104 protein-coding genes, 1 tRNA gene, 6 rRNA genes and 3 riboswitches are annotated in these 115343 nt (G+C 49.1%); of the genes, 94 read left to right on the forward strand and 17 right to left on the reverse strand.

Translation table 11 applies throughout. The features are described 5' to 3' along the window. From dnaA to gyrB, 6 genes are all read left to right on the forward strand, one after another. A complete protein-coding gene (gene dnaA / locus PaeBR_RS00005; RefSeq protein ID WP_410512926.1) occupies positions 1–1347 on the forward strand; it encodes a chromosomal replication initiator protein DnaA in 1347 nt (448 codons plus the stop codon). Positions 1348–1544: 197 nt separating this feature from the next. Next, positions 1545–2687: a DNA polymerase III subunit beta gene (dnaN, locus tag PaeBR_RS00010; RefSeq protein ID WP_410512927.1), complete on the forward strand. Its 1143-nt coding sequence runs from the start codon at positions 1545–1547 to the stop codon at positions 2685–2687. Between the two features lie 48 nt (positions 2688–2735). Beyond that, positions 2736–2963, forward strand: a complete 228-nt coding sequence (gene yaaA, locus PaeBR_RS00015; RefSeq protein WP_410512928.1) for a S4 domain-containing protein YaaA — start codon at positions 2736–2738, stop codon at positions 2961–2963. A 36-nt stretch (positions 2964–2999) separates the two neighbouring features. After that, the gene (gene recF / locus PaeBR_RS00020; RefSeq protein WP_410512929.1) at positions 3000–4118 is read left to right on the forward strand and encodes a DNA replication/repair protein RecF; all 1119 of its coding nucleotides are present in this window, start codon (positions 3000–3002) and stop codon (positions 4116–4118) included. Positions 4119–4135: 17 nt separating this feature from the next. Further along, positions 4136–4384 carry an extracellular matrix regulator RemB gene (remB, locus tag PaeBR_RS00025; protein ID WP_410512930.1) on the forward strand — a complete coding sequence of 83 codons (249 nt, stop codon included), beginning with the start codon at positions 4136–4138 and terminating at the stop codon, positions 4382–4384. 46 nt (positions 4385–4430) lie between these two features. Then, positions 4431–6341 carry a DNA topoisomerase (ATP-hydrolyzing) subunit B gene (gene gyrB, locus PaeBR_RS00030; RefSeq protein ID WP_410512931.1) on the forward strand — a complete coding sequence of 637 codons (1911 nt, stop codon included), beginning with the start codon at positions 4431–4433 and terminating at the stop codon, positions 6339–6341. 81 nt (positions 6342–6422) lie between these two features. Here gyrB and PaeBR_RS00035 read toward each other — a convergent pair whose 3' ends face one another. Then, the gene (locus PaeBR_RS00035) at positions 6423–7289 is read right to left on the reverse strand and encodes a YheC/YheD family protein (RefSeq protein ID WP_410512932.1); all 867 of its coding nucleotides are present in this window, start codon (positions 7287–7289) and stop codon (positions 6423–6425) included. A 317-nt stretch (positions 7290–7606) separates the two neighbouring features. On the opposite strand from PaeBR_RS00035, the gene gyrA reads away from it, so the two are divergent. From gyrA to PaeBR_RS00065, 6 genes are all read left to right on the forward strand, one after another. Beyond that, the gene (gene gyrA, locus PaeBR_RS00040) at positions 7607–10141 is read left to right on the forward strand and encodes a DNA gyrase subunit A (RefSeq protein WP_410512933.1); all 2535 of its coding nucleotides are present in this window, start codon (positions 7607–7609) and stop codon (positions 10139–10141) included. A 184-nt stretch (positions 10142–10325) separates the two neighbouring features. After that, the gene (locus tag PaeBR_RS00045) at positions 10326–11423 is read left to right on the forward strand and encodes an HD-GYP domain-containing protein (RefSeq protein WP_410512934.1); all 1098 of its coding nucleotides are present in this window, start codon (positions 10326–10328) and stop codon (positions 11421–11423) included. A gap of 380 nt (positions 11424–11803) precedes the next feature. Beyond that, positions 11804–13361 (forward strand): 16S ribosomal RNA (locus PaeBR_RS00050). 358 nt (positions 13362–13719) lie between these two features. Next, positions 13720–16764: ribosomal RNA gene (locus PaeBR_RS00055) — 23S ribosomal RNA — on the forward strand. Positions 16765–16898: 134 nt separating this feature from the next. Continuing rightward, positions 16899–17015 (forward strand): 5S ribosomal RNA (rrf, locus tag PaeBR_RS00060). Together the 16S, 23S and 5S rRNA genes form the textbook arrangement of a ribosomal RNA operon. Before the next feature lie 214 nt (positions 17016–17229). Continuing rightward, positions 17230–17643: a hypothetical protein gene (locus PaeBR_RS00065; protein WP_410512935.1), complete on the forward strand. Its 414-nt coding sequence runs from the start codon at positions 17230–17232 to the stop codon at positions 17641–17643. 66 nt (positions 17644–17709) lie between these two features. On the opposite strand, the gene PaeBR_RS00070 is transcribed toward PaeBR_RS00065, so the two are convergent. Beyond that, complete coding sequence (locus PaeBR_RS00070) at positions 17710–17907, reverse strand: hypothetical protein (RefSeq protein ID WP_410512936.1); 198 nt, start codon at positions 17905–17907, stop codon at positions 17710–17712. A gap of 534 nt (positions 17908–18441) precedes the next feature. On the opposite strand from PaeBR_RS00070, the gene PaeBR_RS00075 reads away from it, so the two are divergent. The 10 genes from PaeBR_RS00075 (at position 18442) to rsmI (ending at position 26168) form a co-directional block, all read left to right on the forward strand. Next, positions 18442–18627, forward strand: coding sequence for a sigma factor G inhibitor Gin (locus PaeBR_RS00075; RefSeq protein WP_410512937.1), 186 nt, complete (start codon positions 18442–18444; stop codon positions 18625–18627). Between the two features lie 203 nt (positions 18628–18830). Continuing rightward, entirely contained in the window at positions 18831–20414 is a 1584-nt protein-coding gene (locus tag PaeBR_RS00080) for an aminotransferase class I/II-fold pyridoxal phosphate-dependent enzyme (protein ID WP_410512938.1), read from the forward strand. Further along, the gene (tmk, locus tag PaeBR_RS00085; protein ID WP_410512939.1) at positions 20415–21044 is read left to right on the forward strand and encodes a dTMP kinase; all 630 of its coding nucleotides are present in this window, start codon (positions 20415–20417) and stop codon (positions 21042–21044) included. It begins immediately after the preceding gene. Positions 21045–21157: 113 nt separating this feature from the next. Next, positions 21158–21487, forward strand: a complete 330-nt coding sequence (locus PaeBR_RS00090; RefSeq protein ID WP_410512940.1) for a cyclic-di-AMP receptor — start codon at positions 21158–21160, stop codon at positions 21485–21487. A gap of 114 nt (positions 21488–21601) precedes the next feature. Beyond that, on the forward strand, positions 21602–22045 hold the full coding sequence (locus PaeBR_RS00095; RefSeq protein WP_410512941.1) for a YaaR family protein: 444 nt from the start codon (positions 21602–21604) through the stop codon (positions 22043–22045). 18 nt (positions 22046–22063) lie between these two features. Beyond that, positions 22064–23038 (forward strand): DNA polymerase III subunit delta', encoded by a 975-nt coding sequence (holB, locus tag PaeBR_RS00100; protein ID WP_410512942.1) that lies wholly within the window; start codon positions 22064–22066, stop codon positions 23036–23038. Positions 23039–23190: 152 nt separating this feature from the next. After that, positions 23191–23991: a stage 0 sporulation family protein gene (locus PaeBR_RS00105; protein WP_410512943.1), complete on the forward strand. Its 801-nt coding sequence runs from the start codon at positions 23191–23193 to the stop codon at positions 23989–23991. A gap of 29 nt (positions 23992–24020) precedes the next feature. Next, positions 24021–24395: a DNA replication initiation control protein YabA gene (gene yabA, locus PaeBR_RS00110; RefSeq protein ID WP_410512944.1), complete on the forward strand. Its 375-nt coding sequence runs from the start codon at positions 24021–24023 to the stop codon at positions 24393–24395. A gap of 100 nt (positions 24396–24495) precedes the next feature. Beyond that, on the forward strand, positions 24496–25266 hold the full coding sequence (locus PaeBR_RS00115) for a tRNA1(Val) (adenine(37)-N6)-methyltransferase (RefSeq protein WP_410512945.1): 771 nt from the start codon (positions 24496–24498) through the stop codon (positions 25264–25266). Beyond that, positions 25263–26168, forward strand: coding sequence for a 16S rRNA (cytidine(1402)-2'-O)-methyltransferase (gene rsmI, locus PaeBR_RS00120; RefSeq protein WP_410512946.1), 906 nt, complete (start codon positions 25263–25265; stop codon positions 26166–26168). The genes PaeBR_RS00115 and rsmI overlap by 4 nt, the downstream gene beginning before the upstream one ends. Positions 26169–26591: 423 nt before the next feature. On the opposite strand, the gene PaeBR_RS00125 is transcribed toward rsmI, so the two are convergent. Then, complete coding sequence (locus PaeBR_RS00125) at positions 26592–26846, reverse strand: AbrB/MazE/SpoVT family DNA-binding domain-containing protein (protein WP_036651645.1); 255 nt, start codon at positions 26844–26846, stop codon at positions 26592–26594. 311 nt (positions 26847–27157) lie between these two features. Between PaeBR_RS00125 and PaeBR_RS00130 the strand changes: the two genes are divergently transcribed. The 13 genes from PaeBR_RS00130 (at position 27158) to PaeBR_RS00190 (ending at position 39678) form a co-directional block, all read left to right on the forward strand. Then, a complete protein-coding gene (locus PaeBR_RS00130) occupies positions 27158–28441 on the forward strand; it encodes an HD domain-containing protein (protein ID WP_410512947.1) in 1284 nt (427 codons plus the stop codon). 55 nt (positions 28442–28496) lie between these two features. Continuing rightward, positions 28497–29267, forward strand: a complete 771-nt coding sequence (locus PaeBR_RS00135) for a TatD family hydrolase (protein ID WP_410512948.1) — start codon at positions 28497–28499, stop codon at positions 29265–29267. A gap of 200 nt (positions 29268–29467) precedes the next feature. Continuing rightward, a riboswitch (cyclic di-AMP (ydaO/yuaA leader) is annotated at positions 29468–29701 on the forward strand. Positions 29702–29990: 289 nt separating this feature from the next. Continuing rightward, positions 29991–31142 carry a ubiquitin-like domain-containing protein gene (locus PaeBR_RS00140; RefSeq protein WP_410512949.1) on the forward strand — a complete coding sequence of 384 codons (1152 nt, stop codon included), beginning with the start codon at positions 29991–29993 and terminating at the stop codon, positions 31140–31142. A 174-nt stretch (positions 31143–31316) separates the two neighbouring features. Further along, entirely contained in the window at positions 31317–31868 is a 552-nt protein-coding gene (gene rnmV / locus PaeBR_RS00145) for a ribonuclease M5 (protein ID WP_410512950.1), read from the forward strand. Continuing rightward, the gene (gene rsmA, locus PaeBR_RS00150; protein ID WP_410512951.1) at positions 31865–32749 is read left to right on the forward strand and encodes a 16S rRNA (adenine(1518)-N(6)/adenine(1519)-N(6))-dimethyltransferase RsmA; all 885 of its coding nucleotides are present in this window, start codon (positions 31865–31867) and stop codon (positions 32747–32749) included. The genes rnmV and rsmA overlap by 4 nt, the downstream gene beginning before the upstream one ends. A gap of 70 nt (positions 32750–32819) precedes the next feature. Then, entirely contained in the window at positions 32820–33719 is a 900-nt protein-coding gene (gene yabG, locus PaeBR_RS00155) for a sporulation peptidase YabG (RefSeq protein ID WP_410512952.1), read from the forward strand. 238 nt (positions 33720–33957) lie between these two features. Then, positions 33958–34233: a biofilm formation stimulator Veg gene (veg, locus tag PaeBR_RS00160; RefSeq protein WP_410515020.1), complete on the forward strand. Its 276-nt coding sequence runs from the start codon at positions 33958–33960 to the stop codon at positions 34231–34233. Between the two features lie 148 nt (positions 34234–34381). Further along, positions 34382–34558: a small, acid-soluble spore protein, alpha/beta type gene (locus tag PaeBR_RS00165; protein ID WP_410512953.1), complete on the forward strand. Its 177-nt coding sequence runs from the start codon at positions 34382–34384 to the stop codon at positions 34556–34558. 150 nt (positions 34559–34708) lie between these two features. Then, positions 34709–35563 carry a 4-(cytidine 5'-diphospho)-2-C-methyl-D-erythritol kinase gene (gene ispE, locus PaeBR_RS00170; RefSeq protein WP_410512954.1) on the forward strand — a complete coding sequence of 285 codons (855 nt, stop codon included), beginning with the start codon at positions 34709–34711 and terminating at the stop codon, positions 35561–35563. Positions 35564–35669: 106 nt separating this feature from the next. Next, positions 35670–36497: a pur operon repressor gene (purR, locus tag PaeBR_RS00175; RefSeq protein WP_410512955.1), complete on the forward strand. Its 828-nt coding sequence runs from the start codon at positions 35670–35672 to the stop codon at positions 36495–36497. A gap of 190 nt (positions 36498–36687) precedes the next feature. Further along, positions 36688–36975: a septation regulator SpoVG gene (spoVG, locus tag PaeBR_RS00180; RefSeq protein WP_020425826.1), complete on the forward strand. Its 288-nt coding sequence runs from the start codon at positions 36688–36690 to the stop codon at positions 36973–36975. 236 nt (positions 36976–37211) lie between these two features. Beyond that, the gene (gene glmU / locus PaeBR_RS00185) at positions 37212–38612 is read left to right on the forward strand and encodes a bifunctional UDP-N-acetylglucosamine diphosphorylase/glucosamine-1-phosphate N-acetyltransferase GlmU (RefSeq protein ID WP_410512956.1); all 1401 of its coding nucleotides are present in this window, start codon (positions 37212–37214) and stop codon (positions 38610–38612) included. A 112-nt stretch (positions 38613–38724) separates the two neighbouring features. Then, positions 38725–39678 (forward strand): ribose-phosphate diphosphokinase, encoded by a 954-nt coding sequence (locus tag PaeBR_RS00190; RefSeq protein WP_410512957.1) that lies wholly within the window; start codon positions 38725–38727, stop codon positions 39676–39678. Between the two features lie 81 nt (positions 39679–39759). Here the strand turns inward: PaeBR_RS00190 and PaeBR_RS00195 are convergent, their stop codons facing one another. Next, positions 39760–39960, reverse strand: coding sequence for a hypothetical protein (locus PaeBR_RS00195; RefSeq protein WP_410512958.1), 201 nt, complete (start codon positions 39958–39960; stop codon positions 39760–39762). Positions 39961–40074: 114 nt separating this feature from the next. Between PaeBR_RS00195 and pth the strand changes: the two genes are divergently transcribed. From pth to PaeBR_RS00435, 48 genes are all read left to right on the forward strand, one after another. Then, positions 40075–40635 (forward strand): aminoacyl-tRNA hydrolase, encoded by a 561-nt coding sequence (pth, locus tag PaeBR_RS00200; RefSeq protein WP_410512959.1) that lies wholly within the window; start codon positions 40075–40077, stop codon positions 40633–40635. An 83-nt stretch (positions 40636–40718) separates the two neighbouring features. Beyond that, positions 40719–40949 carry an anti-sigma-F factor Fin gene (locus tag PaeBR_RS00205; RefSeq protein WP_410512960.1) on the forward strand — a complete coding sequence of 77 codons (231 nt, stop codon included), beginning with the start codon at positions 40719–40721 and terminating at the stop codon, positions 40947–40949. A gap of 134 nt (positions 40950–41083) precedes the next feature. Beyond that, entirely contained in the window at positions 41084–44608 is a 3525-nt protein-coding gene (gene mfd, locus PaeBR_RS00210) for a transcription-repair coupling factor (protein WP_410512961.1), read from the forward strand. Next, positions 44595–45653 carry a peptidylprolyl isomerase gene (locus PaeBR_RS00215; RefSeq protein ID WP_410512962.1) on the forward strand — a complete coding sequence of 353 codons (1059 nt, stop codon included), beginning with the start codon at positions 44595–44597 and terminating at the stop codon, positions 45651–45653. The genes mfd and PaeBR_RS00215 overlap by 14 nt, the downstream gene beginning before the upstream one ends. Before the next feature lie 297 nt (positions 45654–45950). Then, positions 45951–46493 carry a stage V sporulation protein T gene (spoVT, locus tag PaeBR_RS00220; protein ID WP_410512963.1) on the forward strand — a complete coding sequence of 181 codons (543 nt, stop codon included), beginning with the start codon at positions 45951–45953 and terminating at the stop codon, positions 46491–46493. Between the two features lie 133 nt (positions 46494–46626). Then, positions 46627–48255: an oligosaccharide flippase family protein gene (locus PaeBR_RS00225; protein ID WP_410512964.1), complete on the forward strand. Its 1629-nt coding sequence runs from the start codon at positions 46627–46629 to the stop codon at positions 48253–48255. 154 nt (positions 48256–48409) lie between these two features. After that, positions 48410–49906: a nucleoside triphosphate pyrophosphohydrolase gene (mazG, locus tag PaeBR_RS00230; protein ID WP_410512965.1), complete on the forward strand. Its 1497-nt coding sequence runs from the start codon at positions 48410–48412 to the stop codon at positions 49904–49906. A gap of 274 nt (positions 49907–50180) precedes the next feature. Further along, the gene (locus PaeBR_RS00235; RefSeq protein WP_410512966.1) at positions 50181–50453 is read left to right on the forward strand and encodes an HU family DNA-binding protein; all 273 of its coding nucleotides are present in this window, start codon (positions 50181–50183) and stop codon (positions 50451–50453) included. Further along, positions 50453–50731, forward strand: a complete 279-nt coding sequence (locus PaeBR_RS00240) for an RNA-binding S4 domain-containing protein (protein ID WP_410512967.1) — start codon at positions 50453–50455, stop codon at positions 50729–50731. Before PaeBR_RS00235 ends, PaeBR_RS00240 begins: the two co-directional genes overlap by 1 nt. Before the next feature lie 154 nt (positions 50732–50885). After that, positions 50886–51170: a sporulation protein YabP gene (gene yabP / locus PaeBR_RS00245; protein WP_410512968.1), complete on the forward strand. Its 285-nt coding sequence runs from the start codon at positions 50886–50888 to the stop codon at positions 51168–51170. Then, positions 51167–51730 carry a spore cortex biosynthesis protein YabQ gene (gene yabQ, locus PaeBR_RS00250; protein ID WP_410512969.1) on the forward strand — a complete coding sequence of 188 codons (564 nt, stop codon included), beginning with the start codon at positions 51167–51169 and terminating at the stop codon, positions 51728–51730. Before yabP ends, yabQ begins: the two co-directional genes overlap by 4 nt. A 21-nt stretch (positions 51731–51751) precedes the next feature. Then, complete coding sequence (locus PaeBR_RS00255; RefSeq protein WP_410512970.1) at positions 51752–52087, forward strand: FtsB family cell division protein; 336 nt, start codon at positions 51752–51754, stop codon at positions 52085–52087. A gap of 123 nt (positions 52088–52210) precedes the next feature. Continuing rightward, entirely contained in the window at positions 52211–52720 is a 510-nt protein-coding gene (locus PaeBR_RS00260) for a S1 domain-containing RNA-binding protein (protein ID WP_410512971.1), read from the forward strand. A 347-nt stretch (positions 52721–53067) separates the two neighbouring features. Beyond that, complete coding sequence (gene spoIIE / locus PaeBR_RS00265; protein ID WP_410512972.1) at positions 53068–55575, forward strand: stage II sporulation protein E; 2508 nt, start codon at positions 53068–53070, stop codon at positions 55573–55575. Positions 55576–55707: 132 nt separating this feature from the next. Next, a complete protein-coding gene (locus tag PaeBR_RS00270; RefSeq protein WP_410512973.1) occupies positions 55708–56454 on the forward strand; it encodes a hypothetical protein in 747 nt (248 codons plus the stop codon). Then, positions 56444–57382, forward strand: coding sequence for a serine/threonine protein kinase (locus PaeBR_RS00275; protein ID WP_410512974.1), 939 nt, complete (start codon positions 56444–56446; stop codon positions 57380–57382). The genes PaeBR_RS00270 and PaeBR_RS00275 overlap by 11 nt, the downstream gene beginning before the upstream one ends. A 21-nt stretch (positions 57383–57403) precedes the next feature. Beyond that, on the forward strand, positions 57404–58843 hold the full coding sequence (gene tilS, locus PaeBR_RS00280; protein WP_410512975.1) for a tRNA lysidine(34) synthetase TilS: 1440 nt from the start codon (positions 57404–57406) through the stop codon (positions 58841–58843). A gap of 45 nt (positions 58844–58888) precedes the next feature. Then, positions 58889–59428 (forward strand): hypoxanthine phosphoribosyltransferase, encoded by a 540-nt coding sequence (gene hpt, locus PaeBR_RS00285; RefSeq protein ID WP_410512976.1) that lies wholly within the window; start codon positions 58889–58891, stop codon positions 59426–59428. Between the two features lie 107 nt (positions 59429–59535). Then, the gene (gene ftsH / locus PaeBR_RS00290) at positions 59536–61587 is read left to right on the forward strand and encodes an ATP-dependent zinc metalloprotease FtsH (RefSeq protein WP_410512977.1); all 2052 of its coding nucleotides are present in this window, start codon (positions 59536–59538) and stop codon (positions 61585–61587) included. Positions 61588–61804: 217 nt separating this feature from the next. After that, the gene (gene nadA / locus PaeBR_RS00295) at positions 61805–62743 is read left to right on the forward strand and encodes a quinolinate synthase NadA (RefSeq protein ID WP_410512978.1); all 939 of its coding nucleotides are present in this window, start codon (positions 61805–61807) and stop codon (positions 62741–62743) included. Positions 62744–62782: 39 nt separating this feature from the next. Continuing rightward, complete coding sequence (gene nadB, locus PaeBR_RS00300; RefSeq protein WP_410512979.1) at positions 62783–64399, forward strand: L-aspartate oxidase; 1617 nt, start codon at positions 62783–62785, stop codon at positions 64397–64399. Further along, complete coding sequence (gene nadC, locus PaeBR_RS00305) at positions 64389–65264, forward strand: carboxylating nicotinate-nucleotide diphosphorylase (protein ID WP_410512980.1); 876 nt, start codon at positions 64389–64391, stop codon at positions 65262–65264. The genes nadB and nadC overlap by 11 nt, the downstream gene beginning before the upstream one ends. After that, the gene (locus PaeBR_RS00310) at positions 65261–66028 is read left to right on the forward strand and encodes a type III pantothenate kinase (RefSeq protein WP_410512981.1); all 768 of its coding nucleotides are present in this window, start codon (positions 65261–65263) and stop codon (positions 66026–66028) included. The genes nadC and PaeBR_RS00310 overlap by 4 nt, the downstream gene beginning before the upstream one ends. A 44-nt stretch (positions 66029–66072) precedes the next feature. Then, positions 66073–66957 (forward strand): Hsp33 family molecular chaperone HslO, encoded by an 885-nt coding sequence (gene hslO / locus PaeBR_RS00315; protein WP_410512982.1) that lies wholly within the window; start codon positions 66073–66075, stop codon positions 66955–66957. A 9-nt stretch (positions 66958–66966) separates the two neighbouring features. Further along, complete coding sequence (locus PaeBR_RS00320; protein WP_410512983.1) at positions 66967–67911, forward strand: peptidylprolyl isomerase; 945 nt, start codon at positions 66967–66969, stop codon at positions 67909–67911. A 225-nt stretch (positions 67912–68136) separates the two neighbouring features. Then, entirely contained in the window at positions 68137–69075 is a 939-nt protein-coding gene (cysK, locus tag PaeBR_RS00325; protein ID WP_410512984.1) for a cysteine synthase A, read from the forward strand. A 124-nt stretch (positions 69076–69199) separates the two neighbouring features. After that, positions 69200–70798 carry an anthranilate synthase component I family protein gene (locus tag PaeBR_RS00330; protein WP_410512985.1) on the forward strand — a complete coding sequence of 533 codons (1599 nt, stop codon included), beginning with the start codon at positions 69200–69202 and terminating at the stop codon, positions 70796–70798. Next, a complete protein-coding gene (gene pabA / locus PaeBR_RS00335; RefSeq protein ID WP_410512986.1) occupies positions 70795–71376 on the forward strand; it encodes an aminodeoxychorismate/anthranilate synthase component II in 582 nt (193 codons plus the stop codon). Before PaeBR_RS00330 ends, pabA begins: the two co-directional genes overlap by 4 nt. Then, a complete protein-coding gene (locus PaeBR_RS00340) occupies positions 71373–72254 on the forward strand; it encodes an aminotransferase class IV (protein WP_410512987.1) in 882 nt (293 codons plus the stop codon). The genes pabA and PaeBR_RS00340 overlap by 4 nt, the downstream gene beginning before the upstream one ends. Further along, positions 72251–73105, forward strand: a complete 855-nt coding sequence (gene folP / locus PaeBR_RS00345; protein WP_410512988.1) for a dihydropteroate synthase — start codon at positions 72251–72253, stop codon at positions 73103–73105. The genes PaeBR_RS00340 and folP overlap by 4 nt, the downstream gene beginning before the upstream one ends. Positions 73106–73122: 17 nt before the next feature. Beyond that, the gene (gene folB / locus PaeBR_RS00350; protein WP_410512989.1) at positions 73123–73485 is read left to right on the forward strand and encodes a dihydroneopterin aldolase; all 363 of its coding nucleotides are present in this window, start codon (positions 73123–73125) and stop codon (positions 73483–73485) included. 10 nt (positions 73486–73495) lie between these two features. Next, on the forward strand, positions 73496–74044 hold the full coding sequence (gene folK / locus PaeBR_RS00355; RefSeq protein WP_410512990.1) for a 2-amino-4-hydroxy-6-hydroxymethyldihydropteridine diphosphokinase: 549 nt from the start codon (positions 73496–73498) through the stop codon (positions 74042–74044). Beyond that, positions 73996–74205, forward strand: a complete 210-nt coding sequence (locus PaeBR_RS00360; protein WP_410512991.1) for a helix-turn-helix domain-containing protein — start codon at positions 73996–73998, stop codon at positions 74203–74205. The genes folK and PaeBR_RS00360 overlap by 49 nt, the downstream gene beginning before the upstream one ends. Positions 74206–74231: 26 nt before the next feature. Continuing rightward, on the forward strand, positions 74232–75254 hold the full coding sequence (gene dusB, locus PaeBR_RS00365) for a tRNA dihydrouridine synthase DusB (RefSeq protein WP_410512992.1): 1023 nt from the start codon (positions 74232–74234) through the stop codon (positions 75252–75254). 203 nt (positions 75255–75457) lie between these two features. Then, positions 75458–75937 (forward strand): transcription elongation factor GreA, encoded by a 480-nt coding sequence (gene greA / locus PaeBR_RS00370; RefSeq protein ID WP_410512993.1) that lies wholly within the window; start codon positions 75458–75460, stop codon positions 75935–75937. A 232-nt stretch (positions 75938–76169) separates the two neighbouring features. Further along, entirely contained in the window at positions 76170–77687 is a 1518-nt protein-coding gene (gene lysS / locus PaeBR_RS00375) for a lysine--tRNA ligase (RefSeq protein WP_410512994.1), read from the forward strand. Between the two features lie 448 nt (positions 77688–78135). Next, a 16S ribosomal RNA gene (locus tag PaeBR_RS00380) occupies positions 78136–79693 on the forward strand. 397 nt (positions 79694–80090) lie between these two features. Further along, positions 80091–83134 (forward strand): 23S ribosomal RNA (locus tag PaeBR_RS00385). Positions 83135–83271: 137 nt separating this feature from the next. Beyond that, a 5S ribosomal RNA gene (rrf, locus tag PaeBR_RS00390) occupies positions 83272–83388 on the forward strand. 375 nt (positions 83389–83763) lie between these two features. Then, a complete protein-coding gene (gene guaB / locus PaeBR_RS00395) occupies positions 83764–85221 on the forward strand; it encodes an IMP dehydrogenase (protein ID WP_410515021.1) in 1458 nt (485 codons plus the stop codon). Positions 85222–85350: 129 nt separating this feature from the next. Next, positions 85351–86742 (forward strand): D-alanyl-D-alanine carboxypeptidase family protein, encoded by a 1392-nt coding sequence (locus PaeBR_RS00400; protein WP_410512995.1) that lies wholly within the window; start codon positions 85351–85353, stop codon positions 86740–86742. A gap of 111 nt (positions 86743–86853) precedes the next feature. Continuing rightward, entirely contained in the window at positions 86854–87735 is an 882-nt protein-coding gene (gene pdxS / locus PaeBR_RS00405; RefSeq protein WP_410512996.1) for a pyridoxal 5'-phosphate synthase lyase subunit PdxS, read from the forward strand. Between the two features lie 18 nt (positions 87736–87753). Then, on the forward strand, positions 87754–88338 hold the full coding sequence (gene pdxT, locus PaeBR_RS00410) for a pyridoxal 5'-phosphate synthase glutaminase subunit PdxT (protein WP_410512997.1): 585 nt from the start codon (positions 87754–87756) through the stop codon (positions 88336–88338). Between the two features lie 88 nt (positions 88339–88426). Beyond that, entirely contained in the window at positions 88427–89716 is a 1290-nt protein-coding gene (gene serS / locus PaeBR_RS00415) for a serine--tRNA ligase (protein WP_410512998.1), read from the forward strand. A 62-nt stretch (positions 89717–89778) separates the two neighbouring features. Further along, positions 89779–89867: transfer RNA gene (locus PaeBR_RS00420), tRNA-Ser, on the forward strand. A gap of 174 nt (positions 89868–90041) precedes the next feature. Further along, a complete protein-coding gene (locus tag PaeBR_RS00425; protein WP_410512999.1) occupies positions 90042–90383 on the forward strand; it encodes a hypothetical protein in 342 nt (113 codons plus the stop codon). A gap of 13 nt (positions 90384–90396) precedes the next feature. After that, positions 90397–90549 carry a small acid-soluble spore protein P gene (locus tag PaeBR_RS00430; protein WP_410513000.1) on the forward strand — a complete coding sequence of 51 codons (153 nt, stop codon included), beginning with the start codon at positions 90397–90399 and terminating at the stop codon, positions 90547–90549. 104 nt (positions 90550–90653) lie between these two features. Beyond that, entirely contained in the window at positions 90654–91745 is a 1092-nt protein-coding gene (locus PaeBR_RS00435) for a hypothetical protein (protein ID WP_410513001.1), read from the forward strand. Between the two features lie 309 nt (positions 91746–92054). Here the strand turns inward: PaeBR_RS00435 and tadA are convergent, their stop codons facing one another. Next, positions 92055–92558, reverse strand: coding sequence for a tRNA adenosine(34) deaminase TadA (tadA, locus tag PaeBR_RS00440; RefSeq protein ID WP_410515022.1), 504 nt, complete (start codon positions 92556–92558; stop codon positions 92055–92057). A gap of 348 nt (positions 92559–92906) precedes the next feature. On the opposite strand from tadA, the gene PaeBR_RS00445 reads away from it, so the two are divergent. Both PaeBR_RS00445 and rluF read left to right on the forward strand, forming a co-directional pair. After that, on the forward strand, positions 92907–95201 hold the full coding sequence (locus tag PaeBR_RS00445; RefSeq protein ID WP_410513002.1) for an ATP-binding protein: 2295 nt from the start codon (positions 92907–92909) through the stop codon (positions 95199–95201). Positions 95202–95224: 23 nt separating this feature from the next. Then, positions 95225–95926 carry a 23S rRNA pseudouridine(2604) synthase RluF gene (gene rluF, locus PaeBR_RS00450; protein WP_410515023.1) on the forward strand — a complete coding sequence of 234 codons (702 nt, stop codon included), beginning with the start codon at positions 95225–95227 and terminating at the stop codon, positions 95924–95926. A gap of 93 nt (positions 95927–96019) precedes the next feature. Here the strand turns inward: rluF and PaeBR_RS00455 are convergent, their stop codons facing one another. Beyond that, entirely contained in the window at positions 96020–96826 is an 807-nt protein-coding gene (locus PaeBR_RS00455; protein WP_410513003.1) for a flagellar motor protein MotB, read from the reverse strand. Continuing rightward, on the reverse strand, positions 96810–97610 hold the full coding sequence (gene motA, locus PaeBR_RS00460; RefSeq protein ID WP_410513004.1) for a flagellar motor stator protein MotA: 801 nt from the start codon (positions 97608–97610) through the stop codon (positions 96810–96812). Before motA ends, PaeBR_RS00455 begins: the two co-directional genes overlap by 17 nt. Positions 97611–97814: 204 nt before the next feature. On the opposite strand from motA, the gene PaeBR_RS00465 reads away from it, so the two are divergent. Both PaeBR_RS00465 and PaeBR_RS00470 read left to right on the forward strand, forming a co-directional pair. Then, complete coding sequence (locus PaeBR_RS00465; protein ID WP_410515024.1) at positions 97815–98108, forward strand: hypothetical protein; 294 nt, start codon at positions 97815–97817, stop codon at positions 98106–98108. A 219-nt stretch (positions 98109–98327) separates the two neighbouring features. Then, on the forward strand, positions 98328–98615 hold the full coding sequence (locus tag PaeBR_RS00470) for a 4a-hydroxytetrahydrobiopterin dehydratase (RefSeq protein WP_410513005.1): 288 nt from the start codon (positions 98328–98330) through the stop codon (positions 98613–98615). An 89-nt stretch (positions 98616–98704) separates the two neighbouring features. Here the strand turns inward: PaeBR_RS00470 and PaeBR_RS00475 are convergent, their stop codons facing one another. The 6 genes from PaeBR_RS00475 to PaeBR_RS00500 form a co-directional block, all read right to left on the reverse strand. Continuing rightward, positions 98705–99061 (reverse strand): c-type cytochrome, encoded by a 357-nt coding sequence (locus PaeBR_RS00475; RefSeq protein ID WP_410513006.1) that lies wholly within the window; start codon positions 99059–99061, stop codon positions 98705–98707. 127 nt (positions 99062–99188) lie between these two features. Next, on the reverse strand, positions 99189–99674 hold the full coding sequence (locus PaeBR_RS00480) for a GNAT family N-acetyltransferase (RefSeq protein WP_410513007.1): 486 nt from the start codon (positions 99672–99674) through the stop codon (positions 99189–99191). A gap of 191 nt (positions 99675–99865) precedes the next feature. Continuing rightward, entirely contained in the window at positions 99866–100360 is a 495-nt protein-coding gene (locus PaeBR_RS00485) for a C40 family peptidase (RefSeq protein ID WP_410513008.1), read from the reverse strand. Positions 100361–100365: 5 nt separating this feature from the next. Beyond that, positions 100366–100510, reverse strand: a riboswitch (cyclic di-AMP (ydaO/yuaA leader). Positions 100511–100879: 369 nt separating this feature from the next. Continuing rightward, positions 100880–101308 (reverse strand): C40 family peptidase, encoded by a 429-nt coding sequence (locus PaeBR_RS00490; RefSeq protein WP_410515025.1) that lies wholly within the window; start codon positions 101306–101308, stop codon positions 100880–100882. Positions 101309–101366: 58 nt separating this feature from the next. Next, positions 101367–101504: riboswitch (cyclic di-AMP (ydaO/yuaA leader) on the reverse strand. Between the two features lie 216 nt (positions 101505–101720). Further along, positions 101721–102551: a hypothetical protein gene (locus tag PaeBR_RS00495; protein ID WP_410513009.1), complete on the reverse strand. Its 831-nt coding sequence runs from the start codon at positions 102549–102551 to the stop codon at positions 101721–101723. A gap of 11 nt (positions 102552–102562) precedes the next feature. Next, positions 102563–104575: a M1 family metallopeptidase gene (locus tag PaeBR_RS00500; protein WP_410513010.1), complete on the reverse strand. Its 2013-nt coding sequence runs from the start codon at positions 104573–104575 to the stop codon at positions 102563–102565. Between the two features lie 103 nt (positions 104576–104678). On the opposite strand from PaeBR_RS00500, the gene PaeBR_RS00505 reads away from it, so the two are divergent. Further along, the gene (locus PaeBR_RS00505) at positions 104679–105185 is read left to right on the forward strand and encodes a YwhD family protein (RefSeq protein WP_410513011.1); all 507 of its coding nucleotides are present in this window, start codon (positions 104679–104681) and stop codon (positions 105183–105185) included. A 66-nt stretch (positions 105186–105251) separates the two neighbouring features. On the opposite strand, the gene PaeBR_RS00510 is transcribed toward PaeBR_RS00505, so the two are convergent. The 3 genes from PaeBR_RS00510 to PaeBR_RS00520 form a co-directional block, all read right to left on the reverse strand. Continuing rightward, on the reverse strand, positions 105252–105716 hold the full coding sequence (locus PaeBR_RS00510) for an AbrB/MazE/SpoVT family DNA-binding domain-containing protein (RefSeq protein WP_410513012.1): 465 nt from the start codon (positions 105714–105716) through the stop codon (positions 105252–105254). Positions 105717–105811: 95 nt separating this feature from the next. After that, positions 105812–106249: a DNA-3-methyladenine glycosylase gene (locus tag PaeBR_RS00515; protein WP_410513013.1), complete on the reverse strand. Its 438-nt coding sequence runs from the start codon at positions 106247–106249 to the stop codon at positions 105812–105814. Positions 106250–106273: 24 nt separating this feature from the next. Then, positions 106274–108343: a transglycosylase domain-containing protein gene (locus PaeBR_RS00520; RefSeq protein WP_410513014.1), complete on the reverse strand. Its 2070-nt coding sequence runs from the start codon at positions 108341–108343 to the stop codon at positions 106274–106276. Between the two features lie 192 nt (positions 108344–108535). On the opposite strand from PaeBR_RS00520, the gene PaeBR_RS00525 reads away from it, so the two are divergent. From PaeBR_RS00525 to argS, 5 genes are all read left to right on the forward strand, one after another. Continuing rightward, positions 108536–109393, forward strand: coding sequence for a carbon-nitrogen hydrolase family protein (locus tag PaeBR_RS00525; RefSeq protein ID WP_410513015.1), 858 nt, complete (start codon positions 108536–108538; stop codon positions 109391–109393). A 72-nt stretch (positions 109394–109465) separates the two neighbouring features. Further along, positions 109466–110128 carry a GNAT family N-acetyltransferase gene (locus PaeBR_RS00530; RefSeq protein ID WP_410515026.1) on the forward strand — a complete coding sequence of 221 codons (663 nt, stop codon included), beginning with the start codon at positions 109466–109468 and terminating at the stop codon, positions 110126–110128. A 44-nt stretch (positions 110129–110172) separates the two neighbouring features. Next, the gene (locus tag PaeBR_RS00535) at positions 110173–110844 is read left to right on the forward strand and encodes a GNAT family N-acetyltransferase (protein WP_410513016.1); all 672 of its coding nucleotides are present in this window, start codon (positions 110173–110175) and stop codon (positions 110842–110844) included. A gap of 121 nt (positions 110845–110965) precedes the next feature. Further along, a complete protein-coding gene (locus tag PaeBR_RS00540; RefSeq protein WP_410513017.1) occupies positions 110966–111409 on the forward strand; it encodes a DUF1934 domain-containing protein in 444 nt (147 codons plus the stop codon). Beyond that, positions 111406–113091, forward strand: a complete 1686-nt coding sequence (argS, locus tag PaeBR_RS00545) for an arginine--tRNA ligase (RefSeq protein ID WP_410513018.1) — start codon at positions 111406–111408, stop codon at positions 113089–113091. Before PaeBR_RS00540 ends, argS begins: the two co-directional genes overlap by 4 nt. Before the next feature lie 75 nt (positions 113092–113166). Here argS and PaeBR_RS00550 read toward each other — a convergent pair whose 3' ends face one another. Continuing rightward, complete coding sequence (locus PaeBR_RS00550) at positions 113167–114351, reverse strand: S8 family peptidase (protein ID WP_410513019.1); 1185 nt, start codon at positions 114349–114351, stop codon at positions 113167–113169. A gap of 359 nt (positions 114352–114710) precedes the next feature. Here PaeBR_RS00550 and rpoE point away from each other — a divergent pair, with 359 nt between their 5' ends. Beyond that, positions 114711–115271 (forward strand): DNA-directed RNA polymerase subunit delta, encoded by a 561-nt coding sequence (gene rpoE / locus PaeBR_RS00555; RefSeq protein WP_410513020.1) that lies wholly within the window; start codon positions 114711–114713, stop codon positions 115269–115271. Positions 115272–115343: the final 72 nt, after the last annotated feature.

The raw sequence follows: 115343 nt of genomic DNA on the forward strand, positions 1-115343 counted from the left end.
GTGGACAGCCATACTTCCGAATTATGGCAGCAAATTTTATCGATCATTCAAACCAAATTAAGCAAACCGAGCTTTGACACCTGGTTTAAAGCTACGAAGGCATTAACTTTCGGCCCACAGGTTCTCATAATATCGGCCCCTACAACCTTTGCAGTGGAATGGCTGGAAAGCCGTTACACCAAGCTGGTAGGCGCTACGGTTTTCGAAGTCACCGGCAAACAGGTTGACGTCAAATTTGTTATTGAAGATAGCAAGCCCCCCGAGCCTGTAGTGCAGCCATCTGCCCCTCTGCCCGCGGTATCGCGTGAAGAAGCACAGACGCATTTGCTCAATCCAAAATATACGTTCGATACGTTCGTGATCGGTTCCGGCAACCGTTTTGCGCATGCGGCATCCCTTGCCGTGGCCGAAGCGCCCGCCAAAGCCTATAATCCCCTTTTTTTGTACGGGGGCGTTGGTTTGGGCAAGACCCACTTAATGCATGCCATCGGCCATTACGTTTTGGAGCATAACCCCAGCAACAAGGTTATTTATATTTCTTCCGAGAAATTCACCAACGAATTCATTAATTCGATCCGTGATAACCGCGGGGAAAGCTTTCGCAACAAGTACCGGAATGTTGATATTTTGCTTATTGATGATATTCAGTTTCTGGCCGGCAAAGAATCGACGCAGGAGGAGTTTTTCCATACGTTCAATGCCCTGCATGAAGAACGCAAGCAAATTATCATCTCCAGCGACCGTCCTCCTAAGGAAATACCTACTTTGGAAGAACGGCTGCGTTCCCGGTTTGAATGGGGACTTATAACAGATATTCAACCGCCGGACCTGGAGACGCGTATCGCCATCCTGCGTAAGAAGGCCAAAGCGGAGAATCTTGATATTCCCAACGAGGCGATGATGTACATTGCCAATCAAATTGATACCAACATCCGTGAGCTGGAGGGTGCGCTGATCCGTGTTGTAGCCTACTCGTCACTGACCAATCAGGATGTAACAACCCACCTGGCTGCTGAAGCACTGAAGGATATCATCCCATCCAGTCGTCCTAAGATGATTACGATCGGGGATATTCAAGCCAGAGTAGGCGAATATTATAATTTGAGGCTAGAGGATTTCAAAGCACGCAAACGTACCAAAGCTGTTGCTTTTCCGCGCCAGATCGCAATGTATCTTTCCCGGGAATTAACAGACTATTCCTTGCCCAAGATTGGAGAGGCCTTCGGTGGACGCGACCATACAACAGTCATACACGCCCATGAGAAGATAACCCAGTCATTAAAGATCGATCAGGAGCTGTATAAAGTGGTCAATAATCTTGCAGAAAAAATTAAAAATCCTTCTTAAAGGAATCAAAGAGCCTATACACAATCTATGCACATGTGAATAGGCTTAATTTTATGCGTTTTAAAAGGGTTATCCACATATTCAGTGCCCCTACTACTAATACTAATAAAGAACTATAATAATTCATCATCTATTAACAGGTTCTAAAGCTAACCTTACAGGCATAGAACCCCAATTTTTGAGCTAGGAGTGAAGTTATGAAAATCAGCATTCTTAAAAATGAACTTAACGAATCCATCCAACACGTATCCAAGGCCATATCCAGCAGAACAACGATTCCCATTCTTACCGGTATTAAGCTTGAAGTCAGTCATCAGGGAGTTACGCTGACCGCAAGCGATACTGATATTTCCATTCAATCGTTTATTCCTGCAGAGAATGATAGCCATACTATTGTGAAGGTAGAGCAACCGGGAAGCGTTGTCCTGCCGGCCAAATTTTTCGTTGAAATCATCAAGAAGCTGCCCTCCAAAGAGATCCACATGGAAGTAAAAGAAGGCTTCCAGACTTATATTTCTTCCGGAGCCACTGAAATTCAAATCGTGGGTCTTGATCCCGAAGAATTCCCGGTTTTGCCGAATATTGAAGAGAACGAAACAATCTCTCTACCAGGAGATTTGCTCAAAAATATGATTAAGCAAACAGCCTTCTCCATTTCCACCCAGGAGACAACACCGATTCTGACGGGTATTTTGTGGAATCTGGCCGATGGTGAATTTAAATTTACGGCTACCGACCGCCACCGTCTGGCTACAAGAGCTGCAAGATTGGATGGAACTGAGAATGTTCGTTTTGGAAACGTCGTTATTGCCGGTAAAACACTTAATGAGCTTAGTAAGATTATTCCTGATCAGAATATGCTCGTAGATATTGTTGTTGCCGACAATCAAGTGCTGTTCAAAATCGATAAGGTTCTTTTTTATTCGCGTATACTGGACGGAATATATCCGGATACTTCTAGAATTATTCCAACAGCCTATAAAACAGAACTAACCTTGGACACAAAAAAATTAAGTGAATCCATAGATCGGGCTTATTTGCTGTCCCGGGAGGAAAAAACGAATATTGTACGTCTGCAGACGCTCGAGCATGGCGGCATTGAAATCTCCTCCAGTTCCTCCGAGCTGGGTAAAGTGCGTGAAGAACTCGAAGTTATCGATTTTCAAGGCGAACCGCTGAAAATTTCATTCAACTCCAAATATATGCTAGATGTGTTAAAAGTCGTGGAAAGCGAGCAGCTTGTGATCGCATTTACCGGCATGATGAGTCCGATTATTCTTAAGCCTCTGGACGACAGCCGCAGTATGTATGTAATCTTGCCTTACCGTACAACAAATTAAAGCCACCATTCACGACCTGTGGATAAGTGGAAGAAAGGATAAAAAAGCATGAATCAAATTGTTATCCACAGTGGATATATCAAGCTCGACCAATTTTTGAAGCTGTCTGACTGTGTATCCACAGGCGGAATGGCAAAGGCGCTGCTGCAGGAGGGACATGTGCTGGTCAACGGTGAGAAGGAGGAACGACGCGGAAGAAAGCTGTACCCGGGTGATAAGGTTGAGGTACAGGATGCCGGTTCCTTTGAGGTTGTCGGCGGTGGAGTAAAAGAATAGGTTTGCGGTTTTAATAGCGTCAGGAGGAACCATTACGTGTTTGTTAAAAATATCGGTCTGCAGCATTATCGCAATTACGGGCTGCTGCGTCTGGAGAGCCTGGGTGACGTCAATCTAATTCTCGGTCAGAACGCCCAAGGCAAAACAAACCTCATGGAGGCGTTGTTCGTCCTGGCGATGACCAAGAGCCACCGTACCTCCAAAGACCGGGAGCTGATCTCATTCGAGGCTCCGGGGGGTACAGCTCAAATTGTTGCCGAGGTGCAGCGGAAATACGGGGATCTGAAGCTGGAGCTTACGCTGTCTGCTCAGGGCAAAAAAGCAAAAATAAACGGCTTGGAGCAGCGACGGTTAAGCGAATTTGTCGGATCATTGAATGTCGTAATGTTTGCACCGGAGGATTTGGAGATTGTCAAAGGAACCCCCGGGATCAGACGGCGGTTTCTTGATATGGAAATTGGCCAGGTACAGCCCAGTTATTTATTTCACCTGCAGCAATACCAGAAGATACTGCTCCAACGAGGCAATCTGCTGAAGCAGTTGTGGGGAAAAGATACGGCAGGAAGAGAGCTGCTCGAGGTCTGGGATGCTCAACTTGTAGAGCACGGTGTTAAAATCGTCAAAAAAAGGAAACAATTCATAAAGAAGCTCCAGATATGGGCAGAAAGCATCCATCGGGGAATTACAAACGGCGGAGAAGAGCTTAAATTGCTCTATGTCCCCTCTTTTGGAGAGAGGGATGAGGAAGATGAAGCTGTCTTATTAAACAATTTTATGTTAAAGTTATCACAAACCAGAGATCAGGAAATACGGCGCGGCATGACGCTGACGGGCCCCCATCGGGATGACCTGTCCTTTTTTATCAACGGAAGAGAGGCGCAGGTCTATGGCTCCCAAGGTCAGCAGCGTACGACGGCTTTATCGCTCAAGCTGGCGGAAATCGAGCTGATTCACGAGGAAATTGGGGAATATCCCGTTCTGCTTCTTGATGATGTATTATCCGAGCTGGATCCATATCGTCAAACCCAGCTTATCGAGACGTTTCAAAGTAAAGTACAAACATTCATAACAGCTACAGGGATTGAGACCCTAAAGGCTGATAAATTAAAAGGTGCGAGCCTATACCATGTCCACGACGGCAAAGTGGATTCTTAACAGAGCGGAGGAAGTACATGTATATTCATTTGGGCGGGGAGAAGATTATCCGTTCTTCGGAATTGATTGCTATATTTGATATTTCGATTGAGAAATCCTCCAAGGTGTCCAAGCAATTCGTCATTCAGGCCCAGCAAGATAAAAAGCTGGAGCGGATTGGCGAAGAGGAAGCGAAATCGATAGTCGTTACGAAAAATATCGTGTACTATTCCCCTATTTCCTCCTCCACTCTCAACAAAAGAGCCAAAATATTATTAGAGATATAATGTCACACAAGGACGATGAGATAATCTGAAAGAAGTAGGTGAAGGCATGTCAATGAATCAACCAACATATGATGAGAGCCAGATTCAGGTGCTGGAAGGGCTGGAAGCGGTCCGAAAGCGTCCAGGCATGTATATTGGTTCCACTAGCTCTAAAGGTCTGCATCATTTGGTGTGGGAGGTTGTCGATAATAGTATCGATGAAGCCCTGGCTGGCTATTGCGACCACATTCAGGTGATTATTCATGAAAATAATAGTGTAACCGTTATTGATAATGGACGCGGCATTCCTGTAGGGGAGAATGTGAAGCTGAAAAAGTCAACACTCGAAGTTGTTATGACTGTTCTGCACGCAGGCGGTAAGTTCGGCGGCGGCGGATATAAAGTATCGGGTGGTCTACACGGAGTAGGTATTTCCGTAGTAAACGCTTTGTCCGAAAAAGTTGTCGTAACAGTCAAACGTGACGGGCATGTTTACCAACAGGAATATAAACGTGGAGCACCGCAGTATGATATCAAAGTAATCGGAGATTCGGATGAGACGGGAACGACGACAACCTTTCTTCCGGATCCTGAAATATTTACTGAAACTACTACCTTTGAATATTCAACACTGCTTACCCGTATCCGTGAGTTGGCTTTTCTGAACAAAGGAATTGCGCTTTCGCTTCACGATGAGCGGACTGGTGTATCCAATTCGTTCAAATATGAGGGCGGAATCGTTGAGTATGTTAAATATTTGAATGAAAAAAGAGAGGCCCTGCATGAAGAACCAATCTACGTTGAAGGTTCACGTGATATGATCCATGTCGAGGTCGCTCTCCAATACAATGACTCGTATACAGAAAATATTTACTCTTTTGCGAACAATATTAATACGCATGAGGGCGGAACGCATGAATCCGGCTTTAAGAGTGCCCTGACCCGTATCATCAATGACTATGCCCGTAAAACGGGTGTAATCAAGGATAGCAGCTCTAATTTGACCGGTGATGACGTCCGTGAAGGACTTACGGCGATTATTTCCGTCAAAATTCCCGAGCCGCAGTTCGAAGGTCAAACGAAGACCAAGCTCGGCAACAGCGAAGTACGCGGAATTGTGGAATCATTGTTCGGGGAAAAGCTGCAGGAGTTCCTAGAGGAGAATCCGGCCGTATCACGGCGCGTTCTTGAGAAGTCTCTGCAAGCTTCGCGGGCACGTGAAGCTGCACGTAAAGCACGTGAGCTGACCCGCCGCAAGAGTGCACTTGAAGTCAGCGCTCTGCCTGGCAAGCTGGCGGACTGTTCTTCCAAAGATGCTTCTATCAGCGAATTGTTCATCGTCGAAGGAGACTCTGCGGGGGGATCCGCCAAGCAGGGCAGGGACCGTCATTTTCAGGCCATTCTGCCGCTGCGCGGGAAGATCCTGAACGTAGAGAAAGCACGTCTGGATCGTATTTTGTCCAATGCTGAGATCCGGGCCATTATTACGGCCCTCGGTACTAGCATCAGCGATGACTTTGATCTGGCCAAGGCACGTTATCACAAAGTGGTTATTATGACGGACGCCGATGTCGATGGTGCTCACATCAGAACTCTGCTGCTAACCTTCTTCTATCGCTACATGCGTAAGCTGGTTGATGCAGGGTATATCTATATTGCTCAGCCGCCGCTTTTCAAGGTGGAGCGCAACAAAGTGATTCGCTATGCGAATTCCGAGAGAGAACGCGATGAGATTATTGCGGGCTTCGGAGATAATGTTAAGGTCAATGTTCAGCGCTATAAAGGTCTGGGTGAAATGAATGCCACACAACTGTGGGATACAACCATGGATCCTGAAAGCCGTATGATGCTGCAGGTAACGATTGAGGATGCTATGCTTGCGGATAGTATTTTTGATACCCTGATGGGTGATAACGTTGAGCCGCGGCGCGATTTCATTCAAGAGCATGCCAAGATGGTCAAGAATCTTGATGTGTAACATCTAAATAAACACAAACCTCCGGTTTTCTTTCCTTTTGGGAAAGTAAAGCCGGAGGTTTTTTATGACTGAGTAATGATTTTATCCCGATGACTTTGATTTCCCTTTCCGTTGCAGGGGAGAGTTAGCCGTTCTGACACGGCCGTAGGCTGCGGCATAACGATGGATTTTGCGGTAAATGGATTTATCCGGAAAGAGTTTGAAGACGACTATGGAGGGTAAAGTGTTGATCTCTAGCAGCCACAAATCATGATGATCGTCAATGGCCACATCCAGGCCGATCTCTTTAATTCCCGGATAAGCGGTCTCCAATTGGCGACCCATACGGATTCCGAGTGTCTGCAGTTGATTTATGGTGAGAGCTGTTTCAGCGGCATCCATATGTTTTTTAAGAAGTGCTTTTACGGACCGTATCCGCCCTCCGTTGTGATAATTCGTTACAATTTTTTGAGGGGCGGCAACTCTGCCCAGCATACCGGTAGTTTCCCAGAGGCCTTCCGGATTTTTTTGGGCAAGCACCCGCAAATCGAACGGCCGGTCCCGATGACGCAGGAGATTAATTCCTTTTTGGATCAAATAGGGCCGATCTTGAATGACCTTCATCAATGCAGCATCAAGTTCCTCTGGGGAAGAGAAAACATCTGCAGACTTACCATAGCGCAAAATATACATCAGTTTTGTTTCCTTGTCGTTCCTCTCGTTATTATCCTCAACGCCTTCCTCTGGCACGCTTGGACTCAAGGTGACGGTCCGCTGCTCGGCCCGCATCACACCGCTGCCGTAAGTTCCCCGATCCGGTTTAATGTAAACCGTTTCGTATAATATAAGCATTTCTTTTAGAGTATGAATTTCATATTTACGGGTATCGGGGATGTAGCTGGATAGAGAGCTGTTGTGCAGGATGGCTTGTGTTTTGGCCCACTTGCTGGAGACCCGTTGAATCCTCATGGTATTCCTCCTTCTCTTACTGCTGAAATTTCAGGACAAGCCATCTAAACAATGGTATAATAAAAGGATATGGGATTAGGCCTTATTGGACGAACATAGGGCGTTTTTATCCATATAACGGACGGCAGAGCCGTTTCTTCCTGTCTGTACATTCTATGTACATGAGATAGGTGCGGAAAGGGCCAATACCCTTATCCGGGTAAAAAAGAAATTAATAATAGATGATATAAGGCTATCACGTTTAATTGTGCTACTTTTGAGAAAGTAATATAATAAAGGGTAGCGGTTTTTCTTAACTGAAGGAGGTCCAGCAACTCATGGCTGAACAAAATAACCCGCAAATCAAAGATCGGGACATTGGTGTGGAAATGCGCGATTCCTTTATGGACTACGCGATGAGCATCATTGTTAGCCGGGCTTTACCAGATGTGCGGGACGGATTAAAGCCGGTTCACCGACGCATTTTGTTTGCGATGTCCGAACTTGGAATGTCTCCGGATAAACCTCACAAAAAATCGGCGAGAATCGTCGGCGAAGTTATCGGTAAGTATCATCCACACGGTGACTCTGCTGTTTACGAGACGATGGTACGTATGGCCCAGGATTTCTCTATGCGATACATGCTGGTTGACGGCCATGGCAACTTCGGTTCTGTAGACGGGGATATGGCAGCGGCCATGCGGTATACGGAAGCCCGCCTTTCCAAAATCGCAATGGAAATGCTGCGGGATCTCAATAAAGAGACAGTAGACTTCGCGCCCAACTACGATGGTGAAGAGAATGAGCCGGTTGTATTGCCGTCCCGTTATCCGAATCTTCTCGTTAACGGAGTTTCCGGTATTGCTGTCGGTATGGCGACAAATATTCCACCACACAATTTGGGTGAGGTCATCGATGGTGTACAGGCGATGATCAAGAACCCTGAAATAACACCTATGGAATTGATGGAATATATTCAAGGCCCTGATTTCCCTACGGCTGGTTTTATTTTGGGCCGTGAGGGTATTCGGCAAGCCTATCGTACAGGACGCGGTTCTGTTACTATGCGGGCTAAGGCCGTCATCGAGGAGAATAACGGGAAAGCCCGTATTATTGTTCATGAGCTGCCTTACCAGGTCAATAAAGCCCGTCTGGTTGAGAAAATAGCTGAATTGGTACGTGAGAAGCGAATCGACGGCATTACAGATCTTCGTGATGAATCCGACCGTAATGGTATGCGTGTCGTGGTAGAGATGAGACGCGATGTCAATCCTAGTGTTGTGTTGAACAATCTGTACAAGCATACTTCCATGCAATCGACATTTGGGATCAATATGCTTGCTATTGTTAATAACGAACCGAAAGTTCTTAATCTGCGCGATGTGCTGTATCATTATTTGCAGCATCAGATGGAGGTTATTCGCCGCCGGACTGAATTTGATCTGAAAAAGGCTGAAGCAAGGGCGCATATTTTGGAAGGTCTGCGTATCGCGCTGGATCACCTGGATGAAGTTATAGCTTTGATTCGTGCTTCCCGGACAACGGATATTGCGCGCGAAGGCTTAATGAGTACATTCAGCCTCAGTATCGAGCAGGCTCAGGCTATTCTCGATATGCGCATGCAGCGCCTTACAGGTCTGGAACGGGAAAAGATCGAAAATGAATATAATGAGCTGTTGGCCAAAATCGCAGAATATCGGGCAATTTTAGCTAATGAATCGCTAGTACTGGAAATCATCAGTACGGAGCTGCAGGAGCTGCGTGATAAATATGCCGATGAGCGCCGTACAGAGATTACCGTAGGTGAAGAGAGCATTCTGGATGAGGACCTTATTCCCCGCGAAGAGGTTGTTGTTACTATTACACATACCGGGTATATCAAACGCCTGCCGGTCAGCACATACCGCAGTCAAAAGCGCGGGGGACGCGGTGTAATTGGTATGGATACGAAGGATCAGGATTTCGTTGAGCATCTCTTCGTAAGCAATTCCCATAATTATCTGATGTTCTTTACCGATAAGGGTAAGGTCTACCGGATTAAGGCTTATGAGATTCCTGAGCTTGGACGAACGGCACGCGGAACGCCAATTATCAATCTGCTTCAGATTGAACAGGGTGAGAAGATCAGTGCAGTAATCCAGGTGGAGGAAAGCGATAGCGATAAGTATCTGTTCTTTGCTACCCGCGAGGGTATCGTGAAGAAGACGCCGCTTGAAGATTATAACAACATCCGCAAAGGCGGACTGATTGCCATTAATCTCCGTGAAGAGGACTCGCTGATTGAGGTTAAGCTTACAGACGGTCAGCAGAACTTGATTATCGGTACAGCACGCGGCATGTCGATTACATTCTCCGAGAACGATGTAAGGTCTATGGGCCGAAGCGCGACGGGTGTCAAAGGGATTACACTCGATAGCAATGATCACGTGATCGGGATGGATTGTGTAGATAAAGAGCTTGAAGTTCTGATCGTTACTTCCAAGGGTTACGGTAAACGGACACCAGCTGGTGACTACCGGTCCCAGACTCGCGGCGGTAAAGGGATTAAGACTATCAATCTTACCGAGAAGAATGGTCCTGTAGTAGGTCTTAAGGTTGTTAAGAGTGACGAAGACCTGATGATCATTACGACCAGCGGGACCTTGATCCGTACCAGTATGGACGGAATTTCCACGATGGGGCGTTATGCGCAGGGTGTGAAGCTGATTAACATCCGTGAGGATGATGCGGTAGCTACTCTTTGCCGTGCTGACAAGAACGAGGAAGAGGAATTGTCAGACATCGAAGAAGGCGGAGAAGTGGCGGGAGAAGAAGCAGTTGAATTAAGCGAATCTGAAACGGACGCTGAAAGCGAAGAAGATACGCTGGAATAGTAGTCATAAGTAAAGAGCAAGGGCTTCTTATTTAAGAAACCCTTGCTCTTTTTTTTGAAAATATATAAGGCATCCTCCACTCCATACTAGTCGCTTGTATTTATCCATACTATAATTAGAGGAATAGAATTTTTCTAGCCTATTAAACAGCTGGGAGCAGTAAAGAAATTAAGGGGCTGAGCATATGCCGAATATATCCGTTGCGGATGTAAAACCGGGATCGAAGATTATTAAAGATGTAATTACACCTTTGGGAGGCACTTTGTTCACCAAGGGTAAAATATTGCTGCCGCGTGATATGGATATACTTCATGCTTTTTTAATTCAACAGGTAGAGATTGAAGGCAGCGAAGCGGATAATAAAGCTGCTGAACCTGTCAAAACGCCTGCCAAAGCAACCCCAATCTCTGCTAAAACAGTCGCGGTCATTAATCATAGAAGCCATTCGCCTCTTCACGATGAGTATGACAAGATGCTGGGGCTGATTAAGAGCAGTTACCGTTCGATTACGGCTCTCCCTCTGCCAATCTTCGAATTACGGAGCCAGTTGGAAGCCTTAGTAGTACATATTAAGGATTATCATGTATTGAAATTTGTGCCGCGTATGTTTAATGAGCAGGATTATAACTACCATAATGCGGTATTGTCTTCGCTGACTTCATATAAAATTGCCCAATGGTGCAATTATCCCCAGAAGGACTGGATGCAGGCGGCTTTTGCCGGCTTGCTGCATGATATTGGCAATGCGAAAGTCGATCCATCCATTTTGCAAAAGGCTGAGCCGTTGAGCAGCAACGAAAGGGATGAGGTACGCAGACATACAACCTACGGATACCAGCTACTGCGTAACGTAACCGCCATTAATGAGGGAGTAAGATTGGCTGCACTGCAACATCATGAAAAAATAGACGGTTCGGGATACCCGCTCCGGCTTGAGGGTAGTCAAATTCATTTTTACGCCAAAATTGTAGCCGTTGCCGATATTTATCATGCTATGACCCGGGAGAAGGCTTATAGAAAGGCTCAATCGCCGTATTTGGTATTGGAGCAGATTCTTAAGGAAGGCTTCGGTAAGCTGGATCCTGTTATTGTACAAACCTTTATTCAAAAAACAACTGAGCTGTACAACGGAACGCAAATACGCCTAAGCGACGGACGTCCTGGAGAGATTATATTCTCGGATCGTAATAACCCGACACGTCCCATGGTTAAGGTTGAGGGTGCAATCGTTAATTTGGCGCTGGATCGCGAGCTTTACATTAAGGAGATTATTTCCCAATAAGTAAATAGTGTTTAGTGGGAAAGTTGTGCTGCGTCCATATCTGTTGGTGATAAAATCGAAGTGGAGGCAGCACAACGGACTGATATGAAAAGTATTATTAAAAAAAGCTTGCAATAGATATTCATACATGGTATATTCTTATTCCGGCCAAGAAATGTTGATGCCGAGCTCGAAAAGAAATTAAAAAAAGAGCTTGCATTACACGGTTGGATATGATATATTATAAGAGTTGCTGGTGAGCATTAATGACCGACAACGAGAACTTGATCTTTGAAAACTGAACAACGAGTGAGTGGGATTTTATGAAAGTGAAATCCAAAAATGAGAATGTAAATTCTCGTCAGATGTTTCAAAATGAGCTATCGCTCTTTCTAAATACCAATTTGGAGAGTTTGATCCTGGCTCAGGACGAACGCTGGCGGCATGCCTAATACATGCAAGTCGAGCGGAGTTTTATTGGGAGCTTGCTTTCAATAGGATTTAGCGGCGGACGGGTGAGTAACACGTAGGCAACCTGCCCCTTAGCCTGGGATAACTACCGGAAACGGTAGCTAATACCGGATAATTTCTTTGTTCTCCTGAAGAGAGAATGAAAGACGGAGCAATCTGTCACTGAGGGATGGGCCTGCGGCGCATTAGCTAGTTGGTGAGGTAACGGCTCACCAAGGCGACGATGCGTAGCCGACCTGAGAGGGTGAACGGCCACACTGGGACTGAGACACGGCCCAGACTCCTACGGGAGGCAGCAGTAGGGAATCTTCCGCAATGGGCGAAAGCCTGACGGAGCAATGCCGCGTGAGTGATGAAGGTTTTCGGATCGTAAAGCTCTGTTGCCAGGGAAGAACGTCTCATAGAGTAACTGCTATGAGAGTGACGGTACCTGAGAAGAAAGCCCCGGCTAACTACGTGCCAGCAGCCGCGGTAATACGTAGGGGGCAAGCGTTGTCCGGAATTATTGGGCGTAAAGCGCGCGCAGGCGGCTATTTAAGTCTGGTGTTTAAACCTTGGGCTCAACCTGAGGTCGCACTGGAAACTGGGTGGCTTGAGTACAGAAGAGGAAAGTGGAATTCCACGTGTAGCGGTGAAATGCGTAGATATGTGGAGGAACACCAGTGGCGAAGGCGACTTTCTGGGCTGTAACTGACGCTGAGGCGCGAAAGCGTGGGGAGCAAACAGGATTAGATACCCTGGTAGTCCACGCCGTAAACGATGAGTGCTAGGTGTTAGGGGTTTCGATACCCTTGGTGCCGAAGTTAACACAGTAAGCACTCCGCCTGGGGAGTACGGTCGCAAGACTGAAACTCAAAGGAATTGACGGGGACCCGCACAAGCAGTGGAGTATGTGGTTTAATTCGAAGCAACGCGAAGAACCTTACCAGGTCTTGACATCTGGGTGAAAACACTAGAGATAGTGTCCCTCTTCGGAGCACCCAAGACAGGTGGTGCATGGTTGTCGTCAGCTCGTGTCGTGAGATGTTGGGTTAAGTCCCGCAACGAGCGCAACCCTTATGCTTAGTTGCCAGCACGTAATGGTGGGCACTCTAAGCAGACTGCCGGTGACAAACCGGAGGAAGGTGGGGATGACGTCAAATCATCATGCCCCTTATGACCTGGGCTACACACGTACTACAATGGCCGGTACAACGGGAAGCGAAACCGCGAGGTGGAGCCAATCCCAGCAAAGCCGGTCTCAGTTCGGATTGCAGGCTGCAACTCGCCTGCATGAAGTCGGAATTGCTAGTAATCGCGGATCAGCATGCCGCGGTGAATACGTTCCCGGGTCTTGTACACACCGCCCGTCACACCACGAGAGTTTACAACACCCGAAGTCGGTGGGGTAACCCGCAAGGGAGCCAGCCGCCGAAGGTGGGGTAGATGATTGGGGTGAAGTCGTAACAAGGTAGCCGTATCGGAAGGTGCGGCTGGATCACCTCCTTTCTATGGAGAATCGTCACCTGCAATGGTGACATTCAAATACGAAGCGCAAGCTTCGATAAGGACCCTTGGGTTCGAACCACTCACTCGTTGCTCAGTTTTGAGAGTTTAAGCTCTCAAACGTAACATCTAGTCTGGAATTTTGATCGGCACAGTCGTGCTCGACCCAAAAATCCACAAACTTGATCCTTGAAAACTGGATACCGAAACGAATTTGCGTTTTAGAACATCTTTTAGCACACTTGTGCAAACAAGTGAATGTTATTAGTTGATACGATTGCTTCTTAATGGAGTGTCGAAGATTGACTTTCTTCTTCGGAAGAGAATCAATGTCCGATATTTTTCCTACGGAAAAAATCGAGGTTAAGCTAATAAGAGCACACGGAGGATGCCTAGGCGCCAGGAGCCGACGAAGGACGTGGCGAACAACGAAACTGCCTCGGGGAGCTGTAAGCAAGCTTTGATCCGGGGGTGTCCGAATGGGGAAACCCAGCTGTGGTAATTCGCAGTTACTTCTCTCTGAACACATAGGAGAGATAGAGGCAGACCAGGGGAACTGAAACATCTAAGTACCCTGAGGAAGAGAAAACAATAGTGATTCCGTCAGTAGCGGCGAGCGAACGCGGAACAGCCTAAACTTGGGCGATTTATCGCCTGGGGGTTGTGGGACGTCTCACATGGAGTTACAAAGGAATCTGGTAGGTGAAGAGGTCTGGAAAGGCCCGCTACACAAGGTAAAAGCCCTGTAACCTAAACTGTGTTCTCTCCGAGACGGATCCCGAGTAGTGCGGGGCACGTGAAACCCCGTATGAATCCAGCAGGACCATCTGCTAAGGCTAAATACTACCTGGCGACCGATAGTGAAACAGTACCGTGAGGGAAAGGTGAAAAGCACCCCGGAAGGGGAGTGAAATAGAACCTGAAACCGTGTGCTTACAAAAAGTCAGAGCCCTGTTTATGGGTGATGGCGTGCCTTTTGTAGAATGAACCGGCGAGTTACGTTTAACATGCAAGGTTAAGGTGAGAAGCCGGAGCCGCAGCGAAAGCGAGTCTGAATAGGGCGATATAGTATGTGGACGTAGACCCGAAACCGTGTGATCTACCCCTGTCCAGGGTGAAGGTGCGGTAACACGCACTGGAGGCCCGAACCCACGCATGTTGAAAAATGCGGGGATGAGGTGGGGGTAGCGGAGAAATTCCAATCGAACTCGGAGATAGCTGGTTCTCCCCGAAATAGCTTTAGGGCTAGCCTCGGCACAAGAGTAATGGAGGTAGAGCACTGATTGGTTGCGGGGCCCGCAAGGGTTACCAAGATCAGTCAAACTCCGAATGCCATCTACTTATTGCCGGGAGTCAGACAGTGAGTGCTAAGATCCATTGTCAAAAGGGAAACAGCCCAGACCATCAGCTAAGGTCCCCAAGTGTGTGTTAAGTGGGAAAGGATGTGGAGTTGCACAGACAACCAGGATGTTGGCTTAGAAGCAGCCACCATTGAAAGAGTGCGTAATAGCTCACTGGTCGAGTGACTCTGCGCCGAAAATGTAACGGGGCTAAACACACCACCGAAGCTATGGCTAGGATCGACTTCACTGCTTCTTTGAGCGGTGTTTATCAGAGTAGACATTTATGCCTGAAATCATTTGAAAAGATGAGGGCTAAATGCTTCTAGGGATAAGCACACTTCGAAGCTGGAGTGAAGTCGATCCTGGGGTAGGGGAGCGTTGTATGTGGGTTGAAGGTGTACCGTAAGGAGCGCTGGACAGCATACAAGTGAGAATGCCGGTATGAGTAACGAAAAGATCAGTGAGAATCTGATCCGCCGAAAGCCCAAGGTTTCCTGAGGAAGGTTCGTCCGCTCAGGGTAAGTCGGGACCTAAGGCGAGGCCGAAAGGCGTAGTCGAAGGACAACAGTTTGAAATTACTGTACCACCGTAATCCGCTATGAGCGATGGGGTGACGCAGGAGGGTAGTGACGCGGACTGATGGATGTCCGTCTAAGCAGTGAGGCTGATGTGCAGGCAAATCCGCACATCATTAAGGCTGGGCTGTGATGGGGAGCGAAAATTACAGTAGCGAAGGTCATGATCTCACACTGCCAAGAAAAGCCTCTAGCCAGGAGAAGGTGCCCGTACCGCAAACCGACACAGGTAGGCGAGAAGAGAATTCTAAGGCGCGCGGAAGAACTCTCGTTAAGGAACTCGGCAAAATGACCCCGTAACTTCGGGAGAAGGGGTGCCCCGGTAGTGTGAATAGCACGAGGGGGCCGCAGTGAAAAGGCCCAAGCGACTGTTTAGCAAAAACACAGGTCTGTGCGAAGCCGCAAGGCGAAGTATACGGGCTGACGCCTGCCCGGTGCTGGAAGGTTAAGGGGAGCGGTTAGGAGCAATCCGAAGCTGTGAACCGAAGCCCCAGTAAACGGCGGCCGTAACTATAACGGTCCTAAGGTAGCGAAATTCCTTGTCAGGTAAATTCTGACCCGCACGAATGGCGTAACGACTTGGGCGCTGTCTCAACGAGAGATCCGGTGAAATTTTAATACCTGTGAAGATGCAGGTTACCCGCGACAAGACGGAAAGACCCCATGGAGCTTTACTGCAGCTTGATATTGAATTTGGGTACGATCTGTACAGGATAGGTGGGAGCCAGGGAAGCAGGAGCGCAAGCTTCTGCAGAGGCGACGTTGGGATACCACCCTGATCGTATCTAGGTTCTAACCTGGTACCCTAAACGGGTACGGGGACCGTGTCAGGCGGGCAGTTTGACTGGGGCGGTCGCCTCCTAAAGAGTAACGGAGGCGTTCCAAGGTTCCCTCAGAATGGTTGGAAATCATTCGAAGAGTGCAAAGGCATAAGGGAGCTTGACTGCGAGACCAACAAGTCGAGCAGGGACGAAAGTCGGACTTAGTGATCCGGTGGTACCGCATGGAAGGGCCATCGCTCAACGGATAAAAGCTACCCTGGGGATAACAGGCTTATCTCCCCCAAGAGTCCACATCGACGGGGAGGTTTGGCACCTCGATGTCGGCTCATCGCATCCTGGGGCTGAAGTAGGTCCCAAGGGTTGGGCTGTTCGCCCATTAAAGCGGTACGCGAGCTGGGTTCAGAACGTCGTGAGACAGTTCGGTCCCTATCTGTCGTGGGCGCAGGAAATTTGAGAGGAGCTGTCCTTAGTACGAGAGGACCGGGATGGACGTACCGCTGGTGCATCAGTTGTTCCGCCAGGAGCATGGCTGAGTAGCTACGTACGGACGGGATAAGCGCTGAAAGCATCTAAGCGTGAAGCCCCCCTCAAGATGAGATTTCCCAGTATGTAAGACCCCTTGAAGACGACGAGGTAGATAGGTTGGAGGTGGAAGTGCAGCAATGCATGGAGCTGACCAATACTAATCGGTCGAGGGCTTATCCAAGATCTAATCGCGCAAATTCGTTTCGGATTCAGTTTTCAGGCGATCAAGCCTGCACCCCATAAGCTGCATGTTCTTTCTAAGGACTGATATTTTCTCGCAGCGATTTCGAGAAGCATAAGCTTCGAAAAATCATGTTTGGTGGCGATAGCGGAGGGGTTCCACGCGTACCCATCCCGAACACGACCGTTAAGACCTCCAGCGCCGATGGTACTTGGACCGAAGGGTCCTGGGAGAGTAGGACGTTGCCAAGCACATGAAAGCCACTGTTGATTCATTTGACAGTGGCTTTTTTGTATCTTGTAAAATAGGGTGACATTTTTGTTACCGACAGGGCTATAGATATAAGTATAATAGAAATGTGCAAATATTAAGCATAACCTTAATACGAATGAACTACAGATAAATTCTGATTTTGAATTTTCTTGCGTCTTTAGATGCATGGTAGAGGTAAGGAGGATTTAAGGTATGAAGCGAACCAAAGGGTTTTGGACGCTTTTCATTCTTTGTATAGTTATGGGGCTACTGGCTGGCTGCGGGACCAAAGAACTCTCCTGGCAGTCGTTTGAGGGTGCACTGAATGAGAAAAGCTTTCCGGTACCGAAGGAGGCTAACTCCCCGGATCGGACTACGACCAATGTAGCCATGGACTATGTGCGCTACTCTTTACCCGGCCTGAAGGAAAAGGATAGTATTCCTGAACCTTATCTTAAAACGATTAAGGCTTGGGGATGGAGCGAGCAGGAGAAGGAAGAGACCGGAGCTTCCCGGGTTTTTGAAAAGGATGGGCTGAATGTTCATATATCTGTACATGACGACTATTTTATAGTAATGGTACCGAAGGAAAAGAAGGCCTCCATAAAAGGACTGGAAAGTAAATAAATAATCGCCGTCCATTCGGATGGCGATTATTTATTTATTTATAGATATGTATGTACAGTTGATTATTTACTGAGAGTAATAGGAGGCATCGGCAGGATTAAACTTCAGCATTCCCTGCTCATGTCCGAGATTTAGCCGGAAAAGGGTGTACCAGCGCGGCAGCAGCAGCCATAAGTGGCACGCAGCCAGCGACACGGTAAAAGCAGGCGGGGCCCAGACAATGAAGAGCGCGGATATACATAGGCCGATCCAGAAATTATGCATTTGAACTCTCCGGAAAAGTCTGTAACTGATATATTGATCAGGCATATAACCTACCCAAGGGGGCTTAAGCGAGGGCTTCCATCTTTTTGCGACTGGGTTTCCCGTTATAAGAAGCACCGAGCGTGAGATGACATACTGAATCCAAAAAACAACCGGAGCTGCTAGGATAAAGTACAAGAAGCTTAACCGGGAGAGAAAAAGGGTTTCTAATATAATAAACAAAAGAGGAAGCGTAATATATATTCTCAGCTGCCTAGTTGAGATATTGATTTTTTGAATAAGCTTATATTGATAAAAAGTTGCTGTACCTTTGGGTTTGGATTCCATGAAAAAACTGACCTCCTAACAAGTTGCCTTGTACCTAATATCGGCTTTTTGAGGCATTTTGTTAAACGGAAACCGAAAATCACCGACCGGGCATTAACTGAATATATATAATTTAGGTTAACCTAGGATATGAAAAAACTATGAAAGGGTTTAAAATGATAGAAGGTGTATCATACTGTTCTTAAAAGAGTCAAGGTGGGGATGGCTATGGAAGAACAAACCGGGCAAACTTGTATCATTTGCGGGCAGATAAAAGAGGAAGGCATTGTGATTGTCTCGCATTTTATTTGCGAGGATTGTGAGGCTGAGATGGTGCGTACGGAGGCGGAGGATGCGAAATACCGTTTTTTCATCGGCCGCATGAAGAAGATTGGACTGCAGAAGAACGCCTGATGCATTTACAGTGAAAAAAGAGCAGGTGGTGGGGAAAACGGTGTCACATGGCTTATACAAAGAGTTGTTCCATAAATGGCTTCACCGTCCTTCCGGCGGGCGGAGCCGTTTTATCGTTAATTAGGCGGTTTTCTATTGAGGCATAGGCGATTGCACGTATATGCGTTAAAATAGAAGATAAGCCTGTCCTGGAAGGAAAAAAAATGAACGATGAACAGCGCAATACTGCGCCTTTATATGAAATGCTGGAACAATATAAAGATAAGGGTAATACTTCTTATCATGTACCTGGGCACAAAAACGGGCGCGCTTACGGCGGCGCTGCGGGTGCAGGCTTTCTTAGCGAGGTTATGAGGGCTGACGTCACGGAGATTACCGGTACAGATGATCTGCATCACCCGGAAGGAGTGATTAAGGAAGCGCAGGAGCTGGCGGCTGACTGCTTTGGGTCGGAAGAAAGCTTTTTTATGGTAGGGGGGAGCACAGCCGGGAATTTGGCACTTATTCTGACGGTATGCCCCGAACCGGGAATGACCTTACTGCTGCAGCGGAATGTGCATAAATCGGTGATTCATGGATTAATGCTGGCTGGGGTGAAGGCGGTATTTCTGGAGCCGCAGCTTGACCCAGGCAGCGGCCTTGCCGTTGCTCCGGCGGTAGAAACGGTGCAGGCTGCGTTGGCAGCCTACCCTGATGCCGCCGGCGTCCTGGTAACCATGCCGAATTACTACGGCATGGGCAATGACCTTGCGCCCCTCGCGGAGGCCTGCCACAGCAGCGGTGTACCGCTGCTGGTTGACGAGGCCCACGGGGCGCATTACGGGCTGCACCCCGCGCTGCCCGCCGGGGCGCTCAGGAGCGGCGCGGACGGCGTAGTGCAGTCCACGCACAAGATGCTGCCTGCGCTCACCATGGGCGCCATGCTGCATATTCAAGGGCCGCGGCTCGACCGCGCCCTGCTGCGGCAGCGGCTCGCCATGGTGCAGAGCTCCAGCCCATCATACCCGGTGATGGCTTCGCTCGATCTGGCCCGGCGGCTGGTGCACAGCCAGGGGGCCGCGGCCTTCACGGCGGGGCTTGCCGCCGTGGACATCCTGCGGCGCGGCCTTACGGAGCTGCCGCGCTATGGCCTGCTTCAGCCTCCACCACCGCAGGGAGGGGCGGCGTATGTGACACAGGACCCGTTCAAGGCTGTCATTTATGACGCCACCGGGGTCCTGAGCGGGTTCGAGCTGCAGCGCGGGCTCGAAGACCGGGGGTGTGTGCCGGAGATGAGCGACGAACGGCATGTTGTGCTCCTCTTCAGCCTTGGCTCCCGGGCTGAAGATGCTTTTCAGCTGCTGGAGGCGCTGCGGGATATGGATATGAAGACTGAAGCTGTATCCATAGTAGAATCAATCTTTCCTGCTGGGGACACATCGCCTGTTTATGATGCACAAACCTCTACGTTGTCAGAACGGCCGGACTCCTTTGATATTCATATTTCCACGTGGAACAATTACAAGGAAAATGTCATCTCAGCTCCAATAACCTTTTCTTTGAAGCCAGTGGCTGCCGGAGAGAAGGAAAGCATCAACCTTGCGGACAGTGTGGGCAGAATGGCGGCCGAAATGGTGGTTCCTTACCCCCCTGGAATTCCGCTTTTGTACCCCGGTGAGACCATAACCAGTGGGATATGCAGCAGATTAATAGCTTTAGCACGCGCGGGGGCCAAGTTTCAGGCAAGTGCTGATCCGGCTTTACAGACTATAATGGTGTACAACATTCAGAAAGGCGGAGAGGCATAAGTGGCCCGCGAAGGATTATTTATTACATTAGAAGGTGGCGAAGGATCGGGAAAGACAACTGTGATGGGAAGACTGGCTGCCTATTTACAAAACAGATCCATGCCTTACCTGATTACCCGTGAGCCCGGTGGGATTGAAATAGCCGAAAAGATACGGTCTATCATTCTGGATCCTGCACATACCGCTATGGATGCCCGGACCGAGGCTTTGCTCTATGCAGCTTCCAGAAGCCAGCACTTGGCAGAACGTGTGGAGCCAGCGCTGAAAGAGGGCCTGACCGTGCTATGCGACCGTTTTGTCGACAGTAGTCTTGTCTATCAGGGCTGTGCCAGAGGCTTGGGTATAGAGGAAGTATGGAGTATTAACCGCTTTGCAATAGGCAACCGCATGCCGGATCTTACCTTCTATCTGGATATTGAACCGGAGATCGGCTTATCCCGGATTGCTGCAAACCGTGAGCGGGAAGTGAACAGGCTGGATTTGGAGAGTGTGGCATTCCACCGCAAGGTCAGAGAGGGTTATCAGCTCGTAGCTGAGGCTTATCCTGAGCGTATTGTTGTTATTAATGCCAATCGTCCCCTTCATTTGGTGGAGCTTGATATCACACGAACGCTGGAAGAGAGGATATAAAAGGATTTTCTATGAGTTTTGTCGAATATATTATAATAATAGTTGGTCCTTTAGTCATAATGTAAGGATATAGAATACAGGTTTCTACAATATTTTAAGGAGGGAATGCAAAGATGAAATTAATCATTGCGATTATCCAGGACAAGGACAGCAACCGTTTATCGAGCGAACTGGTAAAATCGAATTTCCGCGCTACCAAACTGGCAAGTACGGGCGGTTTTTTACGGGCAGGCAATACCACGTTTATGATCGGGGTAGATGATAGTCAGGTTGAAGGCGTGTTGAATGTCATTCGCAACAGCTGCAAGGTCCGTGAGCAGCTTGTGACCCCGGTAACTCCGATGAGCGGTACGACGGATTCCTATTTGCCGCTTCCCGTAGAAGTACAGGTAGGCGGGGCTACCGTCTTCGTGCTTCCAGTTGATCGTTTTGAGCATTATTAATAAGAGTGTCTGCGCAGAAACGGTATACTGGTCACAAATATAGATCTATATCGGCCGTTTCTGCGCTGTATGACCCTAATAAGACAGGAAATTGAGTTAAAGGGGTAGATTCCTGTGAAAATAAATCCGGGCTACAGGCCCCTTAAAAGTGATCTTGCGACCACGGAAGGCGCTAATAAGCCAGTTAAGCAGAAAAATTTCTCTGATGTATTCCAACAGCAGGGAGAACAGGCAACCCGTGATGAGCTGACCCGCCAGATTAAGGATATACAGGTACAAGGTGACCGGCTGTCCAAATCCATGACCATTCGTGAACTAACCATTTACCGGATGATGATTAAGCGATTTCTTGAAGAGACGGCGCGGCGCGGCGTTATTCTGAAGGAAACCCGGGGCTGGGATCGCCGGGGACGCGGTAAGCGTTATAAGCTGCTGGAGGAAATTGACGCCGCTTTGCTGTCTTTAGCGGACAATTTGCTCGAGAGTGAACAGGGCCGTATTGATTTATTGGGGCGGGTTGGAGAAATCCGCGGCATGCTGATTAATCTTTCTTTTTAAAAGTTCGGGGAGGAATTTATGCCTTTTCATGATATATTGGGCCAGGAAAATGCCAAGCGGCTGCTTCAAAATGCTCTGCGTAAAGAAACCGTAAGCCATGCGTATTTATTCAGTGGACCGGCGGGCAGTGGACAAATGAAGACGGCGCTAACGTTTGCCCAGGCTATTTTTTGTATACAATCTCAGGACGATGCTTGCGGGGAATGCCTGGAATGCCGAAAGGTAGAGCATGGTAATCATCCCGACCTGCAGCTTCTCAAACCGGATGGTGCAAGCATCAAGATCGACCAGATCCGTGAGCTGCAGCGGGCCTTTTCTTACCGTTCCGGGGGATCGAACCCAAAGGTCTATATTATAGATGAAGCAGACAAAATGACTGTACAAGCCGCCAACAGTCTGCTGAAATTTCTGGAGGAACCGCCTGCTCCGGCAGTAGGCATTCTGATTTCAGATAACGGCAGATCCTTGCTGCCAACCATCCAGTCACGAACCCAGCGTATCCCTTTTAGCCCCTTGCATCCGGAAATGATGCTGCAGGCTTTGGCAGTTGAGGGCGTTTCAGCTCCTTTAGCCCGGTGTGCGGTCTCACTTACTTCAGGATTAGAGGGTTGCAGGGAGCTTTTAGAGCAGAATTGGTTTGCAGAAATGAGAAATCTAATGTTACAATTAGCAAAGGAGTCTATGGGCAAGGGAAGCTCTGTGGTGGCGACCGCCGGGCAGAAGGTGTTCAAGACCGGGCTGGGTGAACATTTGGATATCCTCTTCAGCATGTTCCATCTTTGGTTTAAAGATATGCTCTACTTCCTGTACCGAAAACACGAAAGCATTGTTTTTATAGATCAATTAGACTTCATTTCCAGACATGCCGCCGAACGGAACGCGACACAATGGGTGACTTATATGGACTTTGCTGCGGAAAGCAAGAAAAAACTGCGGTTTAATGCCAATGCCCAGCTTTGTTTGGAGCAGTTTTTGATTCGTTTGGAACATTGAAGGGTAATAATTTATTTGTGCTTTAGTATATATCCTCCGGATGTCTCTTCAACTTAGAAGTTATCGGTTTAACGGATGAGGAAGGACAAGCATGAATCATCAGGGAGCGGACTGCTCGGGTTCCTTTTACCGGCATACAAGGGGGTTAATTTTTGTACAGCGTAGTAGGTGTCCGCTTTAAAAAGGCGGGTAAAATATATTATTTCGATCCGCTTGATTTCCCGATTGAACGGGATCAGTGCGTTATTGTTGAAACAGCGCGCGGGGTCGAATATGGTAGAGTCGTTGTAGGCAAAAAAGAGGTTCAGGAGTCTGATGTTGTGCTTCCGCTGAAGAAAGTCATGCGTATCGCCGGAGATTCCGACGCGCGCGTAGTGGAAGAGAACAAAGGGGCTGCAAAGGATGCTTTTTCGGTCTGCTTGAATAAAATCCGCGATCATAATCTCAAAATGAAGCTTGTGGATGTGGAATTTACCTTTGACCGCAACAAGATTATCTTTTACTTCACGGCCGAGGGACGAGTCGATTTTCGCGAATTGGTCAAGGACTTGGCCAGTATCTTCCGTACCCGAATCGAACTGCGGCAAATCGGTGTACGAGATGAGGCCAAAATGCTGGGTGGTTTGGGACCTTGCGGACGTGTGCTTTGCTGTTCTTCCTGGCTGGGGGATTTCGAGCCTGTGTCGATCAAAATGGCTAAGGATCAGAATCTTTCGCTGAATCCAACGAAGATTTCGGGACTTTGCGGACGGCTTATGTGCTGCCTGAAGTTTGAGCATGATAATTATGAAAGTGTGAAGGAAGAAATGCCTGCGGTAGGCAAAATTGTGATCACCTCACTGGGGGATGGCAAGGTTGTAGGTATTAATGCCGGAAGCCGCACAATTCATGTACAGCTGTTTGAAGTGGGCAAAGTTAAAGAACTTCCAATGGATGATGTTGTCGTCAAGTAAACCATAAAGGTTACTTTCGGGGTGGAAACTTGGAGAAAAAAAATATATTTGCACACATGCAGGATATGGAAGCTCAAATGGAGAGCATGCGAACCAATCTTGGGAATTGGAAACAAACTGTAAAAGAACTGATGGAAGCCAATCAAAGGCTCAGTCTGGAGAATGAGCAGCTGCGCAAAATATTAAAAAGAGAAGCACCGTTACCGTTAGACCCGGCTTCAGCAGATTCTACGGAATCCGCAGCGCTTCTGGCTGCTGGGGAAGGTACGGAGGAGGTTGTCGGGGAAGGTTATGATAATCTGGCCCGGCTGTATCATGAAGGCTTCCATATTTGCAATGTCTATTTTGGGCATTTGCGTACGGAAGGCGATTGTCTCTTCTGTCTGTCTTTTCTGAATAAATAAGGATATCCAGCCGTAGGAGAATCATGCCTACGGTTTTTTTGGTAAGATCAGAAAGAATTCAGAAAGTATGATTAACACAACCTTTAGGAGATTATATAAAATGAACCCATTGAACGAAGTCTCTGTTCCTTTAATGCCGTCAGAACGAATAGATGATTTGCTGACACATGATTTGCGTATTATCCAAAGCGATGAAGTATTCAGCTTCTCGATGGATGCCGTACTATTGGCCCGTTTCGCCAGTGTACCGCCCCGTGGCCGGGTTCTTGACCTCTGTACGGGAAATGGGGTTATTCCGATGCTGCTTTCCACACGAACCAAAGCTTCTATTGAAGGTATTGAAATTCAGCCGCGTCTTGCGGATATGGCCCGCCGTAGCGTAGAACTTAATAAACTGCAGGAGCGTGTGATCATTCACGAGGGGGATTTGCGGGAGCTCTATACCACCGAAGGGCATGGTGTATATGATGCAATAACGGTTAATCCTCCATATATACCGCTTAACGGAAGTGATCTGAAGCTCAATACTCATCAGGCGATGGCCCGGCACGAGCTTGGCTGTACCCTGGAGGAAGTTATTCAGGCTTGTGTCCGCCTCGTCCGTACAGGCGGTAAGGTGAGTATGGTTCATAAACCGCAGAGACTGGTCGATATTATTACCCTGATGAGGCAGTACCGCTTAGAGCCCAAAACCATTCGTTTTGTTCATCCGCGAGCTCATCTGGAAGCGAATATGGTGCTGATTGAAGCGGCACGTGACGGCAAACCCGAGGCCCGCCTGCAGCCTCCGCTGATTGTGTATAATGAGGACAATCAATATTGTCAGGAAATTCTGGATATTTATTATGGTGCTAAAGAGGGTAAACAATGACATTAACACGCCAAAGCAGCTTTCAAGCCAGAGATGATGAAAACAAACCGGCCGGATCCGGTTCCCTGTATCTGGTGGCCACACCCATCGGCAATTTGGAGGATATGACCTTCCGTGCCGTTCGTACTCTGCAGGAATGCGATATTATCGCTGCCGAGGATACACGCCAAACCCGCAAATTGCTGAGCCATTTTGAGATCACACCCAATCTGCTGTTCAGTTATCATGAGCATAATAAGGCAGCGAGTGGCCCTGAACTAATCCGTTATATAATAGAAGGTAAAAATCTTGCACTGGTCAGCGATGCCGGTCTGCCAGCCATTTCCGACCCCGGGGCCGATCTGGTAGCCTTAGCCATAAATGCAGGAATACCGGTCATTCCCATTCCTGGTGCTAACGCGGCTTTGTCAGCTTTGATATCTTCAGGCCTGCCGACAACCACCTTTACCTTTGCCGGATTTCTGCCCCGGGAGCGTAAAGACATCCGTACTGTATTGTCATCTCTTCGCTCCGCACAGGGAACATTGCTCTTCTATGAATCCCCCCATCGAATCCTCAAGACATTGGCTCATTTGCAGGAGGCGTTCGGCAACCGCCGGATTGTTCTTGCCCGTGAACTGACAAAGCGATATGAGGAATTCGTGCGGGGAACGATTGAAGAGTGCAATGCATGGCTCCTAGAGCATCCGCCTATTGGTGAATACGTAATTGTTCTAGAAGGCGAGAGCAAGGAGGAAGCAGAAGTAGCTGAGTCCGCGTGGTGGAGGCAGCTTAGCATCGAGGAGCACTTAGCCCATTACGAGGCATCAGACATTACTCGAAAAGAGGCTATGAAAAAAGTGGCGTCCGACCGTGGCGTTGCCAAAAGAGAAATCTACAACACCCTGCTTCCAAAGGATTGAACTTATATTGTACGCAGTAAAGCGATTCCCGCAGGGAGAGCGGTCTCAAACGCAACCTTAGCAGTAGCGCTCGGCGATTCCCACAGGGAGAGCAGCGATTGTGCCTGCACAGAGCGTCTTTAAGCACTTTAGGAGCGAAGCCTGTTAGTGACCAGTGTTCGCATGGAAGGTCCTGAGGGCGTTCCCGCGAGGGAAGCCCGATAAGGACCGGTCTACCCGCCAATTGCTCACTTTTTTCCGCTCCCCCACTTGTTCAGCCGAAAATTCCGGGTGTCCAGAGGGCTGGAGCCCTTGGGGCCCTCCCTGGAGGGAGGGTTTGGGAGGGTAATTGGCATAAAAATACCCCCCGCAAGCGGGAGGTTAAGGAGATATAAAAAAGGTTAGAATTAACAATTTAATAAGTCCTATTATATACTATGTTCTTTAATTTGTCACAGGGGTAGGAATAGCAGAAATGCATTCGTGACAAACAATTTTACCTTTGAAGTAAGTTACATTCTCGGCATTACCACAGAAAATACAAGCTGGCTCGTACTTTTTAAGCATGATCCGCTCACCGTCTACGTAAATTTCGAGAGCATCTTTTTCTCCAATGCTAAGCGTACGGCGCAATTCGATCGGAATAACTACCCGTCCCAGTTCATCCACTTTTCTCACAATACCTGTTGATTTCATCATAACAATTGTTGCTCCTCTCAAAATCATCAAAATAATCAAAATAATCAAAAGTGTCATTATTCGACATTGTTCTCTGTTTTATGATACTCATAATACCAACCATTCCCAAAACAGTCAACCTGTTTTTTCTTGAATTTTAAGTTTTTTTGAAATGATTGTTTGTTTATTTGGTTATATTTAAGCCAAGCATCCGAATAAATGTAAAAATTAGTTAATCTATTTGGAAGCTTGTTATTCGTCATTATTCGACATTGTTAGACAGGTTTAGTCTTAATAAGTCACTAAAATTAGTAAATAAAGGAGCTGATTCGATGAAACAGCCGCTTACCGAAGAAAAAGTATTCAAAGATCCGGTTCATAACTATATTCACGTACAGGATACGATCATATGGCGCTTGATTAATACGAAGGAATTTCAACGCTTGCGCCGGATACGTCAGTTAGGCACCTCTTATCTTACTTTTCATGGGGCAGAGCACAGCCGTTTTTCTCATTCACTGGGCGTGTATGAAATTACGCGGCGGATTATCTCACAGTTCGAACGAAGTGGTTATGGCGATTGGCTGCCGGAGGAGCGACTGCTTACTCTATGTGCGGCACTGCTGCATGATTTGGGGCATGGTCCCTTTTCACATTCTATTGAAGAAGCCTTTAATATGAACCATGAGGATTGGACCTGCCGGATCATTTTGGAGGACACTGAAATTACTGAAATTTTACGGGATGTGGAAGAGGATTTCCCCCGTAAGGTAGCTTCAGTTATTTCCAAAACCTATGAGCACGCTATTGTTGTCAATTTGGTGTCAAGCCCGCTTGATGCGGATCGTATGGATTATTTGCTTCGGGATGCATACTATACCGGGGTGAATTATGGCACCATCGATATCGACCGTATTTTGCGTATGCTTCGTCCATATAATGGACGGGTTGTTGTGAAGGAATCGGGCATGCATGCCATCGAGGATTATTTGATGTCCAGATATCAGATGTATTGGCAGGTCTATTTCCATCCCGTTACACGCAGCTCAGAAATTATTTTGCGCCAGATCTTCCGGAGAGCCACAGAGCTTTTCCAGGAAAAATATGAATTCCAATTCATGGTTGATCCTTTGAATGATTTGTTTCGTGGAGATGTGACGGTTGAGCAATATTTACAGCTGGATGAGGCGCTTGTGCAGACGGCTTTTATGCAATGGACGCTTGAAAAGGATGAAATATTAAGTGACTTGTGCAGCCGATTTATTCATCGTAAACTGTATAAATATGTTGAAATGGAAAGTCTTGATCTGGAGACGATTGACGAAATACGCCTAAGCTTTGCAGGGGTGGGGCTTCATCCGGGTTATGATTTGGAGGTTGATTTTCCGACGGACCTTCCGTATGACGTATTCCGCCCGGGAGAGGGCTTTGACAGTAAACAGATTTTGCTGCTTGACCGTCAGGACCGGCTGCGTGAAATATCGGAAGTATCGGATATCGTCCGCTCGATCAGCGGGATTCACCGTGGAAGATATCATCTTTATTTTCCGCAGGACAAGCTGGAGAAAGTTCTCCCGCAGCTGCCTTCATCGATCGCAGAGTTATTCGGAAAATAACACAAAATTTATAAGAATTGTTCATAGAAAAACAAGGCAGGAAGGGGAACAAAATATGTTACTTTTTGACACTCATACTCACCTGGATGCCCCGGAATTTGACGAAGACCGTGAGGAGATCATAGCACGAGCAGTAGAAGCCGGAGTAAGCAAGATGATCAACATCGGATTTAACCGGGAGACGATTCCAACCACGATGAAGCTGGCCGAATCATATGATTATATTTATGCAGCTGTAGGCTGGCATCCGGTAGATGCCATTAACATGACAGAAAGCGATCTGGATTGGATTGCTTCGCTGTGCAGCCATGAGAAAGTGGTAGCCATTGGAGAAATTGGCCTCGACTATCACTGGGATACTTCACCAAAGGATGTACAACAGCGCGTGTTCCGCCAGCAGATCGGAATGGCCCGTGAACTTGGAATGCCTATTGCTATCCATAATCGTGATGCGCATGAGGATGTAGTCCGGATTTTGCGTGAAGAGAAAGCAAATGAAATCGGAGGCGTTATGCATTCTTTCTCGGGCAGCTGGGAAACTGCCAAAATGTGTTTGGATTTGGGCTTCCATCTGTCCTTCGGCGGACCCATAACCTTCAAGAATGCCAGAGTCCCGAAAGAGGTGCTTGCCCAGACCCCAATGGATCGTCTGCTGATCGAAACAGACTCTCCTTATTTAACCCCTCACCCTTTCCGGGGCAAGCGGAATGAGAGTGCACATGTGAAGCTTGTAGCAGAGGCCGCGGCGGAAATTAAAGGGATAACTTGGGAGAAAATGGCTGAAATTACGTATGCGAACGCACTGGAACGATTTGGGATTGTCTGAAAACGGGAGCAAAGTAGACGAAAAATAGAGTATAGGCGATATATTAAACTTTTTTAATGTAAAAACGGTCGATTATTACAATAATTTAATCATTTTTTTACGTAAACGTGCTTGAAATGGACTTTACAACATGCATCAAAACACGATATCATCTTTTCAGTGCAGTGAGCTGTTGATATTTGTAAACAGCCATTGATTCATGAATCGTCTCGCTGAGTCTCCGTATGGAGAACGGGGGAACCAATATTGTCCTGCCGCAGAGTATCACCGTACATAGAGTACATAAGAGAAGTGCCGCAGACTTTATTCGATTTCTTCACGTGGTCTTTGGGGTGAATTTAAGGGCAACCGCCATGAGCGGGTGACCTGAGATAGGGCGTCTCTCTTTCGCCCGAACCCGACAGCTAACCCCGTAAGCGCAAGTAAGAGAGGAAACCTCGTGCATAAACATTCTCGCGTATTCTGACATCCTGAGAAGCCACGAAAGAGTCCTCATCGAACTCTTTTTTAGGCTTCTTTTGTTTTGAATAAAGTGAATGTTTCCGACATACTGTTATATAACGGGTGTGGGAGAAGCTATGCCGGGCAGGCGATCCATGAGCAGGAGACGCAAAAGGAATTATAGGCGTGTCCTGTGACAATCTCAAATAGTTCTCGTCAGAACAGATTCAGTCAGCTTGTTATGCAAGTAGACGACGGGGCTATGTAAGGAGGATGGAGAGAATGGGCGTATTCCAACCAGAAGTATCCCATGATTCACAATCATCCAGCAGGTCTTACGCATTACGGTGGGAACAAGTGAATTTGCGCGTACTTTCACTTGCAGGCGTGATTTCAATCGCTATCGCGCTATTAATTCTGCTGTACGTACATGGTCAGAGCAGCAAACAAATTGTTTTAGTAATAGACGGGCAAGTCCAGGCGCTGGAAACCCGCGAATCGCTTCTAAGTGATGTGCTGGCGAAGGAACAAATTCCGCTGCAGCCGCAAGATGAATTATCTCTAGGTCTTAGTGATGAACTGCAGGACGGCGACCGTATCGTCATTAACCGTGCTAAGCAGTTTAGTCTTACTGCGGACGGAGAAACCAAGACACTGTATACCACCGAAAGCACCATTGGTCAGGCCATGAACAAGATAGGCATTGACCTAAAGGGCGATGATAAGATTTTCCCTTCGTTAGACACCACAGTAGCCGCTAATATGGAGATCAAGATTATCCGCATCAACAAGCAAACCGTAGAGCGGACGGAAAGTTTGCCTTTCCGGATCATCAAGACATCGGACCCCACCCTTACTAAGGGTACAGTAAAAATAACGCAGGCCGGCACGCCAGGTGTAATGATCCATCGTATCGAGAAGGTCTACCAAGACGGAAAACTTGCCTCTATGCGTTTAGTTGGCAAGGAAGTACAGACTGTAACCAAAGATAAAATTATTGCCGTGGGTACCAAACCGATTCCTAAGCCCGTTGTTGCTGTACAAATTTCCAAGAAATCCTCCAAATCAGTCCAAACGAATGCAAATAGCAATAACGTCGCAAGCAAAGCAGGCGTAGACTTCAACTATAAAAAAATAATTAAAAATGTTTCGATGACCGCTTATTCTTCGGAAGAGCCAGGCATTGGTACCCGTACCGCCTCCGGAACGCGCGTAACGGAAGGCCGGACAATTGCTGTTGACCCGGATGTTATTCCTATGGGATGGTGGGTATATATCGAGGGATTGGGCTTCCGCCGCGCTGAAGATACCGGTGGTGCCATCAATGGCAACAAAATCGACGTCTATTATGATTCCCTAAGCAATGCCCGTAATTTTGGCCGCAAATCGCGTACCGTGTATGTGATTGGACCCGTGAAGCCGGAATTAAACTAATTGGATTTTTTGCAAATTAACGTTCAATAAGCTATAGTGATGAGAGCAGAATAGGAACGTCAAGATTATCGCAGAGCTATCGCTCATCACTTATACATTCTTTAGCCAAAAAGAAGAGGGGCGAATCCTCTTCTTTTTGCGTTGTACTGAGCTATGCTGAAGGGAAGAATACTTATGATTAAGGAAATGATAGTCGTTGAAGGGAAAAGCGATACAGCCGCTGTCAAACGGGCAGTAGAGGCGGATACCATTGAGACGGGCGGCTCAGCAGTGAATAAAAGCGTGATATCTCAAATTGCGCTGGCTATGGAACGGCGGGGCGTCATTATTCTGACGGACCCGGATCATGCGGGAGAGCGGATACGAAAAATCGTCTCTGCTAAAGTACCGGGCTGCAAGCATGCTTTTATTCCCGAAAAGGATGCTACCCGCAAAGGAGATATCGGTGTAGAGAACGCTTCGCCGGAGGCGATCCGCCACGCGCTGGCACATGTCCACACCGCTTTTGAAGGATCTCAGCCTATTATAGGGATTGATGATCTTATGGCCGCAGGAATGCTGGTTCACGCCGAGGCTGCCGAAAGAAGAATGGCTTTGGGAAATTTGCTTGGAATCGGATATTGCAACGGCAAACAGCTGTATAAACGGCTGGCGATGTTTGGCATTACGCGGGAGGAATTTGCCCAGGCTCTCGACCAAATAGAACAAGGAGGCCTCACTTCATGAACGGCAGAGAGGACATATCATCCCCGAAAAGAACGAAGGAAATCATCCAGCGCTACAATTTTTCATTCAAAAAGAGTCTGGGTCAAAATTTCTTGATTGATCAAAATATTCTGGACAAAATAGTAGACGCCGCAGGATTGGACAGCCGTGCAGGAGCACTGGAAATTGGCCCGGGAATTGGAGCTCTGACCGAGCGTCTGGCCCAGACTGCCGGAGCAGTTACCGCTGTGGAGATCGACCGGCGCCTGATCCCGATATTGCGGGATGTGTTGTCACCCTATCCCCATGTTAAGGTACGCAATGATGACGTGTTAAAGGTGGACTTGCAGGAGCTGTTCGCTAAGGATTTTGCAGCCGTGGACAGAGTTAGTGTAGTGGCTAACCTCCCTTATTATGTGACGACACCTATTCTTATGAAACTGCTGGAGGAGAAGCTGCCCCTCGCGAACATTGTCGTGATGATTCAGAAGGAGGTCGCTGAACGGATGGCGGCATCACCGGGCGGGAAGGAATACGGAAGTCTAAGCATCGCTGTGCAATACTACAGTGAGCCGGAGCTGGTCTGTAAGGTGCCGAAGACGGTTTTTATTCCTCAGCCTAATGTAGAATCGGCAGTAATCCGCCTCAAGGTTAGGGAACACCCTCCAGTGGAGGTTGCCGATGAGAAGCACTTCTTTGAGGTGGTGCAGGCATCTTTCGTCCAGCGCCGCAAGACGATTGCCAATAACCTCAAGGCACGTTACTTCCCGCAGGAGGGACGGGAGCGCCTGGAGTCATTGCTTTCGGAAGCCGGTATAGAACCGACACGCCGCGGTGAAACGCTTAGTATTGCAGAATATGCCCGTCTGAGTGAGGTACTGCTTGCTGCGGGAATTGCTTAGGCTAAAAACATGCAGGAAGATGAACCAACCATGACTTTTACCCATACGATGGGGTAGAGGTGATGTTCTGATGAATTTGGGTGACTTGGTCGTTCGTAAATCTTATGGCGGTGATGTGACTTTTCGCGTGGAGCATATGGTGCAGAATAAGGCCGTCATCAAGGGGACTGAGTTCCGTCTGCTGGCGGACTCTCCGCTGGACGACTTGATTCAAGTGCCTCCTACCCGCATTACAGAGCGGGGGCAACGAGCGCAGATTAAAGCAAGGGAATCGCTGACCCTGCTGCAGAAGGACCGGCAGGAACAAAGCCAGCGCAGTTTAGGAGCAGCGGTTGGCGCATGGACTCAGCAGGCCCCTAAAGAATCAGCCTATTTCGAGATGCCGGGGAAGGTCTTGCATCTTGACGGGGACCCTGCCTATTTAAACAAAAGCCTCAGCTTGTATGAGCAGCTGCGGATTCCTGCCGAGGGCCATCATGTGCGCGAATCGGCAATGGCGGAGACCTTGTACAGACTGCTTCCCCGTGTGCGTCCGGATATCCTGGTCATTACCGGTCATGACGGAGTGCTGAAGCAGCAGGTTTATGATCTGTTTAGTTTAAGCAGTTATAAAAACTCGCAGAATTTCGTATCAGCTATCCAGGTAGCACGCGACTATGAGCGGCACTTTGATGCTCTGACCATTGTAGCCGGTGCCTGCCAGTCGCATTTCGAGGCGCTGCTGGGGGCCGGGGCCAACTTTGCCAGCTCTCCGGGGCGGATTCTGATACATGCGTTAGACCCGGTGTACGTAGCAGCAAAAGCCTCTTTTACCTCTATACGCGATACGGTTAATTTGAATGATGTCCTGAACCATACTATTAGCGGCAATCAGGGGGTCGGCGGAATTGAGACCCGCGGCAGCTTCCGCATCGGCATGCCCAGACTGCAGAATCTGGCTACGCTTAAGGTAAAGCCATCTGTGATCTGATCTCAAGAAGCTGGATTCCTGATCTTCCAAGAAAGGAGGGCCCCCGAAGCCTCCTTTCTTATTTTTGTAATTTTACATAGAGGCCGACTTCAGATAACAATGATATTATTAATCTCCTTCTAATCAATAAAAAAATCCCGTTGACAACCAATTTTACATCATCTATAATTATTTATTTAATTTGACAGTGATTGTGAAAAGAGGTATAATGGACAAGGAAAGAGGTGGTCGTCAGGTAATGGCTAATAACGCGCTGTTGGAAATTAAACGCAGTCTCGAAGCTCATGTCGGTCATAAGATTACGTTACGTGCAAACGGTGGTCGCCGTAAAACCGTCGAACGTACCGGTGTCCTGGAAGAAACGTACCCTTCTGTATTTATTGTCAAACTTGACCAGGAGCAGCAAACATTCAAACGCGTCTCCTACAGTTATACCGATATACTTACTGAATCTGTGGAAATCACAGTCTGCGAAGATGACGGACAGATGCGGATTATGTATATTAAAGCTTAATGATTCAGAAGCAGTCTTCCTTTCGGGAAGGCTGTTTTTTTTTTTTTGTATGGACTCCGGTTGTCCTCATGCATGATTCTGCTGGGCAGCAACCATACTAACAGGGTATTACGTTCATCATCCATTACCGCAAGGGAGGAATTCCGAAATGAGCCGCAGAAGACGGGGCATGATGTCCGAAGAGCTGAAGACGGAGCTGGCAAAGGAACTGGGTTTCTATGAAACGGTAGAACGTGAGGGCTGGGGCGGAATCAGGGCACAGGATGCAGGTAATATGGTGAAAAGAGCGATTCAGCTTGCCGAGCAAGCCGCACGTAAATCGTAATTACGCATTTGTCCAGGTCAGGAATGAACGGGCACCGGCTTATAGAGCGGTGTTCTTTTTCAGGTTTTACTTTAGAATGGACTTAGGTACGAGTTTCTCATATAATATGTTAAGTTGTTTTGAGGGAAAAGTTGAAGGTGGGTGAACGCCTTGAAGATGTATGAAAAAGCGCCGGCCAAGATTAATCTAATGCTGGATGTGCTGCATAAGCGCCCGGATGGCTTTCATGAGGTAGAAATGATTATGACCATGGTGGATCTGGCGGATCGTCTGGAGCTGTCGGAACTGCCGAGGGATTCGATTATCATATCAAGTCAGGCCGGCTATATTCCGCTGGATGAGAAGAATCTGGCATTTCAGGCCGCCAGGCTTATTAAAGACCGTTACGATGTAAAGAGCGGCGTACATATTCACCTGGATAAAAGAATTCCGGTAGCTGCCGGTCTGGCCGGCGGCAGCAGTGATGCCGCGGCTACGCTGCGCGGTCTGAACCGTCTTTGGCGCTTGGGTATTCCGGCTGAAGAGCTGCTGGAGCTTGGCGCCGAGCTGGGCTCGGACGTGCCATTCTGTATCACCGGAGGAACCGCTCTGGCCACGGGCCGGGGTGAGAAACTGACGCCGATCGGAAGCCCGCCGCAGTGCTGGGTAGTGCTGGCCAAGCCGCCGATCAATGTGTCGACTGCGGAAGTGTACGGACGCTTGCGCAGCAGCAGCATTACCGTACATCCTTCCTCCCGCCTGATGCGGGAGGCTATCGAGGATGGGGACTTCCAAGGTGTGTGCGACAGGCTCGGCAACGTGCTGGAGGATGTGACCCTGAAGCTGTATCCTGAAGTGCAGCAGCTTAAGGAGGCCATGATCAAATTAGGCGCGGACGGAGTGCTTATGTCTGGAAGCGGACCTACCGTATTCGGACTGGTATCCAAGCAATCCAAGGTGGCCAGAATTTACAACGGGCTCCGTGGATTTTGTAAAGAGGTGTATGCTGTACGGATGCTGACTTAGTAGGTTTCTCTTGACATATAGGACGGCGAAGCGGTTTCTTCTTGTATAAACCCGTACAAAAGTGATATATTTTTCTATATTATTCGGTTTTAGCGAGGAGCATTCCGTGAAGAAACTAAAAAGAAGTCAGCGTTTGGTGGACATGACCCATTTTTTACTTGAAAAGCCGCACATCCTGTTACCATTATCTACATTTGCTGATCGATACGGAGCGGCCAAATCGTCCATCAGTGAGGATTTAGCCATTATAAAAGAAGTGTTCGAAGGCGAGGGAATGGGAGAACTGCAGACATTTGCCGGTGCGGCCGGGGGTGTGCGATTCATTCCGGGTATGCCTAAAGACGGTGCGCTGTCTTTTGTCCGCGGGTTATGCGTGCAGCTGGAACAGAGCGACCGGATCCTGCCTGGCGGATATTTGTATATGTCAGACCTTCTGGGCCTTCCTTCCTTGATGGAGCAGGCCGGAAAGATTATTGCCACCGCTTTCTACGGAGTAGAAATAGATGCCGTAATGACTGTAGAGACAAAAGGCATTCCACTTGCCTATGCGACTGCTGCCCAGTTGGGCCTACCGGTAGTTCTGGTACGCCGGGATCATCAGGTGACGGAAGGGTCGGCTGTAAGCATCAATTATGTATCCGGCTCACATAAGAGTATTCATACGATGTCGCTGTCCAGACGGGCCCTTAAAGAAAAATCGCGGGTGCTCATCGTGGATGATTTCATGAAGGCGGGCGGAACGGTGCGCGGGATGGTTGATTTACTCGGTGAATTCAATGCGCAAGTGGCGGGTGTAGGTGTATTAGTGGAATCAGGCGCTGTGGAATGGGAAGAGCGGCTGCTTCATGATTATGTATCTCTAGTGAAACTGGGAGAGGTCGATTCTAAAGAAAAGCGCATCTCTGCCCACCCCGGAAACTATTTCTCGACCTAGGGCAGGAATAAGGAAATATGTCGAAAAGGTAGGGGATCCTGAAACAAGTCCCCGATTTATGTCGAAACCAATGGTATCCCCAAAATATTCTTCTTTTACAGGCATTTTATGGAATCGAAAAGAAGGAATTCGCTTTGCTGTGTGGAATTATACACCAAGTCTCTGATGGAAAAAGGTGGTGAACACACACATGCAAATTACGGATGTCAGACTCCGCCGCGTCAACTCTGAGGGGAGAATGAAGGCAATTGCATCCATTACCATCGATAACGAGTTTGTTGTTCATGACATTCGGGTTATTGACGGTAACAACGGGATGTTTGTTGCAATGCCCAGCAAACGTACACCGGACGGCGAATTCCGCGACATCGCACACCCGATTTCATCGGGAACACGCGAGAAGATTCAATCCGCAGTTCTGGCCGAGTACGACCGCGCCGCAACGGAAGAAGAAGAAGTTATTGAAGAGGGAGCTTAAGCTTTCTCGGAAGGCTGCTGCCCTTCGGGCGGTGTAAACTTCTTGAATTGCTGCCTGATCTTGCAAGAAAAGCTACCGCTAATGAAGGATTTGAAGACATCTTCGAAAGGGCAGCGATAAATGCTTTTCTTATTGGGGTTCGAAGAAAAGGGAACCATGGATTAATGGTTCTCTTTTCTTTTTGCCCGGAATGAGATATATTCAGTAGTGAGTTCAAGAGTAGGAGGTTGGCATTCTTGAAAAGAATGGCTGTAGTTCTTGCCGCAGGTCAAGGCAAGCGCATGAAATCTAAATTATACAAAGTGCTGCACCCCGTTTGCGATAAGCCAATGGTAGGGCACGTGCTTGATACAGTACAAGCAACCGGATGCCAGCGCAGCATTGTCATCGTTGGACACGGCGCAGAAGCGGTTCAGGCTTATTTGGGCGAGAAGGCGGAATATGTGCTGCAGGAAGTGCAGCTGGGTACCGGCCATGCCGTGAAACAAGCGAAGGAACTGCTAGGCAATGAAGAAGGCACGACAATTGTTATTTGCGGAGATACGCCGCTCGTAACGACGGAAACACTGGAAGGACTTATGACTCTGCATGAGCAGCGTGGTGCAGCCGCAACCGTACTGACTGCTGTTATGGAACAGCCGGCGGGTTATGGACGGATAATACGCGGTGAAGACGGCGGGGTTCTGAAGATCGTGGAGCAGAAGGATTGCACTGCGGAGGAAGATGCCGTGTGCGAGATTAATACCGGCACTTATTGTTTTGATAATGCCAAGTTGTTTGCTGCTCTGGAGAAGGTTACCAACAGCAATAACCAGCAGGAGTATTATTTGACGGATGTTATTGGCATACTCCGGTCAGAAGGCGAAATCGTCCTAGGATATCAGGCGAAGGATGCCGCGGAGTCGATTGGCGTGAATGACCGTCTGGCATTATCCGAAGCGGAAGGCCATATGCGTCAGCGTATTAATCGTAATCATATGCTGGGTGGCGTGACTATTATTGACCCTGCGTCCACTTATATAGGTGCAGATGTAACTATTGGAGCAGATACAATTCTTTATCCAGGAACGTTCCTTAAAGGTAAGACCGTGATTGGCGATAACTGTGTCATCGGACCCTCCAGTGAAATCGAAGACTGCCTCATCATGGATAGAGCAGTGATCAAGCATTCCGTACTGAACCAGGCTCAAGTCGGCGCACGGACTACCGTTGGGCCTTTTGCCTATTTACGCCCGGGTGCTGTGCTTGGGGAAGAGGTCAAAATCGGTGATTTTGTAGAAGTGAAGAATGCTACCATTGGTGACGGCTCCAAAGTATCGCATTTGAGTTACGTTGGAGACGCATCCGTCGGCCGAAATGTGAATATTGGCTGTGGTGCAATTACCGTCAATTATGATGGATATAATAAAGCATTGACGGAAATCCAGGATGATGCCTTTATAGGCAGCAATGTGAACCTTGTTGCTCCGGTCACAGTTGGCAAAGGGGCTTTCGTTGTAGCCGGGTCAACCATCACCCGTTCTGTTCAAGAGAATGACCTTGCAATTGCCAGAGTACGGCAAGAGAACAAACCGGGATATGCGGAGAAGATTCGCTCCCGCGCGAAAGCGAAGAAAAACCAGTCAAGTCCATCGTAAAGCGTTGCTATAAAGCGCCGGATCAAAAAGAAACGGCTGCGCCGTCCTTGTAAGGGAGCATATGCTTCCGAGGCTTGGAAAGTTAAATTCCGTCACGGAGGGTTTAAATTTTATGACTTATTGTGATTCCAAATTAAAAATCTTTACCTGTAACTCCAATCCGAAGCTTGCCCATCAAATTGCTGATTACATCGGCATTCCCATGGGTGAGTCCCATACCGCCAGCTTCAGTGACGGAGAAATCCAGGTTAAGCTGTCGGAAAGCGTGCGGGGCTGTCATGTCTACATTGTGCAGTCCACTTGCGGTCCGGTGAATGACAACCTGATGGAACTGCTTGTTATGGTAGATGCCTTGAAACGTGCTTCTGCCAAGAGCATCAATGTTGTTATTCCTTACTATGGTTATGCGCGTCAAGACCGCAAAGCCCGTTCACGCGATCCGATTACGGCCAAGCTGGTAGCCAACCTGATTGAGAAGGCAGGCGCTCACCGTGTGATTACGATGGACCTCCATGCCATGCAGATTCAAGGATTTTTCGATATCCCGGTAGATCATTTATTGGGCGTGCCAATTCTGGCCCAGTATTTCCGTTCCAAACAAATTCAGAACCCTGTTGTAGTATCTCCGGATCACGGCGGCGTTGTCCGTGCAAGAAAGCTCGCTGATTTCCTGAACGCTCCACTGGCGATTATTGATAAACGGCGTCCGGAGCCGAATGTCAGTGAAGTCATGAACATTATCGGTAATATTGAAGGCAAAACGGCAATTCTAATTGACGATATTATTGATACGGCCGGGACTATTGTGCTGGGAGCCAATGCTTTGATGGAAGGCGGCGTGAAGGAAGTATATGCCTGCTGTACGCATCCGGTATTGTCCGGTCCTGCCCACGAGCGTCTGGAGAACTCTCCGATTAAAGAGATTATTGTGACGGACACGATTCCAATCCGGAGCGAAAACCCAACCTCCAAGCTAAAGGTGCTGTCTGTGGCTCCGCTTATGGGCGAGGCTATTATCCGCGTACATGAGGAATTATCCATCAGTAAGTTGTTCGAAATCGAATAAGCTGCTGAAAATATAGAAGGGTTACACCTCCGTTTATGGAGATGTAACCCTTGTCGGCGTGATGCCGGTGGATGCATTCACTTAGTAGCCGGGCCGTGAGATAAAGGTGAACACTTTACGGTTATAGAGTGTCCCCTGAAGTTCAGCGAAGCTGTCATCCACGGCTGTCAGCACGCCGATGTCAATATGGACATTGCCCCTGTATACTTCCACAGGCACGGCATACTGAATGTGGTGTTGAAAATGGCGTTGAAGCGTCAAGATCTCACCCTGATGTAACATAAGTTCATCACCTGTCTTCGGAGTATATTCGGTCAATGAGGTTATTAATACTATTATTGTACCAAAAACGGGCTTCTCCTGCCGGAGAGTCTAATGGAAAGGGAAGGTTCGTTCATGAAATGGATTATCGGATTAGGAAATCCGGGCTCGCAGTACTCCAAAACAAGGCACAACGTTGGCTTTATGGCTTTGGACGAGCTGGCGGGCAGACACGGTATTGCCTTTAACCAGAGCAAATGCAAATCCGTGATCGGTGAAGGGGTTATTGACGGCGTCAAAACCGTGCTGATCAAACCGATGACGTTTATGAACCTTTCTGGTGAAGCGGTTCGGGCATACATGGATTATTACAAAGTAATGCTTGAGGACATGATCGTAGTTTATGACGATCTTGATACGGAAATCGGGAAGATCCGCCTGCGATATCAAGGAAGTCCCGGAGGCCATAACGGAATCAAATCCATTATTCAGCATACGGGCACCCAATCCTTCAATCGAATCCGTATGGGCATATCCCGCCCTGAGCCGGGGTTCGCAGTAGTGGATTATGTACTATCTTCATTCCCTAAGAAGGAAGGAGACAAACTTACATCTATGCTTGCCGATTCATGTGATGCGCTTGAATTCAGTCTCCATCACACCTTTGAGCAGACAATGGCCAAGTTTAACGGTTAACGGTGGGAGTTTGACAGATTGAGGCTAAAGGCAGGAGCAAGAGGGCATAATGAAGGTATATACTATCTTCAGGAGGCATATAGATGGCAATAAACTATGTTTGCAGGCACTGCCGGACATTTCTCGGAAGCATTAATAAAAGTGATGCTACGGAAATGCAGCTCGGCCTACATTCCTTGACCCCTGCGGAGCGCAGAGATATAATTGCGTATGATTCAGATGGCGAAACTACGGTAAAGGTAACTTGTGATTACTGCAAAGAGGCCTTTGAGAACAATCCGGAGCTTAGCCTGCTGGCCAGTCCGCTTCAGTAAGGTGGAGGCGGTGCTTGTCTTTATCGTCATCCGCAAGCCTTGGCCTCACAGCTGAGGCTTCTTTTCGATTTTAATAATGACAGGGGTGGCGGCAGTATTGCCGTCAGGCCCGTCTAGTAAAAGAGGTGCGCCTTTTGTTGCAAGGTCTTATAGAAGCGTTTTCCAAAGACCCCGATTTTCAGTCCGTAACACGGGGTGTTGCTGCAGGAATGAAAGAACAACTGATATCGGGCTTGTCAGGCTCCGCGAGGCAGATTATGCTTGCGGCTCTGCACGAGGAAACTGCCCGTCCGCTGCTCGTAGTCACTCATAATATGTTTTCAGCCCAGAAAATGGCCGAAGATCTACAGGAAGCGCTTTCTCCGGAGCGTGTGCTGCTTTATCCTGCCAATGAGCTGGTAGCTGCCGAGGCTGCTGTCTCAAGTCCGGAGACACTGGCGCAGCGTATTGATGTTTTGACCAAATGTTCGCAGGGTTTTCGTGGAATTGTTGTAGTTCCGTATTCGGGCGTCCGCAGATTGTTGCCCTCACCGCAAATCTTGGCCCAGGCGCAAATTACAGTTTCCCAGGATGGCACGCTGGTTCTTGATGAATTTCTGACGTCCATGATCAATATGGGCTACGAGCGGGTAGAACGCGTAGAGAACCGCGGTGAGCTCAGTGTCCGCGGCGGCATCATTGACTTTTATCCAATGACCTCTCCCCTCGCTTATCGGGTGGAGCTGTTCGACGATGAAGTCGATTCGATCCGTACGTTTGATCCTGGCGATCAGCGCTCCATTGACAAGGTCCGCAGCGTAACGCTGACACCTTCCAAAGAGATTATCGGGGATAGAGCCCGGCAGGAGCATGCAGCTTCAGAAGCGGCATCGATGCTGGAGCGGCAGCTGGAGAAAATGACGGACCGCCAGGCAAAGCTTCGACTGCGTGAGGAAATGGGCCGGGAGCTGGAAATGCTGCGGGAAGGAACTTATTTTCCGGAAATTTATAAATATATCAGTCTGCTTTATCCTGAACGCTCTCATCTGTACGATTACATGATGGATGATACACTGCTTATTCTAGACGAGCCGGCCCGGCTGCTGGAAACGGCGAAACAGCTTGAACGTGATGAGTCGGAGTGGAACCTGCATCTTCTGCAGAATGGCAAAACCCTGCCGGACCTGAATCTCTCAGTTGAAAGTGATATCGTCATGTACCGCCGTCCGTTCCAAAGTCTTTTTATGTCTATATTCCTGCGGCAGGTTCCCCATGTTCAGCCTCAGAACATTCTGGGCTTTATTAGCCGTGGCATGCAGGATTTCCATGGTCAAATGAATGTGCTGAAGTCCGAGATGGAGCGGTGGCACAAGTCGGGTGTACGGGTCATCATGCTGGCCAATGGCGAGGAGCGGATCGAACGTGTCCGCAGAGTGCTTTATGACTATGGAATTGAAGAGCCAACCATTATTCAGGGAAACCTGGGGTCGGGTTTTGAGCTGCCTTCCATTCACCTGGCGGTTATTACCGAAGGCGAGATGTTCTCCCAAAAACAGCGTAAGGCCCGCAAAGTATCCAAGGGTATCGATAATGCCGAGCGCATAAAGAGCTACACGGAGCTGAAAATTGGCGATTATGTAGTTCATCAAAACCATGGTATTGGCAAATACATGGGTATCGGGACGCTTGAGGTCAGCGGAATTCATCGTGATTATATGCATATTCTGTATGCCGGGGGCGACAAGCTTTCTGTACCGATTGAGCAGATAGACCTGATTCAGAAATATGTAGGCTCAGAAGACAAGGAGCCTAAGGTATACAAGCTGGGTGGAAATGAATGGACAAGAGTTACGAGCAAGGTCCGCTCTTCCGTGCAGGACATCGCTGATGACCTCATTAAGCTGTACGCTGAGCGGCAGAGTGCCCTAGGTTATGGCTTTGAGAAGGATACTCAGGAGCAGCATGAGTTCGAGGAAATTTTCCCTTACGAGGAAACTCGCGATCAGCTCCGCGCCATAGAAGAAATCAAGAAGGACATGGAGCAGAACCGTCCGATGGACCGGCTTCTCTGCGGTGACGTGGGATACGGGAAGACAGAGGTAGCCATTCGTGCCGCATTTAAGTCAGCGATTGAAGGCAAGCAGGTGGCGGTGCTGGTGCCTACGACTATTTTGGCCCAGCAGCATTATGAGACCTTCCGTGAGCGCTTCGCTAATTATCCGATTAATATTCAGGTCCTCAGCCGTTTCCGCAGCCGCAAGGAACAGAACGAAACAATTAAGGGCGTCCGGCAGGGTACGGTAGATGTTGTCATCGGGACACACCGTCTGCTGTCGCAGGATCTGGTATTCAAAGATCTTGGGCTGCTGATCGTCGATGAAGAGCAACGGTTTGGTGTAACCCACAAGGAGAAGCTGAAGAAGCTGAAGACCAACGTGGATGTTCTGACCCTTACTGCGACCCCGATTCCGCGAACGCTGCATATGTCGATGCTGGGCGTACGTGATTTGTCAGTTATTGAGACGCCGCCGGAGAATCGTTTTCCTGTACAGACGTATGTTGTGGAGCATAGCCAGACCCTTACCCGTGAGGCCGTAGAGCGTGAATTAGCGCGCGGCGGACAGGTATATTACCTCTATAACCGGGTTCAGGGAATCCAGGAAATGGCTGCGCAAATATCAATGCTGGTTCCGGAAGCACGGGTCGGCATCGGGCATGGCCAAATGTCGGAATCCGAGCTGGAGAAGACGATTCTTGATTTTCTGGATGGGGAGTATGATGTACTCGTTAGTACAAGTATTATTGAGACGGGTGTGGATATCCCGAACGTTAATACACTCATTGTCCATGATGCGGATAAAATGGGATTGTCCCAGCTGTATCAGCTGCGCGGCCGGGTGGGCCGGTCCAACCGGATTGCCTATGCCTATTTCACGTACCAGCGGGACAAGGTCTTGACGGAAGTGGCGGAGAAACGTCTTCAGTCCATCAAGGAGTTTACGGAGCTCGGGTCCGGGTTCAAAATAGCCATGCGCGATCTCTCCATTCGTGGAGCGGGTAATCTGCTCGGTGCGGAGCAGCATGGATTTATTGCTTCAGTAGGTTTTGATCTATACTCGCAAATGCTGGCCGAGGAAATTCGCAAGCGCAAAGTAACGGTATTGGGTGAGGAGGATACCTCGCTCAAGGAGGGCAACACGGTCATTGATTTGGCAATAGATGCCTACCTGCCGTCCGAGTACATCTATGACAGTATTCAGAAGATTGAGATTTATAAAAAGGTAGCGGCGGTAACCTCATTTGATGAGGCGGCGGAGCTGGCGGATGAAATGCTGGACCGTTTCGGGGAGCTGCCGGAGGCGGTTGACAACCTGTTGTCTGTTGCCCGCCTGAAGGTATACGGTAAAATGTACGGCATTGATTCCATGGTCAGACGGGGAGAAGAAGTCACCCTGAATTTTTATGAGGGACGCACTGCAGCCTTTGATACGGCTAAGCTCGCAAAAGTTGGAAATCGCTTTGAAAGACGTGTACAATTTGAGAGGGACTCGAAAGCGGCGATCCGGGTGAAGTCTAAAGGACTTAGTGATAAGGAGCTGCTTGGCTTGCTCGAACAATTTCTGGAGGAAGTCAAACAGTCTTTTAAATCGAAGGGAGAATTACACAATGTCGTTAAATAATTCAAAATCCTGGAAGGTGCTGCTGGTCTCTGTGGCTGCTGCGGTATCCTTCTCTATGTTATCCGCATGCAGCAGCAATAAAGACACTGCCGAAGATAATAGTACGGCCGTAGCGACCTATAAAGGCGGTACCATCACAGAGAAAGAATTCAATTTGGATCAGCGGATCATGAAATTCCTTTCTCCCGAGCAGGCTCAATATTTGGAGATTGATGCGTTTAAAGAGTCGATATTGAAGCAGGAGGTTGCCTTCGAGTATCTCGCCGCCAAAGCAACGGATGCAGCGAAGAAAGAGGCAGAGAAGGAAGCGGATATTCAGGTTGCTTCGTTGAAATCCGGTTTGGGTGATACCTACGAGAGCACATTGAAGGAGCAGGACATTACGGAGGATGACATCCGGGGGTATATGGTCCGCGTGCTTACCGTTTATCAGGACATGCTGCTTAAAGTAACGGATGATCAAGTGAAGAAGGAGTTTGAAGCTACGAAGGGCGACTTTACGGTAGCTACTCTGCGGCATGTGCTTATCCAATTCACTGATCCCGAGGGTAAAGAACGTACCAAGGAAGAAACATTGAAGCTCGCTCAGGAGGTTAAGACCAAGCTGGACGGGGGAGCGGATTTTGCTGAAATTGCCAAAAAGTATTCGGAGGACACCGGTTCTAAGGATGCGGGCGGCAAATATGCGGATAAGGCTGTTGGAACTTATGTTGAAGAGTTCAAAAAGGCCGCCCAAACGCTGGCGCTGAACACGATCAGTGATCCTGTAGAGACCACTTACGGCTATCACATCCTTAAGGTGGAATCACGGACAGAGAAAACCTTCGACCAGTTGACGGATGAGCAGAAGGAAGGAATTAAGAGTTCCCTCGCTTCCGCCGGTCTTGAATCTTTTCTGGAGAAGGACCTGGATGGCATCGTAGAAAAAATCAATCTGCCGAAAAGCTCTGCAGCTGTAGACAAATCGGGAACGACGAATAGCGGAACTGAGCCTACTGCTGCTCCAAGCGCGGAAGCGCCGGCGGCAACGGAAGCTGCCAAATAATACGCCATTTCGTTAGACGGACAAGCCCTATCCTGAGAAGTAGCAGGGTATGGCTCCTCTCCTGAAATACCGCCCAATGGGTGGTATTTTTTTTGAAAATTTTTATTTATTGTGGCATTTATTACGTTTCTTTGGGGGCTATACGTTGGGGAGATATTCTATACAAGTAATGTTATGTATAAGGAACTGGAAACCGTTGAATACTAGGGTCAGATTTCATGATGAATCACTGGGATTATTCTTCCCATTTGGACAGTAGTCAGACAATACTTCTTAAGAAAGCGGGGCAACATGTAAATGAAAGCTACTGGAATTGTACGCCGTATTGATGACCTCGGACGAGTAGTTATCCCCAAAGAAATCAGAAGAACACTTCGTATCCGTGAAGGTGATCCGCTGGAAATATTCGTGGATCGTGACGGTGAGGTTATACTGAAAAAGTATTCCCCGATTGGGGAGCTTGGGGATTTTGCCAAGGAATATGCAGAGTCCCTCTACGAAAGCACCGGACATGTAACCATGATTTCTGACCGTGACACCTTCATTGCACTGGCTGGCGGCTCCAAGAAAGATTATTTGGAGAAGCAGGTGGGAGTACTGCTGGAAACCTGTATGGACAGCCGCAAAACCGTATTGGAAACAAACAGCGGCAGCTATGAAATCACTAAAGACCATCAGGACAGCATTTCCTCCTATGTGGCTGCACCGATTATCTCCGGCGGCGACCCGATTGGCTCTGTAGTGATGATGAGTAAAGATGAGGCAGTCAAAATGTCTCAAATGGAAATAAAGATGGCTGAGACGGCGGCCGCTTTCCTGGGAAAACAAATGGAGCAGTAGTATCTTTCGTACAATGCCCCGCTTCTCTTTGGGTCTTGCAGCCCATAAGGAGGCGGGAGTTTTGTTGTCTGGGGCCCTCATACGTTATAATATAGAAATCCATCCCATTATAGCCCTAGAAGCAGGTATATTTATGAAACCTTCAACACAAGCCTCCCGGCTGCTGCAGGGAGCATTTATTCTTAGTGCTGCAGCCATTATTTCAAAACTGATAGGTACGCTGCAAAAAATCCCGCTGCAGAATTTGGGCGGGGATGCCGTATTCGGTATTTACAACACTGTATACCCCTTATATACCTTGTTTGTAACGGTTGCCATGCTCGGACTGCCGGTCGCCGTTTCCAAATTTGTCGCAGAGGCGGCAGCGGGAGAACGGAAGGAGGCAGGCCAGCAGATATTATTGAAATCTGCGGTTATGACCGGTCTAAGCGGTGTAATTATGGGCATCGTCACTTATACAGGAGCTCCGCTAATTGCTGAATGGATCGGCAACTCCCATATTATTGCTGCACTGCGGACCGCCGCATGGGGATTGGTGTTTGTCCCGGTAATGTCTGCGCTGCGCGGTTATTTTCAAGGTCTGCATAATATGGTGCCGACAGCGATGTCGCAAATTGTTGAGCAGTCCGTACGTGTGGCTGTTATGATCGTCCTCCTGCTTCACTTGACTTCAAGGGAGGCCGGAGCAGAGGCAATTGCTGCAGGTGCCCTGCTGGGGTCGGCCGGCGGCGGCATAGCAGGACTTTTCATGATGCTGCTCTATTGGCGGCGTCACCATGTCCGTATGGAGGGGTCTGCAAAAGGCCGGGTGGGCAGAGATCTTCTAAGTCAGGTTGTTAAGACTCGGCGCCTATTGTCTTATGGGGTTCCTGTAATGCTAGGGGCGCTTGCTGTGCCGCTTATTGGGCTGGTCGATGTGTTTACGTTGCCGCGACTACTGGCAGCAGGCGGAAACGAGCGGGAAGCGATGGTCCAATTTGGCGTATATAACCGCGGTTTACCGCTAGTACAGCTTGTAACCATGCTGGCGACTTCACTGTCTGTAGTGTTTATACCTGCATTGGCAGAGGCGAACTACAGGGGGGATTCGAAGCTGATCGAGATCCGCTGCAGGCTGTCTCTGCGCTGGTTCTGGCTGCTGGGACTGGCGGCCTCGGTTGGACTTGCGGTGCTGGCGGAGCCGATTAACGTGGCGCTGTACGGCAACGCTGCCGGCACCGGCGCGATGGCCTGGCTGGCCTTCACCGCCGCCGGCGGTACGGTCAGCATCATCTCCGCCGCGCTGCTGCAGGGCCTCGGCTTCGTGCGCGCGCCGGCGCTGCACCTGCTGGCCGCCGCGCTGCTCAAGGCGGCCCTCAACCTGCTGCTCGTCCCGCAGCAGGGCATTACCGGCGCGGCCATCGCCGGCGTGGCCGCGCATCTCTTCGCAGCAGCCCTGAGCGTGCTGCTGCTGCGCCGTAAAGCCCGTCTGCGGCTTCGCCCCGCAGATGTTCTGGCCAAGCCCGCGCTGCTCGTCGCGGGCTTGGGCCTGGCGGCCGCCGCGGCCAGCTGGGGCGCTGACGCGCTGCTGGCGGCAGCGGGCCTGGCGGGCGGGCGCGCCGCGAGCCTGGCGCAGAGCCTGCTCGGCGTGACGGCGGGCTGCGCCGTCTTTGCCGCTGGCGCTGTCGCCCTGCGGCTGCTCAGCGAGGACGAGCTCCGCCAGCTGCCGGGCATCGGCCCGTCCCTGGCGAAGCTCATGAAGAAGCTGCGCCTGTTCCCGTAGGCCGGCGTCCAGCTTCAACGGCGGCTGCTCCAGGGTTTATTAGCCTAATCTTTACTGCGTGTCATTCCAAGGCGGCTGCAGCTTATAAAGTAATCATTACAAGCCCCGCAGTCCTTCTATTTGAAGGAGAGGCGGGCAAAGGAGAGAAACAGGCATGAGTGCAACATTAACCGTGGTGGGCCTTGGATCGGGCAATCCGGACAGGCTAACGCTGGGAATAGTCAAAAAGCTGAAGGAGGCCTCCGTCGTCTACGTGCGGACGAAGGAGCATCCCGTCATGGCGGCACTTACGGAGCTTGGCGTAGTATCCCAATCCTTCGACGGTCTGTACGAGTCGTTATCCTCCTTCCCTGAGGTGTATGAAGCCATTGCTGAAAGGCTGATCAGGGAAGCGCGTTCGGCGGAAGCGGGAACAGAGATTGTCTATGCTGTCCCCGGACATCCTATGGTCGCTGAATCGGCAGTTTCTTTGCTCCGCAACCGCTGCCCTGAAACCGGGATAACCTTAAATATACTGGGGGGTGAGAGCTTTCTGGATGAAGCCTTCGTACGGCTGGGCTTTGATCCGATTGAAGGCTTTCAGCTTCTGGATGCTTCCGGAATCCGCCGATCCCAGCTTCAGCCGGAGATGCATACGCTCATCGGCCAAGTATACGATGCCTTTACCGCCTCGGAGACGAAACTGTGCCTGATGGAAGTGTATCCCGCCGATTATGAGGTGGTTATCGGTCATGCGCTTGGAGTAGAGAACGAGGAGCAGATCCATACGGTTCCCTTGTATGAATTGGACCGCCTGACAGGCTACGGCAATCTGTCCCTTATTTATATTCCCGCGAACCTTGAGGGGGACATCCGTAGACGTACCTTTGCCCGCCTGCACGAAATCGTCAGTATATTGCGCAGCCCCGAAGGCTGTCCTTGGGATCAGGAGCAGACGCATGAATCGCTGCGCAAGAATCTGATCGAGGAAACCTACGAGGTGCTGGAAACGATAGATGAGGATGACCCGGAGCATATGAAAGAGGAACTGGGCGATCTGCTGCTGCAAATCATGCTCCATTCCCAGATGGAGGAGGAGGTTGGCACCTTTGATGTCTTTGATGTTATTCAAGGGCTGAATGACAAGCTGATCTTCCGCCATCCGCATGTGTTCGGGGATAAGGATGCGGGTAACGCCGAAGAGGCGCTTCAGAACTGGGAAGGCATGAAGGCGGAGGAGAAACGGCGCAAAGGCTTGAAGCCGGAGACTCAGTCTGCACTCAGCGGTATTCCCCGTGACCTGCCAGCGCTGATGAAAGCCTATAAGCTTCAGAAGAAGGCGTCCAAGGTTGGCTTTGACTGGGACAACATCGGTGATGTGATATCGAAAATCCGCGAGGAGCTGGATGAGCTGCAGGAGGCGGTAGATACTGGCGCACCCGCAGAGGAGCAGATTCTGGAGCTGGGGGACTTGCTGTTTGCAGCAGCGAACGCCGCACGTTTCATCGGAGCTGATCCGGAGGAGGCCTTATCCCGCACCAACCGCAAGTTTGTGCAGCGGTTCCGGTATATTGAGCAAAGTCTTGAGCTGCAGGGCAAGAATCTTCAGGACAGCAATCTGGATGAGATGGAAGAGCTGTGGCAGGAAGCCAAGCGCAAGGAACGGGCTTAACTTTGTCTGTTATTCTATTTTTAAGTTAAAACCCTTGATTTAAAGTAGTGATAGCGGTTTATAATGTAATAGTGTCATGATTTAACATCGGGATGATTCAGCCCGGTTACATAGAAATACGCCGCTGGATGTTTTTATGTAAAAAATGACGAGTTGTGGCAGGAATTTGGAACGGCATCAAGAATATCATAAAGACGAAATGAGGATTTGCGTCTGAACAGGGCTGCGATCACCGTTTCATTTATTTTTTGTATCCTAGGAGGAACTTCAAATTATGAACAAGACAGATCTGATTAACAACATTTCCGAGAAAAACGGTTTGGCTAAGAAAGACGTAGAATCCGTATTGAATGGTTTTCTGGGCGAGATTACCGAAGCCTTGGCAAGCGGTGACAAAGTCCAACTGATCGGTTTCGGCACCTTCGAAACGCGCAAGCGCTCCGGGCGTACAGGCCGTAACCCGCAAACGGGCACAACGATTGAAATTCCTGAATCTACAGTACCGGCCTTCAAGGCTGGCAACAAGCTTAAAGAAGCAGTCAACTAATGCGTCTTGATAAATTCCTGAAAGTTTCCCGCCTGATCAAGCGCCGTACGGTGGCCAAGGATGTGTCCGAACAGGGCCGGGTGCTGATCAACGGACGGGAATCCAAACCGAGCAGTACGGTGAAAATCGGCGACGAGATCACCGTTCAGTTCGGTCAGAAGCTGGTAACGGTCAAAGTGGAGAAGCTGGTCGAAACCACCCGCAAGGATGAAGCGGCCGGTATGTACACACTGCTGAGGGAAGAGCCGATTGCCAAAAGCAGCGGCCTGGACTGGTAACCGTTATCTGCGGAAGACCAAAGAGAAAGCGTACCTTTACATCATGTAGAGGTGCGCTTTTTCTCCATACCCGTATGCATTCTGTTCTTTAATGACATGTTCTAAAGCAGCTCTCCTCCGCATAGATTAGGACCAGGGAGGAGGGGTACATGCTATGATCGAGCCAGGCAAAGTGAACAAGCAGCATGATTTGCATATGCACAGCCGCAAGCAGCTGGAATTGACAGGTGTACAAAATGTGGAGAGCTTCGACAGCGAGGAGTTTCTGCTGCGGACAGAACTCGGCCATCTTACCATCCGCGGAAACCATTTACATATCAAAAATTTGAGTCTGGAGAACGGGATTTTGTCCCTGGAGGGCAACGTCCATTCCCTGATTTATCTTGATCCGGGGTCGCAGGGCAAAAACAAAGGATTTATCGGCAAGCTGTTCAAATGAATCCAGGGGTTCAGTGGGTGACGCTGCTGTATATGCTGCTCGCAGGCGGGGCGATGGGACTGGCTTATGACAGCTACCGGGTGCTGTCATTGAAACTGCATTTTGCCAGATGGCTGAATGCCGCACTCGATCTGCTTTACTGGATTGCAGCCGCACTATTTGTGTTCCGTATGCTGTATGCCGGCAATCAGGGTCAACTGCGGTTCTATGCCTTTCTGGGGTTGTTTCTGGGAGTATGGATCTATTTTTTGATCTTCAGTGTCACGATACGGCGTTTTGTGGTAATGTTAATTCAATCGGTTCAATATGTGTGCAGACTGCTGTGGCGGTTTATTGTCGTAGTGATCGGACTGCCGCTGCTCTGGCTTTGGCGTCTATTTTTAGGGATTATCCAGCTGGTGGGCCGTATGCTGCTGTCAGTACTGAAATTACTGCGGTGGCTGACGAAGCCGCTATGGGTGATGCCTGTAAGATGGATTTCGTCCTGGCTGCCCCGGCTCAAAGCCAAACCTTGGATCGTGAGAGGTTCTCAATTTTTGACCAAACTATGGAAACGCTGACCTTGAAGTGGAGGGGCTAAGATGAGCAGATTCTCTGCGGAAGAGAAGAATAACCACGTACAGTCTTTAGCCGCAGGCGCAAAGAGGCGGAAGTTCATATGGTTTCTTGTTGTGGCCGTATTTTTTGGCTGGGCGGGATTTATTTTCTTTGCTCAGAGTGCGCTTATTGCCGACAAAAGAGACGAGCTGGCGAAGAAGCAGGAGAGCAATGAGAATGTTACCAAATCCTTGACTCAGCTGAAATATGAAGTATCCAGGCTGAATGATGATGAGTATATCGGACAGTTGGCACGCAAGTGGTATAATATCTACCCTGAGGGCGAACTTCCAATTCGAACGGAACAATCACAGGAATAAAGCGGCCAAAAGGGGCGTCAACTCTGTTGCCTTGCTTTGCTCTTTACTGTATAATCAAATCACCGCAGACTGTATGACTATAATATTCGTCTGTATATTTTTAAGGGAGGATCATTTTATTCTATGGCAATTGAAGTGGGCACCAAGTTAGAAGGCAAGGTGACAGGCATCACGCATTTCGGAGCATTTGTGGATCTGTCAGGAGGTGTCACAGGTCTCGTTCACATCTCGGAAATCGCCGATAATTACGTCAAGGATGTTAATGATCATCTGAAGATTAGTGATGTAGTAACAGTCAAGGTGATCAACGTTGACAAGGACGGTAAGATCGGACTATCCATTAAGCAGGCTGTCGATAAGCCCGCATCGGAAGTACGTCCGCCAAGAGCACCAAGACCAGATCGTCCAAGCGGTGGAGACCGTTTCGGCGGCGGTGGTGGCAGCGGAAGTGGCGGCGGTGGCGGCGGTGGTTTCAATCGTGAACGGGGTGGGCGTCCTTTCAAGCCTGCGGCCGGTAAACCTTCATTCGAGGATAAAATGTCACGCTTCCTGAAAGACAGTGAAGAACGGATATCTTCGATTAAGAAGAACACTGAAGGCAAGCGCGGAGGCCGTGGGGCCAAGCGCGTATAAAACTTAATATTGCACATCATAAATAACCGCTGGGGCTTTTAGCCTCATGCGGTTTTTTTGTCGCGAAAAAAGAAATTGCCGACAGCATCCATGCCATTCTCACATCACTTTGGGGCAATCGCTGGCGAATGGATGTTACAATATCTGTCATTCCAAAAGGCTGGAGCGTCCCTGAAGTAGATTAATAGACTGCCCCGTAAGGGATGAAGAGGCTTTCCCGAGACTTGTCGGCGCAGGCTTTTTTGTCGGAATTTTTTTGTGATTCCCCCTCCCGTTCTGACAAACTTTCGCAAACGGGCCGTTTTATAATGAGAACCATAAATTCTAAAACGGGTGGTGCTTGGGGAATGAATAAAAGCAATGTGGTCAATTTGCCGGAATGGACAAGAGCGGGAAGCTATAGTGAGGACGAAGAGAAAACCCTGGGACAACGAATCAAAGCCTGGGGTCAAAGACAAAGCGCGCTCCAGCTTCTAGTCTCAAAGAAATGGATGTTCCTGCTGACCATTATGGGTTTTCTACTGGGGAGAGCGATGATATTGGACGAGTTGTCCCCATTCGCGGCGGCTTATTTTGCAGTCATTGTTTTTATTCGCAGAGATTCTATTCTCCCTGTAGCCGTAGCGATAATAGCTGGAAGCCTGTTTACTCCGTTTCCGGGAGGGCTGGTTATTGCTGCAGAGCTGATTATTTTCTTCCTTCTCTATAAAGGGTTGGAGACATTCCAGCGGGTGGATCTCTCCTATGCGCCGATGATGGTGTTCGTCTCCTCGTTTATGATAGGGCTGTTCCAGACGGTCATTGGACCTTCCTTTACCTGGTATCCGCTCATGATGATGACCCTGGATGCGCTCCTCGGATTTGTGCTGACCCTTGTATTTTTGCAGGCTCTTCCGCTGCTGACCTACAGGCAGAAAAGCCGGGTGCTGCGGAATGAGGAAATTCTCTGCCTGATTATTTTGCTTGCTTCCGTCATGACGGGGCTTGTGGGCTGGTCTGTGAACGGCTTATCGCTGGAGCATATATTATCACGTTATCTGATCCTGATTTTTGCCATGGCGGGCGGTGCGCCGCTCGGTGCTTCTGTCGGCGTCGTAACCGGTCTTATCCTAAGCCTGGCTGACATTGGTGCCATCTATCAGATGAGTCTTCTCGCCTTTTCCGGTATGCTGGCCGGTATGATGCAGGGGGGGCGAAAAGGTGCGGTGTCCATTGGCATGCTGCTGGGTTCAAGCATCCTTTCCGTGTATTTCAGCGGTCCGGGTGATATGATGGCCTCTACCTGGGAGACCAGTATAGCAGTGCTGCTGTTTCTCCTGACTCCGCGGGCTCTCATATCCACGATCGCCAAATACGTGCCTGGCACGGTCGATCATAGTCGCTCCCAACATGAATATGCCAGGCGGGTAAGGGACCTGACTGCCGAGAGGGTAACACAGTTCTCGCAGGTGTTCCAGCAGTTGTCGAGCAGCTTTGGCCAGATCCCCCGTGCTGGAGAAGCGGGGAAATCGGACCGGGAGCTGGAGCATTTTATGAATGCGGTCACAGAAGAAGCCTGTAAGGGCTGCATCCGGCGTTCCCATTGCTGGGATACGAAATTCTATCAAACCTACAGATATATGACCGATATGATGACCACCGTGGAGGAATGCCCGGATATTACCGCTGCCCAGTTTCCGCCGGAATGGAACCGGATTTGCGGCAAGACGGGGGAGGTGCTTGAGGTCATGAAGAGTCAGTATGGCCTATACCAGCATGATATGCGGTGGAAAACACAAATATACGACAGCCGGCAATTTGTGGCGGAACAGCTGTCCGGGGTGTCGCAGGTGATGGAGGATCTTGCCCGGGAGATCAAACGTGAAAGTCAGGTCATGTACCGTCAGGAAGCCCAGATCCGCGAGGCGCTCGAGAAGCTGGGATTGTCCATCCATAGTATAGATATCATGTGTCTGGACCCTGGACATGTCGAGATTGAAGTGATGCATGCTTATACCCGCGGTTTTGACGAGTGCCGTAAAATGATCGCCCCGCTCTTGTCCGACATTCTCGACGAGAATATTGCTGTAACGAGTGAGACAGCGGTACATCCCCGGGAAGGGCTGTCTATGGTTACCTTCGGCTCGGCCAAAGCCTTTGAAGTGAATACTGGTGTGGCGGCTGCGGCCAAAGGCGGGGATATGCTGTCGGGGGACAGCTTCAGCAGGGTAGAGCTCGGAAACGGCACATTTGCCGTATCCATCAGTGACGGAATGGGCAACGGGGAGAGAGCGCGGATGGAGAGCAGCGCTGCGCTCGGAATGCTGGAGAAGCTGCTGCAGTCGGGCATGGATGAGAAGCTTGCGGTAAAGTCGGTCAACTCGATCCTTCTGCTGCGTTCGCCGGAAGAGTTCTATGCGACCGTGGATATGGCGCTGATCGACCAGTATTCCGCCCAGACCACCTTTATGAAGATTGCTTCTGCTCCAAGTTTCATCAAACGGGGCAGTGAAGTCATCCCTGTAACCGCGAGCAATCTGCCCATCGGCATCATAAAGGATATAGAGGTCGATCTGGTCAGCATGCAGCTGCGAGCGGGTGACATTTTGATAATGATGACCGATGGAATTTATGATGCACCGGGATATGCCGTTAATAAGGAGATATGGATGAAAAGATTAATCCAGGAGCTTGAAGGAAATGATCCCCAGGATTTGGCGGACAGCCTGCTCGATAAGGTTATCCGTTATCAGGGCAACGAAATTCATGATGACATGACGATTGTTGTCAGCCGATTGGATCACTTCCGCCCGGAATGGTCCAACCTGCATGTGCCCGGCCTTTCGCGGATGGAGCGTCCCCGGACAGTGAGCTGAAGAAACTTTTCACATCATTTAGGCTTTCGCTTGCTCATATAGCCACCCATCCCGTTTGACCGTTTGAAATCTCTCAACTCTGGAAATGATAGAGATAGAGGATTCAAACGAGGCGAGGGAGAGTGGATAACCATGAAGCAAATCTTGCTTATTACAGACGGATGTTCCAATGTAGGTGAAAGTCCGATAATGGCGGCAGCCCATGCGCTGCAGGAGGGGATCACGGTCAATGTAGTGGGCGTAGTGGATTATGGCACCATCGGGGAGCTTGGCAGCCGGGAAATCGCGGATATCGCCAAGGCGGGAGGCGGACTTAGCCGTATAGTCGGCACGCCCCAGCTGGCACAGACGATGCAGATGATGACACGCAAGACCGTGGTTCAGACGATCCAGCAGGCGGTTAATAAAGAGGTGAAAAAAATACTGGGTGAAGGCACCCTGGAAGATTTGCATCCTGTCCAGCGCTCTCAGGTCGTTACTGTAGTAGATGAACTTACCGAGACCTCCCCGCTGCGGATCGCGCTGCTTATCGACGCGAGCGCCAGCATGAAGCCGAAGCTCGCTGCTGTAGAAGACGCAATCCGCGATTTGGCGCTTAGCCTCGAAGCACGGGAAGGAATCAGCGAAATTGCCGTGTTCCATTTCCCCGGACGCACCAGCAGCGAGGATGCGGTGCTTGATATGGACTGGACTTCTGACCTGTCGGGAGTGCGCTCCCTGTTCTCCCGTTTGCGGATGAAAGGGGCAACACCGACAGGGCCGGCTATTTTCAAGGTGCTTGAACACTATCGTTATGATACACTGGATGAACATCAAGGCCGCCGTCCGGCGGATGACCAGGACGAAAGAGAAGGGATGCTTGGTGGGTATGTCGTCTAATCCGCCCTATCCTGCCGGCACCGTTATTACAGGCAAGTGGCGGGGAAACCGTTATATTGTGGAACGGCTGCTGGGCAGGGGCGCTAATGGAACCGTATATCTCGTGCAACGGGAAGGAAGACGGGAACGGTATGCGCTGAAAGTCGGATACGATACACTGGATTTGCAGTCAGAGATTAACGTGCTGACCTCACTGCAATCGTGCCGCAAGCGGAACGAGTATCAGGCCCGGAGGGAAACGCCGTTATCATCCTATTTGTTGGAAGCAGATGACTTTGCGGACAGTCATCATGTTCCATTCTATGTTATGCGCTATATGGAAGGCAGACCGCTGCACCATTTTTTGTCCAAGCACGGTCCCTCCTGGATTGGACTTGTAGGCCTTAAGCTGCTGGATAAGCTGCGAGGGCTGCATGAGTGTGGTTTTGTATTTGGTGATCTGAAGCCGGAGAATGTGATGGTATCCAATTACGGTGAACCTGAGCTTATTGACTATGGCGGTGCCAGTCCCATCGGCAAAAGCGTGAAGCAGTTCACAGAGTGGCATGACCGCGGCTTTTGGAACGCTGGAAGCCGTACGGGTGATGAAGCTTATGACTTGTTTTCATTTGCCGTGCTTTGTTTGCGCCTGCTGGATGAGGACGGACTGAAAACCGCTGCCGCGCAGCTGCCGCAGACGAGAAGTGTGGATGAATTGCTTAAGCTGACCAGAATTCTTCCAAGCCGGAAGCTGGCTTCCTGGCTGAGCCTTGCCCTGCAGGGTGGATTTTCCGGTTCAGCGGAGGCATCGGAAATCTGGAAGGAACATATTTATAACTCCCGGGCAGCTAAACCGGCTGATATGAAAACTCCGCGCTGGCTGAAAAATTCATTTGCATGTTCACTTTTTCTGCTGATCTTTACAATTTATTGGGTGATTCGTTTTTGAACTTATATATAGGAGCCGGATATGGAACAAATGAATGGCTTGGTGGATACGGTACTGGATGCTGCAGCGGAACACGGGTTGTGGTCACCCCATGATACTATCGTAGTCGCAGTATCCGGAGGTCCGGATTCTGTGGCTCTTTTGCGTATTTTGCACGAAATCTCTTTGAACCGGATGCCTCTAAACCTGGTGTGCGCCCATGTGAACCACGGATTCAGAACGGAGTCCCGGGAGGAGGCAGAGTTCGTTCGCGGGATGGCTGAGGAGCTGGGGCTTCCTTTTGAGCTGGCAGTATTTGATATTCCCGCTTATATGAAGGAGAGCGGACTCGGCGCCCAGGAGGCGGCCCGTAAGAAGCGCTATCAGTTCCTTACAGACACTGCCCATCAGTACAGGGCTTCTGCCGTAGCGCTGGCGCACCATGCCGATGATCAGGCAGAAACGGTATTGATGCGCCTGCTGCGTGGTAGCGGCCTTTCGGGGCTTGCGGGCATGCGGTGGAAACGAACGGAGAAAAAGGTGGAACTGATTCGCCCCTTTCTGCGTATTAACAAAACAGCGCTTGTTGAGCTTTGTCATAGCCACGGCTATGCCTATGCGGAGGATGCCAGCAATTTGCAGGTAAAGTATAAACGAAATGCCGTCAGGCTTGAGGTGCTCCCTTTTCTGGAGAGGTACAACGGCAGGCTGAGCCAGTCCCTTACACAACTGGCGGAAATTGCCGGAGCCGAAGATGAATTTATGGAGGCAAGCGCCGTAAAATGCTTTCAGGAGCTGGTTCGGAATACGCAGGGGAAATATGCCCTCGAAAGAGCTTCTTTTGCCACCGTGCCCTCCGCTTTACAACGGCGTTTGATTAAACTAATATTAAATTATCTGTCGGCGGATTACCCAGGTGTTGATTTTAACAAAATCGAAGCTGTACGCCGGGGAGCGCTGCAGGACCATCCCACTACATGGAGTCTTGATTTAGGTGGAGGTCTGACCTGTGTGCGGCAATATGACACCCTTTTGTTCTCGTCCAAGCCTCCGCAGCAGCAGGCAGGCTATACATATCGGCTGTCTTTCCCCGAATCCCGGCTTATACTGGTTGAAATAGGGAAGGTTTTGACGATGACTGTGCTGGAGAGAGAAAGCTTTCTGGTCCCAGGGGAAGGTTCAGGAAAGATGTCGGCATGGTTTGACGTCCATGAACTGGTTTTTCCACTGACGATCCGTTCCAGACAACCCGGAGATATCATAAAAGTCATGGGATTAAACGGAAGCAAAAAGGTAAAAGATATTTACATTGATGACAAAATACCTTCATCCGAACGCTCTTTTATTCCCTTGGTTTGTGATGGTTTGGGCAATATCGTCTGGATTCCGGGCATAAGACGCTCGATTCATGCCGCAGTAGGGCGGCAGACGAAAGCGGTTCTTCTTCTGTCTCTAAATGAGATGGATCAGGAAGATTCGTAATGGTCGAAGTAAGTCTTTCATAGTATAACTTAGGAGGTTCGCAAGTTGCAGAACGATATTCAGGAGATCTTGATCAGCGAAGAGGAAATTCAACAAAGAATTAAGGAGCTTGGTACAGTGCTGAGCGCGGAATATGAGGGACGTACCCCTTTGGTTATTTGTGTATTAAAGGGTGCATTTATTTTCATGGCTGATTTGGTTAAGGTTATTACAGTGCCCGTTGAGATGGATTTCATGGCCGTATCCAGTTATGGAGCATCGACTAAGTCCTCCGGTATAGTTAAGATCATCAAGGATCTGGATGTGCCGGTAGAAGGACGCGATGTATTGATCGTTGAGGATATCATCGACAGCGGTCTTACGCTTAGCTATTTGATTGAGCTGCTCCGCAACCGTAAGGCATCGTCCATTTCGGTGGTGACTCTGTTCGATAAACCAGCGGGACGTACGGTGAATCTTGAAGCGGATTACACTGGATTTGTTCTTCCTGACGAATTCGTAGTAGGCTACGGTCTTGATTATGCCGAGTTATATCGGAATCTCCCTTACATCGGGGTACTAAAGCCTGAGATTTATTCCAATTGACCTATGACAGCCTTGATCATATGGATCGGATACCCGAGCTTCCGTTATTTGAGGTGTCCCAACAGGCTATGGTACAATAACTTAAGCGTTGTGAGAGGAGGTAGGGGATGAATCGGTTCATCCGGAATTCTGGTTTTTATTTGATTTTATTTTTAGTCGTGGTGGGCATTGTCCAATTCGTAAGCAATGGGAACGACGCCGCCGATTTCCCTAGATACGACGAACTTAGGCAGGAACTGAAGAGTGACAATGTGGAGAAAATGACGGTTCAATTCGAGGACAACGCCTTTTTGGTAACTGGCGAATATAGAACGGCGCCTGCTGATTCTAAATCGAAAAGCTTCTCCACATATATTCCTCCTACAGATGCTGCTGTTGCTGAGCTGGTTAAAGCCAGTGAAGATAATAAGGTTGAGCTGACCCAGAAGAAAATGGAGGGTAACAGCATTTGGCTGACATTCCTTTCTTCAATTATCCCGCTGGTCATTATGTTCATCCTGTTCTTCTTCCTGTTTAATCAAGCCCAAGGTGGCGGCGGTAAAGTAATGAATTTCGGCAAGAGTAAGGCCCGGTTATATAATGAAGAGAAGAAGAAAGTCAGCTTTGAGGATGTTGCAGGAGCCGATGAAGAGAAGCAAGAGCTTGTCGAGGTCGTGGAATTCCTGAAGGATCCGCGTAAATTTGCTGCTGTAGGCGCTCGTATACCTAAGGGTGTACTGCTTGTAGGCCCTCCCGGAACCGGTAAAACATTGCTGGCCCGTGCGGTAGCAGGCGAAGCAGGCGTTCCTTTCTTCAGTATTTCCGGTTCTGATTTTGTGGAAATGTTCGTCGGTGTAGGTGCGTCCCGTGTTCGTGACTTGTTCGAGAACGCCAAGAAGAACGCTCCTTGTATTATCTTTATTGATGAAATTGATGCAGTGGGCCGTCAGCGCGGCGCCGGACTCGGCGGCGGACATGACGAACGCGAGCAGACGCTTAACCAATTGCTTGTTGAGATGGATGGTTTCGGAGGCAACGAAGGGATTATTATTGTTGCTGCGACCAACCGTGCTGATATTCTGGATCCTGCCTTGCTCCGTCCGGGACGTTTCGACCGTCAGATTACGGTAGACCGTCCAGACGTCAAAGGCCGTGAAGCTGTACTCAAGGTTCACTCCCGTAACAAGCCTCTTACTAAGGACGTTAGGCTTGATGTTATTGCCAAGCGTACGACCGGATTTACCGGTGCGGATCTGGAGAACCTTCTGAATGAAGCCGCTCTGCTCGCGGCACGCCGCAACCGCAAGGATATTTCCATGAACGAAGTAGACGAAGCGATTGATCGTGTTGTCGTGGGTACTGAGAAACGCAGCCGCGTGATCAGTGACCGCGAGAAACGTATTGTAGCTTATCACGAAGCAGGCCATACGATTGTCGGCTATTTCCTGGAACATGCCGACATGGTGCACAAGGTAACTATTATTCCGCGCGGACGCGCCGGCGGATATGTCATTATGCTTCCGAAGGAAGACCGGATGCTTGTTACGAAGCAGGAGTTGCTTGACAAAGTAACTGGATTGCTTGGCGGCCGGGTTGCTGAAGAAATGTTTATCGGCGAAATCGGCACAGGGGCATACAGTGACTTTCAACAGGCAACACGTATCGTACGCAGCATGATTATGGAATACGGTATGAGTGAGAAGCTTGGACCGATGCAGTTCGGCACATCCCAAGGCCAAGTGTTCCTCGGCCGCGATATCGGACATGAGCAGAACTACAGTGATTCGATTGCTTATGAGATTGATCAGGAAATGCAGAACTTTATCCGGAGCAGCTACGAACGTTGTAAAGAGCTTCTGACCAAGCACTCCAAAGAAATGCACCTGATTGCGAATACCCTGCTTGAGAGAGAAACCCTGGAAATGGATCAGATTAAAGAGCTGATTGAACAAGGTTATTTGACTGAAGCCGGTAAGCCGGAAGAAGGCGAAGGCGTGGCGATTGAAGCCGGAGAACCGGTAATCGACACCATCGGCGATGTACGGGTTCGTATTCAAGGCAAGCCCAAAGAGTCACAGTCTACACTTGGAGATTTGTCCAGGGAAGTTCCTGACAAATCGGCAAATGAAGGCGAAGGCGGTCCGGAAGACGGCAATAAAGGCGGCGGAAGTCTAGTCTAAATGCCTTATATTTCATGTGATGAGTGACAAGAGCCGGAGAACGTAACTGTTCTCCGGTTTTTTTTGACTATAAATTGGTAAAATCCAGAGTTCAGGATCGGTTCCGTCACATTGACAGGGCGTAGAACGTTGTGTACATTAATGATTAATATATAACTTGGTTTTCACATGATGCGCAGGCGCAAACGCCGCGAAGACATAAGGGGGAAAAGGAACCGTGGAAGCTCTGGCGCTGGAGCGCAAGCAGGAACAGAATAGGGAGCTGCGTGAACGTCTGGAACAGCTTAAGAAGGAACGGAATGCGATCATTTTGGCTCACTATTATCAGCGTGATGAAATTCAGGAGGTAGCCGATTTCCGGGGGGATTCTTTTTTACTGGCCCAAAAGGCAGCGGAGACCGATGCGGAAGTCATTGTATTCTGTGGCGTTCATTTTATGGGCGAAAGCGCTAAAATATTAGCCCCTGATAAAACAGTGCTCATTCCTGATGAACGTGCAGGCTGTCCTATGGCCGATATGGTCAATGTAGACGGTTTGCGCAAGCTGAAAGCACAGCATCCCAACGCTAAAGTGGTTACTTATATCAACTCGTCGGCGGAAATTAAAGCAGAGACCGATATTTGTTGTACCTCCGCCAATGCCGTAAAGGTAATTGAATCCCTGGATGCTGAGGAAATCATTTGGGTGCCGGATAAAAACCTGGGCCAATACGTTCAGGACCAGACCGGCAAAAAGCTGATTATTTGGGAAGGTTACTGCAATACCCATGACATGCTTACCGTCAAAGATGTAGTAGAGATGAGAGCGAAGTATCCGGAGGCTGAATTTGTAGTTCACCCTGAATGCCGCCCCGAGGTAGTTGCTATGGGTGATTATGTGGGGAGCACCACATCCATTCTCGAATATTGCCGGAAATCGGACCGTCGGCAGTTTATCGTTGGAACGGAAGATGGAACCGGATATCAGCTCCGGAAGGACAGTCCGGATAAGGAATTTCATTTTGCCACCAAATTCCTCGTATGCCCTAATATGAAGGTTAATAATTTAAAAAAACTGGTGAAATGCCTGGAGACGATGAAACCGCAGATTTATGTTCCACCCGCTGTCTCAGGCAAAGCCAGGACATCCCTAGAGCGCATGCTACAAGTCCGGTAGCATGCGCTACTCTTTCGTTGAAACAGGTGAAATGCGGTTATGATTCCACAATATCTGGTAGATTTCGATCTCCGGGAGATGCCTGCCGTGAAGACAGATTGTATTGTTATCGGCTCTGGTATTGCCGGATTGTTCACAGCTATTAAAGCCAGCAGGGACCGGCGAGTCGTTATGATCACCAAAAAATCCATGATGGAAAGCAATACCCGTTACGCACAGGGAGGGATCGCCGCAGTTATTGCTGAGGATGATTCACCGGAATATCATCGGCAGGATACGCTGATGGCAGGAGCGGGCCTTTGTTCTTCGGCCGCTGTAGACGTGCTGGTCAATGAAGGACCAGAAGGTGTGCATGAGCTTATCCGGTTAGGCACTTTGTTCGATAAGGAAGACGGCGTATTGGCGTTGACCCAGGAAGGGGCACATAGCCACCGCCGTATTTTGCATGCCAACGGCGACGCAACAGGATATGAAATTGTGCGGGCACTCGCAGAGCAGGTTGCGGAGAATGACCGGATCGAGGTGTGGGATGATCATTTTGTGATAGATCTTATCACCGAAGGCGGGGAGTGCGAAGGCGTACTGTTGCAACAGCCGGACGGAGGACGCTTGTTCCTGCAGGCAGATGCAACGATTCTGTGTTCAGGCGGGGCAGGACAGCTGTATCGTTATACCACCAATCCGGAGGTGGCGACTGGCGATGGTGTAGCTATCGCTTACAGGGCCGGTGCGCATATCAGGGATATGGAATTTATTCAATTTCATCCGACTGCACTTAGTTATCCCGGAGCTCCCCGTTTTCTGATCTCGGAAGCGGTGCGAGGTGAAGGGGCTGTGCTGCGCAATATCCGGGGTGAACGGTTTATGGACCGCTATCATGAGCTGCTTGAGCTGGCCCCGCGCGATATTGTTGCACGTGCCATTGTCAGTGAAATGGAACTGACCAAGTCAACCTTTGTATATCTGGATATTACCCATGAATCTGCAGAAATGGTGAAGCACCGTTTTCCGACTATATATGAGACATGCATGAGTTATGGACTGGATATTACAAGTGATTGGATTCCCGTTGCCCCAGCTGCGCATTATATGATGGGGGGCATTAAGACGGATTTGAATGGGGAGAGCAATATTTCCCGGCTCTTTGCCTGCGGGGAGGTATCCTCTACAGGGGTGCATGGAGCGAATCGTCTGGCTAGTAATTCACTGTCGGAAGCGATTGTGTTCGGACGGCGGATTATTGAACGGGTCCGGGAGCTACCCTTGCTGGATCGTGAACAGTACTACGCCAGCAGCACAGAAGGACGCAGGGAGCATCCGACACAAGCCATCGTTGAACGGCGCCTAAAGCTGCAAAAGGTTATGGTCCGTTACGTCGGGCTCCGGCGAAATGAAGAAATGCTGTCCAAGGGTCTTGAAGAATTGAAGCGGCAGCTGCCGATTTTCAGTTCAGTAATGACCCGGCGAGAAGAATATGAATTTGCAAATATGCTGACCTGCTGCCTGTTGATAACGGAATCGGCACTGGCACGGGAAGAAAGCCGCGGGGCTCATTATCGTGAGGATTATCCGCAGCGGGATGATGAGCAGTGGCGCAAGCATCTGCTCCAAATCCGCGAACTCGGAATAGTGGAGGAAATAGGCGATGATGTTTAACGGATACAATGAAGAGCTGGTGCAATCGATCAAAGCGTGGCTGAGCGAGGATGTGGGTTCGGGGGATGTAACTACCCAGACCACGATTCCCGCCGGACATGAATCCAAAGGAATTATTCATTCGAAGGAGAACGGTGTAATCTGTGGGCTTCCAGTAGCTGAACTGGTTTTTGAAGTGGTGGACCCCACCTTGAATTTCACGGCTTTAGTGAAGGAAGGCCAGGCCGTTGCCAAGGGTACCGTGCTAGCTGAGGTAGAAGGCAGTACACACGCAATTCTGACCGGGGAGCGGCTTGCCCTTAATTTGATGCAGCGATTGTCAGGCGTTGCAACGCGTACGTCTTCTTTCGTACAGGCGCTGGATGGATTACCCACACGTCTTGTCGATACACGCAAGACAACACCAGGTCACCGAATGCTGGAGAAATATGCTGTCCGGGTTGGTGGGGGAGCAAACCACAGATTCGGCTTGTACGATGCGGTGATGATCAAAGATAATCATATCAAGGGAGCAGGCGGGATTCTTCAGGCCGTCGGCCGGGCCCGGGCTCATATCCCCCATACGATGACTATTGAAGTGGAGACGGAGAGTCTGGAGCAGGTCGAGGAGGCGTTAGCTGCCGGGGCTGATATCATTATGCTTGATAATATGACTACGGATATGATGATTGAAGCGGTAAAAAGAATCAAAGCCAAAGCCCCGCATGTCAAAACTGAGGCATCGGGCAACGTGTCTTTGGAAACGGTGCGCGATATGGCTCAAACAGGTGTGGATGTTATATCTGTGGGCCGCCTTACCTATTCCTTCTCCAGTCTGGATATCAGTCTGGATCTGAATGCGAAAAAGGAGGGCCAGTTGTCATGATGCTCGCAGTCGATATTGGCAACACAAATATTGTACTTGGTGTATACCGCGGGCGTGAGCTGCTGCACCATTTTCGGCTCAGTACTGCGCGTCAATCGACCGTAGATGAATATGGCGTATTATTTCACAATTTGTTTCATATGTCAGGTCTCTCCCTTAAAGATATAGAAGGAGTGATTATTTCTTCGGTTGTTCCTCCGCTGGTACAGGTTATTGTAGATATGTGTGTGAAGTATCTTAATAAAGATCCGCTGCTTGTCGGACCCGGAATCAAGACGGGACTTAACCTGCGCTACGAGAATCCCCGGGAAGTGGGTGCCGACCGGATTGTCAACGCAGTCGCTGCGGTTGAACAATACAAGTGTCCGCTTGTCGTCGTTGATTTCGGTACGGCGACAACCTTTGACTGCATTGATGCGGGCGCCAATTATCTTGGCGGCGCCATTGTCCCAGGGCTTGGCATCTCTACAGAAGCCTTATATCAGCGGGCATCCAAGCTTCCGCGGATCGAGCTGGAGAAGCCGAAGAAGGTCATTGGCCGCAACACGGTGCATGCCATGCAGGCCGGGATTATTTTTGGCTATGCCGGTCAAGTAGAGGGAATCGTAAAACGAATTAAGGTAGAAATGAACGCGCCGCAGCTGAAAGTAATTGCTACCGGTGGGCTCGCTTCGCTGATCGCCGGTGAAACGGAATGCATTGATGAAGTGAACCCATTGCTCACGCTGGAAGGCCTGCGCATTATTTATGACCGCAATAAATAAAGATAAAGATGCTAGGATAAAGGAATAGGAGGAGTATGGGTCCAATGGAAAAAAAGAAGGATCGGCTGATCAGGGGAACGGCGTTGAATGGTAGGGTGAGAGCTTTTGCCGTCCGTACGACAGAACTAGTCGATGAATTGCGGCGCAGACATGATACGTACCCGACAGCTACAGCTGCCCTAGGGCGTACAGTTACCGCTGCGGCCATGATGGGAGCCATGCTCAAGGGTCAAGAGAAGCTGAATATAGTGGTCAGGGGCGATGGACCGCTCGGGCAGATTGTAGCAGAGTCCAATGCCTTGGGGGAGGTCCGCGGCTACGTGCATCATCCGCATGTCCATTTGCCAAGCAACAGCTTGGGCAAGCTGGATGTGGCGGGAGCGGTAGGAACGGAAGGATCCCTGGATATAACTAAAGATTTGGGGATGAAAGAACCGTACCGCGGCAGTGTGCCGATTATTTCAGGCGAGCTTGGCGAGGACTTTACGTACTACTTTGCCGTATCGGAGCAAACCCCGGCTGCTGTTGGATTAGGTGTCCTTGTGGATACGGATAACTCGGTAATTGTTGCCGGGGGCTTTATCATACAGCTGCTGCCGGGGCTTACGGATGCTGAGATTACGGAGATTGAACAAGCTATAGGCAATATGCCATCCGTTACGATACTGCTGGATCAGGGACTAGAGCCGGAAGAGATGCTGCGTTTTCTTTTCCCGGATGCGGTTGTATTAGATGATTTAGACATTGTTTTTGCTTGTCAGTGTTCACGCGAAAGAGTGGAGCAGACATTGGTTAGTCTCGGTCAGCACGAGCTCGAACGATTGATCGAAGAGGATGAACAGGCTGAGGTTGTGTGTCAATTTTGCAACGAGGCTTACGTTTTTAATAAGGAAGAAATGCAGGTCATTCTCGACCAGGCAAAATTATAGGGTTATGGGATGATGACAAGACAGGAACGAACGCTGCGTAAGGCTGTCGTAATACTTGCAGTGGTGACTCTCCTGCTTGGACTGCTGCTTATTTGGAGCCTGCGTGCCGGCGGGGGTATTTGGCAGAGAGGTATAAGCGGTGAATCAGCGGAGGTCGCCTCAGTGGGGGGCCAATCAGTAACAGAGCAGCAGTGGATGGATGAGCTTAAAAATAAGCATGGTGATGAAGTGTTATTGGGCATACTGAACCAAATTGCGGTTGAGAAGGAAGCCAAGGCGCTGGGTATAACCGTACCGGATGATGAAGTGGAGCAGGAACTAAAAAATACGATGTCCGGTTACAGCTCGGAAGAGCAATATTACGCTCAAATGCAGTCGGAGCTGGGGTTGTCGCGCCAGGAAGTCCGTGAAGAAACGGTGTATCGTTTGACACTCCAGGCGGTAGCTACGGCTGGCATTGTTATTAAAGACTCGGATATTGACGATTATTTAGAGCAAAACCAGGATCGTTTCCGGCCTAAAAAGGTCATGGAGCTCTCCTTAATCAAGGTTCGTACGTATTCCGAGGCGGAACAGGTCATGAACCGGCTGGAACGTGGTGAGGATTTTGCGGCGCTGGCCAAGGAGCTTTCCATAGAGCAGGATAGCAGCGCACGGGGCGGAAGCCTGGGAACTGTGGAGGAGGATGATCCGTTCTGGCCGGAGGAGCTGCTGAAAACGGCAGCAGGCCTAGAAGCCGGTGATATTGCGGGTCCGCTGCAGGACGTCGACAGCTATGACGTCATTCGGGTCGAGCGTATTTCATCACCTGAAATGCCGGATGAGAAAGAAATCAGGGATCAGGTTCGCCGTGAAATGGCACTGGAGCAAGCCGCTCCTTTGCAGCAGGTGGAAAGTGGTTTGCGCACCAAATACGCCGCGGCAATATATATTGACAATCGTCCGCAAGATTGATAATATGATATTATTCTAAAAACCTACTGATTTACTCGGAAATAATAACGGCGGCCGATATTTCAACCGCTGGACAGCGCTTTAACTTGTGCGCTGCAGTATTGAATATCCTGGTGTCTCTACAAGATGACAAGCCGTTTCTATACACCCGGACTCACATGCTGAAGACAATTGTCACAAGTTACGTACTAATATCCATTTATCATTCCAAGGAGGTTTTTGCTCATGGCTAAAGTCGTTAATAATGTAACAGAACTGATCGGAGGCACTCCGCTCGTTCGTCTGAACCGGATTGTACCTGAAGGGGCAGCAGATATTTATGCAAAGCTGGAGTATCAGAATCCGGGTTCCAGCGTTAAGGACCGCATTGCAATCAGCATCGTGGAAGAGGCGGAGAAGGACGGCCGTCTGAAGCCGGGCGATACCATTGTTGAAGCAACCAGCGGCAACACAGGTATTGGTCTGGCTCTGGTAGCTGCAGCCAAAGGGTATAAGGTTGTAATTGTTATGCCTGAAACCATGAGCTTGGAGCGTCGTAACCTGCTGCGTGCATATGGAGCTGAGCTGGTACTGACACCAGGGTCGGAAGGCATGAACGGAGCTGTCAAGAAGGCGGAGCAAATTTTGAACGAGAACCCTGGCTTCTTTATCGCTGAACAATTCAAGAATCCTGCGAATGTGAAAATTCACCGCGAGACGACCGGACCGGAAATTGTGGAAGCCATTGAGTCCATCGGAGGAACGCTGGATGCATTTGTAGCGGGTATTGGTACAGGTGGAACTATTACCGGTGCTGGCGAAGTGCTGAAGGACAAATTCCCTGATGTGAAGATTTATGCTGTAGAACCGGCAGCTTCGCCGATTTTGGCAGGCGGCAAACCGGGCCCTCACAAAATCCAGGGTATTGGCGCTAACTTCATTCCGGAAATCCTTAATCAGGATATCTACGATGAAATCATCCACGTGGAGAACGACGAAGCGTTTGAAACCGCACGCCGTGTAGCCAAGGAAGAAGGAATTCTTACCGGAATTTCTTCGGGTGCCGCTGTATCTGCAGCAATCAAGGTTGCTAAAGAACTGGGTGCCGGCAAACGGGTAGTGGTTATTATCCCGAGTAACGGCGAACGTTACCTGAGCACGCCACTTTACAATTTCGAAGTGTAATTTAATACAACTATTCTTAACAAGAACCTCCGTAGCCACTTTTTTAGTGGTTATGGAGGTTTTTTTAGGATATACTGACAGGCAACATACTAATGACGAATTCATCGGTTTTAGGAGGATGGACTTGGAGATTCTAACATCTGTGGAACAATGGAAGCAGTGGGATGGTGATGGCTGGAGGCTGCTGCCCTTTATTATAAAATCAAAGCCGAATGCCGGCGGTCTGCCTTCATCCTGGAAAACGGCATGGGAAATGGCATCCCCTTATTCAGTAGTACTCGAGAGTGGAAAAGGCGGCCGTTTTACCTATTTGGGTCTTACTCCGGTATCCGTACTTAAGGGAAAAGATAACTCCGCCACGGTACTGAGCGCTGAAGAATACGGCGGCAGTAAGTTGGATGAGGCAAGAACGCTGTATGGACAGCCCCTGGAGATGCTGCAGCAATGGATGGCCCCGTTCAATTCTCCGCGTTTGCAGTTGCCGGGGATTCCGCCATTCACGGGCGGCTGTATCGGCTTTCTTGGATACGATGTTGTCCGTTCTCTGGAACGGCTGCCAAGTCAGGCGGAGGATCATCCCGGCTTTCCGGATTTTCTCTTCATGAGAATGGAAGAGGTGTGGATATACGATCATGAGGAGGACATGCTCTATTGTGCACTGTATGTTCCGCTGCCAGCCGGCATGCCGGGAGAATTAACTCCAGATGAGTTAGAGCAGCTATATCATACATCTACAGTCCGTGCGGAGGGGATGGCGAAGCAGTGGCAACACCTGTCCACGGCCTCTGGACTGCAGGAAAATGTTGCGGATATGTCTGAGCTTCATGCCGATGCCTCCGGGGAATGGCCGGGAATGACCTCTGCGTTCTCCCGAGAACAATTCCAGCAGGCAGTGCTGGATGTTCAGGAATACATCCGCCAAGGCGATGTATTCCAGGTTAACCTGTCGCTGCGTCAGGAGGGGCAGCTGCAGTCTTCGCCGGAGGATATTTACGAATGGCTGCGCAAGCTCAATCCGTCCCCGTACATGGGGCTGCTGCGGTCGCCCGGCTTCGCGCTGTCCAGCGCATCGCCGGAGCTGCTTGTTAAGCTGCACGGGGACCGGGTGAGCGCACGGCCTATCGCCGGTACCCGGCGCCGGGGACTGACTCCCGCGGAGGATGCCGCCATGGAGGCGGAGCTGCGCGGGAGCGACAAAGAGATCGCCGAGCATATTATGCTTGTCGATCTGGAGCGCAACGATATCGGCCGTGTCGCGGCTTACGGCTCGGTTAGCGTACCGGAGCTGATGACTGTAGAACGGTACTCCCATGTGATGCATCTCGTCTCCCAGGTGGAGGGAAGAATAGCGGAGGGCAAAGACGCTTACGATGTTATGGCAGCCTTATTCCCGGGTGGCACGATCACAGGAGCACCTAAAGTAAGAACGATGGAGATTATTGAGGAGCTGGAGCCGGTGCGGCGAGGGCCGTATACCGGTTCGATGGGCTGGATTGACTATAACGGCAATATGGAATTAAATATTATTATAAGAACGCTGGCTGTAAAGGACGGAATCGGATATATCCAGACAGGTGCTGGAATTGTTATTGATTCTGATCCCTACCGTGAGTACCGTGAATGCCATAATAAAGCCAAAGCGGTGGTGAAGGCCGTTCTCTGCTGTGAACGACAGCAGGAATACCTGAAAACCGGCGGCGCCGAAGGGGGAGCAACACCATGATTTTAGTCATCGATAATTATGATTCCTTTACGTATAACCTTGTTCAGTATTTGGGTGAGCTGGGCGAAGAGGTGAAAGTGTACCGCAACGATGAAATTAGCGTCAAAGAGATTGAGGAGCTGGCACCGGACCATATTCTGATCTCCCCGGGTCCCTGTACACCCAATGAAGCGGGCATCAGTCTGGATGTGCTTGATCATTTTAAGGGTGTCATTCCGATCTTTGGCGTATGTCTCGGCCATCAGGCGATCGGACAGGCATTTGGCGGCAATGTGATTCGCGCAGAGCGTTTGATGCACGGCAAAACCTCACCTATCCATCATAACGGGACTTCGGTCTTTGAGGGTTTGGAGTCTCCATTTACAGCCACGCGATATCATTCTCTACTTGTAGAGCGTGAGAGTCTGCCGGATTGTTTGGAAATTACGGCAGAGACTGCAGAGGGAGAAATTATGGCCCTGCGCCACAAGGAATATCCGATTGAAGGTGTGCAATTCCATCCCGAATCTATTATTACATCGCACGGGCATACCATGCTGCGCAATTTCCTGAAACGGAGAGCCGGAGAGACGGCATGAAGTATATAGGAATTAATGACAGCGTCATCGACGCCAAGGAAGCCGTGGTTTCTGTTTTGGATCACGGCTTTTTGTATGGAGTGGGCCTGTTTGAGACATTCAGGACGTACGGGGGAGTGCCTTTCCTGCTTGAGCGGCATTTGGAACGGATGGAAGAGGGCTGCCGGCAGTTGGGTATTCCTTTCCATGCAGATACCATAAAGCTCGAGGCCTGGATTACCAGGCTCATGAAAAAGAACGGATTGAAGGAAGCGTACATTCGTTACACGGTAACGGCTGGTGTGGACATCCTTGGATTGCCTGCGGGAGACTACGTTAAGCCCAATCATATTCTCTATGCCAAAGCGCTGCCGGCCTTGCCGGAGAAGCTTTATACCCAAGGCAAACCCTTGCAGTTGCTATCGCACCGGCGCAATACGCCGGAAGGACATGAACGTTTCAAGTCACTGCATTACATGAATAATATTCTGGCCAAACGGGAGCTTTCCGGTTATTCTTCTGCCGCTAATGGAGCTGAAGGGTTAATGCTGACTGCTCAGGATCAAGTGGCTGAGGGAATTGTCAGCAATCTATTTTTTGTGAAAAACGGTGTCCTTTGTACTCCGGATACGGCAACAGGCATCTTGCCCGGCATTACCCGGGAAATGGTGACCGAGCTGGCTATAGATGCGGGGCTTCAGGTAGAAGAAGGATTCTACTCCTGGGAACAGCTGAAAGAAGCAGATGAGGTGTTCCTGACCAACTCTATTCAAGAGATTGTGCCGGTCACCTCGCTTTGGGAGATGGAACAGCTTAACATCGTCAGTGGCGGAAAATCCGGGCCTGTGACCACACAATTAATCTTACTGTATAGGGAAAGGGCGGGTATGCCAACGTGAAACCGACGATTTACAAACGGACATACAAATTCGCAGATGCAGAGCTGACATTAGGAGACCGGACGCTGATCATGGGTATTCTTAATGTAACACCGGACTCCTTCTCGGATGGCGGCTTATGGAATGATCCGGATAAAGCCGTGGAGCATGCGCTTCAAATGGCTGCAGAGGGAGCGGACATTATCGACATCGGCGGCGAATCTACACGTCCCGGTCATGAGCCTGTTGGCTTGGAAGAAGAACTGGCGCGTGTGCTGCCCATCATCGAAAGCATTCACTTGGCTGCTCCTCATCTTCCCCTATCCGTAGATACGTATAAAGCCGAGGTCGCACGAAGAGCCATCGCAGCAGGTGCGCATATCATCAATGATGTGTGGGGCTGCAAGGCCGACCCGGAAATGGCTGGCGTGATGGCAGCAGCAGGCTGTCCGGTGATCTTAATGCACAATCGCCAGGACCGCAAGTACAACGAATTAATAAGCGATATCGCTGCCGATCTACAAGTAAGCATGGAGTTGGCTCTTGCCGCTGGCGTAAAGCGGGAACACATTATTTTAGACCCGGGCATTGGTTTTGCCAAAGACTACAGTGAGAATCTGCAGACTATGATGGCTTTGGACACGTTAGCCGGGCTTGGTTATCCGCTGCTTCTGGGCACATCGCGCAAAAAATTCATCCGTACGGCTCTAGATCTCCCACCTGATGATGTCGTTGAGGGTACTGCGGCTACCGTTGCCTTTGGGATTGCCCAGGGCTGTCAGATTGTAAGGGTGCACGATGTGGCCTCTATCAAGCGTACCGTAAACATGTGCGATGCCATGCTATATGCAGGGTCGCCGACACACTTTTGAAAAGGCGGTTTTCCCACATGGACAAAATGAAGCTGCACCGGATGGAATATTACGGTTACCACGGAGTATATGAAGAAGAGCGCAAGCTGGGTCAACGTTACTACATTGATTTGGAATTGGAGCTGGATTTGCAGGGGGCAGCCCTAAGCGATGATCTGACCCTAACCGTGAATTATGCCGAAGTTCATGATCTTGTTAAAAGCATTGTCGAAAAAAAGTCCTTTAAGCTAATCGAAGCTTTGGGAGAATATATTGCATCCGCGTTACTTGACACTTATACTGTTATCAATGCAGTAACGGTCCAAGTGACCAAGCCGCATCCGCCGTTCGATATTCATTTTCAGGGAGTGACTGTTGAGCTGCGCAGAACTAGAAAGTGAGAAATGATCCATGAATAACCATTCTACCTCTGAAGAATCAGAGGCTTATATTGCTTTAGGGGCTAATTTGGGTGACCGGGAAGGGACGCTGGCAGAAGCTTTGAACCGCCTGAATGGGCATGAGGCCATTCAAATTGTCCGCTGTTCGGGAGTTTATGAGACAGAGCCGGTCGGCTACCTCGATCAACCGCAGTTTTTGAATATGGCGGCAGCCTTAGTGACGACGCTTGAACCCGAATCTTTACTGAATGTTATGCTTGAGATTGAAACAGGACTCGGACGCACACGCGATATCCGCAACGGTCCGAGAACGGTTGATTTAGACTTGTTGTGGATGGAAGGGCGATCCATGGACACGCCGCATCTAACACTTCCGCATCCCCGTATGCATGAGCGCGCATTCGTACTCTTTCCTCTAAACGATATTGTGCCGCAGGACGAAGGTTCCGGGCTCCGCCGTATCGTTACGTCAGCACTGGAAGACATAGATGGAAAGGATGGAATTCGGCTTTGGACAACAAGCGTATGGGAAGACGGGTTCGGGCATTCCGAAAGCTGAAGGGATTTACCCAACAGGAGCTTGCGGATCGTATCGGAGTTTCCTTGGCTGTGCTTGGTGCAGTCGAGAGGGGCAACAGACGTTTAGAAGATCAAATTTTAGATAAAATTGCGAGTGTTCTGGAGGTCTCCGTCCAGGAGCTGGCAAACCCATCTTTATAATAAAGACGGCAAAGGAAGTGAACTGCATGCTGAAAATCGGCGGCATTGAAATGAAAAACCAGGTTGTTCTGGCTCCAATGGCGGGTGTATGTAATCCGGCATTCCGGCTTATTGCCAAGGAGTTTGGTACCGGTCTTGTCTGTGCCGAAATGGTAAGCGATAAGGCCATTATTCATGGTAATAAACGCACACGTGAAATGCTGTTTGTGGACGAGCGTGAGAAACCGCTCAGCCTGCAGATTTTTGGCGGGGATCGCGAGTCTCTGGTAGAAGCGGCTAAAGTTGTCGATAAAGAGACCAATGCGGATATTATTGATATTAATATGGGCTGTCCCGTTCCGAAAGTCACCAAATGTGATGCGGGTGCGCGTTGGCTGCTGAATCCCGACAAAATTTACGAAATGGTCTCTGCAGTGGTGGAGGCTGTCGATAAACCGGTGACCGTTAAAATGCGCATCGGCTGGGATAGCGAGCATATTTTCGTTGAGGACAATGCACGCGCGGTAGAACGCGCCGGTGGTCAGGCCGTCAGCGTTCATGGACGGACACGGGAGCAGCTGTACACGGGCCATGCGAACTGGGATTATATCAGAATGGCCAAACAGGCTGTTTCTATCCCGATTATCGGCAACGGTGATGTAAATACGCCGGAAGATGCCCGGGCGATGCTGGATCAGACGGGCTGCGACGGCGTGATGATTGGTCGGGGTGCACTCGGCAATCCGTGGATGTTGTACCGTACGATACAGTATCTGAATACTGGTGAGCTTATGCCCGAGCCAACAGCGGAAGAGAAGATTAAAGTCGCTATTCTTCATATGGATCGTCTCGTCGATCTTAAAGGGGAGGCGGTAGCCGTACGTGAGATGCGCAAGCATCTGGCTTGGTATCTGAAAGGCCTCAAAGCGGCTGCGCGCGTGAAGGATGTTATTATGGAAGAAACCAAGCGTGATGAAATGGTGAGGATTTTGAATGATTTTGCCGAACAATTAAAACACGACGAGGAAAGCGGCATGGAAGGTGCCGGAGCGGCCCTCTCGACGGTATAAAAGGCGGCTTTTCTAGCATTTCTTGATTACACCGAACATTATATGGGGTATCATTGACATTTTGTAGCGGTTCCAATATAATTTCTCAGTATAAAATTACCGTTACAGTTACAGCATGCAGCAAGGAGGGTTCTTATCCCTCCAGATTCGCATATAGTTATGGTGTTTTCAATAAATGTATAACGACAGGAGAATCGGTTGAGATGAGCGATAAAGAAGTCATCCTTACACCGGACGGTCTAAAGCGTCTGGAAGAAGAATTGGAGACCCTCAAATCCGTAAAACGCCGCGAGGTGGCCGAACGGATTAAGGTGGCGATTGGTTATGGCGATATCAGTGAGAACTCGGAGTATGAGGACGCGAAGAACGAACAGGCTTTTATTGAAGGACGCGTAATCACTTTGGAAAAAATGCTCCGTAATGCACGTATTATCAATAGCAATGAGATCGTCACCGACGTGGTGAGCATCGGTGTTACCGTTAACGTTGAGGATATGGAGTATGGCGACGTTATGGAATATACCATCGTTGGTTCCGCTGAGTCTGATCCGCTCAACAACAAGATTTCCAACGAAAGCCCGGTAGGGAAAGCTATTATCGGTAAGAAAAAGGGAACTATCGTAGATGTAAGTGTACCTGCTGGCGTTATTCAATATAAAATCATCGATATCAAGATGAAGTAATTTTATGGACATTGCGTCTGCCGCTAACCTGCTGCTTTTTACATTGCAGTCCGGATTTATCGCCCTGGCGGCTGGTTTGAGAAAGCTTCCTTAGGGAAGCTTTTTTCAAAATTAAAGGAAGCGCAAAAATGTACTTATTTTAAATGGAACGGGACTGTCCTCACAATGATGAAGGCGGAGCCGTTTCTTCTTACGTATAGATACACTGAGTTATAAGAAGGGGATGTAAAGCATGACTGAAGAATTGAACAATGCGGATAACCAGGAGAAGGAGTTAAGTGAGCTGCTGCAAATCCGCCGGGCCAAATTGGACGAGCTGCGGGGTTTGGGAATTGATCCTTTCGGTAAAAAGTATGAGCGCACGGCTAACGCCGGAGACCTTCTCACCAAGTATGAGAGCATGACCAAAGAGGAACTAGACGAATTGGCGGTTGAAGTCAGCATAGCTGGACGTATTATGGCAAAACGGAGCATGGGTAAAGCCAGCTTCGCCCATCTTCAGGATCTCAGCGGTAAAATTCAAATCTACGTGCGGCAGGATAGTATTCCAGAAGCCCAATACGACGGATTTAGCATTTTGGATCTGGGGGATATCATCGGCGTAAGAGGAACGATTTTCAAAACAAAAACCGGAGAAACCTCTATTAAGGTACATAATCTTGAGGTGCTGTCCAAATCACTGCTTCCGCTTCCGGAGAAATACCATGGTCTGAAAGACGTAGAACTGCGATACCGCCAGCGTTATGTCGACCTAATTATTAATCCAGAGGTACAGCAGACGTTTATTGCCCGTTCCCGGATTATTCAATCGATGCGTCGTTATTTGGACTCCCTTGGCTATCTGGAGGTTGAAACGCCAACCCTGCATGCCATTGCCGGCGGTGCGGCTGCACGTCCCTTCATTACCTACCATAATACCCTTGAGATGCAGCTTTACATGCGGATTGCTATTGAGCTTCACTTGAAGCGTCTGATTGTTGGCGGTCTGGAAAAAGTGTATGAGATCGGACGTGTATACCGTAACGAAGGAATCTCTACCCGACATAACCCGGAATTCACAATGATTGAGCTCTATGAGGCTTATGCCGACTATAAGGACATTATGCATTTGACCGAGAGCCTGATTGCCCATATTGCTCAGGAAGTCCTCGGAACGCTAAAGGTGAATTATCAAGGCCAGGAAGTCGACCTGACACCTCAATGGCGCCGTGTATCTATGGTAGATGCGGTTAAGGAAGTAACGGGTGTAGACTTCAGTGTTCAAATGAGTGATGAAGAAGCTCAAGCTCTGGCTAAGGAACATCGTGTACCCGTTGAAAAGCATATGACCTTCGGACATATTCTGAATGCCTTTTTTGAGCAGTTTGTAGAGGAAACCCTAATTCAGCCTACGTTTGTTACAGGTCATCCGGTTGAAATTTCCCCGCTGGCCAAAAAGAACGATCTAGATCCACGCTTTACAGACCGGTTTGAGCTGTTTATCGTGGCACGTGAGCATGCTAATGCATTCAGTGAGTTGAACGATCCTATTGACCAGCGTCAGCGTTTTGAGGCACAGATCCATGAGAAAGAGCAAGGCAACGACGAAGCTCATGAGATGGATGATGATTTCATTCGCGCCCTGGAATACGGCATGCCGCCTACAGGTGGATTGGGTATCGGGGTGGACCGTCTGATTATGCTGCTCACGAACTCAGCATCGATTCGGGATGTACTGTTGTTCCCGCATATGCGCAACCGTACGGAATAGTAATAAGACAACCTTAACCAAGGGGCTCGCCTCGGTGGCGACTTCCCTTGGAGAAAGTTGAAGGCAAACCTGTAGAATCCATACAACCTAATGATATACACTAAGTTTCAAAAAAAGCTTGCAATAGATATTCACACATGGTATATTCTTATTCCGGCCAAGAAATGTTGATGGCGAGCTCGAAAAGAAATTAAAAAAAAGAGCTTGCATTACACGGTTGGATATGATATATTATAAGAGTTGCTGGTGAGCATTAATGACCGACAACGAGAACTTGATCTTTGAAAACTGAACAACGAGTGAGTGGGATTTTACGAAAGTGAAATCCAAAAAAATGAGAATGTAAATTCTCGTCAGATGTTTCAAAATGAGCTATCGCTCTTTTCAATATCTTTTCGGATGGTTATTTTCTCGGAGCGATTCGGGGAAGTAATCGCTCGAAAAAACCTAATTGGAGAGTTTGATCCTGGCTCAGGACGAACGCTGGCGGCATGCCTAATACATGCAAGTCGAGCGGAGTTTTATTGGGAGCTTGCTTTCAATAGGATTTAGCGGCGGACGGGTGAGTAACACGTAGGCAACCTGCCCCTTAGCCTGGGATAACTACCGGAAACGGTAGCTAATACCGGATAATTCCTTTCTTCTCCTGAAGGAAGGATGAAAGACGGAGCAATCTGTCACTGAGGGATGGGCCTGCGGCGCATTAGCTAGTTGGTGAGGTAACGGCTCACCAAGGCGACGATGCGTAGCCGACCTGAGAGGGTGAACGGCCACACTGGGACTGAGACACGGCCCAGACTCCTACGGGAGGCAGCAGTAGGGAATCTTCCGCAATGGGCGAAAGCCTGACGGAGCAATGCCGCGTGAGTGATGAAGGTTTTCGGATCGTAAAGCTCTGTTGCCAGGGAAGAACGTCTCATAGAGTAACTGCTATGAGAGTGACGGTACCTGAGAAGAAAGCCCCGGCTAACTACGTGCCAGCAGCCGCGGTAATACGTAGGGGGCAAGCGTTGTCCGGAATTATTGGGCGTAAAGCGCGCGCAGGCGGCTACTTAAGTCTGGTGTTTAAACCTTGGGCTCAACCTGAGGTCGCACTGGAAACTGGGTGGCTTGAGTACAGAAGAGGAAAGTGGAATTCCACGTGTAGCGGTGAAATGCGTAGATATGTGGAGGAACACCAGTGGCGAAGGCGACTTTCTGGGCTGTAACTGACGCTGAGGCGCGAAAGCGTGGGGAGCAAACAGGATTAGATACCCTGGTAGTCCACGCCGTAAACGATGAGTGCTAGGTGTTAGGGGTTTCGATACCCTTGGTGCCGAAGTTAACACAGTAAGCACTCCGCCTGGGGAGTACGGTCGCAAGACTGAAACTCAAAGGAATTGACGGGGACCCGCACAAGCAGTGGAGTATGTGGTTTAATTCGAAGCAACGCGAAGAACCTTACCAGGTCTTGACATCTGGGTGAAAACACTAGAGATAGTGTCCCTCTTCGGAGCACCCAAGACAGGTGGTGCATGGTTGTCGTCAGCTCGTGTCGTGAGATGTTGGGTTAAGTCCCGCAACGAGCGCAACCCTTAACTTTAGTTGCCAGCAGGTGAAGCTGGGCACTCTAGAGTGACTGCCGGTGACAAACCGGAGGAAGGTGGGGATGACGTCAAATCATCATGCCCCTTATGACCTGGGCTACACACGTACTACAATGGCCGGTACAACGGGAAGCGAAACCGCGAGGTGGAGCCAATCCCAGCAAAGCCGGTCTCAGTTCGGATTGCAGGCTGCAACTCGCCTGCATGAAGTCGGAATTGCTAGTAATCGCGGATCAGCATGCCGCGGTGAATACGTTCCCGGGTCTTGTACACACCGCCCGTCACACCACGAGAGTTTACAACACCCGAAGTCGGTGGGGTAACCCGCAAGGGAGCCAGCCGCCGAAGGTGGGGTAGATGATTGGGGTGAAGTCGTAACAAGGTAGCCGTATCGGAAGGTGCGGCTGGATCACCTCCTTTCTATGGAGAATCGTCACCTGCAATGGTGACATTCAAATACGAAGCGCAGGCTTCTATAAGAACCTTTAGGTTCAAGCTTAGGCTTTCGAAGCAGCTTTGCTTCGCAAAGCTTTTAACTCACTCGTTGCTCAGTTTTGAGAGTTTAAGCTCTCAAAGGTAACATCTAGTCTGGAATTTTGATCGGCACAGTCGTGCTCGACCCAAAAATCCAGAAACTTGATCCTTGAAAACTGGATACCGAAACGAATTTGCGTTTTAGAACATCTTTTAGCACACTTGTGCAAACAAGTGAATGTTATTAGTTGATACGATTCTCTCCTGAAGGAGTATTGAGTGATTGGGGTTTGTCTTTAGATGAACATCAATGGTCCGATATTTTTCCTACGGAAAAAATCGAGGTTAAGCTAATAAGAGCACACGGAGGATGCCTAGGCGCCAGGAGCCGACGAAGGACGTGGCGAACAACGAAACTGCCTCGGGGAGCTGTAAGCAAGCTTTGATCCGAGGGTGTCCGAATGGGGAAACCCAGCTGTGGTAATTCGCAGTTACTTCTCTCTGAACACATAGGAGAGATAGAGGCAGACCAGGGGAACTGAAACATCTAAGTACCCTGAGGAAGAGAAAACAATAGTGATTCCGTCAGTAGCGGCGAGCGAACGCGGAACAGCCTAAACTTGGGCGATTTATCGCCTGGGGGTTGTGGGACGTCTCCCATGGAGTTACAAAGGAATCTGGTAGGTGAAGAGGTCTGGAAAGGCCCGCGATAGAGGTAATAGCCCTGTAACCTAAACCATGTTCTCTCCGAGACGGATCCCGAGTAGTGCGGGGCACGTGAAACCCCGTATGAATCCAGCAGGACCATCTGCTAAGGCTAAATACTACCTGGCGACCGATAGTGAAACAGTACCGTGAGGGAAAGGTGAAAAGCACCCCGGAAGGGGAGTGAAATAGAACCTGAAACCGTGTGCTTACAAAAAGTCAGAGCCCGATCTATGGGTGATGGCGTGCCTTTTGTAGAATGAACCGGCGAGTTACGTTTAACATGCAAGGTTAAGGTGAGAAGCCGGAGCCGCAGCGAAAGCGAGTCTGAATAGGGCGACATAGTATGTGGACGTAGACCCGAAACCGTGTGATCTACCCCTGTCCAGGGTGAAGGTGCGGTAACACGCACTGGAGGCCCGAACCCACGCATGTTGAAAAATGCGGGGATGAGGTGGGGGTAGCGGAGAAATTCCAATCGAACTCGGAGATAGCTGGTTCTCCCCGAAATAGCTTTAGGGCTAGCCTCGGCACAAGAGTAATGGAGGTAGAGCACTGATTGGTTGCGGGGCCCGCAAGGGTTACCAAGATCAGTCAAACTCCGAATGCCATCTACTTATTGCCGGGAGTCAGACAGTGAGTGCTAAGATCCATTGTCAAAAGGGAAACAGCCCAGACCATCAGCTAAGGTCCCCAAGTGTGTGTTAAGTGGGAAAGGATGTGGAGTTGCACAGACAACCAGGATGTTGGCTTAGAAGCAGCCACCATTGAAAGAGTGCGTAATAGCTCACTGGTCGAGTGACTCTGCGCCGAAAATGTAACGGGGCTAAACACACCACCGAAGCTATGGCTAGGATCGACTTCACTGCTTCTTTGAGCGGTGTTTATCAGAGTAGACATTTATGCCTGAAATCATTTGAAAAGATGAGGGCTAAATGCTTCTAGGGATAAGCACACTTCGAAGCTGGAGTGAAGTCGATCCTGGGGTAGGGGAGCGTTGTATGTGGGTTGAAGGTGTACCGTAAGGAGCGCTGGACAGCATACAAGTGAGAATGCCGGTATGAGTAACGAAAAGATCAGTGAGAATCTGATCCGCCGAAAGCCCAAGGTTTCCTGAGGAAGGCTCGTCCGCTCAGGGTAAGTCGGGACCTAAGGCGAGGCCGAAAGGCGTAGTCGAAGGACAACAGTTTGAAATTACTGTACCACCGTAATCCGCTATGAGCGATGGGGTGACGCAGGAGGGTAGTGACGCGGACTGATGGATGTCCGTCTAAGCAGTGAGGCTGATGTGTAGGCAAATCCGCACATCATTAAGGCTGGGCTGTGATGGGGAGCGAAAATTACAGTAGCGAAGGTCATGATCTCACACTGCCAAGAAAAGCCTCTAGCCAGGAGAAGGTGCCCGTACCGCAAACCGACACAGGTAGGCGAGAAGAGAATTCTAAGGCGCGCGGAAGAACTCTCGTTAAGGAACTCGGCAAAATGACCCCGTAACTTCGGGAGAAGGGGTGCCCCGGTAGTGTGAATAGCACGAGGGGGCCGCAGTGAAAAGGCCCAAGCGACTGTTTAGCAAAAACACAGGTCTGTGCGAAGCCGCAAGGCGAAGTATACGGGCTGACGCCTGCCCGGTGCTGGAAGGTTAAGGGGAGCGGTTAGGAGCAATCCGAAGCTGTGAACCGAAGCCCCAGTAAACGGCGGCCGTAACTATAACGGTCCTAAGGTAGCGAAATTCCTTGTCAGGTAAATTCTGACCCGCACGAATGGCGTAACGACTTGGGCGCTGTCTCAACGAGAGATCCGGTGAAATTTTAATACCTGTGAAGATGCAGGTTACCCGCGACAAGACGGAAAGACCCCATGGAGCTTTACTGCAGCTTGATATTGAATTTGGGTACGATCTGTACAGGATAGGTGGGAGCCAGGGAAGCAGGAGCGCAAGCTTCTGCAGAGGCGACGTTGGGATACCACCCTGATCGTATCTAGGTTCTAACCTGGCACCCTAATCGGGTGCGGGGACCGTGTCAGGCGGGCAGTTTGACTGGGGCGGTCGCCTCCTAAAGAGTAACGGAGGCGTTCCAAGGTTCCCTCAGAATGGTTGGAAATCATTCGAAGAGTGCAAAGGCATAAGGGAGCTTGACTGCGAGACCTACAAGTCGAGCAGGGACGAAAGTCGGACTTAGTGATCCGGTGGTACCGCATGGAAGGGCCATCGCTCAACGGATAAAAGCTACCCTGGGGATAACAGGCTTATCTCCCCCAAGAGTCCACATCGACGGGGAGGTTTGGCACCTCGATGTCGGCTCATCGCATCCTGGGGCTGAAGTAGGTCCCAAGGGTTGGGCTGTTCGCCCATTAAAGCGGTACGCGAGCTGGGTTCAGAACGTCGTGAGACAGTTCGGTCCCTATCTGTCGTGGGCGCAGGAAATTTGAGAGGAGCTGTCCTTAGTACGAGAGGACCGGGATGGACGTACCGCTGGTGCATCAGTTGTTCCGCCAGGAGCATGGCTGAGTAGCTACGTACGGACGGGATAAGCGCTGAAAGCATCTAAGCGTGAAGCCCCCCTCAAGATGAGATTTCCCAATACGTAAGACCCCTTGAAGACGACGAGGTAGATAGGTTGGAGGTGGAAGTGCAGCAATGCATGGAGCTGACCAATACTAATCGGTCGAGGGCTTATCCAATATTTAATTCGCAGATTCGTTTCGGATTCAGTTTTCAGGGAGTCAAATTCCTGAAGTAGCTATAAGCTGCATGTCTTTTCTAGTGTTGGTTATTTTCCTGGAGAAATTCGGGGAGTGATACGACCGGAAAAAACCTGTTTGGTGGCGATAGCGGAGGGGTTCCACGCGTACCCATCCCGAACACGACCGTTAAGACCTCCAGCGCCGATGGTACTTGGACCGAAGGGTCCTGGGAGAGTAGGACGTTGCCAAGCACATGGAAGCCACTGTTGATTCATTTGACAGTGGTTTTTTTGTACATCGAATAACGAATTCAGTTGGTAGGAGCACTTGTACTAGATAGGGATTGTCCGCCTGGAGTGGACTTCCGTCCAAGAATTCGCTTTCGTGTATAAGGTTTTATGAATACCTCACTACTCCGTGTAATATTCTTGACAGTGCAAAAAGCCTTTGCTAAGATGGCAATAATATATTTTTGGACAAGCATCTCAAACCTTAAATGAAGATACGGAAATGTAAACTTCCAACGTCTCTTGTATTTGTCTATCTTGAATGGACTGGACTCGGAGTTTCTTCTTTCATAACGTTTGTGGGCCTAAGAAATAGATAATCGAGGAGGAATGACCCAGGTGTGGGAAGACAAGTTTGGTAAAGAGGGACTAACTTTTGATGATGTGCTGCTGGTTCCGCGGAAATCTGAGGTTTTGCCGAAGGAAGTGGATCTGTCTACCGTTCTAAGTAAGAACGTAAAACTGAATATTCCGCTTATGAGCGCAGGTATGGACACGGTAACAGAAGCAGCTATGGCGATTGCTATCGCGCGTGAGGGCGGCATCGGCATCATCCACAAGAATATGTCCGTGGAGCAGCAAGCGGAAGAGGTGGACCGTGTGAAACGCTCCGAGAGTGGTGTTATTACAAATCCTTTCTCTCTTACGCCAGACCACTGGGTATCTGATGCTGAACATTTGATGGGCAAGTACCGCATCTCGGGTGTACCTATTGTCGATGCGAACAATAAATTGGTTGGGATTTTGACGAATAGAGATTTGCGTTTTATCCATGATTATAACATCCGTATTAGCGAAGTCATGACTCATGATAATCTGGTTACCGCTGCTGTTGGAACCACTCTTCAGGAAGCCGAGGGCATTCTGCAGCGCCATAAGATCGAGAAGCTTCCTCTGGTTGATGAGAATAATATCCTTAAGGGTCTTATTACCATAAAGGATATTGAGAAAGCCATCCAATTCCCTAATGGGGCTAAGGATTCCCAAGGCCGGCTGCTTGTTGGTGCAGCTATTGGCATTTCCAAGGATACCTTTGAACGTGCTGAGGCCCTGGTTCAAGCGGGTGTTGACCTTATCACCGTGGATTCTGCGCATGGTCACCATATCAATATTATTGAAGCCGTTCGTCAACTGCGAAACCTCTACCCCGATTTAACAATTGTTGCCGGTAACGTAGCAACTGGTGACGCCACACGTGAACTGATTGAAGCAGGAGCATCGGTTGTTAAAGTGGGGATCGGGCCGGGCTCTATCTGTACAACACGCGTAATTGCCGGTATCGGTGTGCCACAGGTTACAGCTATTTACGATTGTGCAACAGTTGCTCGTGAATATGGAATTCCAGTCATTGCAGACGGCGGTATTAAGTACTCCGGTGAGATTACGAAGGCTATAGCGGCCGGTGCTCATGCTGTTATGATGGGAAGTCTGTTTGCAGGTACCGAAGAAAGTCCGGGCGAATCCGAGATTTATCAAGGCCGGAAATTTAAAGTATACCGCGGCATGGGCAGTATGAGTGCCATGAAGCAGGGAAGCAAGGATCGTTACTTCCAGGATGACGATAAGAAACTGGTTCCTGAAGGTATTGAAGGCCGTGTTGCTTTTAAAGGACCACTCTCCGATACGGTTCACCAGCTGATCGGCGGTCTCCGTTCAGGTATGGGCTATTGCGGTACCAAGAACCTGACAGAGCTGCGCAATGACACTTCTTTCATTCGTATTACCGGTGCAGGTTTGCGCGAAAGTCATCCACATGATGTACAGATTACAAAGGAAGCTCCCAATTATTCCTTGTAATCGACCTATACTGCTATTTTCCGGACGGACAAGGACGAATTTCGCCCTGTCTGTCTTTTTTTGCGGGTACCCCTGTGTTAGAATAGAACAAGCAATGGATACTGAGGTTTAAAAGGAGCGTATAAATCATTGAAGTACAAGCAGAAATTTAATGGTAAGCAATTGGTGATCAAGACAGCGACAGTAGGTCTGCTTTTAAATATGCTTATGTTCTCCGCTATTCCGGCAAATGCCGAAGGAGGAGAAACACCGGCCGCAACGGCGGCAGGGTCAACAGCGCCAGCTACAGCAACCGGTTCAGCAGTAAAGATCCCTTCTGTAGAATCGCTTGGTCTGGATTTGCGTTCAGCGGTGCTGATTGAGCCGACTACAGGACAGGTGTTGTTGTCATTAAACGCTGATGTCTCCCTTCCACCCGCCAGTATGACGAAGATGATGACGGAGTACCTTGTAGCTGATGCCGTTAAGAATGGCAAGATTACCTGGGATCAAAAGGTTGTCATTCAGGAAAATGCCGCCAAGCAAATCGGTTCACGTATTTTTCTCGCTGTAGGGGACGAACATACTGTTGAGGAGCTTTACATAGCGATGGCGGTTGGCTCTGCTAATGATGCCACGGTAGCTCTAGCGGAACTTGTTGGCGGATCAGAGCTGGAATTCGTGTCTATGATGAATGAGACAGCACAGAAGATGGGAATGAAAACGGCCTATTTTGTCAATTCTACAGGTCTTGATCGTGAAGATATGCCAGCAGAATTCCGTCCGGATACAGATAAAGAAACCGTAATGTCTGCCATGGACGCCGCTATTCTTGCTAAATATATAGTTACCGATCATCCTGATTTCACAAAATTCACAACTATTCAATCATACAAATTCCGCCCACGGGATAAGGATCCTATGATTAACTATAACTGGATGCTGGAGGCTAATAAGAATAACGTCAACTTTAAGGCCTACGCCTATCCGGGTCTGGATGGTTTAAAGACTGGACATACCACCAAAGCAGGAAACAATTTTACGGGTACGGCTATGCGTGATGGAATGCGGTTGATCAGTGTCGTAATGGGAGCAAACTCCGAAGCGCATCGATTCACCGAAACGAAGAAGGTGCTTGATTTTGGCTTTAATAATTTTGAAGTCAAACAGGTGATTTCACCGAAGTCCGTCGTACAAGGCAATGAAACCGTGCCGGTGCTCAAAGGGAAGAACAAAGACGTTTCCGTAGTTACCGATGAAGGAGTTACTTTTATCGTACCGAAAGGAACAGCATCCCCGGAGATTACCACCACAGTCGTTATTAATGATCCGGCAACTCTGGTTGCTCCTATTGCTAAAGGCTCAAAAGTAGGTAAGGTGACTTATTCCTACCAGGTTGAGGGCATGACTCAGGCTCAGCAGAAGACGGTGAATCTGATTACCTCGGATGAAGCGGAGAAAGCGGGCTGGTTTAAACTGCTCTTTAGAGCGATAGGAGAATTTTTAAGCGATCTGTTTAAAGGAATTAAAAACTTGTTCTAATGGGCTTTCTTGCCGGATCAGTAGAAATTCCGAGTAAATGGGTTGTATATTTAGCCGCCTTGCGGTAAAATTACATGTTAGATTAAGATAGATCAATCGGGAGGCTTGGACATGGAAACAGGAACATCGCGAGTTAAAAGAGGCATGGCAGAAATGCAAAAAGGCGGCGTCATCATGGACGTCATGAATGCAGAACAAGCAAAAATTGCTGAGGCTGCGGGTGCAGTAGCCGTTATGGCTCTGGAACGCGTACCTTCCGATATTCGGGCAGCCGGAGGTGTAGCACGGATGGCTGATCCTACTATTGTAGAAGAGGTTATCAAAGTGGTGAGCATTCCTGTTATGGCTAAAGCTCGTATCGGACATTACGTAGAAGCGAAAGTACTCGAGTCGCTGGGTGTAGACTATCTGGACGAGAGCGAAGTGCTTACACCTGCTGACGAAGTGTTCCATATCAATAAACGTGAATTCACGGTTCCTTTCGTATGTGGAGCAAAGGATCTTGGAGAAGCACTGCGTCGTATTAACGAAGGTGCATCTATGATCCGTACCAAAGGCGAACCGGGAACAGGCAATATTGTGGAGGCTGTGCGCCATATGCGTTTCATTAACAGCCAAATCCGCAAGGTAACCAATTTATCCCTGGACGAGCTTTATAATGAAGCTAAAATTTTGGGCGTTCCTTATGAACTGCTGCTTGAAGTGCATGAGCTTGGCAAACTGCCTGTTGTTAACTTTGCGGCTGGCGGCGTAGCTACACCGGCTGATGCGGCTCTGATGATGCATTTGGGAGCTGACGGTGTGTTCGTCGGATCAGGTATTTTCAAATCGGACAACCCTGAGAAGTTCGCACGTGCGATTGTGGAAGCAACCACACACTTCACCGATTACAAATTGATTGCTGAAGTATCCAAGAATCTGGGTACTCCGATGAAGGGTATTGATATTGCGACTCTGACGCCGGCTGAACGCATGTCGGAGCGTGGCCGTTAATAGAGAGAAGGTTACCGGATGAGAATAGGAGTGCTGGCGCTGCAGGGCGCTGTAACAGAGCATATTGTCAGTATAGGGAAGACCGGAGCTGAAGGCTTGCCGATCAAGCGGGTAGAGCAGCTCGAAGAGGTTGAAGGTCTGATTATCCCGGGTGGAGAGAGTACTACGATCGGTAAGCTGATGCGCAAGTATGGCTTCATCGAGGCCATCCGTGATTTCTCAGGCCAAGGTAAGCCGATCTTCGGGACCTGCGCAGGTATGATCGTGCTGGCTAAGGAAATTGCCGGCGGTGAGCCCGGACATTTAGAACTGATGGACATTACCGTGGCACGGAATGCATTTGGACGCCAGCGGGAAAGCTTTGAATGCGATCTGGATGTAAAAGGCATTGAGGAGCCGGTTCGGGCGGTATTTATCCGTGCGCCGCTTATTAATGAAGTAGGGCCTGAAGTCGAGGTGCTCTCCATTTACAAGGATGAGATCGTGACCGCACGCCAAGGCAATCTGCTTGTCTCATCATATCACCCGGAACTAACGGATGATTACAGGCTTCATCAGTATTTTACCGATATGGTACAAGTGAGCAGGACATCATCCGAGTAATAGAACTGCATATAAGAACATCCTTACTCTTTCAAAGCTGATACCAGCAACTTGAAAGAGTTAAGGCTGTTTTCAGGAGGGAACCTTTGTGTTAGATGTTAAAGTATTACGCAGTGATTATGCCAGCGTAGAGAAGGCATTGGCGAACCGGGGCAAATCGCTTGATTTGATTGCTGGCTTTCCACCATTGGATCTACGTCGCCGTGAGCTGCTTCAGGAGACGGAAGGCCTTAAGAATCGTCGTAACACTGTATCTGGAGAAGTAGCAAAGCGCAAGAAGAATGGAGAGCCTGCGGATGAGTTGATCACCGAGATGCGCACAGTGTCAGACCGGATCAAAGAACTGGATGATGAGGTGCGGGAGCTGGAGTCTCAAATTTCCGAGCTGACGCTGAGTATACCGAACATCCCTCATGCTTCGGTGCCCATTGGCAAATCCGAGGAAGAGAACGTCGAAGTAAGGCGCTGGTCTACTCCGCGTGAATTCGGCTTTACACCAAAATCCCATTGGGAACTGGCTCAGAATTTGAACATTATTGATTTTGAAGCCGCTGCCAAGGTTACGGGTTCCCGTTTTGCTTTTTATAAGGGACTTGGAGCACGTCTCGAACGCGCCCTGATTAACTTTATGATGGATCTTCACAGCGGTGAGCATAACTATGAGGAAATGCTGCCTCCTTACATTGTAAACAAGGATAGCTTATATGGTACCGGACAGCTTCCTAAGTTCGAAGAGGATCTTTTCAAGCTGCGGGATACCGAATATTATTTAATTCCTACGGCTGAAGTTCCGGTTACGAATTATTATCGTGAAGAAATCCTGACTGCTGCCGATCTGCCCAAATATCATGTAGCCTACAGCTCCTGTTTCCGTTCAGAAGCAGGATCAGCGGGGCGTGATACGCGCGGATTGATTCGTCAGCATCAATTCAATAAAGTAGAGCTGGTGAAGCTTACAACTCCGGAATCGTCCTATGAGGAGCTGGAAAAAATGACAGCAGATGCTGAACGTGTGCTGCAGCTGCTGGAATTGCCATATCGTGTCCTGGGGCTCTGTACAGGCGACATGGGCTTTACATCTGCGAAGACGTACGATTTGGAAGTTTGGCTGCCTGAAAGCGGAATGTACCGCGAAATTTCCTCCTGTTCGAATACCGAGGATTTTCAAGCACGCCGGGCCAACATTCGATTCCGTTCTGAACCCAAGGCTAAGCCGGAATTCGTACATACCCTGAATGGTTCAGCGCTCGCGGTTGGCCGTACAGTAGCCGCTATTCTTGAAAATTATCAGCAGGAAGACGGCACTGTTTTGATTCCGGAATGTCTTCAACCCTATATGCGTAACGTGAAATCCATTGGCCCCAAATCCACTCAATAATATAGTTGCGTATCTTTGCTTTGTATGATATAATATTAATGCATGTGAAATTTTGATGCATTGGAGAGGTACCGAAGCGGTCATAACGGGGCGGTCTTGAAAACCGTTAGGGTGCAAGCCCACATGGGTTCGAATCCCATCCTCTCCGCCATTCCTAAATATTCAGTTTGAATATAGCTATAAGTCGTTTCCTTCGGGAGGCGGCTTTTTTGTTTTTCTGTATTTACCTTTGGTGGATGTTCCTCATTTTATGGACTGAGAACCAGCAGGGAATAAAAAGCCTGTTTTCTCCGCAATGTAATAGGGAAAGGAGGCTGAATATAAAATGGACCGACCATTGCAGTTAGATCAACATAGTCTTGTAACGGCTTGGGAAGAGCGGCTGCCTGAACTGATGAATGACGGAGACAGCTTTTCCGTGCAGGCTGACGAAGCTGACAAGCAGAGCTTGCGTATTCATTTTAATGCGGCAGGCCACCAGGCATATTCTCTTGATTTCCGCTGTACTTATGTAGATAGTCGGGAGGTTGCTGTGGATCTGATTGATGTGGAGAAGAGTGGCCGTCACACAGATGAGCATACGGATGCTGTACAGCTTTTGGCCCAGCAATATACACGGCAGATTCACGAGTGTGCACAAGCTCTTCAGGGCTTGACCAATCCATAGGAGGCGAGAAAAGATGAGTAAGCCCAAAACTATCCAGGTTCCGGGGGGGCAACCGTCCGAAGGGAATCAAAAGAGAGAGCACAAAAAATCCGGTCCAGAGCCGCTTTCCGGCTCCAAAAAAGTAAAGCAGGCCAACCATGTAGACCATAATAATCCGGAAGGCTAATCAGGTAAAATAAACTAATTTGAAGTAATTTGTTTTCCAATTTCGACAAATGGTTTATCATTAGGAAGGGGAAGCATTTCTTTACATGGGAGAGGAGAGAAATAATGATTAAAAAGTGGGGTATTTCAGCAGCAGCATTGCTGTTAGCAGCAGTATTGATACTGCCGGGGTGTGCAAGCAAACAGGAGCCGAAAGAGGCCTTGAAAGCAGCAGCTACCAAAGCAACTACAATGACTTCGTATGAAACGAAGAGCAGGTTCGTTATTAACAACCTGACTATAGACGAAGAATCAGCAGGCGAAGCGGATGGGATGACAACTCAGGTGCTTAGTATGCTCAAGAATGCGGAGATTACGGTAGATAGTGTCTATCAGGCGGATCCGATGCAGACTGAGGCAACGCTGGTATTGAATTTGAAGGGCGATATGGCCATGAGTTTCACGGTGCCGATGGTAATAACTACAGAGAAGGTGTTTATTAAAATTCCTTCCATTCCGTTTTTACCGCTTCCGGAGACTGTTGTAGGCAAGTTCCTTGAACTTGATCTGAAAGAGCTGGCAGAACAGGAAGGGACTGAATTTAACCCTGGTGCTCTGGATACGGCAAAGGCTCAGAAGCTTTCTAATGAAGTAATGGACACATTTCTAGCCGAATACGATGAAGCCGAGTATTTTAAGGACATAGATCCTAAGAATGCTAAACTGCCGGAGGGTGTCGATGCCAAGCAGGTCGTTCAGTTCCAGGTGACTAATGACAACGTCAAAGAAGCGATCACAATCTTTGTGAACAACGCTTTGCCGAAAATCATCGATATATTGGGCAAGGACGAATACAAGGAAATGCTGCAAATCGACGCTGCAGACCTGGCCAAAGCCAAAGAAGAAATACAGTCTGGTGAAACTAGAACCGAGATGGATAAAGTTCTTGCCGATCCTGGCAAATATTTGACGGTTAACCAGTTCAAGTTCAATACAGCCATTAATAAGGATGAATTTCCGGTGTATCAGGATCTGTTAATGGATGTAAAAATGACTGATCCGGAAGCGGGTACGAAGATGGGTCTATCACTAACTGGAAGTAACCAGTACAGCCGGATCAATGAGAAACCGGAGTTTAAAATCGGTATTCCCCAAGGTGATGACGTAGTAAGCATGGAAGAGCTGGAGCAACAGTTCAACGAAATGGGCGCGTACTAACCTCTAAAATGTCAAAATCCCGTATTAGGCGTGAAATAGGCCAATACGGGATTTTTGCTGTGTGCTCATAATTAATATCTATAGAGGCTCTCCGGCTAATATAGCGAAGGTCTGGTGATCCTGCCATTGTCCATTAATCTTGATAAAACCGCGGGCGATCCCTTCGGCTGCTGACCCTCCAAAGTATAGAAATCCTCTTCATGTAGTGGCTCATACCGCCTGTGGGCGCTCCGGTTATGCAGACGTAACTTCATCAGCTTATCTGCATCCCCAAGCTGAACCGGGGAAATATATATACCTATTGGTGTATCATGATAAGCCAGGGTCATTAGCTCGCTCCTCAACTGTAGTCCTGATTTTGGCATGCTTTTGGCGTAAACGCCGGAAAAATGAGGTTAACAGCTCTGCGCATTCGTCTTGCAGGATACCCTGTACCACTTCCGTACGATGATTGAAGCGCGGCTCATCCAGCAAATTCATAAGTGTGCCTGCACAGCCGGCCTTCGGATCAGGCGTACCATACACGGTCAGAGGGACTCTGGACTGTACAATTGCGCCTGCGCACATGGGACAAGGCTCCAGTGTTACATAGAGACAGCAGTCCAGCAGGCGCCAGGAATTCAAAGTTTTGCTCGCCTCTCTGATGGCCACCATCTCCGCATGAGCCGTTGAATCCATTGTGGTTTCACGCAGATTGTATCCGCGGCCGATAATTTCACCCCGGCATACCACAATAGCTCCAATAGGAACCTCTCCCAGTGCTTCTGCTTTACGGGCCTCGGCAATCGCCTTCTTCATCCAGAATTCATGCATCAGCTGTTCATCAAGCTCTTTATTTTCCAGATCACTCAAAATGATATTCTCCTTTTTTCAGCGGATTGTCCAACGAACAAATATTCGCTCTTAACAAATTGTGCATAAGTCTGTGGATAACAGCCGACTTATGCACAATTTTGTGCACATCTTAATTTAAAGATTTGTATATATGTGTATAACGGGTGGAAGATTCTTTATTTATTGTAGAGAAAGAAATTTTGAATTTCAATATTTCCTGAAATAGAAAGCTTCCTTTAAATGTCTTTCCAAATGAGTAGGCAAAAGGTATGATATTTATTGAGTACTCCGCTAGGATTTACCAGCGGGTAAGAGGTGAATATAAGCTTGTCTATACAAAAGAAACTATCAGGTATTATTTTTGGTTCAGTCTTGCTTATTTTGGCACTGAATCAGACTTTAAACCTTTATGCTGCCTGGGATAATCTGCGCAATGAAAGCGAAAGCAACATGAAAATGGTCGCCATGCAGATTGCCGTGTCTGTAGAACAGAGCAGATATAGCTCCAACTATGTCGAGGATCAAATTGCCCGGAACTTGCGGATGGCGGCCATACTTGCTGCCAATGAACTGGATCCGGAGATCGGGAACATAAACAATGACAAGCTTAAGGATCTGGCTAAAAAGCTGGAAATCTCCAATATCTCGCTGCTCGTCAAGACAAAAGATGATGTTGTAGTAGCTAAATCATCAGATCCTAAAGAACTGGGTTTATCTACAAAAGGGTGGGGATATTGGTATACCGCTTTCTTGCAGCTGTTCGATAACCATAATGTCTCCGTTGTGCAAGGGCAGAAAATGGAGAATTTTTGGTCGGGACCGTTCGAATATTCGTCCTCAAATCCTGAGTATATTGAGAAATGGGGATACTATCATGATGGGAAAAGAAACTACATCATTGATCCCTATATCCGCAGCACCTCTGTCAGCGACTACATCAAAATAATGAGCCCCAATGAAATTGTACAGCAGAGCAAAGACGTTAATCCCGGAATCCTGGAGATCACAGGCATTAATCCGGAGACATTTGGTTCAGACACGATGGAGCCCGATGGAAACGATAGTGTAAATGTGAAGCTGCGGAATCGTCCGATTAAATATGGAACGTATAAGTATGGAAATGTGGAAAAGGATAAACTGGCAATAGCAAAAGCCTTGGGCCAACAAGAGCCGGTTATGCTAGATGAGGTAGTCCTTGGCAAAAAGGTGCTCAAAAGCTTTATTCCGGTTTCCCGGCCCGGTATGGGTTCTTACGTTATCAGTGTGGTTATGGATTACTCGGTCATTTCTTCGGTTATCAAAAACCAGCTCATCAATAATATTTCCATTTCCTTATTGCTGCTGGCCGCCTTTTTGTTGGGCAGTCATGTGTTAGCCGGATTTATTATCCGTCCTATTCAGGAGATTCTGGCTAAAGTTAATAATGTGGCCCAAGGGGAGTTTGAGCCTCCGCTAATGGTGCGCAGTAGGGACGAGCTGGGGCTGCTGGCCCTCCGAATCAATGCGATGACACATCATCTCATGCAGCACACCAATCGTCTGGGACAGACGCTGGAAGAGAACCGGGCAGTAAAGGAGCACCTGGAATCTGTTATTAACGGTACCTCTGATGCGATTCATACTATGGATATGCATGGACGGATTATCAGTGTTAATCGCGCCTTTGAAGATTTGTATGGATGGAGTGCGGCGGAGGTTGTAGGCCAGACACCCTATTTGATACCAGCCACAGCGCTGGAACAGGAAGAAGAGCGGCTCGAGGAACTGAAGAACGGTGGAGGGCTTCCTCCCATAGAAACCGTAAGGCTTAAACGGAACGGAACAGTTGTCGAAGTTAGTGTAAGTACCTCTGTAATCCGCGATGAGGAAGGCGACCCGCTATCATTCATACATGTCTCCCGGGATATGACGGAGCGAAACCGGATGGAAGAACTGTTAAGACGCTCCGAGAAGCTTACCACTGTCGGTCAGCTGGCTGCAGGTGTGGCACACGAAATCCGTAATCCGCTCACTACACTACGGGGCTTCCTGCAGCTGCAGCAGGAGAAGAAGCTGCTTATACCGCTGCATATTGATTTAATGCTGTCTGAACTGGAAAGGATTAATCTGATCGTCAGTGAATTTCTGATCTTAGCCAAACCGCAGGCCGTACACTTTCAGCAAAAAGATGTTCATTATATCCTGACTGATGTTATTTCCCTATTGGATAGTCAAGCGCACCTATGCGGTATCCAGTTTGAGAGCAAATTCTCCGATAAGCCGGCAACTGTACACTGCGAGGAGAATCAGCTGAAGCAAGTATTCATCAATATTGTCAAAAATGCAATCGAGGCCATGCCTGCCGGTGGGACGATTACGATTGAGCAAAGTCTTGATCAAGAATCCGTAGTGATTGTTATAGCTGATGAAGGAGAAGGCATACCCGAGGAAATGCTGCCTAAGCTGGGTGAGCCGTTCTTTACGAATAAGGAGACCGGCACCGGCCTCGGACTCATGATTAGCCAGCGTATTATTCAGGCTCATAAAGGCAGCCTGGAAATTCAGAGCGAGGTTGGCCGCGGTACGGTGATTACGATCAAAATGCCATTCGCCGGGGAGGCTGCTCCGCAAGAGAGCATTTAATGAAGAATGGAGTGGATTATAACGTGAGAATTAATAAATTCATCAGTGAGACAGGATACTGCTCACGTCGTGAAGCAGACAAGCTGGTGGAGGCTGGCAGAGTGACCATCAACGGAGAACGCGCTGTGCTGGGCAGTCAGGCCGTACCGGGTGATGACGTGAGAATAGACGGCCACGCCTTGGAAACTGGAAGCAAGACCGTTTATATAGCTCTTAACAAGCCTACAGGCATTACCTCTACAACAGAAGAGCACATTAAAGGCAATATTGTCGACTTTGTCGGACATCATGAGCGTATCTTTCCTATAGGCAGGCTTGACAAGGATTCTGAGGGATTGATCCTGCTTACGAATGATGGAGATATCGTCAATAAAATCTTGCGTGCGGAAGGCCGGCATGAGAAGGAATATGTCGTTACCGTCGATAGACCCATTTCACCCTCTTTTATTGCGGGTATGTCTACCGGAGTGAAGATTATGGGAGAGAAAACATTGCCTTGCGAAGTGACGCGCATTTCAGAACGGGTATTCCGGATTATATTGACAGAGGGTAAAAACCGGCAGATCCGTCGTATGTGCAGCGCTTTCGGCTATGAGGTAAGGAGACTCCAACGTATCCGGATTATGAATATCCGACTGGGAGCTCTGCAGACCGGTGAATGGCGCGATTTGTCGCCGGAGGAAAAGACCGAGCTTGGGAATATGCTGAGCTACCAGCTGCAGTAATGGTAAAGAGATGCTTGTCTTTAAAATAAAGCGGAAGAGCTGTCCACGAGGTCTATAGAGACCTTGGGGACAGCTCTTCTTGTATTCTTCCATTCAGTTAGAGGAAGACGTGATGGCGTTGGTTTCCTGGTATTTACGAAGGATAGAGACCTCTACACGGCGATTCTTGGCCCGTCCTGCTGCGGTGCTGTTATCGGCGATGGGGCGATATTCCCCGTAGCCGATAGGACTGAACTTCTTTGGATTGAGATTAGGGTTTAACAATAAAATCTTCATGAAATGCAGCGCCCGGTCGACACTGAGATCCCAGTTGGACGAGTAGCTGCTGTTCGAAATCGGGATATTGTCCGTATGTCCCTGTACGAGTACTTCATAATCGGGGAATTGCTGGAGCATGACGGATATGGATTTGGCCAACTGCCGGGAGTCATCCTCCACGAAAGCTAGCCCGGAGGAGAAGAGGGCATTGTCACTGATCGTAATCATAAGCTGGGACTGATTCAGTTTGGTGCTCAGCAGGTCGGTCAGCCCATTGTTCTTAATATATTGATCGAACTGCTTCTTAAGCTTCTCGAGATCCTGCTGTTCCTGCTGGCGGAGCTTGGCGATCTCTGCCTCGCCAGTGTTATCCTGAACGACACTATCCACTTTCTTGCCTTTGCCCTGATCCATGCTACTTTCGGTAGGTGTCGCAGAGCTATTGTCAAGAATCCCTGATCCGCCACTAAGCGCGGAGCTGAAGGCTCGGCTCATTTCTTCATACTTCTGGGCGTCCGTTGCACTCATGGCATATAGTACGAGGAATAAGGCAACGAGCAAAGTCATGAGATCAGAATAAGGGAGCAGCCAGGATTCGTCGGCATGCTCCTCATGTTCCTCGTGTCTAGTCTTTTTGCTCACCCGATCCACTCTCCTTTTCGCTCATCTTGGCACGTTCTGAAGGCGTCAGAAATACGGAGAGCTTCTGATTGATGGCAATAGTCGAAACTCCGGATTGAATGGATAACAGGCCCTCCACCATCATCAGGCGGATTTCAATTTCCTTTTTAGACAAACGTTTTAGCTTTGTGGCAATGGGATGCCATAACACGTAACCGGTAAAGATACCGAGCACTGTAGCAATAAAGGCTCCCGCTATGGCTTCGGCTAGCTTTTCAATCTCGCCCATATGAGCCATAGCGGCAATCAGGCCGATAACTGCTCCCAGAACGCCTAGCGTCGGCGCATACATACCTGCCTGGGAGAATATAAGAGCTCCCGCTTTATGGCGATCTTCTGTAGCGTGGATATCCTCCATCAGTACATCGCGGACAAATTCCTGGTCGTTGCCGTCTATGATCATACGCATACCGTTACGGAGGAAACCATCCTCGATTTCGTCGACCTTGGATTCTAGTGCCAATAACCCTTCACGTCGGGTAATGGATGCCCACTCCATGAACATGGTGATCAGCTCGGATTTTTGAATTAATTTCTGGCTAACAAAGATTAGCTTGAACAGCTTAGGAACTTTCTTCATTTCTTGCATTGGGAAGGCCATGAAGAGCGAGGCAGCAGTACCTAGCAAGATAATTACGTATGCTGCTGGTGTCAATAAGCTGTAAAGAGGTGCCCCTTTGAGAACCATACCCCAACCTACTGCAATCAAACTGAGAACTAAACCGATAATTGTTGATATTTCCATTTATGCACCTCGTCCATGAGTTTTAAGAAGTGATCCGATTAGGCCGCGTTATCATCCTTGAAACGGCGGCGGGACACTTGCACCATACCGATTAACGTATAATCTTATTTATCGACAGGATTCCCTTTTTTGTGAAGTCATTTTTTCGGTTATAATGGATAAGGTAATTTATTATCCATCTGTGAAGAAAACGGAGTGATAGTCGTGGGTGTGAAGCACGGTAGGGATTATGCTGATATTTTAAATGAATTAACGGAAGCGGTAGGACGGATTTCAGACGGTTATTTATTTTTTGAAATGGAGCCGGACGAATGGTGGGAACTCCCGCAGGAATCAAAGCATGAGGTTTGGGAAGCATTGGCTGAGGATCTGTTCTTTGCACTTGGCGATGAACCGGTTATACAGGTGGGAGGCGGAGTTGTGATTTATGATAAAGAGACACACCGCATTAACATCCTTGTCGGGGAAGAGGACCTGGCCTCTGTTGATCTTGTTTAATTAGGGGTGAAATCGGTGTGAGTTGCCCGGAGGCCGCAGACCGTGGTAAAATTGGTTGAGTTAAGGTTATATTAGCCTGGATACAAGAATACATTTAACTGAAAATCGACTTGATCATCCCTTGGACTTATAAGCTAAGGGATGTTTTGTTTAAAGTAAAGGGAATGCAGCGGGAAACATGAATCTTACTGCTTGCCTTTAGTAGGGGAGGAAATTGAAGTGTTATTTAATGAACAAGAGCTGCAGGAACAGGTAGTCAAGCTGGAAGGCTGGAAGCTGGATAAAGACACACTGGTGCGTAAGTACATGTTCAACGAGTTCATGAAGGGAATTGCATTTGTGGACGAAGTTGCTGCCATCTCGGAGGCTTTTGATCATCATCCTCATATTGTGATTGACTATAAAGCTGTAACGCTGCGGCTCATAACCCGTGAAGAGGGTGGCATCACTGCTCTTGATGTCCGGGAAGCCCATGAATTTAACGAAGCCTTCGAGAAGGCCCGTTAATTACAGCAGCCTCTTAAGTTTGCTGCAATATTAAATACGCCTGTTCGGCAGGGAAGTATCCTCCGTACAGGCGTATTTGATTTGAAAATCTACTTCTTCTCGGATAGCCACATCGCAACGTTCGCAATCTCTTCCGGTGCCAGCTTATCCTTGAAGGAAGGCATTTGGCCCCGGCCTTTGGTTACAATGCTGAAGATTCCCTCGGCATCATTCCCGCTGCCTTCATTCTGCAGGCTCGGTCCGATTCCGCCCTGTAGCTGATCGCCATGGCAGGTGATACAGTTAGCCTTCACTGTCGCCTCTGCCTTTGCTGTGTCCAACTGAACTACGGGCAAGGTCGGATTGTTCTGCTCCGCAACCTGTTCTTTGCCCGGAAGAGTGAACATCAGTATTACAGCAAAGGCGCAGGCGGCAAAAAACAAACCGCTCATGATCCATTTTTGCATCCCCATTCGTCCCTTCTATGTAAGCTACTCCCTACATTATAACGGAAGGTGAAGCGATATCATAGCACTTGTGGCAAAAAAATGAACGAATATATTGCCATAACTTCAAAAAAACGAAATGGAGGTATTATTTATCATAGACCATGCAATAAAAAGGTTTCTCGCCGGTTGGGGTTCGACGCTCATACGTATCCGTAATGGTAAAGCCGCATTTGCGGTAGGTTCGAATAGCCCTCTGGTTCCAGGTGAGTACCTCCAGGTCTATCTCGCGTTCAGGATACCGTTCAAGTGCGACCTTAACGATAGCATCCACAAACAATTTTCCCAATCCTTGCCCGCATAAATCGGGACTCATGCCGATGCCTAGCCTAACAACACCTTCCATAGGGAAAAGCTGGGCAAAGCCGCACAGGATCTCCTGGTCATTTACAACGGATACGTATTGCTGACTGCGCAGTTCCGGGTCGCCGAACTCAATGCCAAGAGCCTGCATTTGCTCCCAGGGCTGCCATCCGTAAATATGATAAGGGGGTTCATAATTCCACTGGCATATGTCTTCAGCGTGTTTAATTTCCATCGGAACCACATGGAAGGTTACTGGGGAACTGATCATAAGGTCAGAGACCTCCTTTCGGGGGAAGTAATCTATACCTAATTATATACAAAAAGAGCCATAATCGACTCAAAAACTTTAGGTTAAGTGTTTTGCAGACCGTGAGAAGGGTAAGAATAAGTAAACACAAAAAAATAAGCCCCCTCCAGGATTTCGGCAAAAATCATGGAAGAGAGCCTATTTGAAATTACTTACTGCACATCGTCATTGTCTTGGGAATCCGTAGCAACAGTCTGATAAGCAGTTTTGCTCATGATTCGTTTAGCGCCAACGTAGCGGTTGACGTAGTAGCTTTCGCTCAGCGTGCTGATGGTTACACCACGTGAGGATGAAGCATGTGCAAATTTACCGTCGCCGACATAAATGCCGACATGGGAAACGCCTTTTCCGTTTGTGTTGAAGAATACGAGATCTCCGGCTCTCAGTTCACTTTGTGAAACTGCAGTGCCCATTTGGTATTGGGAACCGGATTGATGCGGCAAATCAATCCCGATCTTGTCGAACACGTACAGGGTAAATCCTGAGCAATCAAAGCCGCTAGTCGAGACACCGCCGGCAACATACTTGGATCCGATAGTTTTATCGATGACTTGGTCCATCTTGGATTCAGCGAAAGCGCTTCCCGCTCCGATTGCGGTAAAAATAATAGAAAAACTGAGTGCTGCGGCTGCTAACTTCTTTTTCAAAAGTGTGAACCCCTTCCAAATGCCTACGAGGTTAGCTTAAGGGTTCGGTTGAAGGTCCCCTATGACCCCTCTTGATATAGGAGGTCAATTCACCCAAAGTGGTTCCCCCGTTTTCCTTGTTTGATTAAGGAAACTCGGCACATATTGTTATTCGGATTATCTTAGCAAGAAATACATGACAAAACGTTCGTAAAAGACAGACAATAATTACAAAAATGTTACTATAAACTTACTGCGACCATTGTAACAAACGGAGCTGAAATTGGCAATCAGCTATAACATATCTAATGTGAAAATATTGGGTATTTAAGGGCCTGGAACCGCTTGAAATCCTGAAATAGAGCTAAAAAGTAAGTTTATTGAAATATTTTTCATTATTTATCCAAAAGGTGTTTCAGCGCAGACCAAAAGGTGTATAAGGTAGAATAAGGGAATAAAAAGGAAAAACCCGGAAATGATTACGGCAATAATCAGGCTCCGGGCAATATCGAGTTTTAGGAGTAAGTTGTGAGGGGAGAATCAATCATAGGCAACAGCTTTGTACGCTGTTGTGCTCATTACTCTTTTAGCGCCAATGTAGCTATTGGCCCAGTAGGACTGGCTCAGCGAACTGATGTTTACACCACGCGAGGAAGAAGATTGTGCAAATTTTCCGTTGCCAACATAAATGCCGACATGAGATATACCGCTGCCAAATGTGTTAAAGAACAAGAGGTCACCGGAACGCAAATTACTGCGCGATACGGAGGTTCCTGCTTTGTATTGGGCTTGGGAGGTACGTGGCAAAGTTAGGCCCATTTTGGTGAACACGTATTTAGTAAACCCGGAACAGTCAAAGCCAGCGGTGCTCGTGCCCCCGAATTTGTACGAAGTTCCCAATGTTTTTGCAATAACGGTGTCCATTTTGGAGTTAGCGAAAGCGCTCCCGCTTCCCAAAGTGAATGCCATCACAAGCCCTAACGCGGCTACCGTGCACTTTTTCTTGAAGGTGTGACTTTTCAAAAGATGTAATTCCTCCTAATGCCTGCGAGGTTAGCTTAAGGGTTCGGTGGAAGGCCCCCTATGATCCCTCTCTTACGAGATCAATTCACCCAAAATATGGTTCCCCCGCTTCCCGGTGCCTGGAATTTGGCGTGTTGTGCACCGAACAAGCGACATAACAACAGTTACAGAAAGTTCAATTCGCATTCAAAAATTACGAAATTATTTAAAAGATTACAAACTTGTTACTATCATCACAGGCATCATTGTATCAAAGCCTTTTCCGTTTTGCAAATATTATTAGGATTTGTAACGAAAAAAGAGTCTCAGTTCCTAGTTTCGGGAACGGGGACTCTTTAGCTATGACTAATGACCTGCTTTATTTCAAGGAGGCTTTGCTGTGCCAAAGGTGGTATTGGGCTGCCACGCCCCACATTTTGAAGAATGTAGAAGGGAGTGGTGAAACCTGCCTCACAAGGAGAGCGGGTAGTCCGGGGCTTAGAAGACCGGTCAATCCGCACACCAGAAGTACGATAAAACCACCTGCCCCAAGCATAACCGAAACCGCTGCAGCTGGAAGGAAATACCGCAGGCAGATCAGAAGCGAGGAGAACATTCCGGTACCCCTGGTATAACCAAACTGCATATATAACAGGCATAAACGGATGATGAAGATGTAAACAAGCCATGCAAGGAGATAAGGACTGATCTGCCATAGCAGCGTATAATTCAGATAAGAGGACAGGAGCAGCTTGTATATTACAGGAGCAATCCAATAGAGGGGCACCAGTGCCAGCAGCCATTCAACCAGACTGAAGATCAAGACCGGCAGCCCATATTGCCTCATCCCCGGAAAAAAGAAGAGGCCTCGTTCTCCAATGCTTTCCTTATGCAGCTCATGAATCAGTCCAGCCCGGATGAAAGGCGACAGCACAAGCCTTAAAACGCTCATGGCCAGCAGCATCCACAGCCAGCGCTGTACATTAGAATCCCCCGTCAGGCTGAACTGACCCTCGATATAGTACAGCAGTCTGCCCATTCCGCTCCCGCCGGCCTGTTCATTGGGATACCGCAGCAGAATCGGTATGATTGCATCCCGCACGAATCCATACATAAAATAGCCCCAAAGCAGCCGGTATATGAATAGCAGCACCAGAATATAAATCTGCTCTTTCATGCTCTGTAAGCCGCGGGTTATCGAAATTCTCAAGATCATTCACCTCACCAGGACAGAGTTGCAAGCACAGTTTCAATTAGCTTCGTTACACTGAGGGTCCAACGGGAGACGGTATCCTGCTTCAGCTCCGCCAGTCTAAAGTTGTTAATATGCTTATTCTCCAGCAAAACAGAGTGCTTCGGATCAATTTCCGCCGATAGGAGCGGGGCGCTGTAGAGCATCTGGAACGTAGCGGCACCCTGCCCGTTCCAAATACGCTGAACCGTCTGACCGTCAGTAAATGTAAACTTAAGGCTGACATCTGGATAATATGTCCCCTTATTGACTACCTTCACCTGTGATTCGTAAAGGTAAGAATCGATTTTGGCAGCACTCTTTTTACGGATAACTGAAATATTCTCCAATGAGAAATCGGGTGTGCCCCCGCTGTAAACATATTGTTCAAAATAATCCTTCCACGACTTGCCGGTTACCTTTTCCACAGTTTTTTGGAAATCATCAGTGGAGGGATGGCGGAATCGGTATTTACGGGTGTAAGTGGACAAAACGGTGTCCATAGCCTTAGTGCCAATTTTCAGCTCAATATCTTTGAGAACCAGCTTACCGCGTATGTAAACATTTTGAGTGTAAGCATCCGTTCCGTTATATCTCCATGTCTCTTGGTTCAATGGCTCTGGTTTTGTGACCAGACTGGCCTGTAATGGCAGGTTGGCCATAATTCCGTACTCCTGCTCCATCAGCCTGTCTTCGGCGTAGGAGGTAAAACTTTCATCCAGCCAGGCCTCCTCAAATTCGTTATTGGCGACCATGCCGTAAAAGTATTGATGTCCGATTTCATGAATGACGGTGCGTTCCAATGAAGTGTCCGGAGAACTGCCGGTAGCTCCGAAGGCGGTAATCAGTGTAGGATATTCCATCCCCCCAGCCCCGTTTCCCTGCCCGGGAGGAACCACTATGGACAGTGTAGAGTAGGGATAAGGTCCATACCATTTGCTGAAATAAGTCAGTGCGGCTTTAGCAGCTTGAAAATAGCGCTCCTGTAATTCCTTGTGCAGCGGGTCCAGATAGAGCTTGATCCGCACTCCCGGAACCGCCGGGGAGGAGAAGGCCTGCTCAGCTACGACAAAATCCGGAGAAGCGGCCCAGGCGAAGTCGTGCACATCGTCCGCGTAGAATTTATATACTTTGTAATTCTGATTCACCTTAGGGCTTTTTACCGGGAATCCGGTAGCGGCTACAGTGTAATCGGGCGGAACGGAAATCGTCACATTGTAAATGCCAAAGTCACTGTAGAACTCGGAGGAACCGTGATATTGATGTAAATTCCAGCCTTCTTCACTGGCTCCGGGGGAGTCGGCAGGCTCGTAGACGCTAAGCTTGGGAAACCATTGTCCGGCCATGACGAAGTTGCCTGAAGTCCCCATACGCGCAAATATTTTGGGCAGCTTAACTTCAAACTGGAGTTTTAGCGTAATGCTTTCCCCACCATTCACAGGCTGTGGAAGATGCACCTTAACCAAAGTCTTATCCTTAACGTTACCGTCGTCGGGCTGTACGTATTGCATTCCTTGAAGGAGTGAAACCCCTTCGCTGGTGCGCAGATCGGTCAATGTCATGCTGCCGAATCCGTTTGAAGGCATGGCATCATTGCGAAGCTTCCCTCCCGATTCTTTCATGAAGGTTGTATCCATCGAAGTAAAGGCATTGGGGTAGAGGTGAAAGTACAAATCATTTACCGGCTTTGAACCGGGATGAGTCCAGGTCACTGTCTCTGCGGCCTTTAAAACCCCTGTATCAGGAGCAAGCTGCACGTCAATGTGGTATTCTACGACTCTTTGACTCAGCGCTTTGGCTGCAGGAGCAGGCGTGCGCTCCGGAACGATTTGGCCCGCAGCGGATTGCCCATGGGTTATGACGGGGGACTTGGCCCCTTCCGAAGCGAGAGTGTTGATGGAAGCGTGACTGAATTGTGAGAAAACCCATATTCCTCCCCCCAGCAGACAGAGGACGGTCAGAGTCCCGGTAATGATTTTGGAACGCAAAGACAGTGGCTTCATACTGTGATTCCTCCCGTTGACAAGCATCTACGGGATGTATATGTTTGCATTCGCTGTATTATTAGCTAAAATTAAATTATTCGTTGGAGAAAGGACGTGCAGCATGGATAACGTACCACAGGAGGGCAAAAAGCAGATTGCCTTGAATATTGTGAATGCCAAGAGTAAGCATAAAGGGTTCGGAGCTGGCTCCATCGATCTGAACAATGTATCCCCCGTCATTATCGATGGCGGTGAGGCCGTAATTGATATTGGTGCAATGCACGCCAAGAGCAAAGTAGAGAAAGGGATTAAATTCTCCACGAATCGTGAAGATGTTCCTGAAGGCAGACAAGTATGGCTCGTATGGGTGGCTGTGGACCGCACGCCGGAAGGACAATATTATGCCGGACTTACTGCATGTGAGATGTGGATAGACAGTGAAGCGCGCCGGGGCTGGAAGATTCTTGCCGATCATGTGAATAAGCTTGATGCTTCACTGAAGCGAAAGGTCATTGTGGAAGGTCTGGGCGCAGAAGAGAAGGCAGCACTGCAAGCACTGCTGATCGCCCATAATGAAAAGTGGTGGTCAGCCTCCTCTCAAGAGCTGAAAGCGGCACTCTCAGTGTAAGACATAGAAAAGGCTTCCCTCTCCTTGGTGCAGGAAGAGAAGCCTTTTTTAATTAATAGATTATGCTTAATAAATATTAAGTTTTCGTTTTAGCTGGCTCACTCTTGCTTGACTGATGCCAAGCATTGCGGCGAGCTCTTTTTGATTGGCCCCAGGATGGTCCTGTATAGCCTGTTTTAGACGAAGGCTCATGTCTTCCGTTCGGGTCCTTTTCTTGCTGCTGCCGGTCTCGAAAAATGGTTCTGATGAGTCCTGTTGCGGTGCTGGGGTATGTAAATGATTCTCTGGTACGCCAAGCTCTGCCAAACAATGACTGCAAATAAACTGCTCCTTGTAATAGATGACATTGTCCAGACTTCTGCAAAACGTGCATTCTGTCGAGGTGTACTTTCTTAATACAATAATATTGTCATTCAGAACAAAAAACTCGATAGGATCCCCAATGTCAATATTGCGTGTCATGCGGATTTCCACGGGAACCACAATTCGTCCAAGACTGTCTAAACTCCGGATCATACCTGTATCCTTCATCCCATGTCCCTCATTTAATCTTAAGATTTGATGGTGTCATTATGATTATATAACAATTCTGAGAAAGTAGAAAGCGCATACACTGTATCCGCCGGCTATCTCTTAAGAAGGGAATCTTCCAATTGCCCATATGAAAACCTCTCCTTCCCGGCAGTCACCACATTGAGACAGTGGTACATGCCGTAAATAAGGTATACATAGGCTGCACCACCCGCATTGAACATGATTTCGGTTCGGGCCGTACGCCTGCCCCCGTATGCGTGGCTGCCCTTATCCTCGGCCCCTCCATAGCTTTCCGTCTCGACGATACGGCAGACTATATCCCCGTCTTCCGTGCGCCGGACCAGATGCTGGCCGAGCAGGCGCGGAGCGGCCTGGAGCGCCGTATATTCATAGATTTTGCCGGGCAGCAGCAATCTTGATTTAGCAGAGTGATTGCTATGAGCGTTGTTGTCTACATCCATGGCTGTATACCACCTTTCGGCCAATCGGGGATTATTAACCCAGCGCGGATTGGTCTCATGGTATCTCATAGGGGGCAGATTTGGCAACCGGGACTAGCTCAGCCACCAGCGCTTAATATCATCCCACAGGGAACGGTCCTCCTTGTTAGGATCGATGGGGTTAGAAGAGCCTTCTCCCTGAGAATTGGGGCTCCCGCCATTGCCATGCTGATCACAGTATTCCGTCGGCTCTGTGCCGCTAATAAATGTCTCCAGCTTCTTCTGGGGACATCCCGGCGTTGCCAGCTTACCGGATTCAGGATTGATATATACACTAACGACGCCGTCCGGTATCGGAAAAATTTTCGGCGGTACATTCTCGAGCGCTTTCTCCGTAAACTTGGCAAAAATCGGTGCGGCCCGCCGCCCATCAGCCGTTGTTATATTGCGTCCTTTGTCGTAGCCGACCCAGACAGCGGTCGACAGCTCGGGTGTGAAACCGACCATCCAGGCATCGGTGTCGGTGGTCCCCGTTTTACCGGCAACGGGGCGCTTGATCATGGAGGCTACACGGTTGCCGGTTCCGCCGGTTTCGAACACGCCCTCCATTAAGCGGGTCAGAACATATGCCGCCGCAGGCTCCACGACAGCTTTACCCTGCGACTGGGGAGCCTCGTATAGAATATTCCCCCTCGAATCGGTAATCTTCAGGATGACGGTTGTCGGGATTTGGACGCCGCCACCGCCAATAACGGCAAAGGCCGAGGCCATCTCGAGCGGGCTGACGGGAGAAGTGCCAAGGGCGAGTGAGGGGACGACTTGCAGCGGACTGAGTATGCCCATTTTGACAGCCATTTCGGCTACCTTCTCTGCGCCTATCTTCATGATCGTATTTACAGCATAAATATTGTCTGAGGCCGCAATGGCCTGGCGCATATTGATCTCTCCAAGATACTTGTCCCCAAAGTTGCGGGGCTGATAAGTCTTGCGGTTATTGTCGTAATGGAACAGCGTCGGCTCACTGTTGAAGGCAGAAAGACCTGTCATTGTTTTGGATGATAAAGCCGTCAGATACATGATCGGTTTGAAGGATGAGCCGGGCTGACGCGTAGAGGCCAGTGCGTGATTGAACTGATTGGTACGGTAGTTTTTGCCTCCTACCATGGCTTTCAGGTAGCCTGTACGGGGATCAACCGATACAAGGGCCGTTTCCAGCTCATCGTTACTATCCATACCTTCCTCAACTGCGTTTTCAGCCGCATGCTGCATATCGGGATCGAGTGTTGTATACACATTTAACCCGCCTTGCTCCAGCTCATCACCGGATATATGAAGCAGGTTGGTTGCAAGATTGCGTACATAATCGCGGAAGAAAGGCGCAGTGACAAGGGTATCCTTCTGACCTTGAGGCTTTAATGTCAATACCTCCTGTGCCGCTTGTTCAGCCTCAGCCTTCGTTATCTCCCCCAGTTCAGCCATTACCGACAAAATAATACCCTGGCGCTTTTTGGCGTTGTCCATGTGGCTATAGGGCGAGTAATAGGTAGGACCTTTTGGAATACCGGCGAGCATGGCGCTTTCGGCCAGATCCAGATCAGCGGCGGATTTGCCAAAATACATCCGGGAAGCCGCTTCGATACCATATGCGCCGTGACCATAATAGATTTCATTTAAGTACATGCGCAAAATATCATCCTTGCTGTATTTCATCTCCAGTTGCAGGGTATATATGGCTTCTTTTGATTTCCGTGTCCACGTTTTTTCGTGGGATAAATAGAGATTCCGCGCCAGCTGCTGGGTTAGCGTACTGGCTCCCTGCGTGCGGCTTCCCTTTTCCAGATTAACTAATACTGCCCGCGCCATGCCCTTAAGGTCAAAGCCGGAATGCTCATAGAATTTACGATCCTCTATGGCCAGCGTTGCCTTTATAAGCAGGGGAGAAATCTCGTCTAAATCTACCGGCTCCCGGCTGCGATCGTCCGGGGAAAAGGTTGCCAGGATATTGCCTCTGGAATCAAGCAGCTTGGAGCGGATATCATCCGAAGCAGGCGGCAGATCCTTTTGATACAAGTAACCGAGCAGGCCCCCCGCAGCCAACAGGAGCAGCACGGTCAAGAAAGCCAGCAGCCGGAGTATCCAGGGCAAGCGGCGTTTACGTATGGGTGAATCGGAATGACGCGGCATGGCACCATACTCCTTTATCTCGCTTTTCAAAACTGACAACATAACGCGTTAACCTGCGGCAGACTTTTCTACTTTCATTATGGGGAAGGAAGACGGTGGATATTCAATTGTAAAGATGAATTCTAAGCTTAAGTTTGGTAAAGTGGGAGTAGCTGATGCTTGATGAAGTGAAGACTAGAGGAGGAAGTAAACGTGACCTTTCGAGTTTCCGCAGTGCAATACCATCTTCACGCGATATCCTCATTTGAGGAATTTGCCGCTGAATGCGAGCACTATATAAAGACGGCCGAGGAGTTCGGCGCTGAGTTCATCCTGTTCCCCGAGTTTTTGACAACACAGCTGATGTCCATTGGGGATGGACAAGGAAATGCTCTAGGCATTGAGGATCTGCCTAAATTCACAGACCGGTACCGGGAGATGTTCTCGGGTTTTGCCCGGAAATACAGTGTGCATATCATTGGCGGAACGCATGTGCTGCGCAGAAATGACAAGCTGTACAATGTGGCGCATCTATTCTACCCTGACGGAACAATAGCCGAGCAAGCCAAGCTGCACATTACACCTGCGGAGGTAGAGGGTTGGAATATGGGTGCGGGTGAGGGGCTGCAGGTGTTCCAGACGGAGAAAGGCACAATCGCTATGCTCACCTGTTACGATATTGAATTCCCGGAAATTGTGCGAATGGCCAGAGCCAAGGGGGCGGATGTTATTTTTTGTCCTTCCTGCACGGACGACAGACATGGCTTCCATCGGGTAAGATACACGAGCCACGCCCGAGCGATTGAGAATCAGGTGTACGTGGTGCTTACAGGCACTGTAGGTTCTTTGCCTACGGTGGATCTGATGCGTGCCAACTTTGGTCAAGCGGCGGTAATAACTCCGAACGATATCCCGTTTCCGCCCCAGGGGCTTTTAGCCGAAGGTGAAATTAATGATGACATGATAATCACGGCTGATCTGGATTTGGAGCTGCTATACCGCGTTCGTGAACGCGGTTCAGTAACAACCTGGCGTGACCGTAGAACCGATCTTTACACGGACTGGACATAGATAGATCAAATGGTATCCCGACGACCCTGATTTTTATGTAGAACTGGAAGGAGACATAGGAATGCCATGGCCATGTACTACAAGGGATTTTATGCATTCGAACACAAAACTCCGGTGCCTGCGGTAATACGCAATTACACAGAGGATGATTTTACAGAGCTGATTAACATTCAGTCCGAAGCCTTTCCGCCTCCCTACCCCTCCGAATTATGGTGGAACCGGGAGCAGCTGCTCAATCATACGACGCTTTTTCCAGAGGGGGCGTTGTGTGTCGAGGTAAATGGTGAGCTGGCGGGCTCGGTGACCGGGCTGAAGATTGATTTTGATCGTGAAAGTACCGCGCATACGTGGGCGGAAGTTACAGCCAATGGGTATATTACAACTCATAAACCGGACGGGAATACTCTGTACATCGCGGATGTATGCGTACGTCCTAAATACCGCAAGCTGGGGCTGGGCAAAGAATTGATTCAATCGCTGTACCATGTGGTTGTGGAGCAGAAGCTGGAACGGCTGCTGGGTGCGGGGAGAATGCCCGGTTACCATAAGCAAGCGCCTGAAATGACGGCAGAGCAGTACCTGGGGAACGTGGTTTCCGGTGAAATCATTGATCCCGTCATTACCTTTCTGCTGCGCTGCGGAAGAACGCCGATTGGCGTAGCTGCGGATTATTTGGAGGATGAGGAGTCATGCAATTACGCCGCGCTTATGGAATGGCGTAATCCTTTTCGTTAAAAAGAGACCAGCCCGGTTATATCACCAGTAGAGGAGGATTTATTATGGAGTATGTTAGAATTAACCGTATTGAGGATCCGTTGTTCAGACAGCTGCACCAGTTGATGTCCGAGGTATTTCCTCCGGAGGAAGTGCTCGAATTCGCTTTATGGAAAGAACCGCTCGAAGATCCCGGTATTCGTGTATTTGTGGCTGTACATAACGGGAAGGTTGTAGGTACAACGGAGTACCGGTATTATACGGACTGGAATGTAGCGATGACCGATTTTACAATTATTGGACAAGAGGGTCTTGGAATTGGACGCTTTCTGGCACAGAACCGTCTGAAGGATCTGCGGAGGCTGGCTGCGAAAGGCGGCAATGAGCTGCTTGGAATGTTCGCGGAAATCTATGATCCATACCGGGTAGAGCATTTTGACTTTGGCGGGATTAAGCCGATGGATCCGTTTGTCCGCCGCGAAGTCCTGTCGCATCTGGGATACAAAAGGCTTGATTTCCCGTATGTTCATCCTTCATGGAAGGGCGATGGGGAAGCGGTAACCGGATTGGATCTGTGTTTTATGCCGGGCGATGAAGAGATGGCGAAGCTGGATGCAGGCCTTGCTGCGGATTTCCTGACCCGCTATTATGCTGTCCTTGACGGTAAGCCTGAATCTTGGCATTCTATGGTGGATAAGCTGCGGACTATGGACACCATTGATCTGCTTCCACTATAACGGCCCCAACCTGCTTCAATAATAATAGGAATTGAATTGCTCCCTTGAACTGGATATAGTAGTACAATGGAAAGCGAATACGCCTTTGGTCTGAAGAGGCTTATAGAATGAGGAAAGCATGATGCCCGAATTACCGTCCGATAAATACAGCGTGTCCGTTACGCTGGTGAGTCTTCAGGAAGAACAGCGAAATGTCCTGAACGTCCCGGGAGAGGTCATAGCCAGAGGATCACAGCTGTATATCCGGTATGAAGAACCCGGACAGGGACCTCAGGGAGAAGACGCTTCTATCCGAACGACGATAAAGATTGCAGGCAGCGAGCTGAAGATTATCCGCCATGGAGGGGTACAATCCGAGCAGACCTTTCAATCGGGACAGCGTTTGCCGGGATTCTACCGCTCGCCGTATACACAGTTTAATCTATCCACTGAAACCCGGGAGCTGGATATCCTGCGTGACGGGCGCTCTCTGAAGGTGTCATGGGAATATGATCTGTACGTATACGAGGAATTGTCGGGACAGTTCGCTATCAGTTTGCATATACAGGAGGAACCAAAATCATGACACAGATTCAAAATCCGTTAGAGCTTGTTAATGAACGGGTGAAAGAGGCCATCGCCGATGCCGTTGTTGCTGCCGGCCTGGTTACACGTGAGGAACTGCCGGTGATCGTGCTGGAGGTGCCAAAAGATAAGGCTCATGGTGATTTGGCTACGAATGCCGCCATGCAGTTAACCAAGATTGCCAAGCGTAATCCGCGTCAGATCGCCGAGGCGATTGTGGAGCGTCTGGATTGCGGCCGGGCATCCATTGAAAAAGCAGAAATTGCCGGACCGGGCTTCATTAACTTTACCTTGTCCAAGCATTATTTGTACCCTGTTATCGGCCTGGTTGCCGAGCAGGGAGAAGATTACGGCCGTATTAACGTGGGCGCAGGACATAAGGTAGAAGTGGAATTCGTCAGCGCCAATCCTACCGGCCGCCTGCATTTGGGACATGCACGTGGTGCGGCTGTGGGCGATGCACTCTGCAACGTTCTGGAGTATGCCGGCTACAAGGTGACCCGTGAGTATTATATTAATGATGCGGGTAATCAGGTCGCGAATTTGTGCAAGTCCATTGAGACCCGTTATTTGCAGGAGCTGGGCCAGCCGGCAGAAATGCCGGAAGACGGTTACCACGGAGAGGATATCAAAGGCTTTGCCAGAGAGCTCGTAGCTGAAAAGGGCGACGCGCTGCTGGCGATGACTCCGGGAGACCGCGCAGCATTTTTCCGTACCTACGGACTGGAGAAAGAACTCGACAAAATTAAGCGCGATCTGGGGCGCTTCCGCGTTTCCTTCGATATCTGGTTCAGCGAAACCTCGCTTTACGAGACCGGAGAGGTCTTGAACTCGTTGGACGAGCTGCGTCAGCGCGGAGAAGTGTACGAGCAGGAAGGTGCTACTTGGCTGCAGACGACCAAATACGGCGACGATAAAGACCGCGTATTGATTAAGAATGACGGCACATACACCTACCTCACGCCGGACATCGCTTATCATAGCGACAAGTACGGCCGCGGCTACGATAAGATGATAAACATCTGGGGCGCCGATCACCACGGCTACATTCCGCGGATGAAAGCAGCCATGTCCGCTCTGGGTAACGATCCTGACAAGCTGGTTGTGCTGATTGCCCAGATGGTCAGTCTGTTTCAGGACGGCGAGAAGGTTAAAATGTCCAAGCGTACAGGTAAAGCGGTGACCATGGAGGAGTTAATGGAAGAGGTCGGCATTGACGCTATCCGTTATTTCTTTACGATGCGAAGCATGGACTCCCATCTGGACTTCGACATGGATCTGGCGATTTCGACGTCCAATGAGAACCCTGTCTTTTATGTACAATACGCGCATGCGCGTATTTGCAGCATATTCCGCCAGGCGGAGGAGCAGGGAATTGCACTGCCTGATTTATCCGAGATTGAGTATTCCAAGCTGACTGCAGCCCACGAATATGATTTGCTGCGCAAAATCGGTGAGCTTCCAGCAGAAATCGCCATAGCGGCGGAAGGTTATGCTCCGCATCGCCTGGTCCGTTATGTGTACGAGCTGGCATCGCTCTTTCACAGCTATTACAAAGCAGAGCGCGTAATCACCGAGGATAGTGCACAGACAGTAGCCCGTCTTGCCCTGCTTGGCGCAACGCGTACAACGATTGCCAATGTGCTGCGTCTTATTGGCGTGTCATCACCTGACCGGATGTAGTGCCTGGTAATTGTATATTTTATTTCAGCAATAATAAATCCGCCCCCCCGGTAGCTGGGAGGCGGATTTTTAGCTTTAACCGATCGATCCGGACACCTCACGCTTTCCGGACCGCCGTTTGCTTCGCGCCCCTGCCCGCAGCAGGCGCAGCGCATCTGCGGCACCACCGCCAAGGGAAGCCCGGCGCTGCCCCTTTCGCAGGCGTACCGGGGAGGCGGTTCGGCGCAGCAGAAGCTTCAGCTCCCGTGGCGTAAGCCCCGGCCTAAGGGCGAGCAGCAGAGCTGCGGCACCCGTGACATGCGAGGTTGCCATGGAGGTGCCGCTCATCTCTTTGTAGCCCTCCCTCAGCCAGCAGGAGGGCACACCCTCTCCGGGTCCGTATACGTCAATATACGGACCACGATTGCTGAAACCGGAAACCTGCCGCTTTTTGTCGATGGCGCCAACGGCAATCGTTTCCGAATAGCGGGCCGGGTAGTCGCCGCCTCTCTTGCCGTCGTTGCCGGAAGAGGCGATGATGGCAATGCCTGCGTGATAGGCTTTGAGTACAACATTGTGCAGCGCCTTGCTCCGGGTCTTCATCCCAAAGCTCATATTGATAAGGTCGATCTTATTCTGAACACACCAATCGATTCCCAGCACAATGTCAGAGACGTAGGCGGAGCCGGTATGGTCAAACGCCTTGACGGGATAAAGAAATGAACGGGGAGCCACGCCCATCATCCCCCTTGAGCTGCCGGCGGCAGCCAGTGTACCTGCAATGTGGGTGCCGTGTCCATTGTCATCCAGCGGCAGCATCCCCCGGTGCAGCAGATTGATTCCGGACCCAAGCGCATGCCGCAAATCCGGGTGGCGGTAATCAGCGCCGGTGTCAATTACGCCTATCTTGACATGAACGCCTGTTGATTTGGACCATGCCTGCGGAGCATGAATCGCTTTCACACCCCAGGGCATAAGGGATCCGGTCTTTTCCCCCGGCAGTGAATGAATTTGCATTCTTAAATCTTCTTCAATGCTTAATGTGTCGGCAAATTTATGCATCAGCTTTTCTGCTCCGGCTGCAGGTACGAAGAAGGCCCGGATCAGCGGCGATACCTGTACCTTCCGGAGCTGCGGCTGTTTTGCTTTTAACGATTTCCATTTCGAGAGAGCTGCGGCATATTCACGGGCATCGTGAAAGGTAAGGATACGCCGCTCTCCATGCTTGGGGGCGACCGATATCTCTTCAAGAAGACTATGCCAAAATCCGAAGTAATCCATCTCTTTCGCCGTCCCCTCCTTGGTGCCGTGCTGCCATATTGTATGAAAAGAACGGAGTAGACGAATGGGAACTTGCCCTTTTTTTGGGAAATGGGCACCCCATCGTGTCAAAAGACAGCGGAACACATAAAATAAACAGAAGAGACGGATACTCTCTTTGTAAAATCCCGTAAGGAGCCGATCCTTGGCGTGGATACAGTCATGCGCGGAGGAAATTCCTCCGCCTTTTTTAGTTGAAATACATAATAACCATTTTGACTTGCAATTTGCTGCCAAATAGGTTTTACTTAGGTTTGTTAATGGATATATTGAAATAAAATGCAGTAATGTGAACATTGCGTGAGAGGAAGTGTCCTTTAGTGAGTACGCCACTCAATTTAAAGCTTGATCCGGAGAAACTGAAAGAAATGCCGATGGTGGATCTGGCTTTTCTGGTGCTCAAGGCGGCTAATACGCCGTATTACTACCGTGATTTGATGGTCGAGGTGGCCAAGCTGCGCGGTATGACCGAAGAACAAACTAACGATACTATCGCCCAGCTATATACCGAGATTAACATTGACGGGCGTTTTGCCTGTGTCGGCACCAACCTATGGGGATTGAAACGCTGGTATCCTCTGGAGCGCTCCGACGATCCGGTTGGGAATTCCAAACGTCCGCGTATTATTAACGACGAAGATGATGATTTGGAAGATGACGATTTTGCAGAGGAAGAGGAGAATTACGCTGCTGAGGAAGAGGATTTCGACGTGATCGATGATGATGATCGTGACGACCTCTATTCTGACGACGACAGCGAAGAGGAAGTTGACGAAGAAGTCGTTATAGATGATGATGACATTGGCGAAGATGGAGACGAGGATGAGGATTCGGACGAAGGCACCGATGAGAATGCCGACGACGAAGAGGAGATCGACTAATTTCTAGAGCAGTCTTCCTTATGGATAATTCAGCCCTTGACAGAGGCCAGAGCGTCAGAGTAAACTATTGCA

Source organism: Paenibacillus sp. BR2-3, from assembly GCF_046529485.1.
GTDB lineage: Bacteria > Bacillota > Bacilli > Paenibacillales > Paenibacillaceae > Paenibacillus_AQ.

Excerpts from the sequence above, each read along its gene's own strand:
- PaeBR_RS00550 (WP_410513019.1), bottom strand. The coding sequence starts at position 114,351 with ATGGATTACTTCGGATTTTGGCATAGTCTTCTTGAAGAGATATCGGTC.
- PaeBR_RS00190 (WP_410512957.1), top strand. The coding sequence starts at position 38,725 with ATGACTTATTGTGATTCCAAATTAAAAATCTTTACCTGTAACTCCAAT.
- rsmI (WP_410512946.1), top strand. The coding sequence starts at position 25,263 with ATGACATTAACACGCCAAAGCAGCTTTCAAGCCAGAGATGATGAAAAC.
- PaeBR_RS00065 (WP_410512935.1), top strand. The coding sequence starts at position 17,230 with ATGAAGCGAACCAAAGGGTTTTGGACGCTTTTCATTCTTTGTATAGTT.
- dnaN (WP_410512927.1), top strand. The coding sequence starts at position 1,545 with ATGAAAATCAGCATTCTTAAAAATGAACTTAACGAATCCATCCAACAC.
- yabG (WP_410512952.1), top strand. The coding sequence starts at position 32,820 with ATGAATTTGGGTGACTTGGTCGTTCGTAAATCTTATGGCGGTGATGTG.
- pdxT (WP_410512997.1), top strand. The coding sequence starts at position 87,754 with ATGAGAATAGGAGTGCTGGCGCTGCAGGGCGCTGTAACAGAGCATATT.
- nadB (WP_410512979.1), top strand. The coding sequence starts at position 62,783 with ATGATTCCACAATATCTGGTAGATTTCGATCTCCGGGAGATGCCTGCC.
- PaeBR_RS00505 (WP_410513011.1), top strand. The coding sequence starts at position 104,679 with ATGGATAACGTACCACAGGAGGGCAAAAAGCAGATTGCCTTGAATATT.
- ftsH (WP_410512977.1), top strand. The coding sequence starts at position 59,536 with ATGAATCGGTTCATCCGGAATTCTGGTTTTTATTTGATTTTATTTTTA.
- tilS (WP_410512975.1), top strand. The coding sequence starts at position 57,404 with ATGGAACAAATGAATGGCTTGGTGGATACGGTACTGGATGCTGCAGCG.
- PaeBR_RS00090 (WP_410512940.1), top strand. The coding sequence starts at position 21,158 with ATGAAATTAATCATTGCGATTATCCAGGACAAGGACAGCAACCGTTTA.
- folK (WP_410512990.1), top strand. The coding sequence starts at position 73,496 with ATGAATAACCATTCTACCTCTGAAGAATCAGAGGCTTATATTGCTTTA.
- PaeBR_RS00115 (WP_410512945.1), top strand. The coding sequence starts at position 24,496 with ATGAACCCATTGAACGAAGTCTCTGTTCCTTTAATGCCGTCAGAACGA.
- tadA (WP_410515022.1), bottom strand. The coding sequence starts at position 92,558 with ATGCATGAATTCTGGATGAAGAAGGCGATTGCCGAGGCCCGTAAAGCA.
- PaeBR_RS00035 (WP_410512932.1), bottom strand. The coding sequence starts at position 7,289 with ATGAGGATTCAACGGGTCTCCAGCAAGTGGGCCAAAACACAAGCCATC.
- motA (WP_410513004.1), bottom strand. The coding sequence starts at position 97,610 with ATGGAAATATCAACAATTATCGGTTTAGTTCTCAGTTTGATTGCAGTA.
- PaeBR_RS00075 (WP_410512937.1), top strand. The coding sequence starts at position 18,442 with ATGGAAGAACAAACCGGGCAAACTTGTATCATTTGCGGGCAGATAAAA.
- dusB (WP_410512992.1), top strand. The coding sequence starts at position 74,232 with ATGCTGAAAATCGGCGGCATTGAAATGAAAAACCAGGTTGTTCTGGCT.
- PaeBR_RS00255 (WP_410512970.1), top strand. The coding sequence starts at position 51,752 with ATGAGCAGATTCTCTGCGGAAGAGAAGAATAACCACGTACAGTCTTTA.
- yaaA (WP_410512928.1), top strand. The coding sequence starts at position 2,736 with ATGAATCAAATTGTTATCCACAGTGGATATATCAAGCTCGACCAATTT.
- greA (WP_410512993.1), top strand. The coding sequence starts at position 75,458 with ATGAGCGATAAAGAAGTCATCCTTACACCGGACGGTCTAAAGCGTCTG.
- veg (WP_410515020.1), top strand. The coding sequence starts at position 33,958 with ATGGCTAATAACGCGCTGTTGGAAATTAAACGCAGTCTCGAAGCTCAT.
- lysS (WP_410512994.1), top strand. The coding sequence starts at position 76,170 with ATGACTGAAGAATTGAACAATGCGGATAACCAGGAGAAGGAGTTAAGT.
- PaeBR_RS00080 (WP_410512938.1), top strand. The coding sequence starts at position 18,831 with ATGAACGATGAACAGCGCAATACTGCGCCTTTATATGAAATGCTGGAA.
- spoVG (WP_020425826.1), top strand. The coding sequence starts at position 36,688 with ATGCAAATTACGGATGTCAGACTCCGCCGCGTCAACTCTGAGGGGAGA.
- cysK (WP_410512984.1), top strand. The coding sequence starts at position 68,137 with ATGGCTAAAGTCGTTAATAATGTAACAGAACTGATCGGAGGCACTCCG.
- holB (WP_410512942.1), top strand. The coding sequence starts at position 22,064 with ATGCCTTTTCATGATATATTGGGCCAGGAAAATGCCAAGCGGCTGCTT.
- pabA (WP_410512986.1), top strand. The coding sequence starts at position 70,795 with ATGATTTTAGTCATCGATAATTATGATTCCTTTACGTATAACCTTGTT.
- PaeBR_RS00320 (WP_410512983.1), top strand. The coding sequence starts at position 66,967 with ATGATGACAAGACAGGAACGAACGCTGCGTAAGGCTGTCGTAATACTT.
- spoVT (WP_410512963.1), top strand. The coding sequence starts at position 45,951 with ATGAAAGCTACTGGAATTGTACGCCGTATTGATGACCTCGGACGAGTA.
- PaeBR_RS00340 (WP_410512987.1), top strand. The coding sequence starts at position 71,373 with ATGAAGTATATAGGAATTAATGACAGCGTCATCGACGCCAAGGAAGCC.
- PaeBR_RS00235 (WP_410512966.1), top strand. The coding sequence starts at position 50,181 with ATGAACAAGACAGATCTGATTAACAACATTTCCGAGAAAAACGGTTTG.
- PaeBR_RS00135 (WP_410512948.1), top strand. The coding sequence starts at position 28,497 with ATGTTACTTTTTGACACTCATACTCACCTGGATGCCCCGGAATTTGAC.
- PaeBR_RS00520 (WP_410513014.1), bottom strand. The coding sequence starts at position 108,343 with ATGCCGCGTCATTCCGATTCACCCATACGTAAACGCCGCTTGCCCTGG.
- PaeBR_RS00195 (WP_410512958.1), bottom strand. The coding sequence starts at position 39,960 with ATGTTACATCAGGGTGAGATCTTGACGCTTCAACGCCATTTTCAACAC.
- rnmV (WP_410512950.1), top strand. The coding sequence starts at position 31,317 with ATGATTAAGGAAATGATAGTCGTTGAAGGGAAAAGCGATACAGCCGCT.
- PaeBR_RS00270 (WP_410512973.1), top strand. The coding sequence starts at position 55,708 with ATGAAGCAAATCTTGCTTATTACAGACGGATGTTCCAATGTAGGTGAA.
- remB (WP_410512930.1), top strand. The coding sequence starts at position 4,136 with ATGTATATTCATTTGGGCGGGGAGAAGATTATCCGTTCTTCGGAATTG.
- PaeBR_RS00165 (WP_410512953.1), top strand. The coding sequence starts at position 34,382 with ATGAGCCGCAGAAGACGGGGCATGATGTCCGAAGAGCTGAAGACGGAG.
- pth (WP_410512959.1), top strand. The coding sequence starts at position 40,075 with ATGAAATGGATTATCGGATTAGGAAATCCGGGCTCGCAGTACTCCAAA.
- PaeBR_RS00510 (WP_410513012.1), bottom strand. The coding sequence starts at position 105,716 with ATGAAGGATACAGGTATGATCCGGAGTTTAGACAGTCTTGGACGAATT.
- PaeBR_RS00490 (WP_410515025.1), bottom strand. The coding sequence starts at position 101,308 with ATGGCATTCACTTTGGGAAGCGGGAGCGCTTTCGCTAACTCCAAAATG.
- PaeBR_RS00475 (WP_410513006.1), bottom strand. The coding sequence starts at position 99,061 with ATGCAAAAATGGATCATGAGCGGTTTGTTTTTTGCCGCCTGCGCCTTT.
- yabQ (WP_410512969.1), top strand. The coding sequence starts at position 51,167 with ATGAATCCAGGGGTTCAGTGGGTGACGCTGCTGTATATGCTGCTCGCA.
- PaeBR_RS00130 (WP_410512947.1), top strand. The coding sequence starts at position 27,158 with ATGAAACAGCCGCTTACCGAAGAAAAAGTATTCAAAGATCCGGTTCAT.
- PaeBR_RS00515 (WP_410513013.1), bottom strand. The coding sequence starts at position 106,249 with ATGAGATACCATGAGACCAATCCGCGCTGGGTTAATAATCCCCGATTG.
- PaeBR_RS00425 (WP_410512999.1), top strand. The coding sequence starts at position 90,042 with ATGGACCGACCATTGCAGTTAGATCAACATAGTCTTGTAACGGCTTGG.
- PaeBR_RS00480 (WP_410513007.1), bottom strand. The coding sequence starts at position 99,674 with ATGATCAGTTCCCCAGTAACCTTCCATGTGGTTCCGATGGAAATTAAA.
- PaeBR_RS00500 (WP_410513010.1), bottom strand. The coding sequence starts at position 104,575 with ATGAAGCCACTGTCTTTGCGTTCCAAAATCATTACCGGGACTCTGACC.
- rsmA (WP_410512951.1), top strand. The coding sequence starts at position 31,865 with ATGAACGGCAGAGAGGACATATCATCCCCGAAAAGAACGAAGGAAATC.
- gyrB (WP_410512931.1), top strand. The coding sequence starts at position 4,431 with ATGTCAATGAATCAACCAACATATGATGAGAGCCAGATTCAGGTGCTG.
- folB (WP_410512989.1), top strand. The coding sequence starts at position 73,123 with ATGGACAAAATGAAGCTGCACCGGATGGAATATTACGGTTACCACGGA.
- PaeBR_RS00535 (WP_410513016.1), top strand. The coding sequence starts at position 110,173 with ATGGAGTATGTTAGAATTAACCGTATTGAGGATCCGTTGTTCAGACAG.
- PaeBR_RS00260 (WP_410512971.1), top strand. The coding sequence starts at position 52,211 with ATGGCAATTGAAGTGGGCACCAAGTTAGAAGGCAAGGTGACAGGCATC.
- PaeBR_RS00205 (WP_410512960.1), top strand. The coding sequence starts at position 40,719 with ATGGCAATAAACTATGTTTGCAGGCACTGCCGGACATTTCTCGGAAGC.
- PaeBR_RS00125 (WP_036651645.1), bottom strand. The coding sequence starts at position 26,846 with ATGATGAAATCAACAGGTATTGTGAGAAAAGTGGATGAACTGGGACGG.
- PaeBR_RS00435 (WP_410513001.1), top strand. The coding sequence starts at position 90,654 with ATGATTAAAAAGTGGGGTATTTCAGCAGCAGCATTGCTGTTAGCAGCA.
- mazG (WP_410512965.1), top strand. The coding sequence starts at position 48,410 with ATGAGTGCAACATTAACCGTGGTGGGCCTTGGATCGGGCAATCCGGAC.
- PaeBR_RS00225 (WP_410512964.1), top strand. The coding sequence starts at position 46,627 with ATGAAACCTTCAACACAAGCCTCCCGGCTGCTGCAGGGAGCATTTATT.
- PaeBR_RS00215 (WP_410512962.1), top strand. The coding sequence starts at position 44,595 with ATGTCGTTAAATAATTCAAAATCCTGGAAGGTGCTGCTGGTCTCTGTG.
- PaeBR_RS00045 (WP_410512934.1), top strand. The coding sequence starts at position 10,326 with ATGCCGAATATATCCGTTGCGGATGTAAAACCGGGATCGAAGATTATT.
- pdxS (WP_410512996.1), top strand. The coding sequence starts at position 86,854 with ATGGAAACAGGAACATCGCGAGTTAAAAGAGGCATGGCAGAAATGCAA.
- PaeBR_RS00240 (WP_410512967.1), top strand. The coding sequence starts at position 50,453 with ATGCGTCTTGATAAATTCCTGAAAGTTTCCCGCCTGATCAAGCGCCGT.
- PaeBR_RS00540 (WP_410513017.1), top strand. The coding sequence starts at position 110,966 with ATGCCCGAATTACCGTCCGATAAATACAGCGTGTCCGTTACGCTGGTG.
- yabP (WP_410512968.1), top strand. The coding sequence starts at position 50,886 with ATGATCGAGCCAGGCAAAGTGAACAAGCAGCATGATTTGCATATGCAC.
- nadC (WP_410512980.1), top strand. The coding sequence starts at position 64,389 with ATGATGTTTAACGGATACAATGAAGAGCTGGTGCAATCGATCAAAGCG.
- PaeBR_RS00275 (WP_410512974.1), top strand. The coding sequence starts at position 56,444 with ATGTCGTCTAATCCGCCCTATCCTGCCGGCACCGTTATTACAGGCAAG.
- spoIIE (WP_410512972.1), top strand. The coding sequence starts at position 53,068 with ATGAATAAAAGCAATGTGGTCAATTTGCCGGAATGGACAAGAGCGGGA.
- gyrA (WP_410512933.1), top strand. The coding sequence starts at position 7,607 with ATGGCTGAACAAAATAACCCGCAAATCAAAGATCGGGACATTGGTGTG.
- PaeBR_RS00530 (WP_410515026.1), top strand. The coding sequence starts at position 109,466 with ATGTACTACAAGGGATTTTATGCATTCGAACACAAAACTCCGGTGCCT.
- PaeBR_RS00430 (WP_410513000.1), top strand. The coding sequence starts at position 90,397 with ATGAGTAAGCCCAAAACTATCCAGGTTCCGGGGGGGCAACCGTCCGAA.
- PaeBR_RS00140 (WP_410512949.1), top strand. The coding sequence starts at position 29,991 with ATGGGCGTATTCCAACCAGAAGTATCCCATGATTCACAATCATCCAGC.
- PaeBR_RS00310 (WP_410512981.1), top strand. The coding sequence starts at position 65,261 with ATGATGCTCGCAGTCGATATTGGCAACACAAATATTGTACTTGGTGTA.
- PaeBR_RS00070 (WP_410512936.1), bottom strand. The coding sequence starts at position 17,907 with ATGCATAATTTCTGGATCGGCCTATGTATATCCGCGCTCTTCATTGTC.
- argS (WP_410513018.1), top strand. The coding sequence starts at position 111,406 with ATGACACAGATTCAAAATCCGTTAGAGCTTGTTAATGAACGGGTGAAA.
- hslO (WP_410512982.1), top strand. The coding sequence starts at position 66,073 with ATGGAAAAAAAGAAGGATCGGCTGATCAGGGGAACGGCGTTGAATGGT.